The organism is Serratia sp. CY32780 (genome assembly GCF_052169135.1).
GTDB classification, from domain to species: domain Bacteria; phylum Pseudomonadota; class Gammaproteobacteria; order Enterobacterales; family Enterobacteriaceae; genus Serratia; species Serratia sarumanii.
In genome coordinates, this window is the sequence record NZ_JBJNLI010000001.1 from 1,120,884 (window position 1) to 1,231,362 (window position 110,479).

Sequence of the window (110,479 nt, forward strand, 5' to 3'; positions counted from 1 at the left end):
CGCCGACCACGGCGCAGGTAACAAGCAACGCTTTGATTTTTCTATTTTTCATTATTTTCCCCAGCGGTTTTTTGAAACAAATAGAAAACATTTACGCAAACTTGTATACAACATGGCAGCTTTATTCACCTAAAGCGCCGTGCTTGATTTGTGATCTGAGTGGGCGAAAATTGAACGGTGCGGCGGAGGGCGGAAATGAAAAACCCGTGGCGGGCGCCACGGGCATGCGGGGGAGGGTTACCAGCCTTTGACGGCGTCGCCCTTGTAGATATCGGCGGCGCTGGCTGCCACTTCATCGGTCTGATAGGCCTTGACCAGATCCTTCACTTTCTCGCTGTCTTTGTTGTCGATGCGGCTGGCGAAGATGTTGACGTACGGCGAGTTTTTGTCTTCGACAAACAGCCCGTCCTTGGCCGGCGACAGGCCGATCTGGCTGGAATAGTTGGTGTTGATGATCGCCAGCGTCACTTTCTGATCGTCCAGCGCGCGCGGCAGCTGCGGCGCTTCAATCTCGACGATCTTCAGCTTTTTCGGGTTGCCGACGATGTCCAGCGCGGTCGGCAGCAGACCGACGCCGTCTTTCAGAGTGATCAGCCCCTGTTTTTGCAACAGCAGCAGCGAGCGGCCCAGGTTGGTCGGATCGTTCGGCACCGCCACCTGCGCGCCGTCCGGCAGCTGGCTGAGTGCGGTTATCTTCTTCGAATAGCCGGCGATCGGGTAGACGAAGGTGTTGCCTACAGCCGCCAGCTTGTAGCCGCGTTCCTGCATCTGCTTGTCGAGATACGGCTTGTGCTGGAAGGCGTTGACGTCCAGATCGCCGTTATTCAGCGCTTCGTTTGGCAGCACGTAGTCGTTGAAGGTCACCACCTCCACGTCCAGATCGTATTTCTGCTTGGCGACCTTTTGCACCACCGCCCACAGCGACTGATCGATGCCGGCGCTGATGCCGACCTTGATGTGGTGATCGTCCTGTGCCGTCGGGCCACAGGCGGTCAGCAGCAGCGTGCCGGCGGCGGCCAGCGCCAGGGTGAGGTTTTTCAGCGTAAATGTCATTTTCCCAGGGTCCTTGTCAACATTGCCTGCTAATTTTGGTTGGCAGAATAGTGGCAGTGACTGTAGGTGAGCGTCGGGATAAAACAAAATACTGATTCACTATGACTCATAGCGATTAGCTATGAGCGGCCGCCGCCTGGCGCGGTGCGGATTGTTTTGACGGCGAATCGGCGGGCTTATTATGATAGCCGTTGGCCCGCGAGGGCAGACTGGGTACTGAAACGAAGGAAAAAACAATGCGATTGAACACTTGGAGCAAGGCGCTGCTGCCGCTGGTGGTGTTGGCCTGCGTCTCGGCGACTCAGGTTCGGGCGGCGGAGAGCGATACCGGGCCGATCCCCAAACAGCTGCTGGGCAACTGGCGCGTCAGTAAAATTGTGCCGACTCAGACCACCGGCTGCTGGGATCAACAGCAGGCGCAGAGCCTGATCGGCGGTAAAATCAGCTATAAGGCGGATGCATTCAGCTGGAACGGCACGGCGCTGAAAAGCGAAGGCGCCACCGTCAGCACCGTAGAAGCGCAGGAGTTCGTCGAGGACAATTCCGGCAGCAGTTCCTACATCGATTTCCCGATGCTGGGCATCAGCACGCCGTCGGTCGAGCGCGTGGCCATTCAGCACGCGGATACCGTCATCAAAGGCATTACCGATCAGGGCACCGATGGGGTGCCCGGCGATAACGTGCTGGTGAAAGACGCCAACACGCTGATCCTGTCGCTGTGCAACGTCTGGTTTGAGGCGCAGCGCGAAAAGTAATCTCTCCCTTCCGCCCCGGAAACGGGGCTTTCCCGCCGTTATCTCTCCCGCCGCGCGCGCCGTTTCTGAACTAAAATTAACCATAACGATATGACTCTGACGTGATATCGGAGCCTCGGCTCTACCGAGTCCATGACAGGAGGCGCTATGTGTTACCACCATATTGTCATCGCCACCGATCTGAGCGATGACGGCAAACGATTGGTCGAAAAGGGGGCGCTGTTAGCGGAGGCGCTGAAGGCCAAACTCTCGCTGATCTATGTGGACGTCCACTACGACACTTACCATGCGGCAATCGGCTTTTCGGAGCACAGCTATGAGGGCGCGTCGTTCGAAGAGAAGATCCGCAAAGAGCTGGAACCCACCACGCAAAACGTCAATTATCCGATCACGGAAGTGATTATCGGGCGCGGCGGCTTTGTTGACGAACTGCGCACGGCAGTGGTGGACAAGAATATCGATCTGCTGGTGTTCGGCCACCACCACGATTTGTGGAGCAACCTGTTTTCTTCCACCCGCAACGCCATCAACCAGCTGAATATCGACGTGCTGGTGATCCCGATCCGCTCATAAACGCGGGCCACCGCCGGGCAACGATGGCGGTGGCCGCTGCGGCTTATTGCGTGAAGAAGTCGTTATACAGCATGTACAGGTGCGCCGCGCTCCAGGAGAAGTTCGGCGCGCCCTGTTGCTTGCCGGTGAGCGGGTTGTAGTTCTCGCGGATCGGCCCGTCGGCGACCAGGCCGTCGGCGTGGCGGAAGAAAGCCTGCGCCATCGCCACCGCATCGTCGCGATAGCCGTAGCGTTCCATGCCCTTGAGGCCGAAATACAACTGATCGACCCACACGCGGCCGCGCCAGTAGATGTCCGCGCCGAACGCCGGATTGGTCAGCGCCGCGGTACCGAGCGGCACGTAGGTATTGAACTCGCGCGGATCCTTCATCACCCTGACCACCGCATCGGCGTGCGGCTGGCTGGCGGCGCCGTTGAACAGCGGCGACCAGCCTTCCGGCCCTTTGCCGCGTTCGACGATCGGTTTGCCGGCGCAGCCGTTGGCCAACGGCCGCTTTTCGATGCGGATGTCATAGAAGAAACCGCTGTGCTTGTCGAACATGCAGGTGTTGATGTAGGCCGCCAGCCGGTCGGCTTTGGCGCGGAAGGCGGCGGCCTCGGCGCCGTGGCCGAGAATATCGGCCATCTCCGCCAGATAGCGGTTGTCGCTGTACATGTAGCTGGCCTGATCCACCGACTCCTGCAGCAGCGAATAGCCGAGCAACGTGCCGTCCGGCGCTCGGTTTTCGGCGAATTTCACCTGCCAGTCTTCGCGTTTGCCGCCCTGCGCCAGGTAGCGCGCCAATTGATCCGGATCGATAAAGCCGAATACCGCCGCGTCGTCGCGGCCCGACTCCCAGGAGGCGGCGGTCTGCGCCGGGATCTCGATGCTGTCGTACTGCCCCTCGCGCACGATGCGATCGTAATTGTCGAGGCCGGCCAGCGTTTGCTCGCGCTGCCCGCGTTTGACGGTGAACAACATGCGTCCGTCGGGGGTATTGTGCGCTTTGTCGCGGGTTGCGCCGTACTCCGGCACGCCGTTGCCGTTGTGGTCACGGTTGCGCAGCCACCAGTCATGGTAGGCCACCAGCTTCGGGTACATCTCCGCCAGCCAGCCCTTATCGCCGGTGACGCGATACACCTCCATCACCGCCCAGGCCGCCAGGCTCGGCTTGGTGTTGCGCTCGTTCCAGTTACCGCCGTCGCCGCCGCGCTCCGGGCTGGGGTTGTAGGCGATAAGGTCGGGCAGGAAACCGGCGTCCCACGGGCGCAGGGCATCGCCCGGCCGGATCTGGAAGGCGAACACCGCGCGGATGTTGTCCTTGGCCACGTCCGGGTTGAAGTGCGCCATGGCGTAGGCCTGTTTCCAGGTGTCCCACGGCCAGGTCTGGTTGCCGGAGAACCAGCGTCCGGTCACCGAGGGGGTGACCGAGTCGAACTTCATCGCCCCGGCGGCGCCGCGCCAGTTGCCGTTGAGCGTTTCCATCGCTTTGACCGCCACGCGGGTTTGTTCCGCCGTGGCGTGCGGGTTGCTGAGCCCTGTGGCGAGATAGCGTTCCCAACGCTGGGCCGACGCGGCCATATAGCGCTGCGGGTGAGCGAGGATGTCGGCGATGGCGCGTTGTTCGCGCCGCGCTTCTTCGGCGGTAAGCAGGTGCGAGTAGGTGGTGTACAGGGTGGTGGAGCCAGCGATGCGCGCCGTGGCGCGGAAGCGATGGCCGTCGACCGTGGTGCGCTGCGGCAGCGATTTGTGGATCTGATACTCGGACTGGCCGGAGGTCATCAGCTGCGACGGCGCGCGCACTTTGCCGAAGGTGACGCGCAGGCCGTCAGCCGTTGGCACAATGCGGCGCGTGTAGTCAGGAAATGCCTGCTCGAGGGTCGCCGGCGGCTGCGGTTTTTGCTCTTTGGCCGCGTAGCGCTCCAGCAATTCACCGTCCCACACCAGCTCCAGCGGCGTGTCGGTCAGGATTTGGGTTTCCAGCAGCGAGGTGCGCGCGGCGGCGAAGCGCAGCGTCAGGTTGACGGCCACGCCCGGCGCGCTGAGCCGCTGCACCAGGGCACCGGGCAGGCTGTAGGCCGTCATGGTGAAATGCACCGGTTTACCGTTTCGATAGACGCTGAGCCGATCGAAATTGTTGGCCATAAAGTTGATGTACTCTTCCGTCAGCAGCGCCGGGCCGGGGAAACCGCCCATGCCTTCCGGCCCGCTCGGCAACAGGTGGCCGTGCCAGGCGCCGAGATCGAAGAACGGATTGAAGCGCTGGTGATCGTCGAAATCATAATCGAGCATAAAGTGCGGCGCGCCGCGGCGGTCGATGACGTTTTTATAGCGCTCGGCCAACGGGGCGTCGGCGTCGGGCGTTTTCGGCGCGCAGCCCGTCAGCGTCAGCGCGAGGGTGAGGGCAGTGGCCAGCGGGGTCAGGGGAGTCATGTTCATCGTAGGAGCCTCAACGGTTACCAATAGAAATATTGCATCAGGAACACCGAGTTGCTGGCGCCGGTGCTGTCGTTGCGCATGAAGAATTTGCTGTCCAGCGCGGTGGCCAGCTTGCCGCCGGCGTATTCATACCAGACGCCGCACTGGGCGTATGAGGTGGCAGTATCCGCCGCATTATCAAACCGGTGGCGGGCGTAGCTGTAGGCGGTGGAGAGATACAGCCCTTTGGCAGTTTCCGTCATCGCGCTGAGCATCAGGCCCGACTCGCTGCCGGAATGGCCGCCGCTGTCGCCTTTGCCGGTGTGGTGCCAGACGCGGCCGGCCAGGTGTTGGCCGCGCAGCCCCAGCAAAAACAGCTGCCCCAGGCCGTCGGTCACTTCCAGGCCGTTCAGCAGCGTCAGATTGTCCTGCAGGTCGTACTGGGTGTAGCCGTTGATCATCGCCCGATAGGTGTACTTGTCGGAATAGCGATCGTATTTGCCGAAGTGCAGCAGCGCCTTGCTCTCGTCGATGCGGCTTTCCGGCGCCGCCGTCACGCTGTAGCGAAAGCGCCCGGTCAGGTTTTGCAGCTTGGCGGCGTAGCTGAGATCGCGGGTGTTGGGGATCACGTAGCCGTATTCCGGCGTGAAGTCGCCCCACCATTGCAGGTCGTCGAGCGACGAGTCGTTGCGCACGCTGAGCATCATCTCGGTGCCGTCGTCGGTGCGGTAACCGCCGTAAAAGCGGTTCAACCCGCCCTCGAAGCCGCCCCAACCGTGGCCCGGCGTCCAGGCGTGGCCCTGGCTGTCCGCCTGCACGGTCCAGCCTTCGCCGTAAATCAGGCCGAACCAGTGGCCCCGTTTGATCTCCAGGCCGCCTTCGATATAGGTGCCGTCGCTGTATTTATGCTGATGTTCGCCGTTCAAATAGACGCTGCCGCCGATGCCGAGCTCGCCGTAAAAACGCAGGACGGTCGCGGCGCTATCGGGTAGCGGCGGCGGTGGGAGCTGATTGCGCTCCGCCGGGGTCACCGATTCCTGCGCCGCCCAGGCGGGCGCGTTAACGAGCAGCAACAAGGGCAACAGGGCGTGATGGCTTAGTGATTTCATGGGGCATAGGCCTGGTGTTGGGTGGATCGGAACGTCAGCCGAGCGGCGGCTCACGCGAGGTCGCTCCCGGCTCCCTGGGAGAAAAAACCGCCCCGGCGGGACGGTAAACGGCAGGTATATTAGTAAAATATTTAGTAAAAAATATGCTTTAATCAGTAAATCGTTAACTTGATCACAGCGGGTGAAATGGGTATCTTTCGCTGCAGGCGCCCGGCAACGGCTGGCATGAGCGTGTTCTGGCCTGGTCTGGGAAGGAGAGGTCGCGAGTGGCGCTGTACGCCGCGGCGCTATCCGATTAAGCTACCGTTTTTCGTCTGTGCATTGGGACTCTATGGCCACACTGAAGGAAATTGCTGAAGCCGCTAATGTGTCCGTCGCCACCGTTTCGCGCGTGTTGAATGACGACCCCACCCTGAGCGTGAAGGCGCAAACCCGCCAGAAGATCCTGGAAGCGGCGGAACGCCTCGAATACAAGATCGCGCCTTCCAAACGGCAAAGCGGGCAACGCCTGCATTTCGCCGCGCTGTTCACCTATACGCAGGGCGTGGAGATCAACGATCCCTATTACCTGGCGATGCGCTACGGCATCGAGACGCAGTGCGAAAAGCTGGGCGTGGCGCTGAGCGCCGGTTACGACTGCAACGGCGACAAGGCGCTGCCGGCGGCCGACGGCCTGCTGGTGATCGGCCGGCCACAGCCCGCGCTGTATGAGCAGCTCAGGCAGCAGGAAACGCCGGTGGTGTTCATCGACGGCGTGGTGGAGGATGAGCGGTTCGACTGCGTCAATGTCGACCTGTACAAGATCAGCCGCAAGGTGATCGACTACTTCATCGGCCGCGGCTATCAGCGCATCGGCTTTATCGGCGGGCGCGACCATCCGGCCGGCATCGACCAGCGCGAGCAGGCATTCGTCGAGTATGGCCGGCAGCAAAATGTGGTGCGAGCGCAGGACATTTACCACGGCGATTTCAGCAGCCAGTCGGGCTACCAGTGCGCGAAAGCGATGTTGCAGAGCCAGAATGGCTATCCGCCGGCGCTGCTGGTGGCGACCGATTCGATCGCGATCGGCGTGCTGCGCGCGCTGCACGAACACGGCATTCAGGTGCCGAGGCAGATCGCGCTGATCAGCGTCAACGACATTCCCACCGCCCGCTTTATTTTCCCCGCCTTGTCCACGGTGCGCATCCCTTCAGAAACCATGGGCGCACAGGCCGTCAACCTGCTGGCGGAGCGCCTGCGCGATGAGCGCGCCGTCCCGCTGTCGATCTTCGTTCCCAGCTCGCTGCAGCTGCGCGACACCACCGTCGCCTGACCGGCCCCCGCCTCGGCGGGGGCGTTGGCGCTCAAAATTAACGTCATGATAAAAAAAGGCCTTTGAGATTTATTGTGATCCTGTCGTCATTTGGTAAATATCAACTGTAGTTTTTACTAAATATTTACTATCGTTTCCGCATTGCACAGGTGTCGGGAGACGTGACGTGAATAATTGGGAAAACATTGAAAAACAGTCGGAGCACCGGTTGGCGCCGCGCGCGAGCTTCTTCAGCTACGCGGACGCCGGGCAGGCGCTGAGCTTCGATCGTAACGCCAGCCGGCGTTTCCAACTGCTGAGCGGCCGCTGGCGCTTTCGCTTCTTCGAGCACCCGGCGCAGGTGCCCGCGGCATTTTACCGGGAGCCGATGAACGACTGGGGCGATATGGCGGTGCCGGGCATGTGGCAGCTGGAAGGGCACGGCCACCTGCAGTACACCGATGAGGGCTTCCCGTTCCCGATCGACGTGCCTTACGTGCCGACCAATAACCCCACCGGCGCCTATCAACGCCACTTTACGCTCGACGCCGGCTGGCAAGATCAGCAAGTGCTGATCAAATTCGACGGCGTGGAAACCTACTTCGAGGTGTACGTCAACGGCGACTATGTCGGCTTCAGCAAGGGCAGCCGGCTGTGCGCCGAGTTCGACATCAGCCCCTATGTGCGGCAGGGCGAGAATCTGCTGTCGGTGCGGGTGATGCAGTGGGCCGACTCCACCTACATCGAAGATCAGGACATGTGGTGGATGGCCGGCATTTTCCGCGACGTCTATCTGATCGGCCAGAGCGCTACCCACCTTCACGATCTGACGCTGGTCACCACCTTCGATGAGCGCTATTGCGACGCGCAGTTGGCGATCGATGCCGAGCTGCGCCATCTCGGTGTGCAGGCCGCCGAGGGCTGCCGCCTGCAGGCGCAGCTGTTCGACGGCGATCGCTGCGTGGCGGAGCAGTGGCGCGACGATCTGCGCATCGAGCGGGCGCTGAGCTGCCGTTTCGAATTGCCGGTCAGCTGCCCGCAGCAGTGGAATGCGGAAAATCCCTATCTGTATCAGCTGTTGCTCAGCCTGTATGACGGCGCCGGCAACCTGCTGGGCGTGGTGCCGCAGCGGGTGGGTTTCCGCGAGATCGCGGTGCGCGACGGGCTGATGTACGTCAACGGCCGCTACCTCAAGCTGCACGGCGTCAACCGCCACGATCACGATCACCGCAAAGGGCGCGCCGTCGATATGGCGCGGGTGGAGCTCGATATCGTGCTGATGAAGCAGCACAACATCAACTCGGTGCGCACCGCCCATTACCCCAACGATCCGCGCTTTTACGAGCTGTGCGATCTCTATGGCCTGTTCGTGATGGCGGAGACTGATTTGGAAAGCCACGGCTTTGCCAACGTCGGCGATCTGAGCCGCATTACCGACGATCCGCGCTGGGAGCAGGCCTACGTCGAACGCATCGAGCGCCACGTGGCGGCGCAGAAAAACCACCCGTCGATCATCATCTGGTCGCTGGGCAACGAGTCCGGCTACGGCTGCAACATTCGCGCCATGGCCCGGCGCTGCAAGGCGCTCGATCCGACCCGTCTGATCCACTATGAAGAAGATCGCGACGCCGAAGTGACCGACGTGATCAGCACCATGTATTCCCGCGTGGCGATGATGAACGCCTTCGGCGAATACCCGCACCCCAAACCGCGCATCCTGTGCGAATACGCCCACGCGATGGGCAACGGCCCCGGCGGGCTGTTCGAATACCAGTCGGTGTTTAACCGCCACGCCAGTTTGCAGGGGCACTACATCTGGGAGTGGTGCGATCACGGGCTGCTGAGCCACGACGAACAGGGGCGTGAGCGCTACCAGTACGGCGGCGATTACGGCGACTACCCGAACAACTACAACTTCTGCATGGACGGCCTGATCTACCCGGACCAGCGCCCCGGCCCCGGCCTGCGTGAATACCAGCAGGTGCTGTGCCCGGTGGAGGTGACGGCGGAGGAAGGCGCAGGCGACGTGCTGCGGGTGAAAAACCGCTATTGGTTCAGCTCGCTGGCGGACATCACGCTGAAGGTCAGCGTCAAGACCGACGGCCGCCAGGTGGCGAGTTACGAATTCAAGCTGCCGCACCTGCAGCCGGGCGAGAGCGAAGACATGCACCTGCCGGTGTTGGCGCTGGGGCAGGGGGAAACGCTGATCGACGTGGCGGTGCATAAGGATAGCGCCACCCGCTACAGCGAGAGCGGCCAGCGGCTGGGACATTATCAGCATCTGCGCCGGGCGGCGACGCGGCGACCGGCTCCACCACCGGCCGATGCGCCGGTGCTGCAATGCCGCGAGGAAAATCATCGGCTGATCGTCAGCGGCGGCCGGTTCCAGCTGGCGTTCTCGCTGCTGAGCGGCGAACTGCTGTCGTGGCGGGTAGACGATGAAGAAGTGGTGGGGCGCGCGCCGCGCATCACCTTCTTCAAACCGGTGATCGATAACCATAAACAGGAATATGAGGGGATTTGGCTACCGCATCACTTCCCCATCATGCAGCAGCACTTCCGCCGCCTCAATCGGCAATGGCAGGGCGAGGATCTGCTGATCGAGGTACATAGCCTGATCGCGCCGCCGGTGTTCGACTTCGGCATGCGCTGCACCTACCGCTGGCGCATCTCCCCGCAGGGCTACGTCAGCCTGGATCTGGCCGGTGAGCCTTACGGCGATTTCCGCCAGATTATCCCGAAAATCGGCCTCGATTTCGGCATCAGCCGCCGCTTCGAGCAGGTGGAATACTACGGCCGCGGGCCGGGCGAGAACTACCGTGACAGCTGCCGGGCCAACCTGATTGGCCACTACCGGCAGCGCGCCGACGCGCTGTTCGAACACTATCCGTTCCCGCAGGACAACGGCAATCGGCAGGACGTGCGCTGGCTGAGTTTGCAGGACGCGGCGGGCAAGGGGATCTTCATCCAGCCGCGGCGGCCGATCAATTTCAGCCTGTGGCCCTACAGCGCCGAGATGCTGCACCAGGCCCAGCACATCAACGAGCTGGCACCGAGCGACTGCCTGACGCTGAACCTGGACGACCAGATCCTCGGCCTCGGCTCCAACTCCTGGGGCTCCGAAGTGCTGGATACCCACCGGGTCTATCTGGCGCCGTTCAGCTACGGTTTCACGCTGGTGCCGTTCGACGGGCGGCAAACGCAGGGCGCCGCGCTCGCCGGTTATGACTTCGCGCCCGCTCACCACCACCCGCAGTCTGCGGAGGAAAACGCATGATCATTCTCGAATCCCTGGCGGAGTTCCAGCGCATCTATCACAGCGGCAAGAAGTGGCTGCGCTGCATGGAGGCGATCGCCAATGTCGATCGCATCAGCCCGAACGTGTGCCATTCGATCGGCGACTCGCTGACGTATCGGCTGAGCGTCGGCGCCGGCCGCCAGCACGGTTGGCTGGAGGGCAACCGCCGCTACTTCGATGTGCACTATTACCTTGAGGGGGAAGAGACCGTCGAGGTCGCCGACAAACGGGCGCTGACGACGGTGGCGCCCTATCAGGACGAAACCGACCGCGAGTTTTTCAGCGGCGAAGGCGAGAGACGCCGGGTCGGCAAAGGCAACGTGGCGATCTTCGAAAACCACCAGGCTCACCGCTTCACAGAAAGCGGCAAGGTAAAAAAAGTCATTTTAAAAGTGACGGTGGAAGACAGCTATTTTGTTAACAAATAGCGCGCTCGCCGATCGATAACAACAAACCGAAGTCCCCTACACCATTCGGAGAATCTCTATGGCTGCGTCGAACAGAAACACCATCGGCAAGTTTGGCCTGCTGTCGATGACGTTTGCGGCAGTGTTCAGTTTCAACAACGTGATTAACAACAATATTCAGCTCGGGGTCGCCTCGTCGCCGGTGTTCCTGGTGGCGACCATCATTTACTTCATTCCCTTTTGCCTGATCATCGCCGAGTTCGTCTCGCTCAACCGCAACTCCGAGGCCGGCGTTTATGCCTGGGTGAAAAGCGCGCTCGGCGGGCGCTGGGCGTTTATCACCGCCTACACCTATTGGTTCGTGAACCTGTTCTTCTTCACCGCGCTGCTGCCGCGCGTCATCGCCTACGCTTCTTACGCGTTCCTGGGCTATGACTACGTGTTTACCCCGCTGACCACGGCGATCATCAGCATCTTCCTGTTCGCCTTCTCGACCTACATCTCCAACAGCGGCGCAAAACTGCTGGGGCCGATGACTTCGGTGACCTCGTCGCTGATGCTGCTGCTGACGTTTTCCTACATCGTTCTGGCGGGCGCGGCGGTGCTGGGCGGCATCGAGCCGGCCGACCCGATCAACGTGCAGGCGATGACGCCGAACTTCAACTGGGCGTTCCTCGGCATTACCGCCTGGATCTTCCAGGCGGCAGGCGGGGCGGAGTCCGTGGCGGTGTACGTGAACGATGTGAAAGGCGGCAGCCGCGCCTTCGTGAAGGTGATCATCGTTTCCGGGCTGTTCATCGGCGTGCTGTATTCGGTGTCTTCGCTGCTGATCAACGTGTTCGTCCACCGCGCTGACCTGCATTTCACCGGCGGCACGGTGCAGGTGTTCGAAGGCCTGTCGGCGCACTTCGGCCTGCCGACGGTGCTGATGAACCGCTTTGTCGGCATCGTCTCCTTCACCGCCATGTTCGGCTCGCTGCTGATGTGGACGGCGGCGCCGGTGAAGATTTTCTTCACCGAGATCCCGAAGGGCATTTTCGGCGAGAAAACCATTCGTCTGAACCGGCACGGCGTGCCGACGCGCGCTGCCTGGATCCAGTTCTTCATCGTCATCCCGCTGATGCTGATCCCAACGCTGGGTTCCAGCAGCGTGCAGGATTTGATGAACACGCTGATCAACATGACCGCCGCCGCCTCGATGCTGCCGCCGCTGTTCATCATGCTGGCCTATCTGAATCTGCGCCTGAAGTACGACCGGGTGGCGCGCGATTTCAAAATGGGCTCGCGCCTGCAGGGCATCGCCATCGTCAGCGTGCTGATCGCCATCTTCACCGTCGGCTTCTTCGCCTCGACGTTCCCGACCGGCGCCAGCATCATGACCATCGTGTTCTATAACGTCGGCGGGCTGGTGGTGTTCCTCGGCTACGCCTGGTGGAAGTACAACCGCTACGCGAAAAGCCTGAGCGCCGAGGCGCGCTACCACGAAGACATGCCGTTGGCGCGCCTCGCGCTCGAAGCGCAGGAAGGGGCGCAGGCCGGGCAATCCGCGCTGACCACGCCCGTTTGCAATAAACCGCTGTAATTTCTCCCCTATCGGCTCCGTGCCCCGGCGCGGAGTCTCGCTTTGCGCAAAAATCCTGCCCTGGCGCTTGCATAATACATAAGTGAATACTAATGTATTTGTATGAACGAAAATGACATCTTCAAGGCGCTGGCCGATCCGACTCGCCGCACCATCTTCGACAAGCTCGCCGTCGGCAGCATGAACGCCAGCGCGCTGCGCGAAGGGCTGCCCATCAGCCAGTCCGCGATGTCGCAACACCTGGCGGTGCTGCGCAATGCCGGGCTGGTGCGCGAGACGAAGCAGGGGCGCTTCGTCAATTACCAGGTCGACCCGGAAGGGCTGGCGCAGATCGCCGATTGGCTGGCGAAGTACCGCGCCTGGTGGCCGGCGCGCATCGACGCGTTGCAAACCTTGCTGAAGGATATGGATCAATGAACAAACAGGCTGAGCAGCCGCCGCGCGATCGGCTGATATTGGAGTATTCGCTCGATGCACCGCCGGAAAAAGTGTGGCGAGCGCTCAGCATTCCCGAGCTGCGCGAGCAGTGGCTGCCTCCGGGGGATTTGGCGCAGGCCGAACCGCTGGCCGCCACGCCGGGCGAAGCGGTGAGCTATCGTCTGCGTGACGACCGGCCGCCGTTCCTTGAAAGCGTGGTGACGCTGCAGATAGTGCCGGACGCCGCTGGCGGCAGCCTGCTGCGGATTATCCACCAGCTCGACGCCGCCAATGACGGTTCGGTGACGATGATGCTCGCCGCCTGACGCGTTAAATTCATTTCCCTTTTGCCAACCCAGGAGTTCACCGATGCGTGAGAAGATGATGCTCGTCCCGATGGTGGTGGAACAGACCAGCCGGGGAGAACGTTCCTTTGATATTTATTCGCGCCTGCTGCGCGACCGGATCGTTTTCCTCAATGGCGAAGTCAACGACGACGTGGCCGAAATGCTGTGCGCCCAACTGCTGTTTCTGGAAGCGGAAAACCCGGAGAAACCGATCCACCTGTACATCAACTCGCCGGGCGGGGTGATCACCAGCGGGCTGGCGATTTACGACACCATGCAGTATATCCGCGCGCCGGTGCATACGCTGTGCATGGGCACCGCGCGCTCGATGGGGTCGTTCCTGCTGATGGCCGGCGAGCCGGGGCACCGCATGGCGCTGCCCAACGCCAGCCTGCACGTGCACCAGCCGCTGGGCGGCTTTCAGGGGCAGGCCTCCGACATCTTGATTCATGCCGAAGAGATGAAACGCACCAAAGACACGGTGATCCGGCTGTACGCCAAACATTGCGGCCTCAGCTACGAAGAGGTGGAACGGGTGTTGGATCGCGATCGCTTTATGACCGCCGACGAAGCGGCGGCCTGGGGGTTGATCGATCGGGTGCTGCGGGAAAGGTAAACGGCTCAGCGGGGCTCGGTGGCCTGCGGCGTGTGCCAAACTCGTTCAAGCCCGAATTCGACCATCGCGAAATAGAGGCTGAAATAGCGCTCCGCCATGATAAAGAACGAACTGTTGAGTTCGATCACCACGTTATTGGTGGTGGTCAGCAGGCCGGATTTTTCCGCCGCCTGCAGAATGCGATTCACGTGCGCGCGTGAGACGGAGCACGACTTGGCGATTTTCGCCGAGGAGAGCAGCAGAAAGGGGGAGTCCTGCCGGATGCTTTCGATATGCAGCATCAGCAGCACCATGTGGCCGGCGTCCTTGCTGATAAACAGCCCGGATTGCGGCACCAGATCGATCAGGTAAATCTCCTTGAGCATCAGCTGCCCGTAGGCGGCGAAAAAGGTGGGCAGAAAGTCGGGCGCCGCCAGCAGCGCCGCGATAGGCATCTGTGGCGCCAGCGCCTGGTAGGGCCGCGCCATCGAGGCGATCAGCGCCTGGGTTTCCGCCAGCGCGTGCGGCGTAGGCTTATAGCGCAGCTGGCGCTTGTCATGTTCACAGGGTTTGACCTCCAGCCGGCGGCCGACCCGCAAAAAGAACAGAAAGGAGTCCAGGGAGTTCTCGCTGATGATGTTCTTCCCTTTAAAAAAGGCTTTGATGTCTTTCAGCCCGGCGGCGGGCTGGTGGTAGTAAATGGACAGGATGGTGGAACAAATGATGAACCGGCTGTTCCTGAAGATGATTTTGTAAAACAGCGGATGCTTCTTGTAGGTCTCCTTCAATAATTCCCCGTGTTTGACGATGGCGGTATGAAATGCCGGTGACTGCCTGATGTTGTTGGCCTGTTTCTCCAGGTGAAACTGTAGCTGGAATCTGCTTAGACTCATTTTTCCCTATTTCCTGTACTTAAAAAAATGTACTGCTTTTTATCGTTATGGGGTTGCTGTGTATGACTTGACGATCTGCTGGCCCTGGTCGTTGATGAAGGTGGCCTGAACGGTGATCTGAGAAGGGAGCGCCGGCGCCGCAACGCCGTCGAGGTGATAATCCCGCATGCTGAACGGCGCGGTCATCATGTCGCTTTCTTGCCGCACCGGGTAATCGCGCCTGCCGGTTTGCACGGCGATGCGGGCGAAGGAGAGATAAAACGCCGACCGGTTGTGACAGCGCAGCAGATAGCCGCCCGGCGATTTTTGCAGCGAGAACGAGACGGCCTCGGCCGCGTTTTCGGCGTTTCCCTTTAGCACTTTGGGGCGGTAGAAGATTTTCATCTGCGTGTTCATCGCCAGCGTCACGTGCGACGTCAGCGGCGGCCTGGTCGGCTGGCTGGGCGGGATCTCATACAGATTAAGCCAGAACACCGACTCCCGGTCGGTGGGCAGGTTCGCGCCGGCAAACAGGATCCGCAGCCCTTTCAGCGCCGAAGGCGGCAGGGCGAATACGCTGGGCAGGGTGACAAACGGCGCGCGCGACAGTTCGGGGGCGGCGTTGACGTCGCCGTTATCGACCCAGGTTTGCGCCACGATCGGATAGCCGTTGGTGTTGAGCAACATCAGGGTTTTTTCCGTGTCGCCCTCGCGGAAAATCACCCGGGTGGCGGAGGCGATGATGCCCGCCTGCGCGCCCATGGCCGCCAGCGCCAGCAGCAGGGCGCATCCCATCGTCAGATATTTCTTTCTCATCATTGCACCTTAACCCAGACGTAGGCCCTGGCGTCCACTTTGCCGGCGGTGACGGTTTGCCCGGGCAGCCGGGCGAGCGTGGCGGTGAGCTGGGTGGTGTAGTGGGTAAACCCTGCCGCGGTGCTGCCGCCGCCGCTGGCGCCGTTGAGCACCGGGTACCAGCCGGCGTCGTTGCCCTGCGGGCATTGCCCGGCGCTGCAGCGCGCCCAGCCGACGAAGTTCATCGGCGCGGCGTTGCCGGCGTTGGCGAGCGCGATGCCCACGCCGGTGGCGACGCTGCTGTCGGTGCCGTAGCCGCTGGAGAGCAGGTAGCTCACGCCGCCGTTGGCGCTGACCAGCCCGAGCTGCTGCGCCGCGACATAGCTTTCATACGGCACCTGCAGGCCGAGGGCGGTATTGTTGCTGCTGACGCCGGACACGGCGGCATTGTCACATTCGATATTGATGGTGAACTGCGCCTGTGAGGTTTGCCCGGCGGTCAACTGGCTGACGGATATGGTCGGCAGGATTACCAGCGGCGTAACGTTGCGCGCCACGCAGGTGGCGGTATAGGTCAATGAGGAGAGCGGTGCGGTGCCCATGCCCATCGCGTTCCAGCGCCCGGTGCCCCAGGTGGCGTAGTTGGTGGCGGAGTCGCTGCCGATAGGATCCGAGGCGATGCCGGGCCCCTGAAAGGTGACATACCCGTTCGGCTGCGTGCAGGTATAGTTCGAATTGCCGGTGGTCGAGGCCATGCCCACCAGCGGGTTGCCGGCGCTGTAGCCGCAGTAGTTGCTGGCGCCCGCGCCCGGCAGCGAGCTGATGCGGATCAAATCGGCACGGATGGCGCTGAAGTCTTTCACCCGGATCTGAATTTTGCTGCCGACGGTGGCGTAGCGGGTAATCGGCGCCGACTGCCAGTAGCGGGTAAAAACCTTGCCGGAATCCAGATGGGTCAGGCGGATGCCGACGTAGGGGAAGTAGGTGGCGTAGTAGTTGGGGTTACCGTCCTGAGCGCCCAGATCGTAATAGCCGCCGACGCGATCGTCGCCGTTGGTGGCGAAGACTTCATAGATCTGCCCCGCGTCGCCGGCGTCGCATTCATACAACACCTTGTTGGGATCGGGATAGCGCGTGCCGGAGGTGAGATCGAACACGCTGGTGCCCAGCGGCGTGCCGACGGGCTGCAGGTAAGTGCTGGTCAGGTTAACCCGCCCCAGCGCCGTGCCCACCCCGCAGGGATCGCAACCGGAATCGATCCAGGGGGCGACCCGGGTGCATTGCGCCAGCGCGGCGGGCGCGCCGAACAGCGACAGGGCGAGCAGCGCCAGGGCGGCGAGCGGGTAAGAAATGCGTTTCATCGTCTCTCCTGAAAATAAGTTTAACGGGCTAGCGGCACGGGGCGCTGAGCCGTTGAATCGGGCCGTCTTCCCCGGCGGGCAGGCGGTAATGCAGCGTGCACTGTTGGCCGGGCGCGTCGCCCCAGTTCAGCGTCAGCGCACCGGCATTCCGGTCGCTGCGCAGATACACCTGATTGGCCTGGCCGACCATGCCCACGCTGTTGCCCGCGGCGTCGAGGACGTTGGCGCCCATCGGGATCGGTGCGTTATCGGGCCGCTGCGCGGTGATCAATAGCGCCTGGCCGCGCACGGTGTTGAAGCGCAGGCGCACCGTGGCGCCGGCGTACGGGGCGACGCGCCGCTGGCCGTCTTCCAGCTCCGCTTTGTCGTTCATGCCCTCGGGGTTCAGCGCGACGGTGTTGTAGTGATAGGGCACCAGCGACGGCGCCAGCGCGTAGCCAAAGCGATCGACGCGCGCCCCCTGGCCGTCCATCACCCGTGCGCCGCTGGCGCCGGGCGCCTCGATCAGGGCGAAGGTATCGCCGACATACGGCCCTAATGTCACGCCGCCGCGGTGCGCCACCACCGCCCCCTGCAACGACAGGGAGCCTTGTCGGTACTGGCGCGCGGTGGAGAACGAGCCGGTGACGTTGGCGTAAGGCAGGCGGGTTTGCAGGTTGCCGCCCCAGATGCTTTGTTGGCGATCGTCATCGGTGGTGAAGTTCAGGCCGTAGCTGACCGGCTGTTCGTCGCCGACGCTGCCCGACAGCGCGGCCTGATAGTTGCCGCCCTGGCCCTGGCTGTGGTTGGCCAACAGCGAGACGCTGGGGGCGGATGATGAACGCCCGAGCGGGAAGCTCAACGACAGGGCGGTGACGGTCTGCGCGTTTTGCGCCAGCGGCGCGCTGTAGACGTTATCCAGCGGCCCGTAGCCGCGGTAGTCGCCGTTGCTGTAGCCCAGGCTGTGGGTACGGGTGACGGAGAGGTTAAGCGCCACGCCGTTGCCGAAGGTTTTTCCCCAGCCCAACTGGAGCTGATTGTCGCGGCCGCGCTGATCGCGGTAGTCCTGAGTCGAGCCGGACATTGTCAGACTGCCGAACGCCCCCATCCCCTGATTGACGGCGACCTCGAAACGCGACCGCTGGCGGTAAGAGTCGGACTGCCAGCGTTGGCCGGTGGCGGTGGCGCGCCGCACGCCGAGCACGTCGCTGAGATCGCGAAAGCCTTCGGTGGAGTAGCGGTAGCCGGCGATGGATAGCGTGGTATCCGTCGGGCTGAAGGTTCGGCTGTAAGAGAGGTGCAGCATCCAGCCGGCGGCGCCGCCATCCGGCAGGCTGGCGTGGGAATAGGTGGTATCCATGCCGAAGGCGCCCAGCCAGCTGCTGTACACGCCGCCCAGCATCATCGCCTGGTAGCCGTCCGCCAGTTGGTTGCCGAGGTTGAAGGTCAGGGCGTTGGTCAGGCCGTGCTGCCAGGTCACTTCGCTGAACAAATCGTTGTCGCCGACGTAGCGGGAACGGCCGACGATCGCCGAGTAGCGCGACTGGCCGGGGCGGATGGATTCCGGCACCGCGGCGAATGGCACGGTGAAGGTGCTGACGCTGCCGTCGGCTTCCGTCACCACCACGGTGAGATCGCCGGCGTAGTTGGTGGCGTACAGATCGTTGATGGCGAACGGCCCCGGCGCGACGGTGGTTTCATACAGCGTGCTTTTGCCTTGCAGCACCGTCACGCGCGCGTTGCTTTTCGCCACGCCGCGCACCACCGGCGCATAGCCGCGCTGCGAATCCGGCAGCATGCGGTCGTCCGAACTGAGCTGAATGCCGCGAAAGCCCAGGCCGGAGAAGAAGTGCCCGTCGGTAAAGCCTTCGCCCAACAGCATTTCGCTGCGCCAGGGCAAGATCGCGCGCTGTACGTAGCGGCGGCTGGTGTCCAGATGACCGCCGAACTCCCGATCGTAGCGGTAGCTGGACTGCTGGCGGTAGCGCCATAGCCCGAGGTTGAAGCCGCCGTTCAGGTTGGCGTAGGTCGAGTCGAGATCGCGGGTTTGCCCCTGTCGGTAACTGACGTGGTACTGGTTGAGGTTGTAATTGACGAAGGCCATCGATTCGCCGCTGTCCAGGCTGGCGGGATTGACGCTGCCGCGCGGCCGGCCGTTCAACAGCGCCTGCGGAATGCTCAGATCCAGCCGCAGCCGCGAGATATCGGCGTTCACCGTGATGTCCTTCAGATCCCGGCCGGGCAGCAGGCATTCCGCTTCGGCGGCCGCCGGCGGATTTTTCAGCCCGAAGCGCGTCAGCTGCGGCCGATCGAAACAGGGCAGCACCTGTTTGCCTGCGCGTACGAAGCGAATTTGATCGCGTTCGAGAAACTGGCCATTGAGGTACAGATCGATCTGATAGCTGCCCGGAGCGACGGCGTCCTGTTGGTTGAACTGGCTCAGGGCGCTGTTGCTCAGCACGCTGCCGCGCAGCAGCGCGGGATCGAAGGTATAGCCGTCGGCGGCGGCGCAGCCCAGCGGCAGCGCCAGCAGCGCGCAACACCAGCGTGCGGGCAGCGGCGCCGCCTTGCGAGCATCGAACATGAATACCTCCCTGTCTGGTTTCAGCGCGCGACGTTCAGGGTGCGTGAGATTTCCACCCCATAGTCATTGATGACGCGCAGTGCGACCTGCCGCACCTCCCCATTCACCGGCCAACTGGCCTGTGAAAACGGCGGGATCAGATCCGCCTGCGGGATGGCGATGCGCTTCGCGCCGCTCAGGATCGCGGCCTGGCTGATGTTGGCGTAGTAGCCGGTCGGGTTGTCGACGCGCAGCGCGTTGCCGGCCTGGCGCAGGCTGAGCCGATCGATGACGTGGTTGGCGTCGCCGGCCAGCCCGGCGGGGCGATAGAACACCTTCAGCCGATTGGTGACCACCAGCAGCAGTTTGTTCTTGTCGCTGTCCGTCTGGCGCACGGCGGGCACCTGCAGGAAGTTGAGATAGAACAGCGATTCGCGATCGCGCGGCAGCGGCTGGCCGACGAACGACAGCCGCACCATCTGCCCGCTGTGCGGATTCATGCGGAAGATCTGCGGCGAGGCGACGAAAGGTGCATCGGCGTTTTCCGGCGTGGATTTGGGGTTATTGATGTCGAGCCAGATCTGCATCAGCGCCGGGGTGCCGTCGTCGTTGGTGAACTGCAGCGTTTTTTCCCGCGCCTCGGCGGGGTAGATCACGCGGTTGCCGAGCAGCGTCACGCTGGCCGAGGCGTGGGTAGCGGCAAAACTCATCAGGCAAAGCGACAGGGCGGCCCATCGGCGGGCGGAGCGGGTTATCTGCGGCATAAACGTGAACCGATAAAGGGAGCGAGTCATTCAGCGCCGCCCGGCGAAGGGCGGCGCTGGCATCAACAGGTATGGCGCCTGACGCCGGCTTATTTGTAGCTAATGGCGAACTGTGCGGTGGCGATCACCGAACCGGCCGCCACGCCGGTGTCTTCCGCGTAGTAGCGAGCCACCAGGTTCTGTGAGGTGGAGGTGGCGTCTTTCGCCAGCGTCATCGCCGACGTGGTGACGGTCGAACCGCTGGCGAACGACAGCGGCGTAGTGGCGTCGCTGTCCAGCAGTTGAATGGACACCTTGGCCGCATCGCCCGCGTTGCCCAGGTTGCCGTTGGTGGTCGGGTTGTTGCCCGCCAGCACGGTTTTGATCGCCGTATCGCTGGTTGCCGCCGCACAGCCGGTCACGTTGACGGTGAAGGTGGTGTCGCCGGCGGTGGCGCCTTTGGTGGCGAGTTTGCTGGCGGCGACGGTCGGCAGCAGAACGACCGGATTGGATTGGTTACCGTTAATATTCACCGAGCAGGTTTGCGTGCTGACTTCGCCTTTAAATTGCACCGTATTGGACGAAGCGGCCGCACAGGCGCCGGAGAGAGCCAGCATGGATAATGCGACTAATTTAACATTCATGTGAAATGCCCTTTAATTTACTTTAGATAAAAGCTTTCCTGACAGTAATAAATTACTGACGTGCGGTTGTTGATTAATCATGTTGCGCAATTGTTTTTTAAACGCGTCGGCAAACATGGATTTTCATCCTAACAAACTAAGAATTTTCCCTATAGATGTTTTGAATAAGGCAATAAGGTTATGGTGCCCGTTGTTACATTTTTTTTCATTTTCGCTTATATCATACAAAATAGAAAATAGATCTATATCATTGCGTTGCGTTTTTATTGGATCGCCAGTTTTTTCTGTTGAAATAATTTGAAACATTCATGCCTTTTTTGCGTATTAATCAACATGCTGACGGTTGCGTGATTATTTGAGAAACATGTTATCAAGATGTTTTATATCGGTGTGCTTTGCAGGCGAATTACCCCAAAAAAGAGCAGCGACAAGCCGCCTGAGGTGTGGAAGCATGCTTTCATGCTGATAAGGAGAATTAAAGTGAGAGTGATTTATATCGACGGTTCACCGCTGTGCCGGCTGGGTATGAAAACATTACTGGGCGGCGGCGTGATAACCTTATCCTCACCCAATATGAATATTATTAAAAATATAATTCCGGCGCCTGATTTAATTATTACGGAGTTTCCTCAGGAGATTTACCGGTTCGAGGCGTATTTAAATTTCATTAAATATTCACGTGGTGAATATAAAGATGTCCGGTTACTGTTCTTTATCGATAAGACTTCGCCGCTGATCCTGGCGTTTATCGCCGCGTCGCAGCCGGATGCGATTTTGCACAAACGGGAAACGCTGCAGGTGGTGCGAGAGACCTGCGCGGCGCTGGTCTGCCGTGAGGAGGAAGGTGAGCGGCGCATGATGAACCGGCATCGGGCGGCGGCAATCACGCCTGGCGAGGCGGCGGTGCTGTGTGAAACCGCGCGCACGGAAGATATTCGCCTGACCGCGCGGCGGTTGAACCTGCACCCGAAAACCGTTTATTCGCACCTCAATAACGCCGGCAAAAAGTTCGGCATCCGCAATCGGGTGGAACTGCTGAAGATGATTGCGCTGCTGTAGCGCGCCGTTAGCGGGTTTTGCAGCGGCAGCGATTCGCCGGTCACTCGGCGGCAAACCGGCCCTCGGCGTGGAAGGGGGAAATGGGGGAGTCTGAGTCTGGGGAGATAAAAACAAAAATCCACGCCGAAGCGTGGATTTTTCCGTTTCCGGCAGCCGAGAGCAATGCTGCGGGGAAGGGCTTAGACGTTGAACAGGAAGTTCATTACGTCGCCGTCTTTGACGATGTAGTCTTTACCTTCGGAGCGCATTTTGCCGGCTTCTTTGGCGCCTTGTTCACCCTTGTAGGTGATGAAGTCATCATAAGAGATGGTTTGCGCGCGGATAAAGCCTTTCTCGAAGTCGGTGTGGATCTTGCCGGCCGCCTGCGGAGCGGTGGCGCCGACCGGGATGGTCCAGGCGCGCACTTCTTTCACGCCGGCGGTGAAGTAGGTCTGCAGGTTCAGCAGCTCGTAACCGGCGCGGATCACGCGGTTCAAGCCCGGTTCTTCCAGGCCCAGCTCGGCCATGAACTCGTCGCGCTCTTCGTCTTCCAGCTCGGCGATGTCGGATTCCACGGCGGCGCACACGGCAACCACCACGGAGCCTTCGGCGTCGGCGATTTTACGCACGGTGTCCAGGTACGGGTTGTTCTCGAAGCCGTCTTCGTTGACGTTGGCGATGTACATGGTCGGCTTCAGGGTCAGGAAGCTCAGGTATTTGATCGCCGCTTTGTCTTCGTCGCTCAGATCCAGCGCGCGCAGCATGCCGGCGTTTTCCAGGTGCGGCAGGCATTTCTCCAGCGCCGCCAGCTCGGCTTTGGCGTCTTTGTCGCCGCCTTTGGCTTTCTTCTGCACGCGGTGGATGGCGCGCTCGCAGGTGTCGAGGTCAGACAGCGCCAGCTCGGTGTTGATCACATCGATGTCTTCGGCCGGATCGACCTTGTTGTTGACGTGAATGATGTTGTCGTTCTCGAAGCAGCGCACCACGTGGCCGATGGCTTCGGTTTCGCGGATGTTGGTCAGGAACTGGTTGCCCAGGCCTTCACCCTTGGACGCGCCTTTCACCAGGCCGGCGATGTCGACGAATTCCATGGTGGTTGGCAGAATGCGCTGCGGCTTGACGATCTCGGCCAGCTTATCCAGACGCGGATCGGGCATCGGCACCACACCGGTGTTCGGTTCAATGGTGCAGAACGGGAAGTTGGCTGCTTCAATGCCCGCTTTGGTCAACGCGTTGAACAGGGTGGATTTGCCTACGTTAGGCAGGCCGACGATACCGCATTTGAATCCCATGTTGTAATCACCTTAAATATCTTAACTATCAGCCGGTTAGGTTTAATCGACTGCATAAAGGGCAAAATAATGCCGCCATTATACACGTAATGGGCGTTTATCTCGATCAGACTTGTTTGGCCGGGGCGAGCGCAGCGCCCGCGGCCGGTTTTTGATTGAGATTTGGATCACATTTACCCATACTGGCCGTTCCGATTAACCGACAGGAAACGCGCCGGATGTATTTCTTGCCTACGCCACCCTGAGCTGTGCCCGCCTGCAGTCTGCCGCCCCCTGCGGCTCTCCATACCCGCTACGCGGGGAGATGATGTCATCTGTCATAAGTGAATAATGCATGTTTAATCTGAGTAACGTCAGGATCGCGGACGTTAAAAATGAAGTCCTGGCGGGCTTTGTGGTGGCGGTTTCGATGATCCCCGAGGCGGTCGGCTTTTCGCTGGTCGCCGGTCTTTCGCCGATCGTCGGTTTGCATACCGCGTTTATTATCGGCCTGGTCACGGCGCTGTTCGGCGGCAAGCCGGGCATGGTTTCCGGCGCCGCCGGCTCCATTGTGGTGGTGCTGATGAGCCTGGCGGCGCAGTACGGCATGGGCTACGTGCTGTGGGCCACGCTGTTCGCCGGGGGCATTCAAATCCTGATCGGCGCCTTCCGGCTGGGCAAATTCATTCGTCTGGTGCCGCTGCCGGCGATCCACGGCTTCGTCAACGGTCTGGCGATCGTCATCATGCTGGCGCAGCTGAAGATGATCGCCGGGCAGGGGCCGCTGATGTACGGCCTGGTGGCGCTGGCGATTGCGGTGGTGGTGCTGTTCCCGCGCCTGACCAAGGCCATTCCGTCTTCGCTGGCGGCGCTGCTGGTGGTTTCGGCGTTGGCGATCGGCCTCAATCTGCACACGCTGCGGGTGGGCGATCTGGCGGACATTTCCGGCGCGCTGCCGCACTTCAGCCTGCCGACGGCGCCGTTCACCCTGGAAATGGTGCGGGTGGTGCTGCCCTATGCGGTGGTGATCGCCCTGGTCGGTTTGATTGAATCGCTGCTGACCATGACGGTGCTGGATGAAATGGGCGGCAAGAAGGGCAACGGCAATCGCGAAAGCATCGCGCAGGGCGCCGGTAACGCAGTGTGCGGCCTGTTCGGCTGCTTCGCCGGCTGCGCGATGATCGGCCAGTCGATCATCAACTTCACCTCGGGCGGGCGCGGGCGCCTCTCCGGCACGGTGGGCGCCATTCTGCTGATTCTGTTCGTGGTCAGCCTGTCGCGCTATATCGGCCTGCTGCCGGTAGCGGCGCTGGCCGGGGTGATGCTGGTGGTGTGTTACAACACCTTCGAGTGGAGTTCGCTGCGCCGTTTGCGCCGTATGCCGAAGGCGGACGCGCTGGTGATGCTCGCCGTCACGCTGATCACCATCTTTACCGATCTGGCGGTGGCGGTGATCAGCGGGGTGATTATCTCGGCGCTGGTGTTCGCCTGGCAGCAGGCGCGCATCCGCGTGCGCCAGCGGCAGTTAACGGGCGACGTGGCGGTGTATCAGCTCGATGGCCCGCTGTTCTTCGGCTCTGCCGCCGCTTTCGCCGAGCTGTTCGAGCCGCAAAGCGATCCGCAGAACGTGGTGCTGGATTTTGCCGGCACCCGGGTGATGGATTCCAGCGGCGTAGAGGCGATCGATAAGCTGACGGCGCGTTACCTGGCGGCGGGGAAAAGCATTCGGCTGCGCCACCTGAGCGGCGACTGCGTGCGTTTACTTAAGCGCGCCGGGCCGTTTTGCAGCCATGAGCTGGACGATCCGCAGTATTACGTGGCGGAAGAGGGCTTCACCGCCGATGACCGCCGCGTGAGCGAGGAGACCTTCAACCCGCGCGGCTAGAAGCAGGCAGCGGGCAGGGCGCCCGCTGCGGCAAGGTTCAGGCCTGCGCCTTGAAGCTGTGCAGGCGCTGAACGGTTTTTTCCAGCCCGTCCTTCATCAGCATCTCGGTGCAGCGCAGCGACTCGTCGATCGCTTCGTCGATCATCTTCTGCTCGCTGGCCGGCGGCTTGCCGAGCACGAAGCCCACCACCTTGTTCTTGTCGCCCGGATGGCCGATGCCGATGCGCAGGCGGTAGAAGTTCGGGTTGTTGCCGAACTTGTTCTGGATGTCTTTCAGGCCGTTGTGGCCGCCGTTGCCGCCGCCGAGCTTGATTTTGGCGACGCCGGGAGGCAGATCCAGCTCGTCGTGCGCCACCAGGATCTCGTTTGGTTCGATGCGGTAGAAGTTGGCCATCGCCAGCACCGCTTTGCCGCTCAGGTTCATGAAGGTGGTCGGCACCAGCAGGCGCACGTCGTTGCCCGCCAGGTTTAAACGGGCGGTGTAGCCGAAGAACTTGCTCTCTTCTTTCAACTGCTGATTGTGGCGCTGGGCCAGCAGATCGACGTACCAGGCGCCGGCGTTGTGGCGCGTTTGGGCATATTCCGCGCCCGGGTTGGCCAGGCCAACTATCAATTTAATACTGCTCACTGGGAGATTCACTATGATCAGGGTAATGGAAAGGGCCTTAGTCTACCTGCCGGGGCGGCGAATGACAAAATCCGATCCCCGCCGTCGCCTTAGGTAAGAAAGACGAATGATTCATTAGCTGAATAATTCAATTTGTCCGCTAATTTTCAGCGGCGCGTTAAGAAGTGTCAATAATTCTTTACCATTTGTGATCGCCTCCGCAATCCCCTTGCCGCAACAAGGACTATACTTAACTTATCAAAGTGGGTTAACAAGTTGCAGCGTTATCCCGGTTGGCACATGGCAATCATGGAGGTGGCATATGAAACGTAGAAGCGCGGACAGAATGGGCAACTTTTTTATGGGGCTGGGGCTGGTCGTGATGATCGGCGGCGTCGGATACTCCATTATTGCTGAAGTATCCCAGTTCAATTTACCGCAATTTTTCGCCCACGGCGCCATCATGAGTATCTTCGTCGGCGCGCTGTTGTGGCTGGTGGGCGCGCGTATCGGCGGCCGCGAGCAGGTGGCGGATCGTTACTGGTGGGTAAAACACTTTGATAAACGGTGCCGCAACGACCAACATCGTTCGTCGCATTGATTAAAAAATCAGAAGGGAAGCGAGAGCAGGGCAAGGGAAAATCTGCCGTGCATTAAGGTTTGAGGTCATGTTGGACTACGAGTAGAAAACCCGTTGTTGCTCACGCACCAACGGGTTTTTCTTTTTCTGCTGTCGGGCTCGCTATCTTTCCGGCGCGGTGGGCGCCGCACCGGAAAGACGACGCATCAATGCTCGAACATTGCAGAGATCGACTCTTCGTTGCTGATGCGGCGGATGGCTTCAGCCAGCATGCCGGACAGGGTCAGAGTGCGAACGTTTTTCAGTGCCTTGATTTCCGGCGACAGCGGAATGGTGTCGCAGACGATCACTTCATCAATCACCGAGTTCTTGATGTTGTCCACGGCGTTGCCGGAGAAGATCGGGTGCGTCGCGTAGGCGAATACGCGCTTGGCACCGCGTTCTTTCAACGCTTCAGCCGCTTTACACAAGGTACCGCCGGTGTCGATCATGTCGTCGACCAGCACGCAGTCGCGGCCTGCCACGTCACCGATGATGTGCATCACCTGAGAAACGTTCGCGCGCGGGCGGCGTTTGTCGATGATGGCCATGTCGGTGTCGTTCAGCAGTTTGGCGATGGCGCGGGCACGGACTACGCCGCCGATGTCCGGGGAAACCACGATCGGGTTTTCCAGGTTCTGCTGCAGCATGTCTTCCAGCAGGATCGGGCTGCCGAACACGTTGTCTACCGGTACGTCGAAGAAGCCTTGAATCTGCTCAGCATGCAGATCCACCGTCAGAACGCGGTCAACCCCTACGCTGGAGAGGAAATCGGCAACCACCTTGGCGGTGATTGGCACACGCGCGGAACGCACGCGGCGATCCTGGCGGGCATAGCCGAAGTAAGGGATAACGGCGGTAATACGACCTGCGGAGGCGCGACGCAGGGCGTCGACCATCACAACCAGTTCCATCAGGTTGTCGTTGGTCGGGGCACAGGTGGACTGGATGATGAAAATATCACCGCCGCGTACATTTTCGTTGATTTGCACGCTCACTTCGCCGTCGCTAAAACGACCTACAGCGGCGTCACCAAGGCTGGTGTACAAACGGTTGGCAATACGTTGTGCTAGTTCCGGGGTGGCGTTACCAGCAAAAAGCTTCATATCAGGCACGAGAAGAACCTCAGGCTTGCGTCCAGAGAAGATATTGTCATACGACATCGCCAAGGGGCAGTCGGCGACGCCGGCGCAATATACATACGGGTATGTAAAACTAAAATTGAGACCGCAGGCAGCGCAGGGATAACAGGGCCAGGTGTGCATGACCCTGCGCAGCGAAACGTTGAGCTACGACTCAAACCGCCCGGAACGAATGCGATGTAGTGGGGAGACGTTAACGCCGCGCGCTACAAAACCACACAACCACTCCGGGGCTTGATTTAACACCTGACGGGCGGCGATTTCTGTGTCGAATTCAGCAAACACACAAGCACCTGTGCCAGTCAGGCGTGACGGGGCGTATTCTAACAGCCATGAAAGAAGCTGTTCAACCTCGCGAAAACGTTTTCTTGCGATCGGTTCGCAATCATTTGCGTACGGTGCCTGCAACAGCTCACTTAAGGAGCGAATCGGGGTGTCTCTTTTCAATTCGGGGTCGCCGAAGATAACCGGCGTCGGGATGCCGACGCCGGGATGCGCCACCAGATACCACTTTTCCTGCGGCTCGGCCGGCTGCAGGCGCTCGCCGATGCCTTCGGCGAAGGCGGCGTGGCCGCGCACGAACACCGGCACGTCGGCGCCGAGGCTGAGCCCCAGCTCGGCCAATTGGTCGTCGCCAAGACCGCAGCGCCACAGTTCGTTCAGCGCCACCAGCACGGTGGCGGCGTTGGAGGAGCCGCCGCCCAAACCGCCGCCCATCGGCAGGCGCTTGTCGATGCTGATGTCGGCGCCGCGCGGTGCGGTCTGCAGGCCGCGTTCATCGCAATAGCGCTGCAGCAAGCGGGCGGCGCGCACGATCAGGTTCTGCTCGTCCGGCACGCCGTCGACCGGCGTCAGCAGATGAATGCGATCGTCCTGGCGCGGGTCAATGGTCAGGGTGTCGCCGTAGTCCAAAAACTGGAACAGCGTCTGCAGCAGGTGATAGCCGTCTTCACGACGGCCGGTGATGTACAGAAACAGGTTGAGTTTCGCGGGGGAGGGCCACTGGCGGATCATTTGAGCGTCCAGTTGTCCATTTTCAGCTTGATGCGCTGGTCGCCCTGCTGCAGCTCCAGGCGGTTAGGCAGCGTCGGCTGCACCTCGTTGCTGTAGCCCTGGTAATCCACTTTCCAGGTCTGGCCGCCTTGCTGGTAGGTCAGCTTGCTCAGGCGATATTGGTCATCCAGGGCAAAATCGCCGGCTTCGCCCGGCAGGCCGAGCATCCACTGGCGCAGGTTGTTCAGCGGGATCGCCATGCCGGTCAGCTTGCGGATCATCTCTTCCGGATTGTCGCTGACGTAGCGTTTGCCCTGGTTGTCGGTCAGCTGCACCACGTTTTTCTGCACGTTGAGATCCATTTCCGTGCTGCCGAGCGGGTTGGTCAGCAGCAGGCGGTAGCGCTCCGGCGAGAACTGCTGCCAGAAGAAGCGGGCGTAGACTTTTTTCTGATCAGACAAGTAGGCGAAGGAGCCGCGGGTCTGATAGGTGCTGAGCTGCTGCACCGCCTGCTCATGGGCGCGCCACTGCGGTGAGGTCGGGCTGGTGGCCGGGCCGGTCGGCTTGGTGGTGGTACAGGCGGCCAGCACCAGGCTGGCCAGCGGAATCAGACGGAGCAAACTAACTTTGCGTATTGGCATAACTTTCTCTTGTCCTTTTGTCCTTGCGGGCATGCGCGACGAAACCCGGATTCAGCGCTCACGCTAACGGGGCGGCGGCGGCGCGTCAATTTTTTGCTGCATCGCGTTGAATCTTGCCGCTTTTACCGGCGCAATGCCAACCCGGCACGCGCGTCGGGGTCGCCATTAAGCGTAACACAATCACCTGAAGGCGGGGGAGGTGCGCCCGATAAGCGGTGCCTTCGTTGCGCAAACGCCGCCGTTGTGTACGCCGAATAGCGTGCGCGTTATCGCAAACTGCGCTAAAATTTAAGCAATCGACCTACCTCATGACTATTTATCCTGCTGTATTTATTGCTTATTCATTAATTGATGTCATCTATGACAGCGATTGAACGGAAGATGCGGTTGTTACTTTTATTGATCCCGCGCATCAAGTAGAATGCCGTTCAACGAGAACCCGTACCAAGATAAGTATTACTCGAAGCAATGACCCTGCTGGCGTTAGGTATAAATCACAAAACCGCTCCGGTTTCTCTGCGTGAAAGGGTGACCTTCTCGCCAGAGTCCATCGATGAGGCGCTGACCAGCTTGCTCCAACAACCGTTGGTGCAGGGCGGCGTCGTGTTGTCCACCTGCAACCGCACCGAGCTGTACCTCAGCGTAGAGCAGCAGGAACACATGCACGAGCAGCTGGTCGCCTGGCTGTGCGCCTACCACAACCTGCGCCCGGAAGAGGTGAAGAAAAGCCTGTACTGGCATCAGGGCAACGACGCGGTCAGCCATCTGATGCGGGTGGCCAGCGGGTTGGACTCATTGGTACTGGGCGAACCGCAGATCCTCGGCCAGGTGAAAAAGGCCTTCGCCGAGTCGCAACGCGGCCAGTCGCTGTCCGGCGAGCTGGAGCGTCTGTTCCAGAAATCCTTCTCCGTCGCCAAGCGCGTGCGCACCGAAACCGACATCGGCGCCAGCGCGGTTTCCGTGGCGTTCGCCGCCTGTACGCTGGCGCGGCAGATCTTCGAATCGCTGGCCGATCTCAACGTATTGCTGGTGGGCGCCGGCGAAACCATCGAGCTGGTGGCGCGTCACCTGCGCGAGCATAAAGTGCGGCACATGATCATCGCCAACCGCACCCGCGAGCGCGCACAGCTGCTGGCGGACGAGGTCGGCGCCGAGGTGATCACCCTGCCTGAGATCGACGAACGCCTGGCGGACGCCGACATCATCATCAGTTCCACCGCCAGCCCGCTGCCGATCATCGGCAAGGGCATGGTGGAGCGCGCGCTGAAGGCGCGCCGCAACCAGCCGATGCTGCTGGTGGATATCGCCGTACCGCGCGACATCGAACCGGAGGTCGGCAAACTGGCCAACGCCTATCTGTACAGCGTGGACGATCTGCACGCCATCATTCAAAGCAACCTGGCGCAGCGCAAAGCGGCGGCGGTGCAGGCGGAATCGATCGTGCAGCAGGAAAGCACCAACTTCATGGCCTGGCTGCGCTCGCAGGGCGCGGTGGAAACCATCCGCGACTACCGTTCGCAGGCCGACCAAATTCGCGCAGAGATGGAAGCCAAAGCGCTGGCCGCCATCGCGCAGGGCGCCAACGTGGAGCAGGTGATACACGAGCTGGCCCATAAACTGACCAACCGTCTTATTCATGCCCCCACCAAATCCCTCCAGCAGGCCGCCGGCGACGGCGACGTGGAGCGGTTGCAGTTATTACGCGACAGCCTCGGGCTGGATCAGCATTAGTTTTCTCTATTAACAGGGTTTATTACCACGCATGAAGCCTTCTATTGTTGCCAAACTGGAAGCGTTACAAGAGCGCCATGAAGAAGTGCAGGCGCTGCTCGGCGATGCCGGTGTCATCGCCGACCAAGACCGGTTCCGCGCGCTGTCGCGAGAATACGCGCAGCTGACCGACGTCAGCCGCTGCTTCCTGGAATGGCGTCAGGTGCAGGAGGATCTGGAGACGGCGGAAATGATGCTGGACGATCCGGAGATGCGCGAAATGGCGCAGGAAGAGCTGAAACAGGCGCGGGCGGCCAGCGAAGAGCTGGAGCAGCAGCTGCAGGTCTTGCTGTTGCCGAAAGATCCGGACGATGAGCGCAGCTGCTTCCTCGAAGTGCGCGCCGGCACCGGCGGCGATGAGGCGGCGATCTTCGCCGGCGATCTGTTCCGCATGTACAGTCGTTACGCCGAAGGCCGCCGCTGGCGCGTCGAGGTGATGAGCGCCAACGAAGGCGAGCACGGCGGCTTCAAGGAAGTGATCGCCAAAGTCTCCGGCGATGGCGTGTACGGCCAGCTGAAGTTTGAATCCGGCGGCCACCGCGTGCAGCGCGTGCCGGAAACCGAATCCCAGGGGCGCATCCACACCTCCGCCTGCACTGTGGCGGTGATGCCGGAAGTGCCGGAAGCCGAGCTGCCGGACATCAACCCGGGCGATCTGAAAATCGACACTTTCCGCTCCTCCGGCGCCGGCGGCCAGCACGTTAACACCACCGACTCGGCGATCCGCATCACCCACCTGCCGACCGGCATCGTGGTGGAGTGCCAGGACGAACGTTCACAGCACAAAAACAAAGCCAAGGCGATGTCGGTGCTGGGCGCGCGCATTCGCGCCGCCGAGATGGCCAAGCGCCAGCAGGCCGAAGCGTCCACTCGCCGCAACCTGCTGGGCAGCGGCGATCGTTCCGACCGCAATCGCACCTACAACTTCCCGCAGGGGCGGGTGACCGACCACCGCATCAACCTGACGCTCTACCGTCTGGACGAGGTGATGGAAGGCAAACTGGACATGCTGATCCAGCCGATCGTGCAGGAGTATCAGGCCGACCAGCTGGCTGCGCTGTCCGCCGAGCAAGAGTGATGGACTATCAACACTGGCTGAAAGCCGCCGCCGCGCGTTTGACCCACAGCGACAGCGCCCGGCGCGACGCGGAAATCCTGTTGGGTTTCGTGACCGGCAAGGCCAGGACCTTCCTGATGGCGTTCGGTGAAACCCTGCTGACGCCGCCGCAGCAACAGCAGCTGGAGACGCTGCTGGCGCGCCGCGAGCGCGGTGAGCCGGTGGCCTATCTGGTGGGCGAGCGCGAGTTTTGGTCGCTGCCGCTGTCGGTTTCGCCCGCAACGCTGATCCCACGCCCGGATACCGAATGCCTGGTGGAATTGGCGCTGGCGCGTCTGCCGCCGCAACCCTGCCACTTCCTCGATCTCGGCACCGGCACCGGCGCCATCGCGCTGGCGCTGGCCAGCGAGCGCCCGGATTGTTCGGCAATCGGCGTCGATGTGCAGCCGGAGGCGGTCGCGCTGGCGCAGCATAATGCGCGCAAGCTGAAGATCGACAACGTCCGGTTTCTACAGGGCAGCTGGTTTGCGCCGGTGGCGGGGCAACGCTTCGCGCTGATCGCCAGCAATCCGCCCTATATCGATGCCGCCGATCCGCATTTGTCGCAGGGCGATGTGCGCTTCGAGCCCGGCAGCGCGCTGGTCGCCGCCGATCATGGGCTGGCGGATCTGGCCGCCATCGTGGGCCAGGCGCCGCACCATTTGCAGCCCCAGGGTTGGCTGCTGTTGGAACATGGCTGGCAGCAGGGCGAGAGCGTGCGCGCGCTGCTGCAGGCCGCCGGATTTTCCGCTGTCGCCACCCACCGCGATTACGGCGACAACGACCGCGTGACGCTCGGCCAATGGCCGGGATAAGCGCCACTGATAATAACGACGCCCGCGCCATTTAAGGGAGCATCATGACTGCATACACCGCGTTGAAACATTTCCATTTGCTGACGGTCGCCATCAGTATTACCTTGTTTGTGCTGCGTTTCTTTTGGCAGTGGCGCCGCTCGCCGATCATGGGCCGCCGCTGGGTCAAGGTAGCGCCGCACCTGAACGACACGCTGCTGTTCGTCAGCGGCGTCGCGCTGGTGGTGACGTTCGGGTTTTATCCGCTGCTGGGTATGGACTCATGGCTGACCGAGAAGCTGTTTGGCGTTATTATCTATATCCTGCTTGGCTACGTCGCATTGGGCAAGAAGACCAAAAGTCAGCGGCTGCGAACCGTGGCGTTCGTGCTGGCGTTGGGCTGCCTGTACCTGATAATTAAACTTGCCACGACGAAAATACCGTTTCTGATGGGATACCTATGAGTAGCATTGCTGATTTTGAATTTAACGCCTCGCCGCTGAGCGAAGGGGTGATCCTGGTGTCGCAGTCGGTGCGGCGCGATTTCCCGGCTGCCGACGTGGAGCGCAAGCTGCAACAGCTGGTGGACGAAGCGCGCGCGGCGGTGCCGGCCGATATCACTCAGGAGCAGCAACTGGATGCGCTCATCGAGCTGTTTTACAAGACCTGGGGCTTCGGTGGCGCCAGCGGCGTGTACCGCCTGTCGGACGCCATCTGGCTGGACAAGGTGCTGGAAGGGCGGCAGGGCACGCCGGTCTCGCTGGGCACCATTTTCCTGCACATCGCCAACGCGCTGGATCTGCCGCTGCTGCCGGTGATTTTCCCCACTCAGCTGATCCTGCGCGCCGACTGGCTGGACGAAGAGCTGTGGCTGATCAACCCGCTTAACGGCGAAACCCTGAGCGAACACCAGCTGGAAGTGTGGATCAAGGGCAACCTGGGGCTGGGCGCCGAGCTGGAAGACGACGACCTCGACGAGTCGGAGAACATCATGGTGGTGCGCAAGATGCTCGATACGCTGAAGGCCGCCCTGATGGAAGAAAAACAGCTGGAAATGGCGCTGCGCACCAGCGAAACGGTGCTGTGCTTCGATCCGGAAGATCCGTACGAGATCCGCGACCGCGGGCTGATATACGCCCAGCTGGAGTGCAACCATATCGCGATTTCCGATCTCAACTATTTTGTCGAGCAGTGTCCTGAAGACCCGGTCAGCGAAGTGATCAAAGTGCAGATCCATTCGATTGAGCCGAAACAGGTGACGCTGCATTAATTCAATGACTCCGCGCAGTGTGCAAGGCGACGGTTACAACCTTAACAAAGGCGAAAGCATGAAACAGAAAGTGGTTAGCATTGGCGATATCGACGTAGCAAACGATCTGCCGTTTGTGCTGTTTGGCGGTATGAACGTGCTGGAATCGCGCGATCTGGCGATGAGCATCTGCGAACACTACGTCACCGTGACGCAAAAACTGGGCATTCCTTACGTATTCAAGGCCTCTTTCGACAAGGCCAACCGCTCTTCCATCCACTCGTACCGCGGTCCGGGCCTGGAAGAAGGGATGAAGATCTTCGAAGAGCTGAAAAAAACCTTCGGCGTGAAAATCATCACCGACGTGCATGAAGCGGCGCAGGCGCAGCCGGTTTCCGAAGTGGTTGACGTGATCCAGCTGCCGGCCTTCCTGGCGCGCCAGACCGATCTGGTGGAAGCGATGGCGAAAACCGGCGCGGTGATCAACGTCAAGAAGCCGCAGTTCGTCAGCCCGGGGCAGATGGGCAATATCGTCGACAAGTTCAAAGAGGGCGGCAACGACCAGGTGATCCTGTGCGATCGCGGCAGCAACTTTGGCTATGACAACCTGGTGGTCGACATGCTGGGCATCAACGTGATGAAAAACGTGACCGGCGGCCATCCGGTGATCTTCGACGTGACCCACGCGCTGCAGACCCGCGACCCGTTCGGCGCCGCGTCCGGCGGCCGCCGCGCTCAGGTGGCCGAGCTGGCGCGCGCCGGCATGGCGGTCGGCCTGGCCGGCCTGTTCCTCGAAGCGCACCCGGATCCGAACAACGCCAAGTGCGACGGCCCGTCCGCGCTGCCGTTGGACAAGCTGGAGCCGTTCCTGGCGCAGATGAAAGCCATCGACGACCTGGTGAAGAGCTTCCCGGAGCTGGATACCAGCAACTAAGCGATTATCGCCATCAAAAAGCCCGACTCGTCGGGCTTTTTTACGTTTAGGCGTCGGTGGCCGCCAGCGCTTCCGGCAGCGTCGGGTAGAACTGCAAGCGGCCCTCGATCGGCTGCACCCGCGCGCGCGCCAGGGTTTTCAGCGGCTGGAATGGCACGTCGGTGATCACCAGCTTTTTGTCCGCCGGCAGCACCTCGATAAAGCGCCGCAGGGCGCTCAGGCCGCCGGCGTCGAGCACCGGCACCGCATCCCATTGCAGCACGATCGTGCGGTAGCCTTCGCTGCGCGCCAGCAGTTCGGTAAAGATGCGCTCGGCGGCGGCGAAGAACAGCGGGCCGTTCACCCGCAGCACCAGGCGGCCGTGGTCGGCGCTCAGCTCGCTCAGCCGCGTCATGCGGGCGATGCGGCGCATAAACAGCAGCGACGCCAGCACGATGCCCACGGTAATGGCGATCACCATGTCGAACAGCACCGTCAGCGACATGCACAGCAGCAGCACCAGAATGTCGTCCTTCGGCGCCCGGCGCAGCAGGTAAACCACCTTGTGCGCCTCGCTCATGTTCCAGGCGACCATCAGCAGCAGCGCCGCCATCGCCGCCAGCGGCAGGTAAGAGAGCCACGGCGCCAATACCAGCAGCGCCAGCAGCACCAGCAGCGCGTGGATGATGGCGGATACCGGCGAGGTGGCGCCGGCGCGCACGTTGGCCGCCGAACGGGCAATCGCGGCGGTGGCGGTAATGCCGCCGAAGAACGGCGCGATGATGTTGCCCGCGCCCTGGCCGATCAGTTCGCTGTTCGAGTTGTGCTTCTTGCCGGTCATGCCGTCGAGCACCACCGCGCACAGCAGCGATTCGATCGCGCCGAGCATCGCCATTGAAAACGCCGCCGGCAATAGGGCGGAAACGGTTTGCCAGCTCAGGGTGAACGGCTGCCCGCCGCCGCCCGACAGATCCCAGGGCAGCAGCAACTGCGGCAGGATCGGCGGGATGCCCTGCCCGCTGCTGCCGTCGGCCAGCAGGTAGCTGAAGCGCGAGCCGATGGTCGCCACCGGGTGATCAAACAGCGCCAGCAGTCCCATCAGCGCAGTGCCCGCCAGCAGCGCCGGCAGGTGGCCAGGCACCCGCAGGCCGAGCTTGGGCCAGAAGATCAGGATCAAGAGCGTCACCGCGCCGATCAGGGTATCACCGAAATCCAGCGTTGGCAGCGCCTGCAGCAGGGCGTGCAGTTTGCCGACGTAATTTTCCGGCGTGTGCGCCAGCTGCAGGCCGAAGAAGTCCTTGATCTGCATGGTGGCGATGGTGATGGCGATGCCGGAGGTAAAGCCGAGGGTCACCGGCAGCGGAATGTACTCGATCAGCCGGCCCAGGCGCGCCAGCCCCATCAGCAGCAGAAACACCCCGGAGATCAGCGTGGCGACCAGCAGGCCGGCCAGGCCGAACTGCTGCGAAACCGGATACAGGATCACCACGAAGGCGGCGGTGGGGCCGGAGACGCTGTAGCGCGAACCGCCGCTGACGGCGATGACGATGCCGGCGATGGCGGCGGTATACAGGCCGTACTGCGGCGGCACGCCGCTGGCGATCGCCAGCGCCATCGCCAGCGGGATGGCGATAATACCGACCGTCACCCCGGCGATAGCGTCTTTCAGCAACCGCGCCAGGCTATAAGGTTCCCGCCAGCAGGCGTCTATCAGCGCGCTGAAGGGGCGAATTCTGTTTATTTCATGCGTTTTCATCTACGGTGCGTACCAAATCTTCAAAAGTGAAAGGAATGGCGGGCCCGATGAGGTCCGTCTTGTCACGTGACAGATACCATACGCCTTTTGCTCAGAGGATTACCAGACCTGTGTCAATTTGGCGCAGGAAATCGGAGAGTCGCCCTTTTGTTTGGGGCTAAATGCCGATAATAGATAAGTCGGCCGCAGATTCTGCGGCTGAAAAGGAAAGGAATAATCGAGGTTTTAACGGCTAGTGGAGTTCGGGCAGGGATAAGCCGAGAAAGTGGGCTAAAGTACTCACCAGCAGCTGATGGTCTTCTTTCTGCGGCGCGCCGGAAATGCTGATGCTGCCGACGCAGCCGAGGCCGGTCAGGGTGAGCGGGAAGGCGCCGCCGTGCACCGAATAGTCGCGCACGCTCAGCCCGTAGCGTTCCTCCAGCGACGTTTGCCGCTGCTGCAGGCGCAGGCCGATGGCGTAAGAGCTTTTGTGAAAATGATTCACCAGATTACGCTTGCGCCGCACCCAGTCGGCGATGTCCGGCGTGGCGCCCGGCATGGCGTAATAAAACAGCGTTTGCCCGGCCAGTTGGATCTCGATGGCGATGCTCAGGCCGCGCCGCTCGGCGGCGGTTTTCAGCGCCGCGCCCAGTTCCCAGGCGGTGGCGGCGTCAAAATGGGTAAAGGCCAGCGTCGCTTCCTGTTCGCTGAGCGCCTGCAGTTCATCGTCGATATTCATGCGGTTCTCCCCCAATAACACAGGGCACAGAGTAGCCTGAAGCGCCTGGGGAGGGATAGAAGGCTTGGCGATAAGATAGAACCGCCCGGCCGCAGCCGGGGATGGGAGTGTGCGCCCCGGCGAGCGGGGCGCGTGGCCTCAGGCCGCCAGCGTGTGTTCGCGGAACGCGTCCAGCAGCTCTTCGGTGAACGTCAGGCGTTTTTGGCGATCGGCCAGATCGAGCGTGAACTTCAGCTTGCTCGGGCCGTCCAGGCGGTAAACCTGCGGATTGCCCTGCAACAGGCCGATCAGATAACCGGGATCGACGCGGTTGTTGTCGCCGAACTCGATAAAGCCGCCGCGCTCGTTGCTCTCGATGCGTTTGATGCCCAGCTTCTGCGCATGCAGGCGCAGCGCCGCGCACTGCAACAGGTTGCGCGCCGCGTCCGGCAACTGGCCGAAGCGGTCGATCAGCTCGACTTTCAGCTCATCCAGCTCGCCGTCGCTCTTCGCGCTGGCGATGCGCTTGTACAGCGACAGGCGGGTATTGACGTCGGGAATGAAATCTTCCGGCAGCAGCGCCGGCATGCGCAGTTCCACCTCTGTCTGGCTGCTGGTGAGATCTTCCAGTGACGGTTCGCGGCCGTTTTTCAACGCATCGACGGCGCTTTCCAGCAGCTCCATGTAGAGCGAGAAGCCGACGGTGGTCATCTGGCCGCTCTGGTCTTCGCCCAGCAGTTCGCCGGCGCCGCGGATCTCCAGATCGTGGGTCGCCAGCGCGAAACCGGCGCCGAGATCTTCCAGCGACGCGATGGCCTCGAGCCGTTTATGGGCGTCGGTGCCCATGGCTTTCGGGTTTGGCGTCAACAGATAGGCGTAAGCCTGGTGGTGCGAGCGCCCGACGCGGCCACGCAGCTGGTGCAGCTGCGCCAGGCCGAAGCGATCGGCGCGCTCGATGATGATGGTGTTGGCGCTGGGAATATCGATGCCGGTTTCGATGATGGTGGTGCACACCAGCACGTTGAAGCGCTGGTGGTGGAAATCGTTCATCACCCGTTCCAGATCGCGCTCGCGCATCTGGCCGTGGCCGATGGCGATGCGCGCTTCCGGCACCAGCTCCGCCAGGCGCTGCGCCGCTTTCTCGATGTTTTCGACGTCGTTGTAGAGGTAGTAAACCTGGCCGCCGCGCAGCACTTCGCGCAGGATCGCCTCGCGCACCACCAGGCTGTCGTATTCGCGCACGAAGGTCTTCACCGCCAAGCGGCGCGCCGGCGGGGTGGCGATGATCGACAGATCGCGCATGCCGCTCATCGCCATGTTCAGGGTACGCGGGATCGGCGTGGCGGTCAGCGTCAGGATATCGACGTCGGCGCGCATCGCCTTGATACGTTCTTTATGGCGCACGCCGAAGCGGTGTTCTTCATCGACGATCAGCAGCCCCAGGTCTTTCCAGCGCAGATCGCTCTGCAACAGCTTGTGGGTGCCGATGATGATGTCCACCTTGCCTTCTGCCGCGTCGTCCAGCACCTGCTGCTGCTCTTTGGCGCTGCGGAAGCGCGACATCATCTCGATGCGGATCGGCCAGGTGGCGAAGCGATCGCGGAAGTTGTCGAAGTGTTGCTGCGCCAGCAGGGTGGTCGGCACCAGCACCGCCACCTGTTTGCCGTTTTCCACCGCCAGGAAGGCGGCGCGCATCGCCACTTCGGTTTTGCCGAAGCCGACGTCGCCGCACACCAGGCGATCCATCGCCAGCGGCTGACACATGTCGCTCAATACGGCATTGATCGCCTGTTCCTGATCCGGCGTGGTTTCGAACGGGAAGCTCTGGCAGAACAGCTGATACTGTTCGCGGTTGTGTTTGAAGGCGAAACCGGCCTTGGCGGCGCGCTGGGCGTAGATATCCAGCAGCTCCGCCGCCACGTCGCGCACCCGCTCGGCCGCTTTCTGCCGCGCGCGCGTCCAGGCGTCGCCGCCCAGTTTGTGCAGCGGGGCGTTTTCGTCCGCGCCGCCGGCGTAGCGGCTGATCAGATGCAGCGAAGAAACCGGCACGTACAGCTTGTCCTCACCGGCGTAGGAGAGGATCAGGTACTCGGCCTTGATGCCGCCGGCCTCCAGCGTGGTCAGGCCGACGTAGCGGCCAACGCCGTGCTCCAGGTGCACCACCGGCTGGCCGGGATGCAGCTCCGCCAGGTTGCGGATCAGGGTATCGGTGTTGATGGTGCGCCGGTTGTCCTGCCGGCGGCGGCTGACGCGCTCGCCGAGCAGATCGCTTTCGCAGATCAGCGCCCGCCGGCGTAGGCCGTCGAGGAAGCCGTGTTCGGCGGCGCCGACCATCATGTAACGGCCCGCCGTTTCCGCCTGATCGAGGCGCTGAATCAGCGCCGGCGCCAGCTTGATGCGGCCGAGCAGATCCTGCAGCGTTTCACGCCGCCCCTCGCTCTCGACGGAGAAAATTACGCTGCCGTCGAAGCCTTCGATAAAGCGCCGCAGGTTATCCAGCGGGGATTTATGCTGCGCCTGCACCGCCAGATCGGGCAGGGCATGGTAGTCCAGATTGGTATTGCCGGCCTTGGCCGGCAGCTCATCGGTTTTCAGCGCGATGCGCGGCCAGGCCTTCAGCTCGCCGAACAGCGCGTCGACGCGCAGCCACAGCGTATCCGGCGCCAGCAGCGGGCGCATCGGATCGACGCGGCGGCTTTCGTAACGCTGGTTGACGTCTTGCCAGAAGCGCTCAGCGGCGCCCTCCAGATCGCCGGTATTGACGATCAGCGTGTTGGCCGGCAGGTAGCTGAACAGCGACGGCAGCGGCTGGCTGAAGAACAGCGGTTGCCAGTATTCGATGCCGGCCGGCCAGGCGCTTTTGCTGACCTGCTGATAGATGTGTTCGGCGTCGCGGCGCACCTCAAACTGCTCGCGCCACTGGCTGCGGAACAGCTCGATGGCGTTCTTGTCGGTGGGGAACTCGTGAGCCGGCAACAGATTGATGGCCTCGACTTCGCTCAGCGTGCGCTGGGTATCGACGTCGAAGATGCGCAGGCTGTCGATTTCGTCATCGAAAAAGTCGATGCGGTAAGGCTCATCGCTGCCCATCGGGTAAAGATCGAGCAGCGCGCCGCGGGTGGCGAATTCGCCGTGCTCCATCACCTGATCGACGCTGCGATAGCCGGCCTGTTCCAGCTGCGCGCGCAGCTTGTCGCGCGACAGGCGCTGGCCTTTCTTCATCACCAGCGCGTGGCCGTGCAGGAACTCGTGCGGGCAGACGCGCTGCATCAGGGTATTGACCGGCAAAATGATCACGCCGCGCGCCATGGTCGGCAGATGATACAGGCTCGACAAACGATCCGAGATGATTTCCTGATGCGGCGAGAAGCTGTCATACGGCAGGGTTTCCCAGTCGGACAGCGTGGTCACCATCTGGTCGGTGAACTGCTGGATCTCGTCGCGCAGCCGCAGGGCGTTTTGCATGTCCGGCGCGATCAGCATCACCGGGCCAGGGTGGCGTTCGACGATCTCGGCGCACTCCACGGCGCAGGCCGCGCCGGTCAGTTGCCCCAGCTGGCGCAGATCGCCTGCGCGATCGGGCAGAGAATAACGAGGGGATGAGGAACGGTTACGGCTATCGGAAGTGCTCATTCAGGTATCTTTAATCAATGTGTTAGAGGGCGTTCCGGCACGGATAACCCAGCGCCTTTATGCTGTTTATAGTAGCCCAGCGGCCGGCAAACTGACACAGCAAAAAGCGCTGCTCATCGCTTTTTTGCCGATTATTTAACCGGTTGACGCCGTCGACTTTTTGCGGCGACGGGTCAATATTGCGCTCATCTGCCGCCGCCGTTCTCCTCTGCGCCACGCAATAAAAGGCCGTCGGGTGTTCCCTAAACGAGGGAGAGCCTTTATCATCCATGATCACTTTGCTTAAGCCACGGCTATCAAACGGATTTCATGTATCAACCTGTCGCGTTATTCATTGGCCTGCGCTACATGCGCGGGCGAGCCTCAGACCGCTTCGGGCGGTTTGTTTCCTGGCTTTCCACCATCGGCATTACGCTGGGGGTGATGGCGTTGGTCACCGTGCTGTCGGTGATGAACGGATTCGAAAAGGATCTGGAGAACAACATCCTCGGCCTGATGCCGCAGGCGTTGATCACCAGCCCGCAAGGATCGGTTAATCCGCAGCAGCTGCCGGCCTCCGAGGTGCAGAAGCTGCAGGGCGTCACGCGCGTTGCGCCGCTGACCACCGGTGACGTGGTGCTGCAAAGCGCCCGCAGCGTGGCGGTCGGGGTGATGCTCGGCGTCAATCCCGACGAAGCCGATCCGCTGACCCCGTATCTGGTCAACGTCAAGCAGCAACAATTGCAGCCGGGCCAATACAACATCATTATCGGCGAACAGCTGGCGGGGCAACTCGGCGTCAAGCGCGGCGATTCGCTGCGCGTGATGGTGCCGAGCGCCAGCCAGTTCACGCCGATGGGCCGCATTCCCAGCCAGCGCCTGTTCACCCTTATCGGCACCTTCCACGCCAACAGCGAGGTGGATGGCTATCAGCTGCTGGTCAACCAACAGGACGCTTCGCGCCTGATGCGCTACCCGGCCGGCAACATCACCGGCTGGCGCCTGTTCCTGCAGCAGCCGCTGGCGGTCGATACCCTCAGCCAACAGGCGTTGCCGGCGGGCACGGTCTGGAAAGACTGGCGCGATCGCAAGGGCGAGCTGTTCCAGGCGGTGCGCATGGAGAAGAATATGATGGGGCTGCTGCTCAGCCTGATCGTGGCGGTGGCGGCGTTTAACATCATTACCTCGCTCGGCCTGCTGGTGATGGAGAAGCAGGGCGAGGTCGCCATTCTGCAGACCCAGGGGCTGACTCGCCGCCAGATCATGTCGGTGTTCATGGTGCAGGGCGCCAGCGCCGGCATCATCGGCTCGCTGCTCGGCACGCTGCTCGGCGTGCTGCTGGCCACCAACCTGAATAACCTGATGCCGATCCTCGGCGCCCTGATCGACGGCGCTTCGCTGCCGGTGGCGGTCGATCCGCTGCAGGTGACGATCATCGCCGTGGTGGCGATGGCGGTTTCCCTGTTGTCCACGCTTTATCCTTCATGGCGCGCTGCCGCCGTACAACCCGCTGAGGCTTTACGTTATGAGTAACCATCTTTTGCTGCAGTGTGACAACCTGTGCAAGACCTATCAGGAAGGCAATCTGCACACCGACGTGCTGCGCAACGTCAGCTTTGCCATGCAGCAGGGCGAGATGATGGCGATCGTCGGCAGCTCGGGTTCCGGCAAGAGCACCCTGTTGCACCTGCTGGGCGGGCTGGACTCACCGACCTCCGGCGAGGTGATCTTCAAGGGCGAATCGTTGAACGCCATGTCTTCGGCGGCCAAGGCCGAGCTGCGCAACCGCCAGCTGGGCTTCATCTATCAGTTCCACCATCTGCTGCCGGACTTCACCGCGCTGGAAAACGCCGCCATGCCGCTGCTGATCGGCGGTGCCAAACCGGCGCAGGCGCAGGAGAAGGCGCGGGAGATGCTGGCGGCGGTCGGGCTGGAAAAACGCAGCAAGCACCGCCCGTCCGAGCTCTCCGGCGGCGAGCGTCAGCGCGTGGCGATCGCGCGCGCGCTGGTCAATAATCCGGCGCTGGTGCTGGCGGACGAACCGACCGGTAACCTGGACAAACGCACCGCGGACAGCATCTTCGATCTGCTGGGCGAGCTGAACGTGCGTCAGGGCACCGCTTTTCTGGTGGTGACGCACGATCTGCAGCTGGCCAAGCGCCTGAGCCGCCAGCTGGAAATGGCCGACGGCCACCTGCAGGCGCAGCTGACCCTGATGGGGGCCGAGTAATGGCGGGAGCCTCACTGTCCTTCCTGACGGCCCTGCGTTTCAGCCGCGGTCGTAAACGCGGCGGCATGGTGTCGCTGATCTCGGTCATCTCCACCATCGGCATCGCGCTGGGGGTGGCGGTGTTGATCGTCGGCCTGAGCGCGATGAACGGCTTTGAGCGCGAGCTGAAAAACCGCATTCTGGCGGTGGTGCCGCACGGCGAACTCGAACCGGTCAATCAGCCGTTCAGCGGCTGGCCGTCGATTCTGCAGCGGGTGGAGAAGGTGCCGGGCATTGTGGCCGCCGCGCCGTACATTAACTTTACCGGCCTGATGGAGAACGGCGCGCAGCTGCGCGCGGTGGAAGTCAAAGGCGTGGATCCGCAACAGGAGAGCCGGCTGAGCGCGCTGCCGCAGTATGTGCAGGGTGATGCCTGGGCCAACTTCAAGTCCGGCGAACAGCAGGTGATCCTCGGCAAGGGCGTGGCCGACGCGCTGGGCGTCAAGCAGGGCGCCTATGTGACGGTGATGATCCCCAACAGCGACCCGGAAATGAAGCTGTTGCAGCCGAAGCGCATTCGCCTGCACGTGACCGGCATTTTGCAGCTCAGCGGCCAGCTCGATCACAGCCTGGCGCTGGTGCCGCTGGCCGACGCGCAGCAGTATCTCGACATGGGTGACAGCGTCACGGGTATCGCCCTCAAGATGAACGACGTGTTCGCCGCCAACAAACTGGTGCGCGACGCCGGCGAAGTGACCAACGCCTACATTTACATCAAGAGCTGGATCGGCAAGTACGGCTACATGTACCGCGATATCCAGATGATCCGCGCCATCATGTACCTGGCGATGGTGCTGGTGATCGGCGTGGCCTGCTTCAACATCGTTTCCACGCTGGTGATGGCGGTGAAAGACAAAAGCGCCGACATCGCGGTGCTGCGCACCCTGGGCGCCAAAGACGGCTTTATCCGCGCCATCTTCATCTGGTACGGGCTGCTGGCCGGGCTGCTGGGCAGCCTGAGCGGCGTAGTGATCGGGGTGATCGCCTCGCTGCAGCTGACCAACATTATCCGGGGCATCGAGAAACTGGTCGGCCACTCCTTCCTGTCGGGCGATATCTACTTCATCGACTTCCTGCCTTCCGAGCTGCACTGGCTGGACGTGCTGATCGTGTTGGCGACCGCTATCGTGCTGAGCCTGTTGGCCAGTTGGTATCCGGCGAGGCGCGCCAGCCGCATCGATCCGGCGCGGGTGCTCAGCGGACAATAAAACCCACGGGGGGAGGCAGCGATGCCGCCCCGTTTTTTTAGCCTGGGGATGGGTTATGTACTACGGTTTCGATATGGGCGGCACCAAGATTGAGCTGGGGGTATTCGACGACAACCTGCAGCGCATTTGGCAAAAGCGGGTGCCGACGCCGCGTGAAGACTACCGGCAGCTGCTGGCCACGCTGGGCGATCTGACCCTCGAGGCGGATGCGTTCTGTGGCCGCAGCGGCAGCGTCGGCATCGGCATTCCGGGCCTGCCCAACGACGATGACGGCACGCTGTTTACCGCCAACGTGCCGGCGGCGATGGGGCGGCCGTTGCCCCGCGATCTGGCGGCGCTGATCGGCCGCGAGGTGCGCGTCGACAACGACGCCAACTGCTTTGCGCTGTCGGAGGCCTGGGACGACGAGTTTCGCCGCTACCCGACGGTGCTGGGCATCATCCTCGGCACCGGCGTTGGCGGCGGCCTGATCGTCGATGGCAAGACGGTGCCTGGGCGCAACTATATCGCCGGCGAGTTCGGCCATTTGCGCCTGCCGGTGGACGCGCTCGAGGTGCTGGGGCGTGATGTGCCTCGCGTCGCCTGCGGGTGCGGCCACCAGGGTTGCATTGAAAATTACATATCGGGCCGCGGTTTCGAATGGATGTACGCCCATTTCTATGGCCGGCACTTGCCCGCCACCGAGATCATTGCGCATTATCAGGCGGGTGAGCCGCAGGCGGTGGCTCACGTCGACCGCTTTATGGACGTGCTGGCGATCTGCCTGGGCAACCTGCTGACGGTGCTGGATCCGCACCTGGTGGTGATCGGCGGCGGACTGTCGAACTTCGACGCCATTTACCAGGCGCTGCCGCAGCGGTTGCCGGCGCACCTGCTGCGGGTGGCCCGGCTGCCGCGCATCGAGAAGGCGCGCTATGGCGACGCCGGCGGCGTGCGCGGCGCAGCGTTCCTCAATTTGGTAAACAGGGAAAAGTAAGGAGAGAGTTAATGCACACTCGCCATCGGCTGTGTCAGTTTCGCAAGAGTAAGCATGTGCTGCATCAGCGCTTTCGTTCACGCATTTTTCACCGCGACACCATGGCGGCAGCCGAGCTGAAAAAGCCGTTTGTGGTGGTGTTGACCGGGGCCGGCATTTCGGCCGAGTCGGGCATTCGCACCTTCCGCGCCGCGGATGGGCTATGGGAAGAGCACCGGGTGGAGGACGTCGCCACGCCGGAAGGTTTTCAGCGCGATCCGGCGCTGGTGCAGGCGTTTTACAACGAACGCCGCCGCCAGCTGCAGACGGAGGAGATCGCCCCGAACGCCGCGCACCGCGCGCTGGCTGATCTGGAAGAGTGGCTGGGGGAAAACTTCCTGCTGGTCACGCAAAACATCGATAACCTGCATGAGCGCGCCGGCAGCAAGCGGGTGCTGCACATGCACGGCGAACTGCTGAAGGTGCGCTGCACCCAGTCGGGGCAGGTGTTCGAATGGCCCGGCGATCTCAGCGTTGACGACCGTTGCCATTGCTGCCAGTTCCCGGCGCCGCTGCGGCCGCACGTGGTGTGGTTCGGCGAGATGCCGCTGGGCATGGACGACATTTACCAGGCACTGAGCAAGGCCGATTTCTTCGTCGCCATCGGCACCTCCGGCCACGTCTACCCGGCGGCTGGCTTCGTGCATGAGGCGCGGCTGGGCGGCGCCTACGCCATGGAGCTGAACCTGGAGCCAAGCCAGGTGGAGAGCCAGTTCGACGAGAAGCACTACGGCCTGGCCAGCGAAGTGGTGCCGCGCTTTGTGCACAAGTTCCTGGTGGGCAAGGTGGCGCGGGCCGACAGGCCCTGAGAAAGGCATCAGGGCGCACTGCGCGCCCTGATGGGATGGCGGGGCGTATTAGCGCCCGGCTTTCAGCTTTTGGAAGTAGCTTTCATACAGCGTGCTGGCGTCGCCGACGTCGTTTTGCCACTCGCCGTGCTCAATCACCGCCTTGTCCGGGTAGAGTGACTTGTCGTTGGCGATCTCCGGCGACAGCAGTTTCTTCGCCGCCAGGTTCGGCGTCGGGTAACCGATGGTTTCCGCCACCTGCACCGCGATTTCCGGCCGCAGCAGGAAGTCTATCAGCTTCAGCGCCCCCTCGACGTTGCGCGCGTTGGCCGGAATGGCCAGGCTGTCCATCCAGAAGATCCCGCCTTCCTTCGGCCAGACGATCTCAAGCGGCGTGCCGGCCTGGCGCGCCACGAAGGCCGAACCGTTCCACACCATACCGACGTTGACTTCCCCTTCCATAAACGGGTTGCCCGGGTTGTCGGAGTTGAAGGCCAGCACGTTCGGCATCAATTTCTGCAGTTCGTGATAGGCGGCTTCGATCTCTTTCGGGTCGGTGGTGTTGCCGGAGTAGCCCAGCTTGAGCAGCGCCATCTGGAACACTTCGCGCGCGTCGTCGGTCAGCAGCAGGCGGCCCTTGTACTGCGGCTGCCACAGATCGGCCCAGGCGGTAACGGTAGAGGGATCCTGCGCGTCGCTGTTGACGCCGATGGCGGTAGCGCCCCAGATGTAAGGAATGGAATAGTCGTTGTTAGGATCGAACGGCTTGTTCAGCAGGGTAGGATCGAGATCCTTGAAGTGGCTGAGCTTGCTCTTGTCGATTTTTTGCAGCATGCCTTCCTTGCTCATCTTGGCGATGAAGTACGTGGAAGGCACCACCAGATCGTACGCGCCGTCTTTGTAGGTCTTGAGCTTGGCGTACATGCTTTCGTTGGATTCATAGGTGGAATAAATCACCTTGATGCCGGTTTCCTTGGTGAACTGCTCCAGCAGCCCCGGCGGGACGTATTCAGTCCAGTTATAGAAATACAGTGTTTTGCCGTCAGAGGCGTTTGCAGAGCAGATACTCAGCGCCATCATCCCGGCTGCGAGCAGATGTGACCACTTTTTCATGCAGCGTATCCTTCAGCAGTAGTGAGCCGAACCCGTATGAGCCGCCGTTTTCGGCCGCGCCATACCCCAGAAAGGGGCCATTATAGGGGGCGGGGCGGGGTGGGTAAAGGCGGTTATCCCGCAGGCAAATCAAGGGGTTTGGCGGCTTAAAGCGCATCACAATTTGATTGTCTCGCGCTGGACAGGCGGTGAAGCGCGTGCGAAACAATAATTTTGGCGAATAAACGAGGGCGGCGATGAATTTCAAACAGGTTTTCAGCCAGGCGGAGCTCAGCAAGACGGATCTGACGATTTTGCACTGCATTCTCGATAATCCGGACGCCTGCATCGACGACGGCATCCGCGCGGTGTCCGCACGCTGCTACAGTTCCCCCTCGACGCTGGTGCGGCTGGCCAAAAAGCTGGGCTTTCGCGGCTATCTCGAACTGGTCTATTTCATCAAATTCAACCTGACGATGGCGCCGGCCTATCAGGCGGAGCGCGCTACGCCGGCGGCACCGCCGGCGCAGTTTCTCGATCTGCTCGACAGCGGCAAGATCCTGATCCACGGCAGCGGTTTTTCGCAATTGGTGGCGCAGTATATGTACAACAAGTTTATGACGCTGGGCGTAGACAGTTACCTGTCGCTGTGGCCGGATTTCGACATTCTTGACCGTGAGACGCGCTTTCGCTTCGATATGGTGATCGTGATTTCAAAGTCGGGCAACAGCGGCTCGGCGCTGAGCTGGAGCGAGGCGGTGAAGCGTAACCGCATCCTGTTGGCGGCCTTCTGCGGCGATGGCGACAGCCCGCTGGCGCAGCAGGCCGACATGACCTTTCTGTTTGAGGACCGGCAAAAATACGATCACGATATCTACTATCCCAATCCGTTTTTCGGCCACTGTCTGTTGGGATTCGAGAATGTGATCACCGCCTGGTTTGAACGACGCGGCCGCTGACGGCCGCGCCGCGCCGTTTAGCGCCAGTGCCCGGCATACTGACGGTGAGCCTGCAGGTACTCCTCCACCAGCGTTTTCGCCAGCGAGTAGGAGTTGACCAGCGGGTGCACCATCAGCGCCTTGATGGCCAGCTGGCGGTTGCCGGTCAGGATCGCCGCCACCGCCAGCCGTTCGTACTCTTTCACCTGCGAAATCAGGTTCTTCTGGGTGTCGGGAATATCGCGCATTTTGACCGGCTGAATGCCGGCGCTGCTCAATTCGCAGCTGATTTCGATCACGTCTTCCGGGTGCAGAAAATCGAGCGTGTCGCAGTTTTGCATCGATACCACCACGCGTTTTTGCCGGCCGCTGTTGACCGCCTCCAGAATATCGATCGCCACCCCGGCATAGCCGCCGCTGTCAGGCTGTTCGATAAACTGTTGCAGCGTCAGCATCTCACGCGTTTTCACCTTGCCCTGGCTGGACTCGCGCTGCATATAGGAATTTTCGCGCTGCAGGTAATGGCTGAAGTAGACAGAGAAGGCGTGCTCCAACTGACGGGGGATGTTCAGCTCGCCCAACGCCGACAGCATTTGGCGGTTGATCGCCGCGATTTGTTCGCCGCGGGTCTCGCCGCCCTCGACGATGGCGGCGATCGCCTGCTCACGGTAGTAGTAATAGTAGAGATACTCGTTGAGCATCAGGTTGTCCGACAGCGCCACCAGCTCCGGCGAGAAGTATTTCATGCAGGTTTCGCGATACAGGCGCGGATCCGCCAGCAGCCGTTCCGTGACCGGCTCGCCGTTGACGCGCGCATTGCGGAACCAGGAAAGGTGATTGAGGCCGAAGCAGTCGACGCTCAGCTGGTCTTCGCGGCAGTCCAGCAGCTCGGCCAGTTCGCGGATGAACTCGCTGGGGGCGTCGCAGATGCCGTAGACCCGGCGCTGGAAGCCGGATTTGATGATCGCCTCGGTCACCATGCCGGAAGGATTGGTGAAGTTGAACAACACCGCGTCCGGCGAGGAAAGCTGCTCGATCAGGCGGCAATAGTCGAGGATCGCCGGAATCGAACGCATCGCCATGGCGAAGCCGCCGGCGCCGGTGGTTTCTTGCCCAAGCAACTGGTGATTGAGCGCGATGCGCTCGTCATGGATGCGGCCTTCCTCGCCGCCGATGCGCAGGGTGGTGATGATGTAGTCGGCGCCTTGCAGCGCCTGGCGCGCATCGCTGCTGAGGCTGAAAGCAATGTCGCCGCGAATGCGCTGGAATACGCCCTGCGCCAGGGCGCCGTAGATCGCCAGATGGCGCTCATCGGTATCCATAAACACCACTTCGGTAATGCCGATGCGATGGGCGTTATAGGCGATGGATTTGGCGAGGAACGGGGAACGCACGCCGCCGCCGCCGAGAACGGTTAATTTCATTCGATATCTCCCATTAATAAAGCGTTAGAGTGCCGCTAAATATTTCTCTACCTGATTTTTGACCTTGCCGACCGTGACGCCGTAAATCACCTGCACTTCACGGCGATTCTTCACCACGCCTTTGGCGCCGGTGCTTTTCAACGCGGCCTCATCCACCCGCGCCATATCCTTTAATTCCACCCGCAGCCGGGTGAAGCAGTTGTCGACGGAAATAATGTTTTCCTTGCCGCCCAGCGCGCGAATAATGATGCCGCTCAGTTCGTCCGGGTTATTTTTGCGGTTCCGGTAATCCTGTTTGGAATAGAGTTTGACGTCCTGATCATCTTCGCGGCCCGGCGTCTTCAGATTGAGCTTCAGCACCAGCGTTTTGAACACCAGGTAATACACCGCAAACTGCACCAGGCCGATGACCACATACAGCGGCCAACGGGTGAGGGAGACCGGCAGCGGCAGGTTGTAGGCCAGGAACTCGACCAGCCCGCTGGCGCCCCAGGGGCGCACCTGGAACAGGTTGCAGGCCACCTGCGACAGCGCGGTCAACACGGCGTGGATCACCCACAGCAGCGGAGAGATAAACAGGAAGGTGAACTCTATCGGCTCGGTGATGCCGACCAGGATCGAGGTGGTGATGGCCGGGATCAGAATTGCCTTGGCCAGCATTTTCTTTTCCGGTTTGGCGGTGTGATAGAAAGCCAATGCCGCGCCCGACAGGCCGAAGATGGTCACCATCCCTTGCTGCGAGAAGCGCAGCGCTTCGTTCATCAGCGGCGAGATGCTCGGGTCGCGCATATAGGCCAGGAAAATTGCCTGCGAGCCGGAGACGGTCTGGCCGTCCTGCACGATTGAACCGCCGATGCTGGTGAGCTGGAACGGCGACCAGATAAAGTGGTGCAGCCCGGTGGGGATGAGGAATTTTTCGAAGAAGCCGTAGACGAAAACCCCGAGCGAGCCGGAGCTTTTCATAAAGCCGGTCAGCGCGATCAGGCCCTGTGAGATGGCCGGCCACAGGTAGCTGAAGGCGACGGCGTACAGCATGATGATCGGCGTCATGGCGATCAGCACCAGTTTGGCGCCGCCGTAGACCGAGAACACGCCGTTGAGCTCGACGTTGCACAGGCGGTTGTGCACCCAGGCGATGGTGACACCGAGGATAAGACCGAGAAAAATGCCCATATCCACCACGGTAAAGCCCAGCAGTTCAGTCTGCCCGGTGCCGTAATATTCGCCGTTGATCTTGGCCGCGACGTGGCCGCTGAGTTGCAGATAAGACGAATTGGCGCCGAGGAACATGATAAAGCACATCACCGCAACCAGCGCCGCTTCGCTTTTTTTGTCTTTGGCCAGGCCGTAGGTAATGCCGATGCAGAAAATCAGCCCGAGATTGCCGAATAACGGCCAGAAGGTATCGCCGATCATTTTACCGATAGAGAACACGGCGGAATGTTCATTGATAAGTGTGGCATTGGTGAGAATAGAACTGAGCGCCAGAATCAGACCGATCACCGGCAGGAAAAATATCGGCCCCATCATGGCTTTGGAGAAAAGCTGCAGCTTGCTTAAGATATTATCGATAATACCTTTCATGGCAGTTCCTTTTTATATTTTAATGGATGACGACGTTGCTGAATAAACTCCCTGGAAGCGAGAAAAAAATAAGGCACCTTGCCTGGATTCAGTTATAGGGGGAAGTTTTCGCCGCTGCAATCGGCGGGGCGGAAATAGGCACCGATGGTCAGGGAGTGACAACCGGTGCCGATTGTGAAGGGGATCACAACCGGGCGCCGCAGCGCCCGGCGGGGAGGATTATTCGGCCTTGGGCGCGCGATCGCGCATCACCCACTGGCTGGCGATCACCAGCACCAGCGACAGCAGCAGCAAAATGGTGGCCAGCGCGTTGACCTCCGGCGAGACGCCGACTTTCACCATCGAATAGATCTTCAGCGGCAAGATCTCGTAGCTCGGCCCGGTAACGAAGGAGGAGACGACCACGTCGTCCATCGACAGGGTGAAGCTCAGCAGCCAGCCGGCCGCCACCGCCGGCATCGCCAGCGGCAGGATGATCTTGCGCAGAATGGTGAACTCGCTTGCGCCGAGATCGCGCGCGGCCTCCAGCATCTTCACGTCGAAGCCTTTCAGGCGCGCGTAGACGGTCACCACCACGAACGGCAGGCAGAAGGTGATGTGCGAGAACAGCAGCGACCAGAAGCCGAGCGAAATGCCCAGCAGCATGAACAGCACCAGCAGCGAGATGGCCATCACGATGTCCGGCGACATCATCACCACGAACAGCATGCCGCCGACGAACGGCTTGCCGCGGAAGCGGTAGCGGTACAGCGCCACCGCGGTCAGCGAGCCGATCAGCGTAGCGAAGGTAGCGGAGAGCACAGCCATGGTCAGCGAGTGGCCCGCGGCCTGCAGCAGGCTGTCGTTGTTGAGCAGCGTGCTGTACCACTGGGTGGTGGCTCCTTGCCAACTGATGCCGAAGCGCGAGGCGTTGAAGGAGTTGACGATCAGGATGACGATCGGGATATACAGATAAGCGTATACCAGCGCCATAAAGCCGCCGCGCAGCAGACGTCCGATCATGCCAGATCCTCCTTCTTGTTCAGCAGGCGGGCGGCCCGGTAATAGACCAGCAGCAACAGCCCCATCACCAGCGTCAGGCAGATGCTGGTGGCCGCGCCGAACGGCCAGTCGCGGATATTGAGGAACTGGCTTTTAATCACGTTGCCGATCAGCAGATTCTTGGCGCCGCCCATCAGATCGGCGACGAAGAACAGCCCCATCGCCGGCAGCACCACCAGCAGGCAGCCGGCGATAATGCCCGGCATGGTCAGCGGCACGATGATGCGGATAAAGGTCTGCAGCTTGCCGGCGCCGAGATCGCGCGCCGCCTCCAGGCAGGACTTATCGAGCTTTTCGATGCTGGAGTAGAGCGGCATCACCATAAACGGCAGCAGGATATACACCAGGCCGAGGATCACCGCTTCCGAGGTGTACATGATGCGCAGCGGCTTGTCGATGACGCCGATCCACAGCAGCGCGTCGTTGAGATAGCCGCGGGTGCTGAGAAACAGCTTCAGGCCGTAGATGCGGATCAGCGAATTGGTCCAGAAGGGCACGATCAGCAGAAACAGCAGCAGCGGCCGCACCTTCTGCGGCAACCGCGCCAGGATAAAGGCGAACGGATAGCCGATCGCCAGGCAGCACAGGGTGGCGATCAGCGCCATGTTCAGCGAGTGCAGCAGCACCTGGGCATACAACGGATCGAACAAGCGCCGATAGTTGTCCAGTGTGAACACCATCTGCACCAGGTTGGCGTCGTCGCGGGTCAGGAAGCTGGTGGCGATGATCATCAGGTTCGGCATGAACACGAACAGCAGCAGCCAGGCGACGACGCCGACGATCACCACATTCTGGAAGACTTTACGCGATTTCTTCATCGGCCAGCACCACCTCCCAGCTTTCAACCCAGGTCACCGCCATCTTCTGATTGAGCGAGTGATCGACGTCCGGATCGTCTTCGTTGAAGAACTCGCTGACCATCACCGTTTTACCGCTCTCCAGCTCGACCACCGATTCCAGCGTCATGCCTTTGTAGTTGCGCTCGCGCACGTAGCCGATCAGCCCGTCGTGCTGCGCGCTGTCGTTCACTTCTTCCACCCGCAGGTCTTCCGGGCGCAGCAGCACCTTCAGCTTTTGGCCCGGCTCCACCGGCAGATCGGCGTAGATGTCGCACTCGCGGCCTTCGACGTTGGCGCGCACCCGCTGCGGATCGAGGCGCTGCAGAACCACCGCGTCGAAGATGTTGATCTCGCCGATAAAGCTGGCGACGAACAGGTTCTTCGGCTCTTCGTAGATCTCGCGCGGCGTGCCGTCCTGCTCGATGCGGCCTTCGCGCATCACCACGATGCGATCCGACATGGTCAGCGCTTCTTCCTGATCGTGGGTGACGAACACGAAGGTGATGCCCAGCTTGCGCTGCAGCGCCTTCAGCTCGTTCTGCATTTGTTTGCGCAGCTTATAGTCCAGCGCCGACAGCGATTCGTCCAGCAGCAGCACCTTCGGTTTGTTGACCACCGCGCGGGCGATGGCCACGCGCTGCTGTTGGCCGCCGGAGAGCTGGCCCGGCCGCCGCTGGGCGAAGGCATCCAGCTGCACCATGCGCAGCGCCTCTTCGACACGCGGCGTCAGTTCCGCCGCCGGCACCTTTTGCATGCGCAGGCCGAAGGCGACGTTGTCGAACACCGACATGTGCGGAAACAGCGCATAGCTCTGAAACACGGTGTTGACGTGGCGATGTTCGGCCGGAATGGCGGTGATGTCCTGGCCGTCGAGCACGATGCGGCCCAAATCGGCGTCTTCCAGACCGGCGATCAGGCGCAGCACCGTGGTTTTGCCACAGCCGGAGGGGCCGAGAATGGTGAGGAATTCGCCGTGGTTAATCGTCAGTTCGAGATCGGCAATGATGGTTTTGCCATCGAACGCTTTGCTCAGGGCATGCAGTTCAACAAGGGGTGCTCGAGAGGATGTCTCAGTCATTTATCGTATTACTCTATCCCGTGGGCTAATGCAGATAGAACCGCAACTGGAAAAGACTGCCGGAGCTTGCGGGATGCCCGCTGATCAAATGAAGCTCAAACCAGTTGCGCCAATGGAAATTTTTCGAGCGCGCATGATAGACGCTGAATGCCGGAATTGAAAGCCGATCCGGCCCAGATGCCGCGTTTTTCATCATGATAGCGACAAATGACCCTGTGATGACAGTGTTATTTCCCTCAGAAATCATCACAAAGATTAATGATATTGGCGAATTCTGGTTAAAAATGACCTGACGCAATATTTGATCCTGATCGGTTCCGCATAATGAAACGCGATATTCTGAGGGGCCGCTACCATGGACAAATTACTTGACCGCTTTTTCAACTACGTCTCTTTCGACACCCAGTCCAAAGCGAACGTAAAGCATGTGCCGAGCACCGACGGGCAGTTGAAGCTGGCGCGCGCGTTGCAGCAGGAAATGATCGCGCTCGGCTTCGAGCGGGTGTCGCTCAGCGAACACGGCTGCGTGATGGGCACCTGGCCGGGCAACGTCGCCTGGCCGGTGCCGGCGGTCGGTTTTATCGCCCATCTGGATACCTCGCCGGATTTCAGCGGCAAACACGTCAATCCGCAGATCGTCGAGAACTATCGCGGCGGCGACATCGCGCTCGGCATCGGCGATGAAGTGCTGTCGCCGGTGATGTTCCCGATCCTGCACCAGATGCTGGGGCAGACCCTGATCACCACCGACGGCAAAACGCTGCTGGGCGCCGACGACAAGGCCGGCATCGCCGAGATCCTCACCGCCATGGTGCGCCTGCGCGCGCGCAAAATCCCGCACGGCGACATCCGCGTAGCCTTCACCCCGGACGAGGAGGTGGGCAAGGGGGCGCAGCTGTTCGACGTGGCGGCCTTCAATGCCGAATGGGCTTATACCGTGGACGGCGGCGGGGTCGGCGAGCTGGAGTGCGAGAACTTCAACGCCGCCTCGGTGACGATCAAAATCCTCGGCAACAGCGTGCACCCCGGCAGCGCCAAGGGCGTGATGGTCAACGCGCTGTCGCTGGCCACCCGCATTCATCAGGCGCTGCCGGCGGACGAAGTGCCGGAGACCACCGAAGGCTACCAGGGCTTTTATCACCTCAGCAGCATCAAGGGCAGCGTAGAGCGCGCCGAAATGCACTATATCCTGCGCGACTTCGAGCGCGAAGGGTTCGAGGCGCGCAAGCGCAAGATGGTGGACATCGCCCGCGAGGTCGGCAAAGGCCTGCCGCGCGATTGCTATATCGAAGTGAGCATCGAAGACAGCTATTACAACATGCGCGAACAGGTGGCGGAGCACCCGCACGTGATTGCGCTGGCGCAGCAGGCGATGCGCGACTGCGACATCGAACCGGTGATGAAGCCGATCCGCGGCGGCACCGACGGCGCGCAGCTGTCGTTCCGTGGCCTGCCGTGCCCGAACCTGTTCACCGGCGGCTACAACTACCACGGCAAGCACGAGTTCGTGACGCTGGAAGGCATGGAGCAAGCGGTGGCGGTGATCATGCGCATCGCGGCGCTGGCCGCCGAGCGGGCGCGGTAAACGGGACGCTTGCGATTATCATAATCGCTTGCCGTAACAAGGCGTTGCTCATAGTGTGGAAGCCTATTCCGCACGCATAAGGACCGCATGATGAGCACCGAATACCGTATCGCCAGCCCGCATTTGGCGCAGTTCGTTCAGGCGATTTGGCGCCAGGCCGGCAGCACGGCGCGCGAAGCCGAGCTGGTGGCCGATCATCTGGTGCAGGCCAATCTGGCCGGGCACGACTCGCACGGCGTCGGCATGATCCCCAGCTACATGGCGTCGTTGGCGCAGGGGCAATTGCAGCTCAATCAGCACGCCGAAGTGGTGCGCGACGCCGGCGCGGTGCTGACGCTCGACGGTGCGCGCGGTTTCGGTCAGGTGGTGGCCAGCGAAGCGATGGCGCTGGGCATCGAACGTGCCGCCAAGCTGGGGCTGGCGGCGGTGGCGCTGCACAACGCACACCATATCGGCCGCATCGGCCATTGGGCGGAGCAGTGTGCCCGCGCCGGTTTCATCTCGATTCACTTCGTCAACGTGGTGGGCGATCCGATGGTGGCGCCGTTCGGCGGCAGCGATCGCCGCTTCGGCACCAACCCGTTCTGCGCCATTTTCCCGCGGCCGGGCCGCACGCCGCTGCTGTTGGATTTTGCCACCAGCGGTATCGCCTTCGGCAAAACCCGGGTGGCCTATAACAAAGGGCTGTCGGTGGCGCCGGGCTATCTGATCGACGAACACGGGCAGCCGACTACCGAACCGAAGGTGATGCACGAAGCGCCGTTCGGTTCACTGCTGCCGTTCGGCTTGCACAAAGGCTATGCGCTGGCGGCGATGTGCGAGATCCTCGGCGGCGCGCTCTCCGGCGGCCGCACCACCCACGACGCTACGCTGAAAGCCGACAGCGACGCCATCTTCAACTGCATGACCACCCTGATCCTCGATCCTCAGGCCTTTGACGCGCCGCAAATGCAGGCCGAAGCCGAAGCATTTATCGGCTGGGTGAAAGCTTCGCCGCCGAGCGGCGAACAGCCGATCGCCGTCCCGGGAGAGTGGGAAGAGGCCAACCGCGCGGCGCGGCTGGAGCAGGGCATCCCGATCGATGCCAATACCTGGCGGCAGATTGGCGCGGCGGCGGAGCAGGCGGGCATGGCGGCGGGGGAACTGGCGGATTACCGCGCACAGGCGCGCCAGGCATAAAAAAGCCACCCGGCAGGGTGGCTTGTTCGTATGACGGCAATCAGTCGTTAAAGTACCAATACCCGCTGTTGACCAGCGCGGTCAGCAGCGCCAGGAACGACGGGTCGTCCACCGCATCGCCGAGCAGGGCGGCGTCGACGTTGAAGTGCTGGCAAAGGGCGTCTGCGGCATGCAGCTGGTCGGTGTCGATCAGCTCGCCGTTGACGAAGCAGCGATCGCCGACGCGCAGCACGCGCAACCCGCCCAGGCGCTGCAGCGCTTCACCCTGCTGCAGCAGCTCGTAGATTTCCCCGGCCTGATACGGTGGCTCCGGCGGCGCCAGATCCAGCTCGTGGCGCGACTGGGAGATAAACTCGCCGAACCAGTGCTGGAAGTGTTCCGGCTGTTGCACCAGATCCAGCATCATCTGCCGTAAGGCGTCCACTTCCTGCGGCAGGATCTCCGCCGGGTGTTCGCGCAGTTTAACGTCCGGATCGCCGTAGCGTTTGCTGCCCAGCTCGCGCGCCAGCACGTAGTCGGCGAAGCCGCTCACCAGCTCGCGGCCGTTCGGCGCGCGGAAGCCCACCGAATAGTTGAGCGCGTTTTCCAGCGCGTAGCCTTCATGCGGGAAGCCCGGCGGAATGTAGAGAATGTCGCCCGGCTCCATCTCTTCGTCGATGATGGCGTCGAACGGCTCCACCTGCAGCAGATCCGGGTGCGGGCAGTGCTGTTTCAGCGGCGTTTTTTCCCCGACGCGCCAGCGGCGGCGGCCGGTGCCCTGAATGATGAACACGTCGTACTGATCGAGATGCGGGCCGACGCCGCCGCCCGGTACCGAGAAGGAGATCATCAGGTCATCCATCCGCCAGTCCGGCAGCTGGCGGAACGGGCGCATCAGCGCCGCGGAAGGCTCATGCCAGTGGTCCACCGCCTGCACCAGCAGCGACCAGTTGTTTTCGCTCAGGTGATCGAAGCTCTCGAAGGGGCCGTGCGCGACCTGCCAACGGCCGTCCTGGTGGCTGACCAGGCGGCTGTCCACTTCGTTTTCCATCGCCAGCCCGGCCAGCTCATCCGGGGAGATCGGATCGATAAAGTTTTTGAAGCCGCGCTTCAGAATCACCGGACGCTTTTGCCAATAACGTTGCAAAAAATCGTTCCAGTCCAGGTCTAATTGATAATCCATGTTCTATTCCAGGAGAGAGGAGTGAGCCTGTGTGCGATTATAACGGAAGTTTGGCCCCGTGGATCGGGGCCGCAGCGGCATAATTTACTCGTTGTGGTGGGTGTCGTGCTGGCGGGCGAAGGTGACCTGCATGCGCGCGCCGCCGAGCGGGCTGTCGCTGATGACGATTTCGCCGTCGTACTGCTCGATGATCTCCGCCGCCACCGACAAACCCAGGCCCTGGCCGGGGCGCAGAGTATCCACCCGCTGGCCGCGCTGGAAGATCAGCTGGCGCTTGCTTTCCGGGATCCCCGGGCCGTCGTCGTCGATAACGATGGTGAGGTTTTTCTCGGAGTGCAGCGAGGTGATCTCCACGAACTCCAGGCAGTATTTGCAGGCGTTTTCCAACACGTTGCCCATCACTTCCATAAAGTCGTTTTTCTCGCCCATAAAGGTCACTTCCGGCGAGATGTCCAGCGTGATCACCACCCCTTTGCGCTGATAAACCTTATTCAGCGCCACCACCAGGCTGTCGAGCAGCGCCGGCACCGAATGGATCTCGCGCGTCAGCACCGTCTGGCCGGAGTTGATGCTGGCTCGGTGCAGGTAGTAACCGATTTGCTGCGAGATGCGCCCGATCTGATCCAGCATGATCGGCTCGGCTTCTTCGATGGTGGTCTGCTTGCCGCTGCGCAGTGAGCGCAGGGTGCTTTGCAGCACCGCCAGCGGCGTTTTCAGGCTGTGGGTCAAATCCGACAGGGTAGTGCGGTACTTGGTGTAGCGCTGGCGTTCGTTGCGCACCAGAATGTTCAGATTACGCACCAGCCCGCGCAGCTCGCTGGGCGGGTTCTCATCCAGCTGATCGCGCTCGCCGTTCTCCAGCTCGCCCACCTGATTGACCAGCGCCTTGATCGGCCGCAGGCTCCAGTAGGCCGCCAGCCACAGCAGCGGCACCACCAGCAGCAGGTTGGCCAGCAGCACGTAGCTGAACCACTCCCACACCACGTCAGATCGCTGCAGCTCCTGCGGAATGCTGTCGACCACCACGATGGTCAGCGCCGGCAGGCGAGGCGTGGCGGCATAGGTATTGACCGCCACCGAGTGGGTCAGCGCGTTCTGATCGGTATCGTCGTAATTCTTCAGCTGATCCTGCGCTTTGGGGTTGTCCCCCAGCACTTCGCTACTGACGCGGGTGTCGGTGTCGATTTCGTAAAAGCCGGACTCCTCCAGCCATTCCTTGTTGATCAGCTTCTCCAGCTCCGGCACCTTGCGCTGGCTCCACAGCAGGTTGCCTTTATCGTCGTAGATAAATACCAGCGTCGGGAAGTTGAGATCGATATCGGGGGGAATGGCGATGGTGAGCTTGTTGTCTTTCCACTGCGCCAGACTGAAAAACAGGTTGCTCTCGCCGCGCAGCAGGCGGAAGGCGGTTTTGTCGAAGCTGACGATATAGCCGACGACCGCCACCAAACCGTAAGAGAGCGACAGCGCCAGGATCACCCCGGCGGTCGCCATCAGGAAGCGGGCACGCAGCGAAAACGGTTTTTTATTCTTGTTGAACATTATGTTCACTTCGCGTCAAAACGATAGCCCTGGCCACGTACCGTGGTGATCACTTCATGCGGGTATTCCGCCTGCACCTTCTTGCGCAAGCGGCCCATCAGCACGTCGATGGTGTGGCTTTCGCGCAGCTCGGCGTCCGGGTAGAGTTGCAGCATCAACGAATCCTTGCTCACCACCTTGCCGGCGTTGCGGATCAGGGTTTCGATGATGGTGTATTCAAAGGCGGTCAGCTTGATTTGCCGATCGTTGACGCTCAGCTCGCGGCGCGACAGATCGATCTGGAACGGCGGCAGCACAATCACCTGCGAAGCCAGGCCGCTGTTGCGGCGCATCAGCGCCTGCATGCGGGCGATCACTTCTTCCAGGTGGAACGGCTTGGTGACATAGTCGTCGGCGCCGGCTTCCAGCACCGCCACTTTGTCCTGCCAGCTTTCGCGGGCGGTCAGCACCAGGATCGGCAGCTTGGCCTGGTGCGCGCGCCAGCGGCGGATCAGGCTCAGACCGTCTTCACCCGGCAGGCCGAGATCGACGATGGCGATATCCGGCGCGTGCTCCTGCAGGAAGTAATCGGCTTCCTTGGCGTCTTCGGCCGCGTCGACCTGATGGCCCATCTCGCGCATCTGAACGGAAAGGTGGTGGCGCAGCAGACCATTATCTTCAACAACCAGTACTCGCATGGCGAACTCCTGTGACTATGCGGGTGAACGTCCTGTCACCCACGCGATAAAAAGGGAACACGCTCTGCGGCGTGTCAGGGGATAACGCGGCCACCTGAACCATGTTGACAAAAAGTGCTGAGGCTATGGTAGGTATAACCCGCCCGGCTCGCAAGAGAGCCGAAGCAATGTATTAAAATAAGCGTTATCAATTTGTTCGCCGACATTATCGACAAGTTCTGATAAACGTCGGATAAACAGCGGCGGGGCGACGTTAAACGCAACTTAAACGCGCCGGGCATTGCCCGCGGAAAGAACGTGTGAGCCGGGGCGCTTGATAAGCTTTAAAGGTACTAATAAGGTATTATTGAGGCATCGGCACATTTTCTCAGGAGCGACGGATGAAGCAGTTAACCCAGGCGGAACGCATAGCGGGCGCACTTTACGGACAGATGCTGGGCGACGCGCTCGGCATGCCTTCCGAGCTGTGGCCGCGCGAGCGGGTTAAGCGCCACTTCGGCTGGATAGAGGGCTTTCTCGACGGGCCTGCGGAGAACACCGCCGCCTGTTATTTCAAGGCCGGGCAATATACCGACGATACCGCGATGGCATTGGCGTTGGCCGATGCGCTGGTGGAGGCGCAAGGCGAGGTGGTGCCGGAGCTGATCGCCCGCAACGTGATCCGTTGGGTGGACGGTTTTGACGCTTTCAACAAGAACATTCTCGGCCCCAGTTCCAAACTGGCGCTGAGCGAGCAGAAAGCGGGCACGCCGATCGCCGAGTTGGAAAACAACGGCATCACCAACGGTGCGGCGATGCGCATTTCGCCTTTGGGCTGCGTGCTGCCTTCCGCGCCGCTGGAGGACTTCTGCCGACAGGTGTGGCTGGCCTGCAGCCCGACGCACAAATCCGACATCGCCGTCGCCGGTGCGGTGGCGATCGCCTGGGCCGTGGCGCGGGCGGTGGAAGGGGCTGACTGGGCCTCCATTCGCCTGGCGTTGCCGGGGGTGGCGGAGTATGCCCAGCGCCGGCAGGAGACGACGTTCAGCCCTTCGCTGGCGGCGCGCATCGAACTGGCGTTTCAGGTGGTGGATGAAGCCACCGGCACCGAGCAGGCCTCCGAGCGGGTGTATCAGCTGATCGGCGCCGGGGTGAGCACCATCGAGTCGGTGCCCGCAGCGCTGGCGATGGTGCAACTGGCGCAAACCGACCCTACCCGGTGCGCCGTGCTGTGCGCCAACCTGGGCGGCGATACCGACACCATCGGCGCGATGGCCACCGCGATTTGCGGCGCGCTGCACGGCGCCGAGGCGATTGAGCCGGGGCTGCTGGCGGAGTTAAAACGGGTGAATCCGCTGGATATCGGGGCTTATGTTCAGGCGTTCGCGCGTTTTCGCCGCCGCCGGCAGGGCGAGTCGTAAGCCGCCGCGTGACGCAACGGGTCAGCTTTCGCTGGTAAATTCGTACATGTCGCTGCGGCAGAAGCTTTCACTGTATTCGATCGGCTTTTTTTGGTGGTCGAACAGCGTCTGGCGCACGATCAGCAGCGGCATCGGCTCCGAGAGCCGCAGCGCCTGACGGATATCGTCGTCGGCCATCGCGGCGCTGACCTGGCTGCGCAGCGATCCCATCTCCACCTTATTGCGCCGGAAGTAATCGTACAGCGAGATGCCGATCTCGTCGACGTTGGCAATCGCCGCCGCCACCACGTAGGACACCGCCACCGACATTGGCCGCCGATCGATCAGGTGAATGCGTTTGAGTTGGTAGATCGGCGTTCCGGCCGCCAGCTGGAGCTTTTCAGCCAGCTCAGCGCCGGCGGGTATCCGTTCGCGGCTGATCCACTGTGTATCCGGCCGGCGCCCCTGCTGTATTACCTCGCGCGAGAATCCTTTGACGTCCGCCAATGAATAGAACAGCTTCGGCTCGGGCCGCTGCGGTTGGATAAAGGTGCCGTAGCCGCGCGAACGGCCGATGATGCCGTCCTGCTCGAGGCAGGCCAGCGCCTTGCGCACCGTGATGCGCGAGATGCCGAGCCGTTCGGTGAACAGGCGCTCGCTGGGCAAAAAATCCCCCGCATTCAGCAACCCCTGCTCGATGGCCTGGCGCACCGAGGCGTTGAAGCGCAAATACAGCGGCATCGCGCCCGCGCTGGCCAGATCCTGCTGCAGTTTGTCCAGCAGACGCTGGTTGGTCTCCTTGCTCATAGCCGACGGAAGTCCTGTAGCCGCAATGCGATGGCTTATTTAAGGGGATTTCGCCGGGCAGCGCAACTGCCGCCGCCGCTGGGAGGAAATGAGGTAGAGTAGTGCGTCGGCCCCTGAGCCTGGAGAAACAAATACCCCATGAGTGATACCCCACGACACGCGGACGACGCGGCGATCCTGGCCGCCTTCGCGCAGCAGCGGCGGCAAGGTCTGACCCGGCGTTCGGCGCTGCATCAGGCCCTGCTACAACTAATCGCCGCCGGAGAACTGCCCTGGCGGACGCAGCTGCCGCCGAGCCGTGCGTTGGCGGCCCGGCTGACGGTGGCGCGCGACACGGTGGAACAGACCTACGCGCGGCTGGAAGCGGAGGGGTTCATCAGCCGAACGGTGGGGCGCGGCAGCTTTGTGCGTTATCGCTGCGACACGCTGCTCGGCCGTGAACTGCTGGCGACGGCGGCGGGGCAAGAGGCGCGGCTGGCGGAGCGCGAGCTGAGCGATCGCGGCCGGGCGCTGCTGGCGGTCAGCCATACGCCGCACACCAGCCGCCAGGCTTCGCTGACGCCTTCGCTGGCGGACCTGCGGGCGTTTCCCATCGAGCAATGGCTGCAGCAGGAAAAGCAGGCGCTAAGGCGGCACGGCGAGCGGCTGTTGGGGTATGCCGATCCGCAAGGGTTGCCGGAGCTGCGCGCGGAGATCGCGCGCTATCTGCAGCGGGAGCGGGGCGTGAAGGCGACGGCGGAACAGGTGATCGTGGTGACCAGCTCTCAGCAGGCGTTGGCGCTGTGTACCCAGGTGCTGTTCGATCCCGGCGATGCGGTGTTCGTCGAAGAGCCGGGTTACCAAGGGGCGAAAAAGCTGGTGCAGTCGGCGGGGCTGCAGGCGCGGCCGATCGGTATCGACGAGCAGGGGCTGGACGTCGGGCAGTTGATGCAGGCCTCGGGCGGCGGACGGGGTGTTTACATCACGCCGTCCCATCACTACCCGCTGGGGTATTCGCTGAGCCTCGAGCGGCGGCTGGCGCTGCTGCAGTGGGCGCAGCGGCAGCGGGCCTGGATCATCGAAGACGACTACGACGCCGAGTTCAACTATGACCGGCAAACCAAGGCGGCATTGCAGGGGCTGGACAGCGGCGGGCGCACGCTGTACATCGGCACCTTCAGCAAGACGCTGTTTCCGGGGCTGCGCATCGGTTTCATGATCGCGCCGCCGCAGCTGGTGCGGCCATTGGTCGCCGCCAGGCAGTTTCAGGACGGCTACACGTCGGCGCTGGCGCAGATGACGCTGTTCCACTTCCTGCACGAGGGCGGCTACGCCGAGCATCTGCGCAATATGCGCACGCTGTACAAGGCGCGGTTGAACGTGCTGTACGACGCGGTGCATCGTCACCTGGCGGCCTGGACGCGCCCGGCGCTGCCGCAGGGCGGGCTGCAGCTGGTGTGCCCGTTGGCGGATGCGGCGACGGAGCGGCGGCTGGTGGCGGCCGCCGCCGAACGGGGGATTCGACTGTACGGCCTGGCGGACTTCTACACCGGCACGCCGCAGCGCGGGGCGCTGGTGCTCGGCTTCTCGGCCTATACGCCGGATGAGATCGTGCGCTTTATCGCGACGCTGGCGCAGGTGTTCAACGCGCTGCCGGTGGCAAGCGACGGCTAAAATTGGTCTGCTCTGCGTTTCGTATTGGTCCGTATTGTACCGTCGCCGCGCGGTGTATTCTGCCGCTATCCGGTTATTTCCCCAATGGAAATAACATCTTACTCCGTGAGGCGCTATGAACCCATACAACCCTGAAGTGACTATCCGCAGAATCAATGGCGACGACAAAGCGCAATGGCTGGCGCTGTGGCAGGGATATCTCGATTTTTACCGCGCCGACGTGGCGCCGCAGGTGACCGATCGCACCTTCGAACGCCTAGGGCAGGATGAACAGGTGTACGGGCTGGTGGCGCAGGATGCCGACGGCCAACTGCTCGGGCTGATGAACCTGGTGTTCCACCCGTCCACCTGGAGCGCGGTCGGCTATTGTTATATCGAAGATCTCTATGTGTCGCCGCAGGCGCGCGGCCACAAGGTGTCGGAAAAGCTGTTCGAACAGGCGTATCGCTTGGCAGAGATGCGCGGCAGCGATCGGGTCTACTGGATGACCCAGGAGTACAACGCGCCGGCGCGTTCGCTGTACGACAAAATCGGCAGAAGAAGCTCGTTTATCGTTTATACCCGTTAACCGCAGGAGGCGTTTATGGCAATGAATCGTTATGGTCAGCCGGTTGGCGAACCGATGCCGGATTGGCAGCCAGCTCGCCGCCCCGGCGGCGCGACGCTCGGCGGGCGTTTCTGCTCGCTGGCGCCGCTCGAGCCGCAGCGGGATTACGCCGCGCTGTTCGAGGCGTTTCAGCTGGCGCCGGACGGCCGCGACTGGACCTATCTGTCCATCGAACGGCCCGATACGCCGGCGGCGATGTTGCAGCATCTGGAGACGCTGCAGGCCAACCCGGCGCTGGTTAATCTGACGGTGTTCGACGCCGCCAGCGATGCGCCGGTGGGCACGGTGGCGCTGATGCGCATCGACGAAGCCAACGGGGTGCTGGAGATCGGCCACGTCAGCTGGTCGCCGTTGATGAAACAGCGCTCCAGCGCCACCGAGGCCATCGCGCTGCTGCTGCGCTATGCCTTCGACACGCTGGGCTACCGCCGCTGCGAGTGGAAGTGCGACAGTCATAACGCGCCGTCGCGCCAGGCCGCGCTGCGCTTTGGCTTTCGCTACGAGGGCAACTTCCGCTTCGCGGTGATCGTCAAGGGGCGCAGCCGGGATACCGACTGGTTCGCCATCACCGCCGACCGCTGGCCGACGGTGCGGCAGGCGCTGGCGCGCTGGCTGAGTGCGGACAACTTCGATGCGCAGGGGCGGCAGATAGCCCGGCTGCAGGTGCTGCGCGGCGAATAGCAAAGAAAAAGGCGGCCCGCAGGCCGCCTTGTCGTTGTCAGGCTAAAGCGCTTATTTCAGCTCGTCGACCATGGTGGTGGCGCGGCCGATGTAGTTGGCCGGGGTCATCGCCTTCAGACGGGTTTTCTCTTCTTCCGGCAGCGCCAGGCCATCGATGAACGCCTGCATGCCGGCGGCATCCACGCGCTTGCCGCGGGTCAGCTCTTTCAGCTTCTCGTAAGGTTTCTCGATGCCGTAGCGGCGCATCACGGTCTGGATCGGCTCGGCCAGCACTTCCCAGTTGTGATCCAGTTCGTCCAGCAGGTGCGCCTGGTTCACTTCCAGCTTGCTGATGCCTTTCAGGGTGGCCTGATAGGCGATCAGCGCGTAGCCCAGGCCTACGCCCAGATTACGCAGCACGGTGGAGTCGGTCAGGTCGCGCTGCCAGCGGGACACCGGCAGTTTGCCCGCCAGGTGGCCCAGCACGGCGTTAGCCAGGCCCAGGTTGCCTTCGGAGTTTTCGAAGTCGATCGGGTTGACCTTGTGCGGCATGGTGGAAGAGCCGATTTCGCCGGCGATGGTCTTCTGCTTGAAGTGGTTCAGGGCGATGTAGCCCCAGATGTCGCGGTCGAAGTCGATCAGGATGGTGTTGAAACGCGCTACGCAGTCGAACAGTTCGGCGATGTAGTCATGCGGCTCGATCTGGGTGGTGTACGGGTTCCAGGTGATGCCGAGCGAGGTCACGAACGCTTCGCTGAACTGATGCCAGTCCACTTCCGGGTAAGCGACGATGTGGGCGTTGTAGTTGCCGACCGCGCCGTTGATTTTACCCATGATCTCCACGCGCTCCAGCTGGCGGTACTGGCGCTCCATGCGGTAAGCCACGTTGGCGAACTCTTTGCCGACGGTCGACGGGGTCGCCGGCTGGCCGTGGGTGCGCGACAGCAGCGGAATATCGCGGTATTCCAGCGCCAGCCCTTTCAGCGCGTCGATGATCTTGCGCCAGTAAGGCAGCACCACGTCCTGACGCGCGCTTTGCAGCATCAGCGCGTGCGACAGGTTGTTGATGTCTTCGGAGGTGCAGGCGAAGTGGATGAACTCGGACACCGCGTGCAGCGCAGGCACCGCCGCCACTTTTTCCTTCAGGAAATACTCGACCGCTTTCACGTCGTGGTTGGTGGTGCGCTCGATGGTTTTGATGCGCTGAGCGTCTTCTTCATTGAATTCCGCGACGATTTTGTCGAGGAAAGCGTTTGCGTCGGCGTCAAAAGCGGGAACTTCCTTGATTTCTGCGCAGGCCGCCAGTTTTTGCAGCCAACGTACTTCAACCTGTACGCGGAATTTCAGCAGACCGTATTCGCTGAAAATGGGGCGCAGTGCGCTGACTTTATCACCGTAGCGTCCATCAACGGGGGAAACGGCGGTCAGTGAGGATAATTCCATCGGTAGCAACTCCTGGGATCGATTAACAATGAGCAACGATATTTTGCGCCTGCTTGAACAGACGATTACGGGAAAACATTAACTGCAGGCGGCTGCCGCCGACCTGTTGCCACAGCACGGCGGCGCGAATGCCGGCCAGCAGCGTGGCGCGAACCTTGGCCTGCACCTGCGGGTTCTGCAAGATAGCCGGCGAGCCGGTCACCTGGATGCGCGGCCCGAGCGGGCTGACCACGTCGACGTAAATGCCGGCCAGCGCGCTGATGATGGTGTCCGACTCAAGATCGAAGTGCGCCAGCTGGCGTTCGAGCTGGCTGAGGCGTTCACCGAGCGTGTTCATCGCCTGTTTGTTGGCGTTGAGTTTGCGCTCCAGCACCATCAGGCTGATGGTGTAGCGGGTCAGTTCCGCGCCCGGCCCTTTGTTGTTGGCGTTAAGCACGCCCATCAGGGTTTCGAGGCCGACCATCAAATTGCGTTCTTCACCGCCGAACACCGCCAGCGTGGAGGGCGGGTTCATCTGCAGCAGGCTTTTCAGCGAGGTCTGAAAGGCTTCGCGGTTGCATTGCCCTTCATGGGCCAACTGCTGAACCAAACGCGCCGACTGGCTGATACCCGCCATGGCCAGCGTGATGTCATAATAATTCTTCGCCACGATTACTCCTGTAAACGCTGTGAACGGTACATGGCTTACTGCATAAGGTTGTGTGTATCGCAGGGGTAACGGCGGCGGCCGCGAACGGTAACGAACGGGCGTGGCTGTAACAACGATGACAACGAATGCCGCGGATCATGCCACAAAATCGAGGCTAAACCCAGCGTCTAATACGCCCGAGACGAGGCGGAGGCGCCATACGGCGCAGAACTGCGCAGACAGGCGGCGAAAATCGCCGGCGCGGCGGCGCGAACTTATTGTTGCGGCGGCAAATAAAGTGCGGCGGCTGCATCTATACTGCCAACGTGAGCCCTCAAATAAAGATCTTCATATGCACGTAAAAAACAAGCAGCCGCTGCCGGCGGTGACGTTGGCGGCCATCGGCGTGGTGTACGGCGATATCGGCACCAGCCCGCTGTACACCCTGCGCGAATGCCTGACGGCGGAGGAAGGTATCACCCTGACGCCGGCCTCGATCTACGGCTTTTTGTCGCTGATTTTCTGGCTGCTGACGCTGGTGGTGTCCATTAAATACATTTGTTTCGTGATGCGCGCCGACAACGACGGCGAGGGCGGGATCCTGACGCTGATGTCGCTGGCGATCCGCAGGCTGGATGCGCGCTGGGTGCCGGCGGCGGTGCTGATCGGGCTGGTGGGCGGCAGCTTCTTTTACGGCGACGGGGTGATCACCCCGGCCATTTCGGTGCTTTCGGCCATCGAGGGGCTGCAGATTATCGCCCCCGAACTGGACAGCTTTATCGTGCCGCTGTCGCTGCTGGTGCTGACCGCGTTGTTCGCGATACAAAAGCGCGGCACCGGCAGCGTCGGCAAACTGTTCGCCCCGGCGATGGTTATCTGGTTCCTGACGCTCGCGCTGCTGGGCATCGGCGGCATTCTGCAGCACCCTGGCGTGCTGCGGGCGCTGAACCCTTACTGGGCGGTGAATTTCTTCCTCGAATACAAGACGGTGTCGTTCTTTGCGCTGGGCATGGTGGTGCTGTCGGTCACCGGCGCCGAAGCGCTGTACGCCGATATGGGCCACTTCGGTAAAAAGCCGATCCGTCTGGCGTGGTTTACGCTGGTGGCGCCGGCGCTGGTGCTGAACTACTTCGGCCAGGGGGCGCTGCTGCTGACCAATCCGGCGGCGATCAACAACCCGTTCTTCCTGCTGGCGCCGACCTGGGCGCTGATCCCGCTGCTGGTGATCGCCACGCTGGCGACGGTGATCGCCTCGCAGGCGGTAATCTCCGGCGTGTTCTCGCTGACGCGGCAGGCGGTGCGGCTAGGCTACCTGCCGCCGATGCGCATCATCTATACCTCCGATCAGGAGTCCGGGCAGATCTACATTCCGGTGGTGAACTGGCTGCTGTTCGCAGCGGTGCTGATCGTGATTATCAGTTTCAAACACTCCAGCAACCTGGCCTCGGCTTACGGCATCGTGGTGACCGGCACCATGCTGCTGTCGTCGATTTTACTGAGCATCGTGGCGGTGAAAAACTGGGGCTGGCCGCGCGCGCTGGGCGGGCTGATGCTGCTGATCATGCTGTGCATCGACGTACCGCTGTTCGGCGCCAACCTGATCAAGCTGGCGACCGGCGGCTGGCTGCCGGTGGTGCTTGGGCTGATGATTCTGCTGATCATGCTGACCTGGAAGACCGAGCGTTCGCGTCTGATCCGCCGGCTGCGCGACAACCAGGAGGGGCTGAGCGCGCTGATCGAGTCGCTGGAGGAGGCGCCGCCGAAGCGGGTGCCGGGTACCGCGGTGTTTATGGAGCGCACGCCGCACGCGGTGCCGCTGGTGCTGTTGCATAACCTGAAGCACAACAAGGTGCTGCATGAGCGCGTGGTGCTGCTGACCATCGTCACCACCGACATGCCGTACGTGCATAACGTGCAGCGGGTGGCGATCGAACAGCTGTCGGCGAGTTTCTGGCGGGTGGTGGCGAGCTACGGTTGGCGCGAGACGCCCAACGTCACGGACATCCTTTACCGCTGCGGGCTGGAGGGGATGAGCTTCACCATGAACGAGACCTCGTTCTTTATGTCGCGCGATACGCTGGTGCTGGGCAAGCGGCCCTGGTATTTGCGCGTGCGCGGCAAGGTGTTCCAGCTGTTGCAGCGCAATGCGCTGCGCGCGCCGGATCTGTTCGAAATCCCGCCGAATCGGGTGATCGAACTGGGGGCGCAGGTGGAATTTTGATTAAAAAAAACGCTGCGATAAACGCAGCGTTTTTCTTGGACGGCAGGCGAATTACGCCAGGCGCTGTTCGATGATGCCGCCGCCGAGGCAGATTTCGCCCTGGTAGAACACCGCCGACTGGCCGGGGGTGACGGCGGAGACCGGCTCGTCGAAACGCACTTCGATGCGTTCGCTGTCGAGCGGGGTCACGGTGCAAGGGATATCCTGCTGGCGATAGCGGGTCTTCACCGTGCAGCGGAACGGGCCGCTCAGCGGCAGGCGATCCACCCAGTGCAGCTGCTGCGCGATAAGGCCGGTAGACATCAGGCGCGGGTGATCGTGCCCCTGGGCGACCACCAGCACGTTGTTGGCCACGTCTTTATCCACCACGTACCACGGATCTTCGCTGCTGTCTTTCAGGCCGCCGATGCCCAGCCCTTTGCGCTGGCCCAGGGTGTGATACATCAGGCCCTGGTGTTCGCCGACGGTCTGGCCGTCAACGCTGACGATCGGGCCCGGCTGCGCCGGCAGGTAGCGGCCGAGGAAGTCGCGGAACTTGCGCTCGCCGATAAAGCAGATGCCGGTAGAATCTTTCTTCTTGGCGGTGACCAGCTCCAGCTGCTCGGCGATGCGGCGCACCTCCGGCTTCTCCAGCTCGCCGACCGGGAACAGGCTTTGCGCCACCTGCTCGTGGCTCAGGGTGTAGAGGAAGTAGCTCTGATCCTTGTTGCCGTCGACGCCGCGCAGCAGGCGGCTCTTGCCGCCCACGTCCTGGCGGCGCACGTAGTGGCCGGTGGCGATGAAATCGGCCCCCAGATCTTCGGCGGCGAACTCTAGGAAGGCTTTGAATTTGATCTCTTTATTGCACAGGATGTCCGGGTTCGGCGTGCGGCCGGCCTTGTACTCTTCCAGGAACAGCTCAAACACGTTGTCCCAGTATTCCGCCGCAAAGTTCACCGTGTGCAGTTCGATGCCCAGCTTGTCGCAGACCGCTTGCGCGTCGGCCAGATCGGTCGCGGCGGAGCAGTACTCTTCGTCGTCGTCTTCTTCCCAGTTCTTCATGAACAGCCCAGCGACCTGATAGCCCTGTTGCTGTAACAGATAGGCGGTAACGGAAGAGTCGACGCCGCCGGACATACCGACGATTACTTTTTTCTGGCTGTTGTCTGACATGGGGATCTCACGAACTTGAACACGAACCGTGCTGATAAAAACAAGCGCAGGATTTTACCACGTTGGCCGCGCCGGCGCACTGTTCATCTTGTGCTGCCCCGCGCCCTTAAAACGGCCAGGCGAAGCTGCCGACCAGCGACAGCGGGTAGCGCTCCGGCTGCTGGTAGCTGCGAATGCTCTCCGCCACCAGCGCGGAACGCAGGTTGGGCGCCTGCAAGATCTCGTCGGCGCTCAGCCACAGGCAGCGATCGATGTCGCTGTCGTGCGGCTCGGTCGGCAGCGGCTGTTCCAGCTCGATAACGAAGCAAAAACGCAGGAACGGCGTGCGATCCGGCGCGATCCACTGGTGCAGGCGCAGGAACGCCTGCGGCGTGGCGCGGATGCCGGTCTCTTCCCACAGCTCGCGCTCGGCGGCCTGCACCAGCGTCTCGTCGGCCTCTAGGTGGCCGGCCGGCTGGTTCCACAGCGCTTTGCCGTTGATGGTCTCTTCGACAATTAAAAATTTGCCGGCGGCGTGCACCACGCAGGCCACGGTGACATGCGGTTTGAACATGCGCTCTCCTTACAGCGGTTTGTCGATGCGCCGGTAGATGTCGTCCAGCTCGGCGATGCGGGTGCGATAGCTTTGCAGCAGGCAGGCGGTATCGCCGCCGCACCGCTGGCGTTTTGTCAGCCAGTCCTGCTGGCTGTCCTGCATCGCGCCGCGCGCGCCCATGGCGAACAGGCCGCGCAGGAATTGGTACTTGGTGGCCATTTGCACGTCCAGATCGTTCAGCGTGCGGTTGGCGCAGATGGCGCGCTCATCGCGGCTTGCCGCCTTGGCGCAGTCGAAGCTGGCGGCCTGGGCGGCGAGCGGGGCCGCCAGTGCGGCGAGCAGCAGCGCTATCAGTGTGTTCCTCATGGCGTCTCCATCAGTTATCGGTCTACAGGGAATCGATGGTTTTCCATTCACCAGGTTGCAGTGAACCCAGCGAAAGATTACCCATACTGTAGCGAATCAGGCGCAGGGTAGGGAACCCGATATGCGCCGTCATGCGACGCACCTGGCGGTTTCGCCCTTCATACAGGGTGATTTTCAGCCAGCAAGTGGGGATGGATTTACGTTCGCGGATCGGCGGGTTGCGTGGCCACAGCCACTGCGGCTCGGCCACCAACTCCACCCCGGCGGGCAGCGTGGGGCCGTCTTTCAGCGTGACGCCGCTGCGCAGCGGCGCCAGATCGCTCTCCTGCGGCGCGCCCTCGACCTGCACATAATAGATTTTGCCGGTGCGCTTGCCCGGCTGGGTGAGCTGCGCCTGCAGCTGGCCGTCGTTGGTCAGCACCAGCAGCCCTTCGCTGTCGCGATCCAGACGCCCGGCGGCGTAAACGTCGGGGAAGGGGATGTACTCTTTCAGCGTGGCGCGGCCGGCTTCGTCGGTGAACTGCGGCAGCACGTCGAAGGGCTTGTTGAATAACACAATTCGGCGCGGCCCTTTCGGCGCGGCGGGTTTGGCGGCATTCGGCTTGCTGAATCGTTTAACTTTGTGATTTCTAACAGAGAATTTTTTCATAACGGTTGAGATTACGGATGATAAGCGCATTATAACCGAATCCGTTTCGGATTGGCGCGGACCGAATATTCAAGTAGTATCTACACGCATCTTACAAAGCATTAACAAAATTGCGCTTGAAGGAGAGGTTGATGGAAAGCAAAGTAGTTGTTCCGGCAGAAGGTAAAAAAATCACGGTTGACGCCCAGGGTAAACTGGTTGTTCCTCATAACCCGATCATCCCGTTCATCGAAGGCGACGGCATCGGCGTTGACGTGACTCCTGCCATGATCCACGTGGTTGATGCGGCCGTTAAAAAGGCTTACCACGGCGAACGTAAAATCTCCTGGATGGAAATCTACACCGGCGAAAAATCTACCCACGTTTACGGTAAAGACGTGTGGCTGCCGGACGAAACTCTGGACCTGATCCGCGACTACCGCGTCGCCATCAAAGGCCCCCTGACCACCCCGGTCGGCGGCGGCATCCGTTCTCTGAACGTGGCCCTGCGCCAGCAGCTGGATCTGTACGTGTGCCTGCGCCCGGTGCGTTACTACCAGGGCACCCCAAGCCCGGTGAAACAGCCTGAGCTGACCGACATGGTGATCTTCCGTGAAAACGCCGAAGACATCTACGCCGGCATCGAGTGGAAAGCCGGCTCCGCCGAAGCGGACAAAGTGATCAAATTCCTGCGCGACGAAATGGGCGTGAAGAAAATCCGCTTCCCAGAGCAGTGCGGTATCGGCGTGAAGCCATGCTCCGAAGAAGGGACCAAGCGTCTGGTGCGTGCGGCGATCGAATACGCCATCACCAACGACCGCGACTCCGTGACCCTGGTTCACAAAGGCAACATCATGAAGTTCACCGAAGGTGCCTTCAAGGATTGGGGCTATGAGCTGGCGCGCGAAGAGTTCGGCGGCGAGCTGATCGACGGCGGCCCATGGCTGAAGATCAAGAACCCGAACACCGGCAAAGAGATCGTGGTTAAAGACGTGATCGCCGACGCCTTCCTGCAGCAGATCCTGCTGCGCCCGGCGGAATACGACGTGATCGCCTGTATGAACCTGAACGGTGACTACATCTCCGACGCCCTGGCTGCCCAGGTCGGCGGCATCGGCATCGCACCGGGCGCCAACATCGGCTCCGACTGCGCGCTGTTCGAAGCGACTCACGGCACCGCGCCGAAGTACGCCGGCCAGGACAAAGTGAACCCAGGCTCCATCATCCTGTCCGCAGAGATGATGCTGCGCCACATGGGCTGGTTCGAAGCGGCTGACCTGATTGTTAAAGGTATGGAAGGCGCCATCGCCGCCAAGACCGTGACCTATGACTTCGAACGCCTGATGGAAGGCGCTAAACTGCTGAAATGCTCAGAGTTTGGCGACGCTATCGTAGAGCACATGTAAGTGTGTTTGGCGTTTGAATAAGAGCGGGAGCCTTAGGGCTCCCGTTTTTTTATTGTTCGAATGGGCATGGGATATCAAGGATTGGCCGATTCACGCACCACCAGCACCGGGCAATTGGCGTGGCGCACGACGGCGGTGGCATTGGAGCCGAGGAGGTAAGTGATCGCAGAAGGGCGGTTGGAACCCATCACAATAATCTCCGCGTTAAGCGCATCAGCGAGTTCCAGGATCTGATCTTTAGGATCGCCGACGGCCACGTGCGTGGTCACTCTATCTTCAGGCACGCTGAATTCTTTGGCCGCTTTCGCCAACCCTTCGGTCGCTACCGCAATGATTTCGTCTTTGGTTTCTATCGCCGCGGTGGCGGCAAAGCCGAAAGCGGCGTAGGTGGCGCGTGACGGGATCACCGCTAGGAAATGGACGTGGGAGTCTTCGAGCCTGGCGAGCGCGTTGACATGTGGGATGACCTGCTGCGTTAATTCCGGCTCGGTAATATCGACTGGAACCAAGATAGTTTTATACATACTCCCTCCTTATCATTATCAAATAACTCCACTTCTTGGATTATAGCTGTTCGACGCAGGGAAAGGAGAGATCCGTATGGCAAACCCGGGAACGTTGGCGCTGAAATGTCAGGTGTTCGACGTTATCGTTAAATGCAGGCAAGTACGCCGGGTTTAGAGTAGAAAGGGAGCCATTGGCTCCCTTGGTGTTAGCTGGCTGAGATTATCGGAACCTTAATGAGGGATCTCTGAAACCTCTTTGACTTCCGTCTTGTTGATTTGCTGTTTAACGCCATTGGCGTCGGTATAACCGAGCAACCCGGCAGAAGTTTCTTTCGGCTTGCCGTCACTGATGAGCGTTCGACCGTCGTGGGTATGGATGGCGTAGCTTGTGCGTGTGCAGCCTGACAGTGCGGCGATGGCAACCAGGGCGATCGCGGGAAGAACAAGCGTTTTTTTCATTTGAAGCTCCTTTTAGTTATCCAACTCACTCATGTTTGCAATCTGGTCTCGATTGATCTGTTCCGTTTTGCCCGTTTCAGCGTTTCGATAGGAGACTAACCCGGTATCTGTATCGACCTGAGGTTTGCCGTCGGTGACAATGGTCTTGCCATCCGTTGTTTTGATCGCCTGATTGGAAGCGCAGCCCGCAATGAACATCACCGTAGTTGCAGCAAGAAGCGCGGCAAAGAGTCGTTTGCTTTTCATACCTACCATCCTGGTTACTTAAACGAATTTAATATCAGGAAAATAAGTATAGGCAGATTTTCCAGATTGCCAGGGTTGAAAGTGCTTATGGTGGGATAAAAAAGTAAGAATAACTTAATTTATTGATGGGGTGATTACCCATTCGGGAGATGTCGACAGGTCAGGGGGCTCAGGCGTACGGCCCGGTGAGGGGGTTAGGGTTTCATATCATCATCTACTCACGATTTTCCGCGTGCCAGTGCGTGATGTCATTGGTGGTTTGGCGTTAATTCTGTATAAGTATTCACCGGGGATCTTTTCGAATACAACGTTGATTCGACTGATAATCATCCATAAGGACAGGGATATGAAAATAACGCATTCAGGCTATAAAACCGGCGCCGCCACATTATTGGCGGCGATGCTCGCACTGGCATTAATGGGGTGTGCCAAGAGCACTGCCCCCAGCCAATCCGTTCCGGCGAATAAAGAGGTCGATGATCTTTTTGCCAACCTTGGTAACCCAAAGACGCCTGTGCCGGGAAAAGAGAAAGAACAGTATTTTGCCCAGTTGCTGGCCGCGATTCAAAGCCATTTGAAAGATGCCGAAGCCTACTCAGGCAGAAGTTGTACATTGCGCATCAAGCTGGCGCCGGATGGTCTGCTGATCAGCGTTCGGGCTGAACAAGGGGAGCCGCAACTTTGCCAGGCCGCGATAAAGGCAATCGTCAATGCGCGTTTGCCTAAGCCGCCAACGGCCGCGGTTTACGAAGCGGTCAACAACGGCACGTTGGAGTTTCGGCCGATATGAAAGTAAAGGGCGGCAACTGCGATGCCAGATAATTAGACCAAAAGTCGCAGGCCGTACTTTCATGCGGCCTGTGAGTATTGGGTTGTGCAATATTTCGTATAGCGTTTCCTAATGTTGAATCCAGTCTTCACGGCATATGTTGCCAATACCTACCGATACATCATTGCGCTCACGCGCTCGCTTCGATCTTTAAAACCGTTGCTGCGCATCGTGACCACGTAATAGCGATAGTGATGCTTCTGCGCGTACTCGCGCACCAGATCTTCGGCGAACAGGCCGCTGAAGGTGACGGTGGTGACGAACGTCAGCCCCTTCACTTCGTAGGTGCTGATCTCTTGCGGAGTGCCGATATACGGCGGCGGGAACACGGTTTTGTGGAACTGGCAGCCCGCCAGCAGCAGGGTAAACAGCAGGGCGGCGGAGATTTGCGGGATTCTCATCGGGAAAAGCTTTCCTTCCTTGGCGTGTTTTTAGTAACTCTATAATAGGATTACAAAATTTGGCGGGGATGTAAAAATTATCCCGCTTCGGTTGCCGTTTCGTTGAAGCGGCACCGCCGTCATCCATACGAATGAGGGGTTAAATATGCTTGTGCGCCTTGCTGCTGAAACCGATGCCGCAGCCCTGATCGCCCTCGACAGCGTCGCCGAAGACGAGCCGCAGCGCACGGCGCAAATCCGCGCCTGGTGCGCGCAGGGCATTTGTTTTCTTGCCGAGGAACGGGGCATGGCGATGGGCTATGGCGTGCTGCACTATCACTTCTTCGGCTGCGGCTTTATCGAGATGTTGATGGTCGGCGAGCGCTATCGCCGCCGGGGCGTCGGGCAGGCGCTGATTGCGGCGTTGAAGTCCCATTGCCGGCAACCGAAGCTGTTCACCTCCACCAATCGCTCCAACCTGCCGATGCAGCGGCTGCTGCTGAACGCCGGGTTTGTCGCCAGCGGCCGGATTGACAATCTCGATGACGGCGATCCGGAGCAGGTCTTTTTTATCCCGGCGCGCTGATACAAAACCACTGACAAAAAAGGGGCCCATTGGGCCCCTGCGTGATTCGCTGCGGGAGGTTTACTCCACCGCGTCGGGATGATTTTTGCCTTCCTCGATAAACGCTTCGTCGATCTCTTCGATGTTCTCCTCGCTGTCGCGGCCGGACAGAATGTTCCAGCAGGCGATGAACAGCGCGGCGATCAAGGGGCCGATGACGAAGCCGTTGATGCCGTAGATCTCCATGCCGCCCAGGGTGGAAATCAGGATCAGGTAGTCCGGCATTTTGGTGTCTTTGCCCACCAGCAGCGGGCGCAGAATGTTGTCCACCAAGCCGATCACCACCACGAAGAACACTACCAGGAAAATGGCTTTCCACAGCATGCCGGTGGCGAAGAAGTAGATCACCGCCGGCACCCAGATGATGGCGGAGCCTACGGCCGGGATAATCGACAGGAACGCCATCAGCGCGCCCCACAGCAGGCTGCCGTCGATGCCGGTAAAGTAAAACGCCAGCCCGCCGAGCGCGCCTTGCACCACGGCGACCACCACCGTGCCCTTGACGGTGGCGCGGGAGACGGCGGCGAACTTCACGAACAGGTGGTGTTTTACATGCTGGGAGAGCGGCAGCGCTTCGAGCGCCAGGTTCACCAGATAGGGGCCGTCTTTCAGCAGGAAGAACAGCAGGTAGAGCATCACGCCGAAGCCGACGACGAAGTTGAAAGTGCCCTTGCCGATCAGGAAGACGCTGCCCGCCAGATATTGCCCGCCCTTGAGCGCCACCTCGGAAAGCTGCTTTTGTATCTCGGCGGCGCTGTTGAGGTTATGTTCCGCCAGGAAGCGCTGCGCCCAGCCGGGCAGGTGGCGCATAAAGTCCGCCAGCATGGCCGGCAACTGGCTGTTGTTGGTCTGCAGCTTGGTGTAGATCACGTTGAATTCCATCGCCAGCGACGAGGCGATGATCGCCAACGGCGTGAACACGATCAGGCAGATCAGCGCCACCGTCAGCAGCGACACCACGCCGTTGCGTTCGCCGACGTACTGCTTCAGTTTCTTTTTTACCGGATGGAAAATCACCGCCAGAATGACCGCCCACAACACCGAGGAGTAGTAAGGCCCCAGCACGTCGAAAAAGGCGGCGGTAACGATGAACAGGATCAGAATAAAGAATCCCTTGGAAATGCCTTTAGACATCATAGTCGTCCCTCAAAAGATGAATTTTCAGCATAGATGAACTGAATGAAAACAACACTATCATCACCTTTACTTAACCGGTAGGGGATTTTTAGTGGCGTATTCCATAGGGTTATTAAGGGCAAGGCGGGCGCCGCAGGGTGAACAGGCGGCGGCGTGAGAAAAGAAAGAGGGCTAAATAATTAACAAAATTTATCGATTGTGTTTCATTTTGTGAGCCGCACTTGCCGCCTGCGCCAGGCTTTCCTAGTGTTGATGAGGGCGGCCGTTCGCCCGATACCACGAAGGAGTATGCAAATGACTGAACACAAACGACTCGGCGTCATCGAGAAGACGCTACTGATCGCCTTTGCCGGCTTGCTGGTGTATTTCGCGGCCACCGGCGCCTTGTCATTGTCGGGTCTCGATCATCATTGGCCTTATCCTTCGCGATAGGTAGGCACCTGCACCAGGGAAAATTCAGCACCGCTTATAACAAACAAAACCACCTTTCTGCTTATCACCCCGCCTTATGCCGCCGGCTGAGAAAAGCCAGCGCCAACAGCGCCCCTGACACGGCCGCCGCCAGCACCAGCCAGGCCGGGGCCGCCCAACCGGCTGCGGCCACGATGGCGCTCAGCGCAACCGGGCCGATCACCTGGCCGAGATAGTTCCCCTGCATCACCAGCCCCAGGCTCAGCGGCAGCAGCGTCGGTTCCGGCGTCGCCGCCGGCGTGGCGGCCAGAATGGTGGCGGGCAGCATGCCGGCGATGGCGCAGAACAGGAAACACAGCGGGATCAGCAGGGCGTTGGGCGTTATCGGCAAGAAAATGCCGATGCCGAAGACGCCGATGATCAGGCTGGTGGCCGCGAGCAGGCTACCGGCGCGCAGACCGCGCGACAGCAAGAGCCCGGCGGCGAGGTTGCCGATGATGTTCGCCGCCACCGCCGCCGCGCTGATACCGCCGGCGGCCGCCAGCGACAGGCCGATGCGCTGCATCAGGAAGATCGGCAGGAAGGTCATCACCGAGAAAAATTGCAGGTTGTAGGTGGCGAACATCAGCGCCAGCAACAGCGGCCGGCGCGCACTCAGCAGGGTGGCCAGCGCTTGCCGCAGCGGCAGCGACGGGGTGTGAGCGTTGGCGGTGCGGCGGGACGTGGTCAGCGGCAGCAGCAGGGCGGCCAGCAGCGTCAGCGCCGCACCGGCCTGCCAACTCTGCTGCCAGCCGGCGAGATGGGGGCCGAAAAACAGCGAAATGGCGATGCCCGCCGGCATGAAGGTGCTCCAGATGCCGAACACCAGGCTGCGCTGCGCCGGGGCGACGATGCGGTTCAGCACCGCCGGCGAGGCGACCACCACGATCACGAAGCCGAGGCCTTCGACAAAGCGGCTGACGATCAACCCGCTGAAGTCGTGCAGCGCGGCGCCGGTAAAGCTGGCGGCGCTGATGATCAGCAGCCCGAGCGCCAGCAGCCGCCGGTCGCCCCAGCGGCGCACCAGCAGCCCGGCGGCGATGCCGCCGAACACCCCGACGAAGGGAAAGGCCGAAATAACCCAGCTCAGCGCTTCGAGCGAACGGCCGAACTCGGCCTCCAGCGCCGGTAGCGCGATGGTGGCCTTGCCCACGTGCAGCGCCGCGGCGATGCCGGCGAACAGCACGTTGATGACGGCTAGCCAGGGCGTGGCGGCGGGGAGAACGCGGTCGATGGCGTCCGGTTTAATCGCGGTCATAACACTCTCCAGTGGCGGTAACGCCATCACTATGTGCTCTTGCAACGGCTGAGGTCGTTCAAATGCTGCGCTATCACGCGGGGAAATTATTCATTTCGAGCTTTATTGCGCGCCTTCGTTGTTTGGTTCGCCAGCGTGCCGCCCGGCGTGGACGCTGATCCCCCTGCAGCGGTTTACTGTTCCGGCACGCAGCAGGCGTGTTGAATTCATTTTATAAGGAGCAGTGTATGTCAGAGATGATGAACGAAAGTGGGGCGCCGGCCATTGAATGGAGCTATGGCGGCCGGGGTGATGATATCAGCAGCAGCCTGAGCCTCGACACGGTTGAGGAGCAGCCGCTGGGTTTCTTGATGACGGTCGATCGGCCGGTGCAGATCTTTAAAGACGCGCTGTCGCCGATGATGGCCTTTGTCACGCTGCTGCGCCCGCTGTACGTCAAAACGAGCGAGGGTTTCCAGTACGTGCCGGTTTCCAACCCCTGGACCGACGTGCAGCGCCTGCCGGCCAGCGCAGGCTATCTGGGCGTACAGGTCAACGCCGGGCTGTTCTTCCACGGCGCCAAGCCGACGCACTATAAAGATCGCGACGGCCAGATGAAACCGATCGACGGCGGCACGCTTTTGCAGCATATCACCGTGCTGCATCAGGTGGCGCAGCCGCTCGGCCCGGGTGAAGGCGCCGTCTGAGCCGGCAGCGTTATCACAGGGGCCGGACGCGGCCCCTTATCGTGCCTTGAAACCGTGCGCCGGTTGGGTAAAACTGGCTGCCTATTCAAGGAGAAGAGTATGTACAGCGACAACGAGAAAAAGTTTTATATCATCCTCAACCGCAATCACGAACCGGCCACGCTGTTTAACGCTTCCTGCCATCTGACGGCGGGCATCACCGATCTGATCGAACAGCGCCAGTTTCACCACTACCCGAGCAGCCTCGACGGCGTCAGCGCCAATATGAGCCACTATCCGATAGTGATCCTGCAGGCTAAAAACAGCAGCCAGCTCAGCAACCTGATCCTCAAATGCAAGGAGGAGGGCGTACTGTCCAACTTCTTCACCACCACCATGCTGTCGCACTCCGCCGAACAGCAGATCGCCGACACCGCCAACACCCCTTACGAACAACTGGATTTCGTGGCGGTGGCGCTCTACGGCGACGCCGAACAGCTTAAGCCGCTGACCAAGAAGTTCTCCGTCTACCGCTGAAAAAGCGGAATCTCAGATGCTGGCGCCGTCGTAACTGTGGATCTGCAACGCATCCAGCGCGACGTCAGGCACGCAGCGCAGGTTGACGGCGCACATCGCGGCGCCGTCCGGCGCGGTGCCGTAGGCGAAGGGCTGAGCGCCGCAGACTCGGCAGAACTGATGGCGGATCTTGTGCTGATTGAAGGTGTAGGCGCTGAGCTGGTCCTGGCCGCTGTTGAGCGTGAAAGCGCTGATGGGGAAGAACGACAGCAGCAGCCCTTTGCGGCGGCAGATCGAACAGTTGCAGCTGAGGGCCTCGGTGGGCAGTTCGGCGTCCACGGAGAAGGTGACGGCGCCGCAGTGGCAGCTTCCCTGGAATGGCATGGCGATGGTCCTGTAGCAGGGGGCGTGTTTGCCCAGTATAGTGCAATTTATCGTCACTCGGCCGCGCAGGGCCTGGTTTCCTTAGTAAATGCGCGGTTTTCTGGTAGGTTAGAGGTTAACGTCATCAAAAGGAGATCGCGATGTTAGAACATTACTATCCGGCCAATATGGGCGCCAAACCGGTCACGGACGAACAGCATAAACGGCTGGTGGCGGTGCAGGCGGCGCTGGAACTGATCAAGGCCACGCTGTCGGATACCAACGACGGCAACGGCGTGGACTTCCAGCTGAAGGCGGCGGAGAAGCACATCGGCCCGATGGCCGACGCCATTCAGGAAGCCCTGAAGTAACGGTTCGCCGTCGCCTCAACCGCCCGCCCGGGCGGTTTTTTTTGCGCCGATTACTGCGATTTTTTTAGTAGCGCATTGCCTTTTTCCCGGCTGGTGCCGTGAGCGGCGCGATCCTACTCTAGCGATCCGAGTCCTCATCAGGATCATGCTTATGTTCCGCTTCTGCCTCTTTTCTTTCTTGTTGCCGCGGCGCCGACGCCTCACCCAGCTTGCCGGCGCCGCGCTGTTTCTCAGCGGCGTCATGCAGGCGCAGGCCACGCAGCGCATCGAATTCTCGCCGGATGCCGCCGGCGCCTACCCTGAAGGCATCGCCTGGAATGCGCGCGCCGGCGCGTTCCTGGTGTCGTCCCTGCGTGGCGGGCCGCTCGGCCTGGTCTACCCGGATGGCCGCTATCGGCGCTTTTCCACCGGCAGTGGACTTATCACCACCTCCGGCATGCTGGTGGACGCCGAGCGCAACCGGGTGCTGGTGTGCAACGAAGACGTGGGCGTATCCCTCAACTCAGCCTCCGGCACGCGCAATCGCGTGGCGCAGGTGCTGGAGTTCAATCTCGATACCGGCGCGCTGCAGCAGACGTACGATCTTTCATCGTTAAGCCGTGGGCCGACGCTGGCCAACGATCTGGCGCTCGACGCGCAGGGCAATATCTACGTGACCGACAGCTTCCAGCCGCAGATTTACAAGATTGACCGGGCAACGCGCCAGGTGTCGATTCTGGTGCGCTCGGCGCGTTTGATCCCCGCCGACGCCCCCGCCGCAGCGCAGGGCACGCAGCCTTATCTCAACGGCATCGTGTATCACCCGGATGGCTATCTGATTGCGGCGGACTACACCCGCGGGCTGCTGTGGAAGGTGACGCTGGATAACGCGCCTGCAATAAGTGAAATCAGGCTGCCGCAGCGGCTGAAAGGGCCGGACGGGCTGCGGCTCAAAAACGCCCATGAATTGGTGATCGTACAGTCTTTTCCGGGGAGAAAAGGGGGCATGTCCGGCAACGTAACGCTGCTTTCCTCGAACGACGGCTGGGCCAGCGCGCATATCACGGCGGTCGCCACGCCGCCGGAATTGGATGGGCCGACCGGCGCCGCGCTGCGCGATGGCGAAGTGTGGGTGGTCAACTCCCGTTACCCCCGTTTGTTTGCCGACGTCGCTCAGGCGGAGAGCGTCAGGACATTCAGCATCGTCAAGGTGGCGTTAGAGCGGAGGCCCGCCGATCGGCGACGGTTGCCAACCCTGCCGGAATAGGATTAAATGCCGCACTGACTGTATAAATAAACAGGTGCGCTGCGATGAGTCTGATGTTGAAGGGTGAAAAGATTGACCGTAACCGCTTTACCGGCGAGAAGATTGAAAACGGCAGCTTTATGCTGTGTGATTTTTCGGGCGCCGATCTGACCGGCACCGAGTTTATCGGCTGCCAGTTTTACGATCGTGACAGCCGACAGGGCGGCAATTTCAGCCGTGCGATACTGAAAGACGCCAGCTTCAGAAGCTGCGATTTGTCGATGGCCGACTTCCGCTACGCCAGCGCCCTGGGGCTGGAGATCCGCGAATGCCGCGCGCAGGGCGCCGATTTTCGCGGCGCCAGTTTTATGAACATGATCACCAGCCGCATCGGGTTTTGCAGCGCCTATATCACCAAAAGCAACCTGAGCTACGCCAACTTCGCCAAGGTGGTGCTGGAGAAATGCGAGCTGTGGGAAAACCGCTGGCACGGCGCACAGGTGCTCGGCGCCAGCTTCAGCGGCTCCGATCTGTCCGGCGGCGAGTTCTCCGGATTCGACTGGCGCGCCGCCGACGTCACCCAGTGCGATTTGAGCAATGCGGAACTGGGCGAATTGGATTTACGCACCACCGATCTGCAGGGCGTCAAAATGGACAGCCACCAGGCCGCGCAGCTGCTGGAGCGGCTGGGGATCGCGATCGTCGGCTGAGAGGGGTTAAGGCGATGATTGGGCAAATAAGCGATTGAAGGCTTTATCCGCGTCTACCGGAATGCGGCGTTGCATTACCGGGATAGTGAAGCGCGGATCCTGTGAGAGGTGGCGAGCTTGCTCGTTGAGCGGCACGACGGCGATGGCCAGATTGTCGTTGGCCTGCATAACGCCTTCCTGTTCGAACAAGGCGAACACCGGTGCGGTGTGCGCAGTACCCAACGAGCAAGCCGAAATCCAATAGTGCCCGTCTTGGGCAAATTTGCACTGTGCCGTTTGCAGGCTAATTGCGCTGATCTGTTTGGCGATCAAGGCATTCGCGTTTTCCACATAGCTTGGTGGTGCCGGCTGGCAGCCTGCCAAACTGAGTGTCAGCACAGCTAGCGTCAGTGTTCTTTTGCCAATCATAGCCATCCTTGAGGTCATTTCCTGCGAATATAAATAATTATCGTAGCAACGATAATGTACCAGTGTCGAGAACAGATTGATTTATTAAGTTTTTATGGCTTTTTCATGACGATTAAGCGCTTATCCCTGTTTTTATAGCAGAGAGCGCTTTCGCGTGAAGGGAAGAACATAACGCGGAAGCGGCGGCTATTTGCGCTTTCATAGTCAGCCCCGGTGCTGTGATCTTTGGCGATCAGCGCTGCGAGTCTAGCTGTTCGTTGTGTTTCACTCCGCCCGTAGCGACAGGCGTCAGCGGCCTTTTGCGATAATAAATTTATGAGCCATATGAATATAATTTAAAATATATCTTGCTTAAATAACTCAGCCGTGTGTAAATAGCGTCATCGGTTTGTAGTACAGACCTTATGAAAGCAGTTTTAGTAAAGCAGTTCTCAGTATTAGCGATATCCATCAGATACCTCTTTTTCCGCGAATTTTCTTCTCTAGTGCCCCATAAGTTTCCAATAAAAACAGACCTCTATCGCCCTATGGCGTCGCAAAAATATAAAGGAAATATCTCTATGTCTACTAAAATGACTGGTTTGGTAAAATGGTTTGATGCAGGTAAAGGCTTCGGCTTTATCACCCCGGCAGACGGCAGCAAAGACGTGTTCGTACATTTCTCTGCTATCCAGAGCAACGATTTCAAAACGCTGGACGAAGGCCAACAGGTTGAGTTCACTATCGAAAATGGCATGAAGGGCCCTTCTGCCGGCAACGTGGTCGCGTTATAATTTTCGGCCGAGGTCCGATTTCTTACGACAGCGATGAGGGTTTAAGCCGGAGCAGTTAAGAAATAACGTCCTCAGCCTGAATAAACTCCGGGTTCGCCCGGAGTCTTTACCAATACGTCATTAGCTCAGCAGGAAGAGCGGCAACGAAATTATCCGTTGGCGGACTGGGGTTCGATTCCTCGATGACGTTCCAATAATTAATTATTATTGGCAACAGAAAAACAGATTGCCGCAGAATTAATAACGCCGCGTTTCAGTCTATTTTTCTGTTGTGAAAAAGTCGCGCTTAGGCTGCGTAATGTTGGAGTGTTGGATGGACGCTTACGCCATAACATGACAGCCGGGAAAGTCACCGGCACGCGATTAATAGCCCCGGCCTTGGCCGGGGTTTTTTATGCCCGCGATCTTAACGCTGGGAGTCCAGCAGTTCGTTGTTTTTCACTACGTCCTGCGCTTTGAGGTAGCTCTCGATCAGCAGTTGATAGGCCGGGAAGATTTTGGTGTAAACCTCGGCCCACTGCTGAGCGTCGGCGCGGTTCCAGCTGCCCTGCAGCTCCGAGGCCACGCCGGCGGTGTCGATCGGCACCACGCCGGCCTGCACCACGCGCGCCAGGGTGATTTCCTGCGCCATTTTCGAGTAGGTGCCGGAGGCGTCGATCACCGCGAACACTTTATAGCCTTCGGCCACCGCGCTGATGGACGGGAAGGCCATGCAGACGCTGGTGATGGTGCCGGCGATGATCAGCGTCTTGCGGCCGGTGGCTTTGACCGCCGCCACGAAGTCCGGGTTGTCCCAGGCGTTGATTTCCCCTTTGCGGGCGACGTATTGCGCGTGCGGCGCATTCTGATGGATTTCCGGGATCAGCGGGCCGTTCGGGCCCTGCGGCACTGAAGCGGTGGTGATCACCGGCAGTTTGCTGAGGGTGGCGATGCTGGCCAGGGCGGCGGCGCGGGCGCGCAGTTCGGTCATCGGCATGTCGGCGACGGTCTGGAACAGGCCGCTCTGGTGGTCGATCAGGAGCATGACCGCGTCATTGGCATCAATAACAGGACGCTGGCCGTTGAAGTTGGCTGGAGTGCTCATGGTTTTTTCCTTCTCTTGTCGTGAGGTCAATGGGTATCTGCTTTGATTGATAAGGCTGAAACTCAGCGCTTGTCTACAGTGTAGGGAGGGGAGAAAAATCCGGTAGACCGCAAAGGCGGGATGCATCGTTCCACAGATGGAACGATTGCGAGACAGGCGAGCGAACCGGCGCTGGGCTAAACTTAAGGTGCATGAGAAACATGCGGCAAGGAGCGCCATCCTGTTTACGGAGTTGACGAGGAGGGCCGCCATCATGGCTTATCGGCATATCGTTGTCGCCACGGATCTCAGCGAAGACGCCGAGTTCCTGCTGGGCAAGGGCGCCAGGCTGGCCGCCGCGCTCAATGCCCAACTTTCCCTGATCTATATCGACATTCATCGCGCCGGTTATTACGTCGATCTGGGCGTGGGCGATTATAACTACACCGATCGCACCTTTTCAGAGCGGGTGAAGAATATGCTCAATGCGATCAAAGGGCAGTCGTCGTATCCGGTTGAAGAGGTGATCGTCAGCCGCGGCGCGTTGACGGAGGAACTGAACCGGGTGGCGAAGGAGAAAGGGTTCGATCTGGTGATCTTCGGCCACCATCACGATGTCTGGAGCCGACTGGTCTCTTCGGCGCGTCAGGCGATCAACGAGCTGAACGTCGATCTGCTGGTGATCCCCATCGAGAAAAAATAGTCGCGGCCGCCTGCGGGCGGCTGCCGTTTTTCATTCACATCGCTTATTTCTGAGCGGCCATAACCGCCTATCCGCAATAGTCCCGCTGGCTGACAATCCGCCAGGAAAATAGTGACAGGCCGGGATTTTATTCTATCCATCAATATGTTGGCCAAAATCCGATAAAGGTTAACCCAGCGCATTGAAATCACTGACATACCTCCTTTTGGTTAATAAACCGCACGTTTTGACTGGCGCTCAGGGGAGGGGCGTCTTATCCTCGGGGCAATGAGATTTGTATGACTTATATAAATACGTTCACATGGAGGAGGTCTCATGCGTTTTGACAATAAAGTCGTGGTTATCACCGGTGCGGGCAATGGCATGGGGGAAGCGGCGGCGCGGCGGTTCTCCGCCGAGGGCGCCATCGTGGTGCTGGCCGACTGGGCTAAAGAGGCGGTAGACAAGGTTGCCGCTTCGCTGCCGAAGGGCCGGGCGATGGCGGTGCATATCGACGTGTCCGATCACGTCGCGGTTGAAAAAATGATGAACGAGGTGGCGGAAAAACTGGGCCGCATCGACGTTCTGCTGAACAACGCCGGCGTACACGTGGCGGGCAGCGTGCTGGAAACCAGCGTCGATGACTGGCGGCGCATCGCCGGGGTCGATATCGACGGCGTGGTGTTCTGCTCCAAATTCGCCTTGCCGCATCTGCTGAAGACCAAGGGCTGCATCGTCAATACCGCGTCGGTGTCCGGCCTGGGCGGCGACTGGGGCGCGGCCTATTACTGCGCGGCGAAAGGCGCGGTGGTCAACCTGACGCGCGCCATGGCGCTGGATCACGGCGGTGACGGCGTGCGTATCAACTCGGTCTGCCCGAGCCTGGTGAAAACCAACATGACCAACGGTTGGCCGCAGGAAATCCGCGACAAGTTCAATGAGCGCATCGCGCTGGGGCGCGCGGCGGAGCCAGAAGAAGTGGCGGCGGTGATGGCGTTTCTGGCCAGCGACGACGCCAGCTTTATCAATGGCGCCAACATTCCGGTCGATGGCGGGGCGACCGCCTCGGACGGCCAACCGAAGATCGTCTAAGCGTTAACGCACAGGCCCGGCCAGGATGACCGGGCCTGCTGTTTTAGACGCCGATGCGGTCGCGCAGCGTGTAGTAGGCCGCGCCGATGGCGGTGAACGGGATCTGCAGATTGCGCCCGCCGAAGAACGGCAGGTGCGGCAGCTTGGCGAAGGCGTCGAAGCGTTCGGCGTCGCCGCGCATCAGCTCGGCGATCAGCTTGCCCGCCAGATGGGTGCAGGTCACGCCGTGGCCGCTGTAGCCCTGCATGTAGTAGACGTTATTCTCCAGCCGGCCGAACTGCGGCATGCGCGACAGCGTCAGCAGGAAGTTGCCGGTCCAGCGATAGTCGATACGCACCCCTTTCAGCTGCGGGAAGGTCTTCAGCAATTTTGGCCGGATCAGGTTGTCGATGTCGTCCGGATCGCGCGCGCCGTACACCACGCCGCCGCCGTACAGCAGGCGATGATCGGCGGTGATGCGGTAGTAATCCAGCAAGTAGTTACAGTCTTCCACGCAGTAGTTCTGCGGGATCAATGCCTGCGCGATCTCCGGCGCCAGCGGCTCGGTGGCCACCACCTGAGTGCCGCACGGCATGCTGCGCTTGGCCAGCCGCGGCTCCAGCTTGTCGCCCAGATAGGCGTTGCCGGCGACGATGACGAAACGCGCCTTCACCTGGCCGTTGGCGGTGCTGATCAGCGCCGGTTCGCCGTGGCGGATGTTCGTCACCGCCGATTGCTCGAAGATGCGCCCGCCCTGCAGGCGGATCGCCTCGGCCTCGCCCAGCGCCAGATTGAGCGGATGGATGTGGCCGCCGCTGTGATCGAGCAGTGCGCCGACGTAGCGATCGCTGGCAACCTCCTGGCGCACCCGGTCCGCATCGAGCAGCTCGAGCTGGGTATTGCCGTAACGTTCCCAGTTGCGTTTTTGCTCGATCAACGCATGGAACTGCTTGTTGTTCAGCGCGGCGAAGATGCCGCCGGGGCGATAGTCGCAGTCGATGGCGTAGCGGCTGATGCGGCTGCGGATGATCTCCGCGCCTTCAAACATCATGCTGCCGAGCAGGCGGGCGCTTTCCGCGCCGTAGCGCTCTTCAATCACATCGATGTCGCGGCTGTAGGAGTTGACCAACTGGCCGCCGTTGCGGCCGCTGGCGCCGAAACCGATGCGCGCCGCTTCCAGCACCACCACGTCGTAACCGGCTTCCACCAGGAACAGCGCGGAGGAGAGGCCGGTATAGCCGCCGCCGATCACGCAGACGTCGCACTCGATCGATTCGTTCAGTTGCGGATAGGGCTGATGTGCGTTGGCCGTGGCCGCATAGTAGCTTTTTACGTGTTCAGTCATGAGATAAGCCCTTATTCCAGCGAGATCCAGGTGGTTTTCAATTCGGTGAACTTGTCCAGCGCGTGCAGCGATTTGTCGCGGCCGTTGCCGCTCTGCTTGTAGCCGCCGAACGGCACGGTCATGTCGCCGTCGTTGTAGTTGTTGACGAACACCGTGCCGGCTTTCAGCTGGCGCGCCATGCGGTGCGCACGGCCCAGATCGCGGGTCCAGACCGCGGCGCCGAGGCCGTAGTCGCTGTCGTTGGCCAGCTGCAGCGCCTGTTGCTCGTCGTCGAAGGTAGTCACCGCCAGCACCGGGCCGAAGATTTCATCGCGCGCCACGCTCATGGCGTTGTTCACCTGGGTGAGGATGGTCGGCCCCAGATAACCGGCGTGGTCGCCCTGCGGATGGTCGCGCCCGTCGAGGAACAGCGCGGCGCCCTGGCTGAGCCCTTGATCGATATAGCCGGCCACTTTCTCGCAGTGGCCGCTGTCGATCAGCGTGCCCATCACCGTGTCGGGATCGAGCGGATCGCCAGGAGCGAAGGCCGCCGCGTGTTTGCGCAGCGCCTGTAGGAATTCCTGCTGAATGCTCGCCTCTACCAGCAGGCGAGTGCCGGCGATGCACACCTGCCCCTGATTATAGAAGATGCCGGCGGCAGCGCTGCGGGCGGCCTGATCCAGATCCGGGCAGTCGGCGAAGACGATATTGGCGCTCTTGCCGCCGGCCTCCAGCCAGACGCGTTTCATGTTCGATTCGCCGGCGTAGATCATCAGCTGCTTCGCCACCGGCGTGGAGCCGGTAAAGGTGAGGGCGTTGACGTCGCGGTGCAGCGCCAGCGCCTTGCCGGCGTCGTGGCCATAGCCGGGCACCACGTTCAGCACGCCGTCCGGCAACCCGGCCTGCTGCGCCAGTTTGCCGAGCAGGATGGCGCTGAGCGGCGATTTTTCGGAGGGTTTGAGCACCACGCTGTTGCCGGCGGCCAGCGCCGGGCCGAGCTTCCAGCAGGCCAGCAGCAGCGGGAAGTTCCAGGGCACGATGGCGCCGACCACGCCGATCGGCTCGCGCTCGATCAGCGCCAGCGCATCGCGGCCGGTGGGGGCGATTTCGCCGTAGACCTTATCGATCGCTTCGGCGTACCAGCGGATGCAGCGAATGGCGCCCGGCACGTCGTCGCGCAGGCTGTGGCGAATCGGTTTGCCGGTGTCCAGCGTTTCCAGCAGCGCCAGCTCTTCGTGATGCTGCTCCATCAGATCGGCGAAGCGCAGCAGCGTGGCTTTGCGCTGCGCCGGGGCGGCCTGCGCCCAGTCGCCGCGTTCAAAGACGGCGCGCGCCGCGCTGACCGCCCGATCGATGTCGGCGGCTTCGCCGCGCGCAACCTGCGCCAGCTCACGGCGCCCGGCGGGATCTTCCACGGCGAAAAATTTCCCCGCGGCGGCCGGCTGGTAGCGGCCGTCGATAAACAACCGGTGCTCAATCTTCAGGGTCTGCGCCCGTTGTTGCCAATACTGCAAATGGTGAAAGTTCATGCCTGGCTCCGTTGATCAGAATGTCGTCGGCGTATGGGCGCTGATAATCCGGCAAATGCGCGCCGACGTGTTGCTGAAACTGTGGGGGATGCCGGTATTGATGGCGTAGCTCTGCCCGGCCAGCAGGTGATAGCTCTGGCCGTTGACCTGCAGCACCACTTCGCCCTCCAGCAGCGTGCCGATCTCTTCCCCCTGATGTTTGATGCGCTCGCCGGTGGTGGTGCCCGGTTCGTAGGTCTCGATCATCATCGCCAGCGTGCGGTTCGGGTCGCCGTTGTGGATCAGCTTCATCGAAACGCCCTGGCTGCCGATTTCGATCAGATCGTCACTGCCTATCACGATCTGCGGCTCCGCCGGTTTTTCCGGCTCGGCGAAAAACGCCGACAGCGACAGACCGTATACCGTCAGCAGCTTTTGCAGCGTACTGATGGCCGGGCTGACCTTATCTTGTTCGATAGTGCTGATGGCGCTGTGGGTTAACCCAGACAGTTCGGCGACCCGGCGCTGCGACAACCCTAATTGTTGACGGATCTGCGACAGACGTTTTCCCGGTGCCAAGCTGACGTCGCTCATGGGCGTTTTTCCTTTTGATAGTTCCGACAGGCGGTGATGAAACCATCAAACAACAGGCGCGACAGGGCGTACTCGTCGCTGTTCCACTCCGGGTGCCACTGCACGCCGAGCGCGAAGGGCTGATCGCGCACGCTGATCGCCTCCACCAGCCCGTCGGCAGCGTGCGCCTCGATGCGCACGCTTGCGCCCAGGGTTTTGGCGCCCTGGCCGTGCAGCGAGTTCACCCAGAATCTGTTGCAATCCGGTATCAGTTGCGAAAGCAGCCCCCCTTCCTGAACGATGACTTCGTGGGCGGGGGCGTATTGCTGTTCCAGCGGCAGGTCGTGGTCTTCACGATGCTCCAGGAGCTCGGGCAGTTCGTACAGGCGGCGATGCAGGGTGCCTTGGGTGGCGACCACCATCTCCTGCATGCCGCGGCAAATGGCGAAAAGGGGAATGCGCCTGTCGAACGCCTGGCGGATCAGCGCCAGGCTCAACGCGTCTCGGCCAGGATCGGCGTCAGGCTCATCGCCGTTTTCACCATAAAGGTGCGGCTGCACATTACTGGGGCTGCCCGGCAGCATAATGCCGTCGAGGCGCGGCAGCAGTTCCGCCAGCATTTCCGGCTCCGCCAGCGCGTGCGGCAGGGCGATCGGCAAGCCGCCGGCGGTGATAACGGCATTCAGGTACTTTTCTTGCAAGGTCTGTGTGAGGTGCCCGTTTAACCTATACCTGCACATGACGACACCGATGACTGGTCTGTTAAATATATTGTCCATGCTATCCCCTTGGTACGTTCGAAATTATGAACGATAAGCATCTCTACCGCCGATTTCGTTCAATATTCTATAAATCTAGCAGTCGATTGGGCAATATTCAAACCAAAAGTAACACTTGCAAAACAAATTTGTTTCATCTACGTTTCATTTGTGGGCATTATATTGAACAAGACGGTCAATAAACATCGACGACAGCAAAACACAAACGGCGGGTGAACCATGCAGACCAACATCGTAGAAGTGGAAAACTTTGTTCAGCACAGTGAAGAGAGACGAAGTAGCGCGTTCCAGCGCGAAGTGAAGAAGTATCTGGAACGTTATCCGTTAACCCAACATGTCGACGTACTGTTGACCGATCTGAACGGCAGCTTCCGCGGCAAACGCATCCCGGTCGGCGGCCTGAACAAACTTGAGAAGGGCTGTTACTTCCCGGCGTCGGTATTTGCGATGGATATTCTCGGCAACGTCGTAGAAGAGGCCGGGTTGGGGCAGGAGCTGGGCGAGCCGGATCACGTGTGCGTGCCGGTGCCGGGCACGCTGACGCCGTCGGCGGCGGACCCGCAATATATCGCGCAGGTGCTGCTCACCATGCTGGATGAAGATGGCACTCCCTTTGACGTTGAACCGCGCAATGTGCTGAACCGAGTGTGGCAGCGTTTGCGTCAGCGCGGGCTTTCCCCCGTGGTAGCGGTAGAGTTGGAGTTCTATCTCATCGATCGTCAACGCGACGCGGAGGGCTATCTGCAGCCGCCGTGCGCGCCGGGCACGCAAGAGCGCAACACCCAAAGCCAGGTGTATTCCGTCGATAACCTCAACCATTTCGCCGACGTGCTGAGCGAGATCGACGAACTGGCGCGTTTGCAGGGCATTCCGGCGGACGGCGCGGTGGCGGAGGCGTCGCCGGGGCAGTTCGAGGTCAACCTGCACCATACCGACGACGTGCTGCAGGCCTGCGATCACGCGCTGGCACTGAAGCGGCTGGTGCGCATGGTGGCCGAGAACCACAATATGCAGGCGACCTTTATGGCCAAGCCGTATGAGGAACACGCCGGCAGCGGCATGCACGTGCACATCAGCATGCTGAACGCGCAGGGCAACAACGTGTTCGCCGACGACGACGGCGAAGATTCGGCGCTGCTGAAACAGGCGCTGGCGGGCATGATCGCCCTGATGCCGTCTTCGATGGCGCTGCTGGCGCCGAACGTCAACGCCTACCGCCGCTTCCAGCCCGGCATGTATGTGCCGACCCAGGCCTCCTGGGGGCATAACAACCGCACCGTGGCGCTGCGCATTCCCTGCGGCGATCGCGACAACCACCGCGTGGAGTATCGCGTGGCGGGCGCCGACGCCAACCCTTATCTGGTGATGGCGGCCATTCTGGCCGGCATCGTCTACGGGCTGGAAACCGCGCTGCCGCTGCCTGAGCCGGTGACCGGCAACGGGCTGGAGCAGGACGGGCTGCCGTTCCCGATCCGCCAGAGTGACGCGCTGTACGAGTTCGAACATCAGCCGGTGCTCAATGCATTGCTGGGCGAACGTTTCAGCCACGTCTATCTGGCCTGCAAAACCGATGAGCTGGTGCAGTTCGAGCGCCTGATCACCGAAACCGAAATTGAGTGGATGCTGAAAAACGCCTGATCCCGCTCACCCTGCGACTACCGCGCGCGTCCGGCGCATTTCATCGGCTCTCCTGTGGCCGGTGAGGCTGCGCGCTGCGGTACTGAATTTCTTCTATCACGGCGTACAGGACGCCGACGAGGAAATAACCATGACTCAGTCATTCCCATGCGCAGACGTTTGCCTGTGCCGCAGTGCCTACGGGCCGGTCGCCGGCCGCCCGACAGTGACCTCAACCCGTTTTTCCCGCCGCCTGAGCAGCAGTTTCCCCGCGGCCTCTCTGAATGACGTTGCACGGTTGACAGCAGAGGACCAAGAGGGGAAATGCCATGACGATTAAAGCCACCGACGGCGGCCCGGCGGGCAAACCGCAGCTGCGCAAATCCCTCAAGCTGTGGCAGGTGGTGATGATGGGCCTGGCCTATCTGACGCCGATGACGGTGTTCGATACCTTCGGCATCGTCTCCGGCCTTACCGACGGCCATGTGCCGACCTCCTATCTGCTGGCGCTGGCCGGCGTGCTGTTCACCGCCATCAGCTACGGCAAACTGGTGCGCCAGTTTCCTACCGCCGGCTCCGCCTACACCTATGCGCAGAAGGCGATCAACCCGCACGTCGGTTTTCTGGTGGGGTGGTCATCGCTGCTCGATTATCTGTTCCTGCCGATGATCAACACGCTGCTGGCGAAGATTTACCTGACCGCGCTGTTCCCGGAAGTGCCGCCCTGGGTGTGGGTGGTGGGCTTCGTTATCCTGATTACCGCCATCAACCTGAAAAGCGTCAATCTGGTGGCCAACTTCAATACCCTGTTCGTGCTGGCGCAGGTGGCGATCATTCTGGTGTTCATCTACCTGGTGGTGCGCGGCCTGCACAACGGCGAGGGGATGGGCACGGTGTGGAGCCTGCGGCCGTTCCTCAGTGAGAATGCGCACCTGCTGCCGATCATTACCGGCGCCACTATCCTGTGCTTCTCGTTCCTCGGCTTTGACGCGGTCACCACGCTGTGCGAAGAGACGCCCGACGCCGCCAAGGTGATCCCGCGCGCCATCTTCCTGACCGCGCTGTACGGCGGGGTGATCTTTATCAGCGTGTCGTTCTTCATCCAGCTGTTTTTCCCGACCATTCAGCGTTTCCACCAGCCCGATGCCGCGCTGCCGGAGATCGCGCTGTACGTCGGCGGCAAGCTGTTCCAGTCGATCTTCCTGTGCGTGACCTTTATCAACACGCTGGCCTCCGGCCTGGCGTCGCACGCCAGCGTGTCGCGCCTGCTGTACGTGATGGGGCGTGACAACGTGTTCCCGGAGAAATTCTTCGGCTACATCCACCCTAAATGGCGCACGCCGGCGCTCAACGTGCTGATGGTCGGGCTGGTGGCGCTGTCGGCGCTGTCGTTCGATCTGGTGACCGCCACGGCGCTGATCAACTTTGGCGCGCTGGTGGCCTTTACCTTCGTCAACCTGTCGGTGATCAGCCACTTCTTCATTCGCGAAGGGCGCAACAAAAGCTGGAAGGATCGCTTCAACTTCTTGTTCCTGCCGCTGGTGGGGGCGCTGACGGTAGGGGTGCTGTGGCTGAACCTGGAGAAGAGTTCGCTGACCATGGGGCTGATCTGGGCGACGCTGGGCTTCGGCTATTTGGCCTGGCTGACCCGGCGTTTTCGCCAGCCGCCGCCGCAGCTCGAGCGGCAGCCGCAGCAATAAATTCACAGGCGGGAATTTCCCGCCTTTCTTTTTGGCGCGTGCGGCAGTAGAGTGAAAAACCTGATAAAAAATAACCCATTGGACCCGCCTTATGCCCGCTTTACCCTCGCGTACCCGCGCCACGCTGTTCGGTTTGTTGGCTATTGTGTTATGGAGCAGCGTCGTCGGCCTTATTCGCAGCGTCAGCGAAGGGCTGGGGCCGATCGGCGGCGCGGCGATGATCTACAGCGTCAGCGCGGTGTTTCTGCTGGTGGCGCTCGGCGTGCCTAAATGGCGCAGCTTTCCGCGGCCTTATCTCATCGTCGGCAGCCTGCTGTTCGTCAGCTACGAGATCTGCCTGTCGTTGTCGCTCGGCTACGCCAATACCCGCCTGCAGGCGATAGAAGTGGGCATGATCAACTACCTGTGGCCCTGTTTCACCGTGCTGATGGCGTTGGCGCTCAACGGCCAACAGGCGAAATGGTGGCTGCTGCCGGGGCTGCTGCTGTCGTTGTTCGGCATCGGCTGGATCATGAGCGGCGAGGGCGGCTGGTCGCCGGCGCAGATGCTGGCCAACGTGCGCAGCAATCCGCTCAGCTACGGGCTGGCGTTCAGCGGCGCGGTGATCTGGGCACTGTACTGCAACCTGACCAAGAAGATCGCCCTGGGCAGCAACGGCGTGGTGCTGTTCATCGTGCTGACCGCGCTGGCGCTGTGGCTGAAGTATGCCTTCAGCGCGGAAAGCGGCATGCAGTTCAGCGCCGGCGTGACCGTGACGCTGCTGTGCGCCGGGGTGGCGATGGGGGCGGGGTATGCCGCCTGGAACGTCGGCATTCTGCACGGCAATATGACGCTGCTGGCGACCGTCTCTTATTTTACCCCGGTGCTGTCGGCGGTGTTCGCCGCGCTGGTGTTGCACACCTCGCTGACCGTCAATTTCTGGCAGGGCGTGGCGATGGTCACTCTCGGCTCGCTGATCTGTTGGCGGGCAACCCGTGGAAATTAACGGAAATTATCCGCCGTCGGCGCAATGTTGAACTAGAATTTAACTAGCCAAGTTGCCTGAAGGAACGACGACGATGAGAAGCGACATTCAATTTATTCAACAACCCGAAATCGACGTGCATCACTACGAGCGCGGCGATACCGTGCGCCTGACCACGGCGAATCTACGGCATGAATATCAGCTCGACGTTTATATTTTGCGCCGCGACGACAAGCTGATTTATGGTTCGGTCGTTGCGGCGGCGCCCAAGACCGATATCCCGGTCGCCAGCTGGGAGGTCAAAAACGGCGAAGAGGTGGCGTTCCGCCAGGAAAACATCGCCAAAGCGGTGCCGGCGGTGAACTGATTTCGCTTTGCGTATTTTTTACTGATTTTGATGAAGGCCGACGTTTATACGTCGGCTTTTTCTTTGCCGCGGCTCAATGGCGGGCAGGTGACGCCCTGATGACATTTGGCTCAAAAACTGCGCTAAAAATCGATGCGCATGACAAAAATCACAGCGAATGTGAATTTGCATGAAACATAATTTGACAAATGTGAACGCAATCGATTACCTATTCGCGAAATGCGTAACTGGATCACAGATTCTTACAGTCAGTGGTTTCTATAATGCGCGCGTCATCCGAGTTTCTGTGTGAAGACAACGCCAGGTGTCGGCAGACTCATTGTCATCTTTTCTAAACGGGCAGGAAATGGCCCTTTAAGCATGTGGTAATAAAATGAAAAAAATAGCTCTCGCAGCAGGTGTACTGCTCGCAGCGTCTTACAGTGCATCATCAATGGCTGATAGCAAAGACAGTCAATATGTCTCCGACTGGTGGCACCAGAGCGTCAACGTGGTGGGCAGCTACCACACCCGTTTCGGGCCGCAGCTGAATAACGACGTGTATCTCGAATACGAAGCCTTCGCCAAGAAAGACTGGTTCGATTTCTACGGTTACGTTGACGTGCCGAAGTTCTTCGGTGTGGGCAATACCCCGGATCGCGGCATCTGGGACAAAGGTTCCCCGCTGTTTATGGAGATTGAACCGCGCTTCTCCATCGACAAGCTGACCGGCACCGATCTGAGCTTCGGTCCGTTCAAAGAGTGGTACTTCGCCAACAACTACATCTATGATCTGGGCCACAACGCCGACGGCCGTCAGAACACCTGGTACATGGGTCTGGGCACCGATATCGACACCGGCCTGCCGATGAGCCTGTCGATGAACATCTATGCCAAATACCAGTGGGAAAACTACCAGGCCGCCAACGAGAACAGCTGGGACGGTTACCGCTTCAAGGTGAAATACTTCGTGCCGCTGACCCAGGTGTGGGGCGGCAACCTGAGCTACATCGGCTTCACCAACTTCGACTTCGGTTCCGATCTGGGCAAGGACAGCCATTGGGTTGACGGCACCGGCAAACAGGTGCGCACCAGCAACTCGATCGCCTCCAGCCATATTTTGGCGCTGAACTACGATCATTGGCACTATTCTTTCGTGGCGCGTTACTTCCATAACGGCGGCCAGTGGCAGGATGGCGCGGATATCGGCACCCCGCAGGGCCCGATCAAGTCTACCGGCTGGGGTTATTACCTCGTGGTCGGCTATAACTTCTGATTTTCCGTGTTATCAGAAACAGAAAACCCCGCTTGGCGGGGTTTTTTTTGTCATCACTGGGCTTGTTCAACCGGGAGATGCTTCACCGGCATAAACAGCCTGCCTTTGATCACGTGACATTCATTATTTATCCAACTAATGATTTGTTCACGGCTGACGCCTTCAGACTGCGCGTAACGATGAAGATCGCCGTTAAAGTGGCGAGTGATGTATTCCATGAGGGTCATTTGCACGTCTTTTGCTCCTGAACGCCCACCCGTTGCCAGCCTGGCCACCGCGGGAGGTTGAGGTTTCTCAGACAGCGAATGTAAATTATTGGCAACCAAATCTCAACATAAAGCACCAGATTGGGGCGACAGCGGCGGGAAAAAGAATCCCGCACGGAGAGGCGGGAAGTGTTCGCTATTATCATTATGGATGATAAGAATAAGATTTGAGGTGCGACGAAAAAGAGCATGCTAACTCTTTTTTGTTACCCTCCCACGCTAGCGTAAGGCTTATTTTTCTTCAAGAAAAATCTGAGGTAAGCTTCGGAATTCTCGAGGCGTGTTGCGTTGAAACAAACTATTGGCGCGACTGCCGTCAAACCGCACCGTTATCTCGGAGTTTTCCTTATACTTCGTCCGGAAAAGACCCGCTATAGTCAACAGAGTCCCCCCAAGCAGGAATACACAACATGAACAAACGTCGTACGACCCTCACGGTGTTGGCGCTGATCGCGTCGCTGGGGTTGTCATCCGCCCCGGCCCTGGCTGACAAAGGCGGCAATGGTAACGGCAACGGTAATGGCCATGGCAACAGCGGCAATCACGGTAATAGTGGTAACCATGGCAACAACGGCAACAAAGTCAATAAAGATAAAGGCGGCTATAGAAACGACGATAATCTGGTTTCCGTCAGCCTCTCGCGCGACCGCGCCCGTTCGCTGGCGCGCAACTACGGCCTGACCGGCTACAGCTCGCTGCCACCGGGCATCGCCAAGAATCTGGCGCGCGGTAAACCGCTGCCGCCGGGCATCGCCAAAAAAGTGGTGCCTTACTCGATGCTGCGCGATCTGCCGCAGTACCCGGGTTATGAGTGGCGTATCGCCGGCGACGATCTGGTGCTGGTCGCACTCAGCACCGCGATTGTGGCTTCCGTCATCAACGGCGTGTTCGACTAAGGTTTGTCGAGCGTTATCGGGCCTCGCTGCGGCGGGGCCTTTTTATTTGCCAGCGCGGGGCGGACGTGGTGAACTTTGGGCCTTACGTTTTCACTGCATCATAAGGGAGGCACCATGTTCAGGGCGTTATTGATAGCCTGCTGTTTGACCAGTTTTCCCGCGTTGGCCGACGGCGCCGCCGCCATCGGCGAACTGGTGAACCAACGGCTGTCGTTGATGAAAGACGTTGCCGGTTACAAGGCGCAGCAGCATTTGCCGATCGAAGACCTGGCGCAGGAGGCGAAGGTGTTGGCCAGCGCGCAGGCGGAGGCGGGGCGTTTGGGGTTGGAGCCCGCGTCGGTGCGGCCTTTTATCGCCGCGCAGATGAACGCCGCCAAGGCGATTCAGTACCGCTATCGCGCCGACTGGCTGGCGAGCCCGGAACCCGGCTGGCAGCCGCGGCCGTTGGCGCAGGTGCGCCCGCAGATCGCACAGTTGAGCAGCCAGATATTGCAACGGCTGGCGGAGCGGCTGCGCGCCGGCCCGCTCGGCGAGGCGGATCGGGCGGCGTTTATGGCGTCCGTGGATCAGATGAATCTCAGCGCCGCCGACAAACGGCGGCTGGCGGATGCGCTGCTGGCGGTCAGAACCGGCAGCGCAGGCTGAGCGTCAGTCGCGGCCGACGGCGCTGCGGCGGAAGGTCAGCATCCGGCTGCGGTTGGCGATGAGATCCACGTTGTAACCGCGGAAATAGAGACAAAAGCGTTTCAACCACGGTCCGTCCTGGCACTCCACCAGCATGCGGCCCTGGCCGAGCGGGCTGAGCGTTCCGGTCTGCGCCGCCGGGCCGACGCCGATATGTACCCGATCGCCACGAATTTCAAAGGCGGTGCGATAGTGCGGGTGATACCACAGTCCCTGCACATGCTTCAGGCAGTCGCCATTGGCCGAGACCGGCAGAAAACGGCGCGCCACATGCCCGACTTCGCCCTCGACCGCTTCGCCGGTCCACTTCAATTTGATTGGCATATGGGCGGACAGCGACACCGCGTAGCCGTCTTCGCCCTGATACAGCGGTTCACCGCTGCCCAAATAGGCCAGGTTGCCGTCTTTGACCTCCAGCCAGTGTGGTTCGGCCAGCGTGGCGTAGAGGCCGTCGGGGATCGCCGTGCTGCGCTGCGGCAGCGGTTCGCCGAGCAGCGCCGCCATCACCTGCAAAGCCATACCGAAACTGTCGCAGTCTTCGCGGTTGGCCACCAGCGCGACGCCGGCCTGGCGATCGGGCGCCAGCAGGAAATAGGTTTTGTAACCGGCGTGGGAGCCGCCGTGGCCGAGCAAGCGCCGGCGGCCCAGCGGGGTTTGCGCCAGCCCCAGGCCATAGGCGCTGAGCTGGCCCTGATTGAGGCGGCGCGGTGCGCCGAGTTGCGCCAGCACGCCCTGGCCCGGGCCCTCGTCGGCCAGCAGCGTTTGCAGCCAGCGGGTGAGGGCGTGGAGGCTGCCGGTCAGGCTGCCGGAGGCGGAAAGATGCAGGCCGGCGCTGGCGTGTTGCCAGCCCTGCGGCGCTCGCCAGTAACCCGGCACCAACCCTGGCACCACGTCGAACCAGCTTTCCGGCGCCCGCATCTGCACCTGCAGCGGCCGGGCGATGTGCTGTTGCACCAGTTGGTCGAAATCATACCCTTTGCTGCGCAGCGCGGCCTCCAGCAGCCGATAGCCGGTATTGCTGTAGGCGATCTCGCTGCCGGCTTCGTAGTTCAATCTTTCCAACCCCTCGACAAACTGCATCACCGGCTGCGCCTCGCTGACGGCGTGCAGCGAGATGCCGAGCAGGCCGAGCGTCTCGCGCACGTCGGGCAGGCCGCCGGTCATGTCCAGCGCCTGGCCGACGGTGACGTCCGCCAGCGCAGGCTGCAGGGCGGGCAGCAGTTCGCCCAGGCGCTGTTCGAGCCGAATGGCGCTGCCGGTGGCGTTCAGCGCCAGCGCGGCAAAGATGTGCTTGGTCACTGAGGCGTAGCGCACCACGCTGTCGGCGGTGAAGGGGGTATTCTGCGCCAGATCGGCCAGGCCGGCGCAGGCGGTGGCGCGGAGTTGTTCGGCGTCAAACAGGGTGATGGCGCCGCCGGGTTCGCCATGCCGTTGCCAGCCGGCCAGCAATTGTTCGGCAACGGCGCCGGCAGCGCGCCAGTTTAACGGTGTTACAGACATAGGGCCTCCAGAGTGATGGTTCGAAACGGGCCAGCTCGGCCACACGCCGCCCGGCGCTGACGAGGAGCGCGGGCTTTTCGGCTGATTGTGGCGCAGTGCGTTTTTCGTCGGCCGCTGTTTTGTGCGCTGTTTAGACCAGTCGGTGGGGAATCACGCGAAACTTTGATATGGCGCGCAGAACGCGGCTGACGATGCGGTTAAAGGCAGGGGGAGAGACAGGCGCCCGGCGGCGCCTGCAGAGGGGATCAGTTGAGTCTGGCGGCGCCGTCCAACAGGCCTTCAATCATCTGCTTGAGCAGGCGCTGCAGCGAGGCGGCGCGCTGCGGTTCGAACGCGTAAGGATACTGTTCGGACATGTAGTTCACCTGCGCCAGCTCAAGCTGGATCGCATGCTGTTGCTGCTGCGGCTGGCCGTAGGCGCGGGTGATGTAACCGCCCTTGAAGCGGCCGTTCAGCACGTGGGTGTATTGCTGTTGCTGCTCGCAGCAGGCGACCAGCCGATCGCTCAGCGCCTGGGCGCAGCTTTCGCCGCCGTTGGTGCCGAGATTGAGATCCGGCAGCTTGCCCTCGAACAGCCGCGGGATCACCGAGGCGATGGAGTGCGCGTCGAACAGCAGCGCATAGCCGTGCCGCGCTTTGAGGCGCGCCAGTTCGTCTTGCAGCTGCTGATGATAAGGTTGCCAAATTTGCTGCAGATAGCCGGCGCGCTCTGCGTCCGTCGGTGCTTTGCCCGGCAGGAAGCTTGGACGGCCGTCGAACAGCACGTCGGGATACAGACCGGTGGTGGCGGTGGTGTACAGCGGCTTGTCGTCCGCCGGGCGGTTCAGATCGATGACGAAGCGCGAATAGTTGCCGACCAGCACGCTGGCGCCCATCGCCCGGGCGAACTCGTACAGCTGTGGTATGTGCCAGTCGGTATCGGGCAGCGGGCGGGCGTCGTCGGTCAGCCCGGCTTCGACCGCCGGCGTCAGTTGCGTGCCGGCGTGCGGGATGCTGATCAGCAGCGGCAGGCTGCCGGTCTGGAAGCTAAAAGGATCGCGAATGGTCATTGACGTACTTCTCCTCGGAAAATCACCGTACAGGGCAGCTGACCGCCCAACCAATAAGCCAGTTCCGCCGGCCGCGACAGCGGCCAGTGAACGAAGTCCGCCACCTTGCCGGTTTCCAGCGTGCCGTGGCTGTGTTGCAGCCCCAGCGCTTTGGCGGCGTGGGTGGTGACGCCCGCCAACGCTTCTTCCGGCGTCAGGCGGAACAGCGTGCAGGCCATGTTGATCATCAGGCGCAGCGACAGCGCCGGCGAGGTGCCGGGGTTGGCGTCGCTGGCGATCGCCATCGCCACCTGGTGCTTGCGGAACAGCTCCACCGGCGGGCACTGGGTTTCGCGCAGCAGGTAATAGGCGCCGGGCAGCAGCACCGCCACGGTGCCGGCGTCGCCCATGGCGCGGGCATCTTGTTCGGTGGCGTATTCGAGATGGTCGGCGGAAAGCGCGTGATGGCGCGCCGCCAGCGTGCTGCCGCCGAGGGCGGAGAGCTGCTCGGCGTGCAGCTTGACCGGCAAACCGGCGGCTTCGGCGGCGGCGAAGACCCGCTCCACCTGCGCCGGCGAGAACGCCAGATGTTCGCAGAAGGCGTCAACCGCATCCGCCAGGCCGGCTGCCGCCGCCTGCGGGATGATGGTGTCGCAGACCAGATTGATGTAGTCGTCGGCGCGGTTGGCGTATTCCGGCGGCAGCGCATGGGCCGACAGACAGGTGGTTTTCACCTCGACCGGCAGCAACTCGCCCAACTTGCGCGCCACCCGCAGCATCTTCAGTTCGCTTTCCGGGCTGAGGCCGTAACCGGATTTGATCTCCACGCAGGTGACGCCTTCCGCCAGCAGCGGCCGCAGGCGGAACAGCGCCTGCTCCAGCAGCAGCGCTTCATCGGCCGCGCGGGTGGCTTTCACCGTGGAAATGATGCCGCCGCCCTGCGCGGCGATCTCGGCGTAGCTCACGCCGTTCAGCCGCTGTTCGAACTCGCCGCTGCGATTGCCGCCGAACACCAGGTGCGTGTGGCAGTCAACAAAACCGGGGGTGATAATGCCGCCGTCGAATTTCACCGTTTCGTCCGCGATCAGGCCGGACGGCAGCGCCGCATGTTCGCCAATCCAGACGATCTTGCCGTCGCGCACGGCGATCGCGCCGTCGGTCAGGGTGTGATACTTGCCGTCGCGCATGGTGACGATATCGGCGCCGTGCCACAGGCTGTCACAGTGAATCTCAGACGTCATTGCTTTCCTCCGCCGGAGCCGCAGCTCCCACATGGTTGTATATACAATTAAAAACAACCTAACGCATTCATCGGGATGTCACAAGAGGCGGGCGAAATTTTGTTATCAGGATGTGATCGATAGCGGAGATGCAGGCGCAGGGCGCGCCTGCCGGGGATCAGACTTCGCTGGTGAAGCGGCCGAACAGTTGATAACGGCTGCCGGGGTACAGCAGCCGGGCCGAGGTCACCACGGTTTTGCCGGACCAGGTGCGGCGATGGATCAGCAGACCGGGTTCATGGTCTTCCAGCTGCAGCAGCTCGCGCTCACGCCGGGTGGGGATCACCGCTTCGACGATGTGTTCGCCGGCGGTCAGCGGCGCGGCCTGCGTCAGGTAGGTGTAAGGCGTGACGCGGTCGAAATCCTGCTTCAGGTAATCCGGCGCCACCAGCGGGTTGACGCAGCGGTCTTCCACCTGCACCGGCACATCGTTTTCGTAATGCACGATCTGCGAATAGAACAGCCGTTGGCCGGGGTGAATGCCCAGCGCCGTCGCTTCTTCCTCGCTGGCCGCACGGGCCTTCAGCTCGAGGATCTTGCTGCTGTGACGATGGCCGCGCGCGGCGATCTCATCGGCGATGTTGTGCACTTCCAGCAGCGCGGTATGCGCTTTGGCTTCGGCGACGAAGGTGCCGACGCCCTGCATGCGAATCAAAAAACCTTCGCTGGTCAGCTCGCGCAGCGCGCGGTTGATGGTCATGCGGCTGACGCCCAGTTCCGCCACCAGTTCACTTTCGGAGGGCACGCGCTGGTGCGGTTGCCAATGCCCCGCACGGATTTGATTCACGATCGCCTGTTTGACCCGTTGGTAGATCGGGGCGGGGGCATCGCTCATTGCAGCCGCCAGTTGTAACACGGTCTGTTGTTCAGCCACGACGTTAACCTCGTCAAATAAAAAAATAATAACACCAGTTTACTGTTGATGTCGGCGTATGTATATGTATATACAACTAGTGGCCGTCGCGCCAGAAACTTGCCGGCGGCCGCCAAAAATTCCCGAAGGCGCGCCATCGCCGCGCCTCATTCGCCGTTACACCAACAGTGGAATACTGCCATGCCTGCTTATTTTGCCCCACGCGCTTTGCTCCCTGAGGGCTGGGCGCATAACGTCCGGCTGGACGTCGATGCGCAAGGTTATCTGACTCAAGTTACCGCCGACGCTGAGCCGCAAGGCTGCACCCGGCTGCACGGCGACGCGGTGCCGGGCATGCCGAACCTGCACTCCCACGCTTTCCAGCGCGCGATGGCCGGGCTGGCGGAAGTGGCGGGCAACCCGCAGGACAGCTTCTGGACCTGGCGCGATCTGATGTACCGCCTGGTGCAGCGCCTGACGCCGGAGCAGGTGGAGGTAGTCGCCCGTCAACTGTATATCGAAATGCTCAAGGGCGGATACACCCAGGTGGCCGAATTCCATTATCTGCATCACGACGCCGACGGCAAGCCTTACGCCGATCGCGGTGAGATGACCGGCCGCCTCAGCGAGGCCGCGCATCAGGCCGGCATCGGCATGACGATGCTGCCGGTGCTGTACAGCTACGCCGGTTTCGGCGCGCAGCCGGCGCAGCCGGGGCAGAAACGTTTTATCCAGGATACCGAAAGCTATCTGCACCAGCAGCAGGTGATTGCCCGCCAGTTGGCGGATCGTCCGTTGCAGAATCAGGGGCTGTGCTTCCACTCGCTGCGTGCGGTGGAGCTGGGCCAGATGCAGCAGATTTTGGCCGCGTCGGATCGCACTTTGCCGGTGCATATTCACATCGCCGAGCAGCAAAAAGAGGTGAACGACTGCCTGGCGTGGAGCGGGCAGCGCCCGGTGGCCTGGCTGTATGACCATCTGCCGGTCGATCAGCGTTGGTGCCTGGTGCATGCCACCCATCTGGATCGCGACGAGCTGGAAGCGCTGGCGCGCAGCCGCGCGGTGGCCGGCCTGTGCCTGACCACCGAAGCCAACCTCGGCGACGGCATCTTCCCCGGCGACGCTTACCTGCAGCAGCAGGGGCGCTGGGGCATCGGTTCCGACAGCCACGTTTCGCTCAACGTGGTGGAAGAGCTGCGCTGGTTCGAATACGGCCAGCGGCTGCGCGATCAGCGCCGCAACCGTCTGACGACGCCGGAACAGTCGGCGGTGGGCGATGTGCTGTACCTGCAGGCGCTGCAGGGCGGTGCGCAGGCGTGCGGCGCGCCGATCGGCCGGTTGCAGAGCGGCTATCGCGCCGACTGGCTGGTGCTGGACGGCGACGATCCGTATCTGGCGGCGGCGCCGGACGCCTCGATCCTCAACCGCTGGCTGTTCGCCGGCGGTAAAGAGCAAATTCGCGACGTGTTCGTCGGCGGCCGGCAGGTGATCGAGCAGGGGCGGCACGCGCTACAGCAGCAGAGCAGCGCCGAGTTCCTGCAGGTGCTGAAAACCTTTCAGCAGGAGGCGTAATGAGCCTGACCCGTTTTAGCTTCGCCGCGCTGCCGGTCAGCCCGTGGCGCAACGGCGGTGGGGAAACCCGTGAAATCGTCAGCTGGCCGCCGGGCGCGCAGGATTTTGACTGGCGCGCCAGCATCGCCACCATCGCACAGGACGGACCGTTTTCCGCCTTTGCAGGCATCGATCGTTCGATCACGCTGCTGGAAGGCGACGGCGTGCGGCTGTTCAGCGCCGGGCATATCGACCATCAATTGGCGCGCGTCGGGGAGCCGTTCGCGTTCTCCGGCGACGTGGCGCTGGAAGCGATGCTGCTGGGCGGCGCCAGTCAGGATTTCAACATCATGACGCGCCGCGGCCGGCAGGCGGCCGAGGTGCGGCGCAGCACGGCGCCCGTCACCCTGCCGTCCAACCGGGCGGGCGTGCTGTATGTGCTGAGTGGGGTCTGGTCGCTGCCGGGGGGCGGCGAACTGCGGGCACGCGAGGGCGTCTGGTGGGCGGCGCAGGCGGCGGGCGGTGAAGTGGCGCCGCTGACGGCCGACGGCGCTATTCTGTGGGCGAACATCACAGCCTGCTAACGCAGAGTAGAGTCCTGCGCCCGGTTATGGGATTATTCACTTTTCCCCATTAATCATAAAGAAGGGCGCATGGCTTCGCTGAAAGACGTCGCAAAACTTGCCGGAGTCTCGTTGATGACGGTGTCCCGCGCCATCAATGAACCCGGCAAGCTGCGGCCGGAAACCTACCGCCGCGTCAAACAGGCTATCGACCAGTTGGACTACGTGCCGGATCTGTCGGCGCGGCGTATTCGCGGTGACGGAAATCGCGTGCAGACGCTCGGCGTGCTGGCGCTGGACACCGCCACGACGCCGTTCTCGGTGGAAATGATCCTGTCGATTGAGAAAACCGCGCGCGAGCGAGGCTGGAACAGCTTCGTCGTCAACCTGTTTGCCGACGACAACGCCGAACAGACCGTCGATCTGCTGCTAGCGCATCGTCCGGATGGGGTGATCTTCACCACGATGGGGCTGCGCGAGGTGACATTGCCGGCCAAACTGCTGGACAAAAAGCTGGTGCTGGCCAACTGCGTCAGCCCGGCGCATTCGATCGCCAGCTACATTCCTGATGACGAGCAAGGGCAGTATGACGCCATGCGCGCGCTGATCGCCAAAGGCTATCGCGCGCCACTGTGCATTCATTTACCGGCGGATACGCTGGCGGCGGGCCTGCGCCGTCGCGGTCTGGAACGCGCCTGGCGCGAAGCGGGGCGCGATGTTGAACAACTGCGGCAGTATCATCTCGATCTGAGCGGCGGCGACCAAAGCTATCGCGACTGCGTCGCGCTGCTGGAGCGGCATTTCTCTGCAGGCAGGCGCGATTGCGATGTCGTGGTGTGCGGGAACGATCGGATAGCCTTTCTGGTGTATCAGGTATTGCTGGCGCAAGGATGGCGGATACCGCAACAGGTAGCGGTGCTGGGTTACGACAATATGGTCGGCACCGGCGAGCTGTTCCTGCCGGCATTGACGACGGTGCAACTGCCGCATTACGAGCTGGGCCGCCTTGCGGCGCTGCATGTGATTGAGCAGCGGGAGCAGCGTGAGACGGTGAAAGTGCCTTGCCCGCTGTTGGAGCGTGGTTCGCTGTAAGCGCACCGGGTGCGTCGCTGCGCGCCCGGTGCTCATTCCCATTATCCCCAGAGGCTTGCCAACTGCCATCCCGTGATGGGCTCGAACTGTGCCCGGCCGCCTTCGGCGAACAGGCTGAGGTGGCGCTCGCCCGCCGTCGGATAGATGCGGCTGGTCAGGCAGGCCTGCCCCTGATTGACGAAGATCTCCAGCGATGAGCGGTCAATGAAGATCCGTAGTGACAGGGTGTCACCTTCTGGCAGCGGCACGCTGCGGCAGGTGCACAGGGCGGGGTTGTCATGAAAACGTTCCAGCACCAGTCGGTGCGCCTGATTGTCGACGAATAGGCGCGCCGCATTCCCGATGGCCAGCCCGTAACGCTCGGCGTCGTTGTCGGCCGGTCTCAACGTCAGGGTGAGTTCCTGCACGTCGTCCGCCAGCGGCAGATGCTGATTGGTCAGCGTCTGTGCCAAAAACGTGTGCGATTCTCGGCGCAGCGCCGCCAGTTCACGCGCCGGGTTCATGCGGACGCTGCCGTCGGCGGCCAGCGTCAGCTCACGCGGCAGGGTGAGGGCGCCCGCCCAACGGTGCGCTTTGCTGGGCATCGGTGATTCCCACATATCCATCCAGGCAAACAGCAGCCGACGGCCGTCGGCGGCGGTGAAGGTCTGCGGCGCATAGAAATCGTGGCCGGCATCCAGCTCGCAGAAGGGTTGGGTCACCCTAAAGTCGCTGTCAGGCCGCCAGTGGCCGAGCAGATAGCCGCTCTGGAAGCGATTGCGGTAGCGGTAGCCCTGTGCCGCCAGCCCCTGCGGAGAGAACAACAACAGGTGTTGTTCCCCCAGCGGGAAGAAATCCGGGCATTCCCACATATATCCTTGATGCGCCGCCTGCGCGCCGGCCAGCACCCGATCGAAGCGCCAGGCGCGCAGGTCTGCAGAACGGTACAGGCGCATCTGGCCGAGACCGTTTTCTTTGGCGCCGACCACCAGCCACCATTCGCCGTTCTCGCGCCAGACTTTCGGATCGCGAAAATGCTGAATGCCGTCCGGCGCGGCCAGCACCGGCCCGTGCTTGACGAAGCGTATGCCATCTTCGCTGGTGGCCAGACATTGCACTTCCCGCACCTGGCTGTCGTCGCCGGGCTCGCCCAGCCACACGTGGCCGGTGTAAAGCAACGTCAGCACGCCGTTGTCATCCACGGCGCAACCGGAAAAACAACCGTCTTTGTCATAGGGCGCATCGGGCGCCAGGGCGATGGGCTGGTGCTGCCAGCGGATCAGATCGCGGCTGGTCGCGTGCCCCCAGTGCATGGGCCCCCAGTGTTCGCTGTAGGGGTGATGCTGGAAGAAGGCATGATAGACGCCGTCAATACAGATCAGGCCGTTGGGATCGTTGATCCAGCCGGCGGGCGGCGCGAGATGGAACTGCGGGTAGTATTCGTCTCGGCGCTCTGCGCGCAGGGCCTCGACCGCATGGTCGGCTTGAGCTAAGGCAGTGTTCATTGGATAGACTCGCTTGATTTAATGGCGGATTGAAAGGGGGTTGCGCCGGCGGAACGTTCGCCGCGCAGCAGGAAACAGGAGACAAGCGTCGTGGCGGCGACCGCGCACCCCATCAGCAGATAGGTGTCGGCAAAGCCGATGCGGTCATAACCGTAGCCCGCCAGCGGCGACAGGAAGCTGGCCATCACCTGGGTGATGAACTGAAAGCCCACCAGGTAAAGCGTTGAGGAGAGGCGACTGTCGAAGCGGCTGGCGATGTATTTAAAGATAGCGATCAGCAGGATCGGCAACTCTACGGCGTGCAGCAGTTTCATGGCGGAGATCATCAATGCGCCGCTGACCAAGCCGGAGCCGAACATGCGCAGCGCCATCACGCCACCGGCCAGCAACAACCCCTGTTTGGCGCCGATGCGGTTCACCAGCAGCGGCGCCAGGAACATGCCGCCGGCTTCGAGGAAGACCTGCAGCGAGTTGAGGAAGCCGTACATCTCGTTGCCCTGTTCGCGTGAAGCGAACTGCGAAGCGAAGTAGACCGAAAATTGCTGATCGAAAACGTTGTACACGCTGATACCGAGCACAAACACCACCAGCGCCCAGAAGCCCGGCATACGCAGCAGCGCGAGCGCATCCTGCAGCCGCAGATTTTCCGGTTTGCCGAACGCCAGGCCGGCCATGGCGTTCGGCTTCAGCTCGCGCACCTGGCTGAGCAGCAACAGGAATACCACGGCGGCGGCGGAGGCCAGCCAGAAATTGATGTTCGGATCGATATTGAAGATAAAACCGGCCAAAAAGGTGGCGCTGGCCCAGCCGAGCGATCCCCACATGCGGGCGCGGCCGAATTCGAAACCGCTGATGCGGCTGACTCGCTCGGTATAAGATTCCAGCGCGCCGATGCCGGCGAAGAAGGTGGCGCCGATAAATACCCCGCCGACCAGCGCGCCGAGCGGCAGGCTGCTGGCCAGCAGCGGGGCGTAAACGTAGATAAAGAACGGGCCGGTCAGCAGCAGCATCACGCCGAGAAACTGCAGCAGGTGCTTGTGCAGCCCAAGTTTGTCCTGAATAAACCCGTACAGCGGCTGGGCGCACAGCGCCACCAACGAGATAGCGGAGAAGATCAGGCCGGTCTCGGCGCCTTTCAGGCCGATCTTCTGATTCAGCCACAGCGAGATCAGCGAAAAGCTGGAAGACCAGGTGAAAAAAAAGAAGAACAGCAGGCCGCTGAGCAGCACGTAATATTTTTTAGTTTCGCGGTTCATGGGTAGGGCCCCGGTGAGTGAAGTTAGTTCTATTGTTAACGTTAACTCGCAAAGGGATGAAGCCAGCAGATATCACGCATGCGATGTTAATCACAAAAGTTAACGTTAACATTTGTGCCTTGTGATCGAGGTCACGGGTTGGCAAGGGGGCGATGCGCCCCCCGGAAGATTAACGTTCGTTCAGCGAGCGCAGATGGTCGTCGCGGCGCAGCGTCATCAGCGCAAACAGGCTGACCACCGAGGTGGCGACCACGTAGTAAGCGGGAATGTCGATATTACCGGTCTGTTTGATCAGGCCGGTGATAATCAGCCCGGCCGAACCGGAAAACACCGCATTGGACAGCGAGTAAGCCAGCCCCAAGCCGGTATAGCGCACCCGGGTCGGGAACATCTCAGCCAGCATCGCCGGGCCGGGGCCGGCCAGTAGGCCG

The 110,479-nt window shown here is 61.3% G+C and carries 111 protein-coding genes and 1 pseudogene (2 of these 112 only partly in view); 54 read left to right on the forward strand and 58 right to left on the reverse strand.

Annotated elements, in window-relative coordinates; genetic code table 11:
- Together ACJ8HH_RS05520 and metQ are read right to left on the reverse strand one after the other, a co-directional pair.
- Positions 1–52, reverse strand: the beginning of a protein-coding gene (locus tag ACJ8HH_RS05520) for a TAXI family TRAP transporter solute-binding subunit (protein WP_049211475.1). 983 nt of this gene lie to the left of the window's left edge; 52 of the gene's 1,035 nt are visible here — the first part of the coding sequence; it begins with the start codon at positions 50–52; the stop codon falls past the left edge of the window.
- Between the two features lie 185 nt (positions 53–237).
- Complete coding sequence (gene metQ / locus ACJ8HH_RS05525; RefSeq protein ID WP_033638132.1) at positions 238–1,053, reverse strand: methionine ABC transporter substrate-binding lipoprotein MetQ; 816 nt, start codon at positions 1,051–1,053, stop codon at positions 238–240.
- Between the two features lie 236 nt (positions 1,054–1,289).
- Between metQ and ACJ8HH_RS05530 the strand changes: the two genes are divergently transcribed.
- Together ACJ8HH_RS05530 and ACJ8HH_RS05535 are read left to right on the forward strand one after the other, a co-directional pair.
- Positions 1,290–1,808 carry a hypothetical protein gene (locus ACJ8HH_RS05530; RefSeq protein WP_033638133.1) on the forward strand — a complete coding sequence of 173 codons (519 nt, stop codon included), beginning with the start codon at positions 1,290–1,292 and terminating at the stop codon, positions 1,806–1,808.
- Between the two features lie 147 nt (positions 1,809–1,955).
- Positions 1,956–2,381 carry a universal stress protein gene (locus ACJ8HH_RS05535; protein ID WP_033646413.1) on the forward strand — a complete coding sequence of 142 codons (426 nt, stop codon included), beginning with the start codon at positions 1,956–1,958 and terminating at the stop codon, positions 2,379–2,381.
- A gap of 43 nt (positions 2,382–2,424) precedes the next feature.
- On the opposite strand, the gene ygjK is transcribed toward ACJ8HH_RS05535, so the two are convergent.
- The gene (ygjK, locus tag ACJ8HH_RS05540) at positions 2,425–4,800 is read right to left on the reverse strand and encodes an alpha-glucosidase (RefSeq protein WP_197766174.1); all 2,376 of its coding nucleotides are present in this window, start codon (positions 4,798–4,800) and stop codon (positions 2,425–2,427) included.
- Positions 4,801–4,817: 17 nt separating this feature from the next.
- On the reverse strand, positions 4,818–5,888 hold the full coding sequence (ygjJ, locus tag ACJ8HH_RS05545) for a protein YgjJ (protein WP_043147244.1): 1,071 nt from the start codon (positions 5,886–5,888) through the stop codon (positions 4,818–4,820).
- Between the two features lie 331 nt (positions 5,889–6,219).
- Here ygjJ and ebgR point away from each other — a divergent pair, with 331 nt between their 5' ends.
- The 7 genes from ebgR (at position 6,220) to ACJ8HH_RS05580 (ending at position 13,846) form a co-directional block, all read left to right on the forward strand.
- Positions 6,220–7,200, forward strand: a complete 981-nt coding sequence (gene ebgR, locus ACJ8HH_RS05550; protein ID WP_060451477.1) for a transcriptional regulator EbgR — start codon at positions 6,220–6,222, stop codon at positions 7,198–7,200.
- A 166-nt stretch (positions 7,201–7,366) separates the two neighbouring features.
- Positions 7,367–10,456: a beta-galactosidase subunit alpha gene (gene ebgA, locus ACJ8HH_RS05555; RefSeq protein ID WP_197766175.1), complete on the forward strand. Its 3,090-nt coding sequence runs from the start codon at positions 7,367–7,369 to the stop codon at positions 10,454–10,456.
- Positions 10,453–10,905, forward strand: coding sequence for a beta-galactosidase subunit beta (locus ACJ8HH_RS05560; RefSeq protein WP_033646409.1), 453 nt, complete (start codon positions 10,453–10,455; stop codon positions 10,903–10,905). Before ebgA ends, ACJ8HH_RS05560 begins: the two co-directional genes overlap by 4 nt.
- Positions 10,906–10,963: 58 nt before the next feature.
- Positions 10,964–12,466, forward strand: coding sequence for an amino acid permease (locus ACJ8HH_RS05565; protein WP_041034703.1), 1,503 nt, complete (start codon positions 10,964–10,966; stop codon positions 12,464–12,466).
- A 102-nt stretch (positions 12,467–12,568) separates the two neighbouring features.
- Positions 12,569–12,883 (forward strand): ArsR/SmtB family transcription factor, encoded by a 315-nt coding sequence (locus tag ACJ8HH_RS05570; protein ID WP_033646407.1) that lies wholly within the window; start codon positions 12,569–12,571, stop codon positions 12,881–12,883.
- Positions 12,880–13,209 (forward strand): SRPBCC family protein, encoded by a 330-nt coding sequence (locus tag ACJ8HH_RS05575; protein ID WP_033646406.1) that lies wholly within the window; start codon positions 12,880–12,882, stop codon positions 13,207–13,209. Before ACJ8HH_RS05570 ends, ACJ8HH_RS05575 begins: the two co-directional genes overlap by 4 nt.
- Before the next feature lie 43 nt (positions 13,210–13,252).
- A complete protein-coding gene (locus ACJ8HH_RS05580; protein WP_033638144.1) occupies positions 13,253–13,846 on the forward strand; it encodes an ATP-dependent Clp protease proteolytic subunit in 594 nt (197 codons plus the stop codon).
- 5 nt (positions 13,847–13,851) lie between these two features.
- Here ACJ8HH_RS05580 and ACJ8HH_RS05585 read toward each other — a convergent pair whose 3' ends face one another.
- From ACJ8HH_RS05585 to ACJ8HH_RS05610, 6 genes are read right to left on the reverse strand one after another with little or no spacing between them, the layout of a single operon-like run.
- Positions 13,852–14,718: a hypothetical protein gene (locus tag ACJ8HH_RS05585; protein ID WP_060425000.1), complete on the reverse strand. Its 867-nt coding sequence runs from the start codon at positions 14,716–14,718 to the stop codon at positions 13,852–13,854.
- Positions 14,719–14,763: 45 nt separating this feature from the next.
- Complete coding sequence (locus tag ACJ8HH_RS05590; RefSeq protein WP_060456911.1) at positions 14,764–15,513, reverse strand: fimbrial biogenesis chaperone; 750 nt, start codon at positions 15,511–15,513, stop codon at positions 14,764–14,766.
- Positions 15,513–16,853 (reverse strand): fimbrial protein, encoded by a 1,341-nt coding sequence (locus ACJ8HH_RS05595; protein WP_197766176.1) that lies wholly within the window; start codon positions 16,851–16,853, stop codon positions 15,513–15,515. The genes ACJ8HH_RS05590 and ACJ8HH_RS05595 overlap by 1 nt, the downstream gene beginning before the upstream one ends.
- A 28-nt stretch (positions 16,854–16,881) precedes the next feature.
- Positions 16,882–19,416 (reverse strand): fimbria/pilus outer membrane usher protein, encoded by a 2,535-nt coding sequence (locus tag ACJ8HH_RS05600; RefSeq protein ID WP_162091362.1) that lies wholly within the window; start codon positions 19,414–19,416, stop codon positions 16,882–16,884.
- Between the two features lie 20 nt (positions 19,417–19,436).
- Entirely contained in the window at positions 19,437–20,189 is a 753-nt protein-coding gene (locus tag ACJ8HH_RS05605) for a fimbrial biogenesis chaperone (RefSeq protein ID WP_233788960.1), read from the reverse strand.
- 59 nt (positions 20,190–20,248) lie between these two features.
- Entirely contained in the window at positions 20,249–20,782 is a 534-nt protein-coding gene (locus ACJ8HH_RS05610; protein WP_015377562.1) for a fimbrial protein, read from the reverse strand.
- Between the two features lie 375 nt (positions 20,783–21,157).
- Between ACJ8HH_RS05610 and ACJ8HH_RS05615 the strand changes: the two genes are divergently transcribed.
- Positions 21,158–21,841: a helix-turn-helix transcriptional regulator gene (locus ACJ8HH_RS05615; RefSeq protein ID WP_442520217.1), complete on the forward strand. Its 684-nt coding sequence runs from the start codon at positions 21,158–21,160 to the stop codon at positions 21,839–21,841.
- A gap of 179 nt (positions 21,842–22,020) precedes the next feature.
- Here the strand turns inward: ACJ8HH_RS05615 and ychF are convergent, their stop codons facing one another.
- Positions 22,021–23,112 (reverse strand): redox-regulated ATPase YchF, encoded by a 1,092-nt coding sequence (gene ychF, locus ACJ8HH_RS05620; protein WP_033646394.1) that lies wholly within the window; start codon positions 23,110–23,112, stop codon positions 22,021–22,023.
- 334 nt (positions 23,113–23,446) lie between these two features.
- Here ychF and ACJ8HH_RS05625 point away from each other — a divergent pair, with 334 nt between their 5' ends.
- Positions 23,447–24,976, forward strand: coding sequence for a SulP family inorganic anion transporter (locus ACJ8HH_RS05625; RefSeq protein WP_039566525.1), 1,530 nt, complete (start codon positions 23,447–23,449; stop codon positions 24,974–24,976).
- Positions 24,977–25,013: 37 nt separating this feature from the next.
- Here ACJ8HH_RS05625 and pth read toward each other — a convergent pair whose 3' ends face one another.
- Positions 25,014–25,604 (reverse strand): aminoacyl-tRNA hydrolase, encoded by a 591-nt coding sequence (gene pth, locus ACJ8HH_RS05630; protein WP_004941053.1) that lies wholly within the window; start codon positions 25,602–25,604, stop codon positions 25,014–25,016.
- A 301-nt stretch (positions 25,605–25,905) separates the two neighbouring features.
- On the opposite strand from pth, the gene ychH reads away from it, so the two are divergent.
- Positions 25,906–26,184: a stress-induced protein YchH gene (gene ychH / locus ACJ8HH_RS05635; RefSeq protein WP_025302491.1), complete on the forward strand. Its 279-nt coding sequence runs from the start codon at positions 25,906–25,908 to the stop codon at positions 26,182–26,184.
- Positions 26,185–26,369: 185 nt separating this feature from the next.
- Here ychH and prs read toward each other — a convergent pair whose 3' ends face one another.
- From prs to lolB, 3 genes are all read right to left on the reverse strand, one after another.
- Positions 26,370–27,317, reverse strand: a complete 948-nt coding sequence (gene prs, locus ACJ8HH_RS05640; RefSeq protein WP_004941061.1) for a ribose-phosphate diphosphokinase — start codon at positions 27,315–27,317, stop codon at positions 26,370–26,372.
- Between the two features lie 174 nt (positions 27,318–27,491).
- Entirely contained in the window at positions 27,492–28,358 is an 867-nt protein-coding gene (gene ispE / locus ACJ8HH_RS05645) for a 4-(cytidine 5'-diphospho)-2-C-methyl-D-erythritol kinase (protein WP_049211446.1), read from the reverse strand.
- Entirely contained in the window at positions 28,355–28,978 is a 624-nt protein-coding gene (gene lolB / locus ACJ8HH_RS05650; RefSeq protein WP_033638163.1) for a lipoprotein insertase outer membrane protein LolB, read from the reverse strand. Before lolB ends, ispE begins: the two co-directional genes overlap by 4 nt.
- 468 nt (positions 28,979–29,446) lie before the next feature.
- Between lolB and hemA the strand changes: the two genes are divergently transcribed.
- Genes hemA through kdsA form a run of 6 tightly spaced genes read left to right on the forward strand, consistent with a single transcriptional unit; the run spans position 29,447 to position 34,821 of the window.
- Positions 29,447–30,709 (forward strand): glutamyl-tRNA reductase, encoded by a 1,263-nt coding sequence (gene hemA / locus ACJ8HH_RS05655; protein WP_033638164.1) that lies wholly within the window; start codon positions 29,447–29,449, stop codon positions 30,707–30,709.
- A gap of 31 nt (positions 30,710–30,740) precedes the next feature.
- Positions 30,741–31,826 (forward strand): peptide chain release factor 1, encoded by a 1,086-nt coding sequence (prfA, locus tag ACJ8HH_RS05660; protein ID WP_033646391.1) that lies wholly within the window; start codon positions 30,741–30,743, stop codon positions 31,824–31,826.
- Complete coding sequence (gene prmC / locus ACJ8HH_RS05665; protein ID WP_033646390.1) at positions 31,826–32,659, forward strand: peptide chain release factor N(5)-glutamine methyltransferase; 834 nt, start codon at positions 31,826–31,828, stop codon at positions 32,657–32,659. The genes prfA and prmC overlap by 1 nt, the downstream gene beginning before the upstream one ends.
- A 41-nt stretch (positions 32,660–32,700) precedes the next feature.
- A complete protein-coding gene (locus tag ACJ8HH_RS05670) occupies positions 32,701–33,102 on the forward strand; it encodes a SirB2 family protein (RefSeq protein ID WP_197766239.1) in 402 nt (133 codons plus the stop codon).
- Positions 33,099–33,908, forward strand: coding sequence for an invasion regulator SirB1 (gene sirB1 / locus ACJ8HH_RS05675; RefSeq protein WP_033646388.1), 810 nt, complete (start codon positions 33,099–33,101; stop codon positions 33,906–33,908). The genes ACJ8HH_RS05670 and sirB1 overlap by 4 nt, the downstream gene beginning before the upstream one ends.
- Positions 33,909–33,966: 58 nt before the next feature.
- The gene (gene kdsA / locus ACJ8HH_RS05680) at positions 33,967–34,821 is read left to right on the forward strand and encodes a 3-deoxy-8-phosphooctulonate synthase (RefSeq protein ID WP_004941087.1); all 855 of its coding nucleotides are present in this window, start codon (positions 33,967–33,969) and stop codon (positions 34,819–34,821) included.
- A gap of 46 nt (positions 34,822–34,867) precedes the next feature.
- Here kdsA and dauA read toward each other — a convergent pair whose 3' ends face one another.
- The 4 genes from dauA to ACJ8HH_RS05700 all read right to left on the reverse strand — a co-directional run bounded on the left by dauA (position 34,868) and on the right by ACJ8HH_RS05700 (position 41,157).
- Positions 34,868–36,556 carry a C4-dicarboxylic acid transporter DauA gene (dauA, locus tag ACJ8HH_RS05685; protein WP_442520218.1) on the reverse strand — a complete coding sequence of 563 codons (1,689 nt, stop codon included), beginning with the start codon at positions 36,554–36,556 and terminating at the stop codon, positions 34,868–34,870.
- A gap of 232 nt (positions 36,557–36,788) precedes the next feature.
- Positions 36,789–37,274, reverse strand: a complete 486-nt coding sequence (locus ACJ8HH_RS05690) for a heme-degrading domain-containing protein (protein ID WP_197759965.1) — start codon at positions 37,272–37,274, stop codon at positions 36,789–36,791.
- Between the two features lie 138 nt (positions 37,275–37,412).
- A complete protein-coding gene (gene mfd, locus ACJ8HH_RS05695) occupies positions 37,413–40,886 on the reverse strand; it encodes a transcription-repair coupling factor (RefSeq protein ID WP_060456917.1) in 3,474 nt (1,157 codons plus the stop codon).
- 22 nt (positions 40,887–40,908) lie between these two features.
- On the reverse strand, positions 40,909–41,157 hold the full coding sequence (locus ACJ8HH_RS05700) for a hypothetical protein (protein WP_048321471.1): 249 nt from the start codon (positions 41,155–41,157) through the stop codon (positions 40,909–40,911).
- A gap of 38 nt (positions 41,158–41,195) precedes the next feature.
- Here ACJ8HH_RS05700 and lolC point away from each other — a divergent pair, with 38 nt between their 5' ends.
- Genes lolC through cobB form a run of 5 tightly spaced genes read left to right on the forward strand, consistent with a single transcriptional unit; the run spans position 41,196 to position 46,166 of the window.
- Positions 41,196–42,398 (forward strand): lipoprotein-releasing ABC transporter permease subunit LolC, encoded by a 1,203-nt coding sequence (gene lolC, locus ACJ8HH_RS05705; RefSeq protein WP_060452862.1) that lies wholly within the window; start codon positions 41,196–41,198, stop codon positions 42,396–42,398.
- Positions 42,391–43,095, forward strand: coding sequence for a lipoprotein-releasing ABC transporter ATP-binding protein LolD (gene lolD, locus ACJ8HH_RS05710; RefSeq protein ID WP_004941120.1), 705 nt, complete (start codon positions 42,391–42,393; stop codon positions 43,093–43,095). The genes lolC and lolD overlap by 8 nt, the downstream gene beginning before the upstream one ends.
- The gene (lolE, locus tag ACJ8HH_RS05715; protein WP_060430039.1) at positions 43,095–44,342 is read left to right on the forward strand and encodes a lipoprotein-releasing ABC transporter permease subunit LolE; all 1,248 of its coding nucleotides are present in this window, start codon (positions 43,095–43,097) and stop codon (positions 44,340–44,342) included. Before lolD ends, lolE begins: the two co-directional genes overlap by 1 nt.
- Positions 44,343–44,397: 55 nt before the next feature.
- Complete coding sequence (gene nagK, locus ACJ8HH_RS05720; RefSeq protein WP_033646381.1) at positions 44,398–45,318, forward strand: N-acetylglucosamine kinase; 921 nt, start codon at positions 44,398–44,400, stop codon at positions 45,316–45,318.
- An 11-nt stretch (positions 45,319–45,329) separates the two neighbouring features.
- A complete protein-coding gene (gene cobB / locus ACJ8HH_RS05725; RefSeq protein WP_033638183.1) occupies positions 45,330–46,166 on the forward strand; it encodes a Sir2 family NAD+-dependent deacetylase in 837 nt (278 codons plus the stop codon).
- Between the two features lie 48 nt (positions 46,167–46,214).
- Here cobB and potD read toward each other — a convergent pair whose 3' ends face one another.
- Together potD and ACJ8HH_RS05735 are read right to left on the reverse strand one after the other, a co-directional pair.
- Positions 46,215–47,258 carry a spermidine/putrescine ABC transporter substrate-binding protein PotD gene (potD, locus tag ACJ8HH_RS05730; protein WP_060437909.1) on the reverse strand — a complete coding sequence of 348 codons (1,044 nt, stop codon included), beginning with the start codon at positions 47,256–47,258 and terminating at the stop codon, positions 46,215–46,217.
- Positions 47,188–47,505 (reverse strand): hypothetical protein, encoded by a 318-nt coding sequence (locus ACJ8HH_RS05735; protein WP_152903597.1) that lies wholly within the window; start codon positions 47,503–47,505, stop codon positions 47,188–47,190. The genes potD and ACJ8HH_RS05735 overlap by 71 nt, the downstream gene beginning before the upstream one ends.
- On the opposite strand from ACJ8HH_RS05735, the gene ACJ8HH_RS05740 reads away from it, so the two are divergent.
- Positions 47,495–48,196, forward strand: coding sequence for a MurR/RpiR family transcriptional regulator (locus tag ACJ8HH_RS05740; RefSeq protein ID WP_033638186.1), 702 nt, complete (start codon positions 47,495–47,497; stop codon positions 48,194–48,196). The genes ACJ8HH_RS05735 and ACJ8HH_RS05740 overlap by 11 nt on opposite strands.
- Before the next feature lie 17 nt (positions 48,197–48,213).
- Here the strand turns inward: ACJ8HH_RS05740 and ACJ8HH_RS05745 are convergent, their stop codons facing one another.
- From ACJ8HH_RS05745 to ACJ8HH_RS05770, 6 genes are all read right to left on the reverse strand, one after another.
- Complete coding sequence (locus ACJ8HH_RS05745; RefSeq protein ID WP_197766177.1) at positions 48,214–49,599, reverse strand: family 4 glycosyl hydrolase; 1,386 nt, start codon at positions 49,597–49,599, stop codon at positions 48,214–48,216.
- Positions 49,600–49,623: 24 nt separating this feature from the next.
- Positions 49,624–51,183, reverse strand: a complete 1,560-nt coding sequence (locus ACJ8HH_RS05750) for a PTS transporter subunit EIIC (protein ID WP_033638189.1) — start codon at positions 51,181–51,183, stop codon at positions 49,624–49,626.
- 219 nt (positions 51,184–51,402) lie between these two features.
- Positions 51,403–52,185, reverse strand: coding sequence for a spermidine/putrescine ABC transporter permease PotC (potC, locus tag ACJ8HH_RS05755; protein WP_033638190.1), 783 nt, complete (start codon positions 52,183–52,185; stop codon positions 51,403–51,405).
- Positions 52,182–53,042, reverse strand: a complete 861-nt coding sequence (gene potB / locus ACJ8HH_RS05760; RefSeq protein ID WP_033646379.1) for a spermidine/putrescine ABC transporter permease PotB — start codon at positions 53,040–53,042, stop codon at positions 52,182–52,184. The genes potC and potB overlap by 4 nt, the downstream gene beginning before the upstream one ends.
- A complete protein-coding gene (gene potA, locus ACJ8HH_RS05765) occupies positions 53,026–54,141 on the reverse strand; it encodes a spermidine/putrescine ABC transporter ATP-binding protein PotA (RefSeq protein WP_033653862.1) in 1,116 nt (371 codons plus the stop codon). Before potA ends, potB begins: the two co-directional genes overlap by 17 nt.
- Before the next feature lie 25 nt (positions 54,142–54,166).
- Positions 54,167–54,439, reverse strand: coding sequence for a hypothetical protein (locus ACJ8HH_RS05770; RefSeq protein ID WP_101456414.1), 273 nt, complete (start codon positions 54,437–54,439; stop codon positions 54,167–54,169).
- Between the two features lie 57 nt (positions 54,440–54,496).
- Here ACJ8HH_RS05770 and pepT point away from each other — a divergent pair, with 57 nt between their 5' ends.
- Entirely contained in the window at positions 54,497–55,726 is a 1,230-nt protein-coding gene (pepT, locus tag ACJ8HH_RS05775) for a peptidase T (protein ID WP_060451496.1), read from the forward strand.
- A gap of 90 nt (positions 55,727–55,816) precedes the next feature.
- Positions 55,817–56,905: a malate/lactate/ureidoglycolate dehydrogenase gene (locus ACJ8HH_RS05780; RefSeq protein ID WP_060451765.1), complete on the forward strand. Its 1,089-nt coding sequence runs from the start codon at positions 55,817–55,819 to the stop codon at positions 56,903–56,905.
- Between the two features lie 40 nt (positions 56,906–56,945).
- On the opposite strand, the gene ACJ8HH_RS05785 is transcribed toward ACJ8HH_RS05780, so the two are convergent.
- The 3 genes from ACJ8HH_RS05785 to phoP form a co-directional block, all read right to left on the reverse strand.
- Complete coding sequence (locus tag ACJ8HH_RS05785) at positions 56,946–58,067, reverse strand: ribosomal protein uL16 3-hydroxylase (protein WP_060451497.1); 1,122 nt, start codon at positions 58,065–58,067, stop codon at positions 56,946–56,948.
- Positions 58,068–58,151: 84 nt separating this feature from the next.
- Positions 58,152–59,609: a two-component system sensor histidine kinase PhoQ gene (gene phoQ / locus ACJ8HH_RS05790; protein ID WP_033638202.1), complete on the reverse strand. Its 1,458-nt coding sequence runs from the start codon at positions 59,607–59,609 to the stop codon at positions 58,152–58,154.
- 5 nt (positions 59,610–59,614) lie between these two features.
- Positions 59,615–60,286: a two-component system response regulator PhoP gene (gene phoP, locus ACJ8HH_RS05795; RefSeq protein WP_033638204.1), complete on the reverse strand. Its 672-nt coding sequence runs from the start codon at positions 60,284–60,286 to the stop codon at positions 59,615–59,617.
- A gap of 380 nt (positions 60,287–60,666) precedes the next feature.
- On the opposite strand from phoP, the gene ACJ8HH_RS05800 reads away from it, so the two are divergent.
- The gene (locus ACJ8HH_RS05800; RefSeq protein ID WP_060451498.1) at positions 60,667–61,686 is read left to right on the forward strand and encodes an ADP-ribosylglycohydrolase family protein; all 1,020 of its coding nucleotides are present in this window, start codon (positions 60,667–60,669) and stop codon (positions 61,684–61,686) included.
- A 21-nt stretch (positions 61,687–61,707) separates the two neighbouring features.
- Here the strand turns inward: ACJ8HH_RS05800 and ACJ8HH_RS05805 are convergent, their stop codons facing one another.
- Positions 61,708–62,472, reverse strand: coding sequence for a GntR family transcriptional regulator (locus ACJ8HH_RS05805; protein ID WP_039566493.1), 765 nt, complete (start codon positions 62,470–62,472; stop codon positions 61,708–61,710).
- Between the two features lie 138 nt (positions 62,473–62,610).
- Between ACJ8HH_RS05805 and pdxR the strand changes: the two genes are divergently transcribed.
- From pdxR to ACJ8HH_RS05820, 3 genes are all read left to right on the forward strand, one after another.
- Positions 62,611–64,125 carry a MocR-like pyridoxine biosynthesis transcription factor PdxR gene (pdxR, locus tag ACJ8HH_RS05810; RefSeq protein ID WP_049196604.1) on the forward strand — a complete coding sequence of 505 codons (1,515 nt, stop codon included), beginning with the start codon at positions 62,611–62,613 and terminating at the stop codon, positions 64,123–64,125.
- 115 nt (positions 64,126–64,240) lie between these two features.
- Positions 64,241–64,693: a GNAT family N-acetyltransferase gene (locus ACJ8HH_RS05815; protein ID WP_043147288.1), complete on the forward strand. Its 453-nt coding sequence runs from the start codon at positions 64,241–64,243 to the stop codon at positions 64,691–64,693.
- Between the two features lie 15 nt (positions 64,694–64,708).
- Entirely contained in the window at positions 64,709–65,413 is a 705-nt protein-coding gene (locus tag ACJ8HH_RS05820; protein ID WP_033646373.1) for a GNAT family N-acetyltransferase, read from the forward strand.
- A 51-nt stretch (positions 65,414–65,464) separates the two neighbouring features.
- Here the strand turns inward: ACJ8HH_RS05820 and purB are convergent, their stop codons facing one another.
- Positions 65,465–66,835 carry an adenylosuccinate lyase gene (gene purB / locus ACJ8HH_RS05825; protein WP_033638215.1) on the reverse strand — a complete coding sequence of 457 codons (1,371 nt, stop codon included), beginning with the start codon at positions 66,833–66,835 and terminating at the stop codon, positions 65,465–65,467.
- Between the two features lie 22 nt (positions 66,836–66,857).
- Positions 66,858–67,484, reverse strand: coding sequence for a high frequency lysogenization protein HflD (gene hflD, locus ACJ8HH_RS05830; RefSeq protein ID WP_060451499.1), 627 nt, complete (start codon positions 67,482–67,484; stop codon positions 66,858–66,860).
- Between the two features lie 331 nt (positions 67,485–67,815).
- On the opposite strand from hflD, the gene kup reads away from it, so the two are divergent.
- A complete protein-coding gene (gene kup / locus ACJ8HH_RS05835) occupies positions 67,816–69,684 on the forward strand; it encodes a low affinity potassium transporter Kup (RefSeq protein WP_060451500.1) in 1,869 nt (622 codons plus the stop codon).
- Between the two features lie 51 nt (positions 69,685–69,735).
- On the opposite strand, the gene mnmA is transcribed toward kup, so the two are convergent.
- The 4 genes from mnmA to rluE form a co-directional block, all read right to left on the reverse strand.
- Complete coding sequence (gene mnmA, locus ACJ8HH_RS05840; protein WP_060387610.1) at positions 69,736–70,836, reverse strand: tRNA 2-thiouridine(34) synthase MnmA; 1,101 nt, start codon at positions 70,834–70,836, stop codon at positions 69,736–69,738.
- A gap of 106 nt (positions 70,837–70,942) precedes the next feature.
- Entirely contained in the window at positions 70,943–71,389 is a 447-nt protein-coding gene (locus ACJ8HH_RS05845) for an NUDIX hydrolase (RefSeq protein ID WP_060387611.1), read from the reverse strand.
- Positions 71,390–71,398: 9 nt separating this feature from the next.
- The gene (locus ACJ8HH_RS05850; protein WP_060387612.1) at positions 71,399–71,737 is read right to left on the reverse strand and encodes a lysozyme inhibitor LprI family protein; all 339 of its coding nucleotides are present in this window, start codon (positions 71,735–71,737) and stop codon (positions 71,399–71,401) included.
- Positions 71,738–71,759: 22 nt separating this feature from the next.
- Positions 71,760–72,386 (reverse strand): 23S rRNA pseudouridine(2457) synthase RluE, encoded by a 627-nt coding sequence (gene rluE / locus ACJ8HH_RS05855; RefSeq protein ID WP_041034765.1) that lies wholly within the window; start codon positions 72,384–72,386, stop codon positions 71,760–71,762.
- Between the two features lie 131 nt (positions 72,387–72,517).
- On the opposite strand from rluE, the gene icd reads away from it, so the two are divergent.
- On the forward strand, positions 72,518–73,771 hold the full coding sequence (gene icd, locus ACJ8HH_RS05860) for an NADP-dependent isocitrate dehydrogenase (protein WP_033638224.1): 1,254 nt from the start codon (positions 72,518–72,520) through the stop codon (positions 73,769–73,771).
- Positions 73,772–73,845: 74 nt separating this feature from the next.
- Here the strand turns inward: icd and uspF are convergent, their stop codons facing one another.
- The 3 genes from uspF to ACJ8HH_RS05875 all read right to left on the reverse strand — a co-directional run bounded on the left by uspF (position 73,846) and on the right by ACJ8HH_RS05875 (position 74,982).
- Positions 73,846–74,295, reverse strand: coding sequence for a universal stress protein UspF (gene uspF, locus ACJ8HH_RS05865; RefSeq protein WP_033646368.1), 450 nt, complete (start codon positions 74,293–74,295; stop codon positions 73,846–73,848).
- Between the two features lie 213 nt (positions 74,296–74,508).
- Positions 74,509–74,736: a YgdI/YgdR family lipoprotein gene (locus ACJ8HH_RS05870; protein WP_033638226.1), complete on the reverse strand. Its 228-nt coding sequence runs from the start codon at positions 74,734–74,736 to the stop codon at positions 74,509–74,511.
- Positions 74,737–74,748: 12 nt separating this feature from the next.
- Positions 74,749–74,982, reverse strand: coding sequence for a YgdI/YgdR family lipoprotein (locus ACJ8HH_RS05875; protein ID WP_033638227.1), 234 nt, complete (start codon positions 74,980–74,982; stop codon positions 74,749–74,751).
- A gap of 346 nt (positions 74,983–75,328) precedes the next feature.
- Here ACJ8HH_RS05875 and tolA point away from each other — a divergent pair, with 346 nt between their 5' ends.
- Positions 75,329–75,772, forward strand: a complete 444-nt coding sequence (gene tolA / locus ACJ8HH_RS05880) for a cell envelope integrity protein TolA (RefSeq protein WP_197766178.1) — start codon at positions 75,329–75,331, stop codon at positions 75,770–75,772.
- A gap of 149 nt (positions 75,773–75,921) precedes the next feature.
- Here the strand turns inward: tolA and ACJ8HH_RS05885 are convergent, their stop codons facing one another.
- Positions 75,922–76,212 (reverse strand): hypothetical protein, encoded by a 291-nt coding sequence (locus ACJ8HH_RS05885; RefSeq protein ID WP_060451502.1) that lies wholly within the window; start codon positions 76,210–76,212, stop codon positions 75,922–75,924.
- A 145-nt stretch (positions 76,213–76,357) separates the two neighbouring features.
- On the opposite strand from ACJ8HH_RS05885, the gene ACJ8HH_RS05890 reads away from it, so the two are divergent.
- Positions 76,358–76,777 (forward strand): GNAT family N-acetyltransferase, encoded by a 420-nt coding sequence (locus tag ACJ8HH_RS05890; protein WP_197766179.1) that lies wholly within the window; start codon positions 76,358–76,360, stop codon positions 76,775–76,777.
- Positions 76,778–76,837: 60 nt separating this feature from the next.
- On the opposite strand, the gene ACJ8HH_RS05895 is transcribed toward ACJ8HH_RS05890, so the two are convergent.
- The gene (locus ACJ8HH_RS05895) at positions 76,838–77,953 is read right to left on the reverse strand and encodes an AI-2E family transporter (protein ID WP_048321484.1); all 1,116 of its coding nucleotides are present in this window, start codon (positions 77,951–77,953) and stop codon (positions 76,838–76,840) included.
- A gap of 294 nt (positions 77,954–78,247) precedes the next feature.
- Here ACJ8HH_RS05895 and ACJ8HH_RS05900 point away from each other — a divergent pair, with 294 nt between their 5' ends.
- Complete coding sequence (locus ACJ8HH_RS05900) at positions 78,248–78,385, forward strand: hypothetical protein (protein WP_162837928.1); 138 nt, start codon at positions 78,248–78,250, stop codon at positions 78,383–78,385.
- A 64-nt stretch (positions 78,386–78,449) separates the two neighbouring features.
- On the opposite strand, the gene ACJ8HH_RS05905 is transcribed toward ACJ8HH_RS05900, so the two are convergent.
- A complete protein-coding gene (locus tag ACJ8HH_RS05905) occupies positions 78,450–79,661 on the reverse strand; it encodes an MFS transporter (protein WP_060428546.1) in 1,212 nt (403 codons plus the stop codon).
- A gap of 227 nt (positions 79,662–79,888) precedes the next feature.
- Between ACJ8HH_RS05905 and ACJ8HH_RS05910 the strand changes: the two genes are divergently transcribed.
- Entirely contained in the window at positions 79,889–80,347 is a 459-nt protein-coding gene (locus tag ACJ8HH_RS05910; protein WP_048321486.1) for a hypothetical protein, read from the forward strand.
- Positions 80,348–80,446: 99 nt separating this feature from the next.
- Positions 80,447–80,863 (forward strand): DUF2000 domain-containing protein, encoded by a 417-nt coding sequence (locus ACJ8HH_RS05915; RefSeq protein ID WP_049212527.1) that lies wholly within the window; start codon positions 80,447–80,449, stop codon positions 80,861–80,863.
- A 12-nt stretch (positions 80,864–80,875) separates the two neighbouring features.
- Here ACJ8HH_RS05915 and ACJ8HH_RS05920 read toward each other — a convergent pair whose 3' ends face one another.
- Positions 80,876–81,226, reverse strand: a complete 351-nt coding sequence (locus ACJ8HH_RS05920; protein ID WP_033646361.1) for a GFA family protein — start codon at positions 81,224–81,226, stop codon at positions 80,876–80,878.
- 140 nt (positions 81,227–81,366) lie between these two features.
- On the opposite strand from ACJ8HH_RS05920, the gene ACJ8HH_RS05925 reads away from it, so the two are divergent.
- The 3 genes from ACJ8HH_RS05925 to ACJ8HH_RS05935 all read left to right on the forward strand — a co-directional run bounded on the left by ACJ8HH_RS05925 (position 81,367) and on the right by ACJ8HH_RS05935 (position 83,511).
- Entirely contained in the window at positions 81,367–81,576 is a 210-nt protein-coding gene (locus ACJ8HH_RS05925; RefSeq protein WP_025160266.1) for a hypothetical protein, read from the forward strand.
- Between the two features lie 151 nt (positions 81,577–81,727).
- Positions 81,728–82,822 (forward strand): SMP-30/gluconolactonase/LRE family protein, encoded by a 1,095-nt coding sequence (locus ACJ8HH_RS05930; RefSeq protein ID WP_442520219.1) that lies wholly within the window; start codon positions 81,728–81,730, stop codon positions 82,820–82,822.
- A gap of 44 nt (positions 82,823–82,866) precedes the next feature.
- Complete coding sequence (locus ACJ8HH_RS05935) at positions 82,867–83,511, forward strand: Qnr family pentapeptide repeat protein (protein ID WP_033646359.1); 645 nt, start codon at positions 82,867–82,869, stop codon at positions 83,509–83,511.
- A gap of 6 nt (positions 83,512–83,517) precedes the next feature.
- Here ACJ8HH_RS05935 and ACJ8HH_RS05940 read toward each other — a convergent pair whose 3' ends face one another.
- On the reverse strand, positions 83,518–83,919 hold the full coding sequence (locus ACJ8HH_RS05940) for a hypothetical protein (protein ID WP_039567110.1): 402 nt from the start codon (positions 83,917–83,919) through the stop codon (positions 83,518–83,520).
- A gap of 560 nt (positions 83,920–84,479) precedes the next feature.
- On the opposite strand from ACJ8HH_RS05940, the gene cspE reads away from it, so the two are divergent.
- Positions 84,480–84,692, forward strand: a complete 213-nt coding sequence (gene cspE, locus ACJ8HH_RS05945) for a transcription antiterminator/RNA stability regulator CspE (RefSeq protein WP_033638238.1) — start codon at positions 84,480–84,482, stop codon at positions 84,690–84,692.
- A gap of 114 nt (positions 84,693–84,806) precedes the next feature.
- Positions 84,807–84,885: pseudogene (locus ACJ8HH_RS05950) on the forward strand.
- 213 nt (positions 84,886–85,098) lie between these two features.
- Here ACJ8HH_RS05950 and ACJ8HH_RS05955 read toward each other — a convergent pair.
- Positions 85,099–85,776: an isochorismatase family protein gene (locus ACJ8HH_RS05955; RefSeq protein WP_016928046.1), complete on the reverse strand. Its 678-nt coding sequence runs from the start codon at positions 85,774–85,776 to the stop codon at positions 85,099–85,101.
- A 253-nt stretch (positions 85,777–86,029) separates the two neighbouring features.
- Between ACJ8HH_RS05955 and ACJ8HH_RS05960 the strand changes: the two genes are divergently transcribed.
- Both ACJ8HH_RS05960 and ACJ8HH_RS05965 read left to right on the forward strand, forming a co-directional pair.
- Positions 86,030–86,458, forward strand: a complete 429-nt coding sequence (locus ACJ8HH_RS05960) for a universal stress protein (RefSeq protein ID WP_033638240.1) — start codon at positions 86,030–86,032, stop codon at positions 86,456–86,458.
- A gap of 315 nt (positions 86,459–86,773) precedes the next feature.
- Positions 86,774–87,529, forward strand: a complete 756-nt coding sequence (locus tag ACJ8HH_RS05965; protein ID WP_025302549.1) for an SDR family NAD(P)-dependent oxidoreductase — start codon at positions 86,774–86,776, stop codon at positions 87,527–87,529.
- Between the two features lie 43 nt (positions 87,530–87,572).
- Here the strand turns inward: ACJ8HH_RS05965 and ACJ8HH_RS05970 are convergent, their stop codons facing one another.
- Genes ACJ8HH_RS05970 through puuD form a run of 4 tightly spaced genes read right to left on the reverse strand, consistent with a single transcriptional unit; the run spans position 87,573 to position 91,692 of the window.
- Positions 87,573–88,853 carry an NAD(P)/FAD-dependent oxidoreductase gene (locus ACJ8HH_RS05970; protein WP_060428556.1) on the reverse strand — a complete coding sequence of 427 codons (1,281 nt, stop codon included), beginning with the start codon at positions 88,851–88,853 and terminating at the stop codon, positions 87,573–87,575.
- An 11-nt stretch (positions 88,854–88,864) separates the two neighbouring features.
- Positions 88,865–90,361 carry an aldehyde dehydrogenase PuuC gene (puuC, locus tag ACJ8HH_RS05975; protein WP_197766180.1) on the reverse strand — a complete coding sequence of 499 codons (1,497 nt, stop codon included), beginning with the start codon at positions 90,359–90,361 and terminating at the stop codon, positions 88,865–88,867.
- 15 nt (positions 90,362–90,376) lie between these two features.
- On the reverse strand, positions 90,377–90,934 hold the full coding sequence (puuR, locus tag ACJ8HH_RS05980) for an HTH-type transcriptional regulator PuuR (protein WP_033638246.1): 558 nt from the start codon (positions 90,932–90,934) through the stop codon (positions 90,377–90,379).
- Positions 90,931–91,692: a gamma-glutamyl-gamma-aminobutyrate hydrolase gene (puuD, locus tag ACJ8HH_RS05985; RefSeq protein WP_039566470.1), complete on the reverse strand. Its 762-nt coding sequence runs from the start codon at positions 91,690–91,692 to the stop codon at positions 90,931–90,933. The genes puuR and puuD overlap by 4 nt, the downstream gene beginning before the upstream one ends.
- A 219-nt stretch (positions 91,693–91,911) precedes the next feature.
- On the opposite strand from puuD, the gene ACJ8HH_RS05990 reads away from it, so the two are divergent.
- The 5 genes from ACJ8HH_RS05990 (at position 91,912) to ACJ8HH_RS06010 (ending at position 97,595) form a co-directional block, all read left to right on the forward strand.
- Positions 91,912–93,330, forward strand: a complete 1,419-nt coding sequence (locus ACJ8HH_RS05990; protein WP_033646355.1) for a glutamine synthetase family protein — start codon at positions 91,912–91,914, stop codon at positions 93,328–93,330.
- Between the two features lie 308 nt (positions 93,331–93,638).
- A complete protein-coding gene (locus ACJ8HH_RS05995) occupies positions 93,639–95,009 on the forward strand; it encodes an APC family permease (protein ID WP_033646354.1) in 1,371 nt (456 codons plus the stop codon).
- 91 nt (positions 95,010–95,100) lie between these two features.
- On the forward strand, positions 95,101–95,994 hold the full coding sequence (gene yddG / locus ACJ8HH_RS06000; RefSeq protein WP_197766181.1) for an aromatic amino acid DMT transporter YddG: 894 nt from the start codon (positions 95,101–95,103) through the stop codon (positions 95,992–95,994).
- 73 nt (positions 95,995–96,067) lie between these two features.
- Positions 96,068–96,340, forward strand: a complete 273-nt coding sequence (locus ACJ8HH_RS06005; RefSeq protein ID WP_004941292.1) for a hypothetical protein — start codon at positions 96,068–96,070, stop codon at positions 96,338–96,340.
- A gap of 373 nt (positions 96,341–96,713) precedes the next feature.
- Positions 96,714–97,595 carry a nucleoside-specific channel-forming protein Tsx gene (locus tag ACJ8HH_RS06010; RefSeq protein WP_004941293.1) on the forward strand — a complete coding sequence of 294 codons (882 nt, stop codon included), beginning with the start codon at positions 96,714–96,716 and terminating at the stop codon, positions 97,593–97,595.
- Between the two features lie 53 nt (positions 97,596–97,648).
- On the opposite strand, the gene ACJ8HH_RS06015 is transcribed toward ACJ8HH_RS06010, so the two are convergent.
- Positions 97,649–97,828, reverse strand: a complete 180-nt coding sequence (locus ACJ8HH_RS06015; RefSeq protein WP_025160261.1) for a hypothetical protein — start codon at positions 97,826–97,828, stop codon at positions 97,649–97,651.
- 443 nt (positions 97,829–98,271) lie between these two features.
- Here ACJ8HH_RS06015 and ACJ8HH_RS06020 point away from each other — a divergent pair, with 443 nt between their 5' ends.
- Together ACJ8HH_RS06020 and ACJ8HH_RS06025 are read left to right on the forward strand one after the other, a co-directional pair.
- Positions 98,272–98,757 carry an anti-virulence regulator CigR family protein gene (locus tag ACJ8HH_RS06020; RefSeq protein WP_197786708.1) on the forward strand — a complete coding sequence of 162 codons (486 nt, stop codon included), beginning with the start codon at positions 98,272–98,274 and terminating at the stop codon, positions 98,755–98,757.
- 114 nt (positions 98,758–98,871) lie between these two features.
- On the forward strand, positions 98,872–99,402 hold the full coding sequence (locus tag ACJ8HH_RS06025) for a chorismate mutase (protein WP_039566463.1): 531 nt from the start codon (positions 98,872–98,874) through the stop codon (positions 99,400–99,402).
- 3 nt (positions 99,403–99,405) lie between these two features.
- Here ACJ8HH_RS06025 and ACJ8HH_RS06030 read toward each other — a convergent pair whose 3' ends face one another.
- From ACJ8HH_RS06030 to hutC, 4 genes are all read right to left on the reverse strand, one after another.
- Positions 99,406–100,941 carry a serine hydrolase domain-containing protein gene (locus tag ACJ8HH_RS06030; protein ID WP_039566460.1) on the reverse strand — a complete coding sequence of 512 codons (1,536 nt, stop codon included), beginning with the start codon at positions 100,939–100,941 and terminating at the stop codon, positions 99,406–99,408.
- Positions 100,942–101,186: 245 nt separating this feature from the next.
- Positions 101,187–101,990, reverse strand: coding sequence for an N-formylglutamate deformylase (gene hutG / locus ACJ8HH_RS06035; protein ID WP_033646348.1), 804 nt, complete (start codon positions 101,988–101,990; stop codon positions 101,187–101,189).
- Complete coding sequence (gene hutI, locus ACJ8HH_RS06040; protein WP_164096228.1) at positions 101,987–103,210, reverse strand: imidazolonepropionase; 1,224 nt, start codon at positions 103,208–103,210, stop codon at positions 101,987–101,989. The genes hutG and hutI overlap by 4 nt, the downstream gene beginning before the upstream one ends.
- Positions 103,211–103,367: 157 nt before the next feature.
- Positions 103,368–104,123, reverse strand: coding sequence for a histidine utilization repressor (gene hutC, locus ACJ8HH_RS06045; RefSeq protein WP_033638258.1), 756 nt, complete (start codon positions 104,121–104,123; stop codon positions 103,368–103,370).
- A gap of 180 nt (positions 104,124–104,303) precedes the next feature.
- On the opposite strand from hutC, the gene ACJ8HH_RS06050 reads away from it, so the two are divergent.
- The 3 genes from ACJ8HH_RS06050 to ACJ8HH_RS06060 all read left to right on the forward strand — a co-directional run bounded on the left by ACJ8HH_RS06050 (position 104,304) and on the right by ACJ8HH_RS06060 (position 107,308).
- Positions 104,304–105,674 (forward strand): formimidoylglutamate deiminase, encoded by a 1,371-nt coding sequence (locus tag ACJ8HH_RS06050; RefSeq protein ID WP_089185876.1) that lies wholly within the window; start codon positions 104,304–104,306, stop codon positions 105,672–105,674.
- Complete coding sequence (locus ACJ8HH_RS06055; protein WP_197766183.1) at positions 105,674–106,237, forward strand: HutD family protein; 564 nt, start codon at positions 105,674–105,676, stop codon at positions 106,235–106,237. Before ACJ8HH_RS06050 ends, ACJ8HH_RS06055 begins: the two co-directional genes overlap by 1 nt.
- Positions 106,238–106,306: 69 nt before the next feature.
- Complete coding sequence (locus ACJ8HH_RS06060; protein WP_060387629.1) at positions 106,307–107,308, forward strand: LacI family DNA-binding transcriptional regulator; 1,002 nt, start codon at positions 106,307–106,309, stop codon at positions 107,306–107,308.
- A 41-nt stretch (positions 107,309–107,349) separates the two neighbouring features.
- Here ACJ8HH_RS06060 and ACJ8HH_RS06065 read toward each other — a convergent pair whose 3' ends face one another.
- From ACJ8HH_RS06065 to ACJ8HH_RS06075, 3 genes are all read right to left on the reverse strand, one after another.
- Complete coding sequence (locus ACJ8HH_RS06065; RefSeq protein WP_197766184.1) at positions 107,350–108,792, reverse strand: sucrose-6-phosphate hydrolase; 1,443 nt, start codon at positions 108,790–108,792, stop codon at positions 107,350–107,352.
- Positions 108,789–110,048, reverse strand: a complete 1,260-nt coding sequence (locus ACJ8HH_RS06070; protein ID WP_197766185.1) for an oligosaccharide MFS transporter — start codon at positions 110,046–110,048, stop codon at positions 108,789–108,791. The genes ACJ8HH_RS06065 and ACJ8HH_RS06070 overlap by 4 nt, the downstream gene beginning before the upstream one ends.
- Before the next feature lie 169 nt (positions 110,049–110,217).
- Positions 110,218–110,479 carry the final stretch of an MFS transporter gene (locus ACJ8HH_RS06075; protein WP_033653892.1) on the reverse strand. Its footprint extends 1,043 nt past the window's final position, so only the last 262 of its 1,305 coding nucleotides appear in the window; the start codon falls outside the window, past its right edge; it ends in the stop codon at positions 110,218–110,220.

Coding starts and splice junctions, on each gene's coding strand:
- ispE (WP_049211446.1), bottom strand. CDS start 28,358: ATGATCCGCCAGTGGCCCTCCCCCGCGAAACTCAACCTGTTTCTGTAC.
- potA (WP_033653862.1), bottom strand. CDS start 54,141: ATGACTGAGACATCCTCTCGAGCACCCCTTGTTGAACTGCATGCCCTG.
- ACJ8HH_RS05780 (WP_060451765.1), top strand. CDS start 55,817: ATGAGCACCGAATACCGTATCGCCAGCCCGCATTTGGCGCAGTTCGTT.
- mfd (WP_060456917.1), bottom strand. CDS start 40,886: ATGAGCACTTCCGATAGCCGTAACCGTTCCTCATCCCCTCGTTATTCT.
- ACJ8HH_RS05590 (WP_060456911.1), bottom strand. CDS start 15,513: ATGAGAAAGAAATATCTGACGATGGGATGCGCCCTGCTGCTGGCGCTG.
- purB (WP_033638215.1), bottom strand. CDS start 66,835: ATGGAATTATCCTCACTGACCGCCGTTTCCCCCGTTGATGGACGCTAC.
- ACJ8HH_RS05595 (WP_197766176.1), bottom strand. CDS start 16,853: ATGAAACGCATTTCTTACCCGCTCGCCGCCCTGGCGCTGCTCGCCCTG.
- ACJ8HH_RS06070 (WP_197766185.1), bottom strand. CDS start 110,048: ATGAACCGCGAAACTAAAAAATATTACGTGCTGCTCAGCGGCCTGCTG.
- ACJ8HH_RS05970 (WP_060428556.1), bottom strand. CDS start 88,853: ATGACTGAACACGTAAAAAGCTACTATGCGGCCACGGCCAACGCACAT.
- phoQ (WP_033638202.1), bottom strand. CDS start 59,609: ATGTTCAACAAGAATAAAAAACCGTTTTCGCTGCGTGCCCGCTTCCTG.
- ygjK (WP_197766174.1), bottom strand. CDS start 4,800: ATGAACATGACTCCCCTGACCCCGCTGGCCACTGCCCTCACCCTCGCG.
- lolB (WP_033638163.1), bottom strand. CDS start 28,978: ATGCCAATACGCAAAGTTAGTTTGCTCCGTCTGATTCCGCTGGCCAGC.
- dauA (WP_442520218.1), bottom strand. CDS start 36,556: ATGAAAACGCATGAAATAAACAGAATTCGCCCCTTCAGCGCGCTGATA.
- ACJ8HH_RS05530 (WP_033638133.1), top strand. CDS start 1,290: ATGCGATTGAACACTTGGAGCAAGGCGCTGCTGCCGCTGGTGGTGTTG.
- pepT (WP_060451496.1), top strand. CDS start 54,497: ATGGACAAATTACTTGACCGCTTTTTCAACTACGTCTCTTTCGACACC.
- ACJ8HH_RS05940 (WP_039567110.1), bottom strand. CDS start 83,919: ATGATTGGCAAAAGAACACTGACGCTAGCTGTGCTGACACTCAGTTTG.
- ACJ8HH_RS05965 (WP_025302549.1), top strand. CDS start 86,774: ATGCGTTTTGACAATAAAGTCGTGGTTATCACCGGTGCGGGCAATGGC.
- ACJ8HH_RS06060 (WP_060387629.1), top strand. CDS start 106,307: ATGGCTTCGCTGAAAGACGTCGCAAAACTTGCCGGAGTCTCGTTGATG.
- uspF (WP_033646368.1), bottom strand. CDS start 74,295: ATGTATAAAACTATCTTGGTTCCAGTCGATATTACCGAGCCGGAATTA.
- ACJ8HH_RS05995 (WP_033646354.1), top strand. CDS start 93,639: ATGACGATTAAAGCCACCGACGGCGGCCCGGCGGGCAAACCGCAGCTG.
- ACJ8HH_RS05930 (WP_442520219.1), top strand. CDS start 81,728: ATGTTCCGCTTCTGCCTCTTTTCTTTCTTGTTGCCGCGGCGCCGACGC.
- prmC (WP_033646390.1), top strand. CDS start 31,826: ATGGACTATCAACACTGGCTGAAAGCCGCCGCCGCGCGTTTGACCCAC.
- ACJ8HH_RS05885 (WP_060451502.1), bottom strand. CDS start 76,212: ATGAGAATCCCGCAAATCTCCGCCGCCCTGCTGTTTACCCTGCTGCTG.
- ACJ8HH_RS05610 (WP_015377562.1), bottom strand. CDS start 20,782: ATGAATGTTAAATTAGTCGCATTATCCATGCTGGCTCTCTCCGGCGCC.
- ACJ8HH_RS05935 (WP_033646359.1), top strand. CDS start 82,867: ATGAGTCTGATGTTGAAGGGTGAAAAGATTGACCGTAACCGCTTTACC.
- potD (WP_060437909.1), bottom strand. CDS start 47,258: ATGAAAAAGTGGTCACATCTGCTCGCAGCCGGGATGATGGCGCTGAGT.
- ACJ8HH_RS06050 (WP_089185876.1), top strand. CDS start 104,304: ATGCCTGCTTATTTTGCCCCACGCGCTTTGCTCCCTGAGGGCTGGGCG.
- ACJ8HH_RS05535 (WP_033646413.1), top strand. CDS start 1,956: ATGTGTTACCACCATATTGTCATCGCCACCGATCTGAGCGATGACGGC.
- ygjJ (WP_043147244.1), bottom strand. CDS start 5,888: ATGAAATCACTAAGCCATCACGCCCTGTTGCCCTTGTTGCTGCTCGTT.
- ACJ8HH_RS05955 (WP_016928046.1), bottom strand. CDS start 85,776: ATGAGCACTCCAGCCAACTTCAACGGCCAGCGTCCTGTTATTGATGCC.
- kdsA (WP_004941087.1), top strand. CDS start 33,967: ATGAAACAGAAAGTGGTTAGCATTGGCGATATCGACGTAGCAAACGAT.
- ACJ8HH_RS05585 (WP_060425000.1), bottom strand. CDS start 14,718: ATGAGTCTAAGCAGATTCCAGCTACAGTTTCACCTGGAGAAACAGGCC.
- ACJ8HH_RS06055 (WP_197766183.1), top strand. CDS start 105,674: ATGAGCCTGACCCGTTTTAGCTTCGCCGCGCTGCCGGTCAGCCCGTGG.
- sirB1 (WP_033646388.1), top strand. CDS start 33,099: ATGAGTAGCATTGCTGATTTTGAATTTAACGCCTCGCCGCTGAGCGAA.
- lolC (WP_060452862.1), top strand. CDS start 41,196: ATGTATCAACCTGTCGCGTTATTCATTGGCCTGCGCTACATGCGCGGG.
- icd (WP_033638224.1), top strand. CDS start 72,518: ATGGAAAGCAAAGTAGTTGTTCCGGCAGAAGGTAAAAAAATCACGGTT.
- hemA (WP_033638164.1), top strand. CDS start 29,447: ATGACCCTGCTGGCGTTAGGTATAAATCACAAAACCGCTCCGGTTTCT.
- ACJ8HH_RS05800 (WP_060451498.1), top strand. CDS start 60,667: ATGAAGCAGTTAACCCAGGCGGAACGCATAGCGGGCGCACTTTACGGA.
- prfA (WP_033646391.1), top strand. CDS start 30,741: ATGAAGCCTTCTATTGTTGCCAAACTGGAAGCGTTACAAGAGCGCCAT.
- ACJ8HH_RS05910 (WP_048321486.1), top strand. CDS start 79,889: ATGTCAGAGATGATGAACGAAAGTGGGGCGCCGGCCATTGAATGGAGC.
- ACJ8HH_RS05990 (WP_033646355.1), top strand. CDS start 91,912: ATGCAGACCAACATCGTAGAAGTGGAAAACTTTGTTCAGCACAGTGAA.
- ACJ8HH_RS06010 (WP_004941293.1), top strand. CDS start 96,714: ATGAAAAAAATAGCTCTCGCAGCAGGTGTACTGCTCGCAGCGTCTTAC.
- kup (WP_060451500.1), top strand. CDS start 67,816: ATGCACGTAAAAAACAAGCAGCCGCTGCCGGCGGTGACGTTGGCGGCC.
- metQ (WP_033638132.1), bottom strand. CDS start 1,053: ATGACATTTACGCTGAAAAACCTCACCCTGGCGCTGGCCGCCGCCGGC.
- ACJ8HH_RS05740 (WP_033638186.1), top strand. CDS start 47,495: ATGAATTTCAAACAGGTTTTCAGCCAGGCGGAGCTCAGCAAGACGGAT.
- ACJ8HH_RS05570 (WP_033646407.1), top strand. CDS start 12,569: ATGAACGAAAATGACATCTTCAAGGCGCTGGCCGATCCGACTCGCCGC.
- ACJ8HH_RS05625 (WP_039566525.1), top strand. CDS start 23,447: ATGTTTAATCTGAGTAACGTCAGGATCGCGGACGTTAAAAATGAAGTC.
- ACJ8HH_RS05575 (WP_033646406.1), top strand. CDS start 12,880: ATGAACAAACAGGCTGAGCAGCCGCCGCGCGATCGGCTGATATTGGAG.
- ACJ8HH_RS05875 (WP_033638227.1), bottom strand. CDS start 74,982: ATGAAAAGCAAACGACTCTTTGCCGCGCTTCTTGCTGCAACTACGGTG.
- ACJ8HH_RS06025 (WP_039566463.1), top strand. CDS start 98,872: ATGTTCAGGGCGTTATTGATAGCCTGCTGTTTGACCAGTTTTCCCGCG.
- hutI (WP_164096228.1), bottom strand. CDS start 103,210: ATGACGTCTGAGATTCACTGTGACAGCCTGTGGCACGGCGCCGATATC.
- ACJ8HH_RS05565 (WP_041034703.1), top strand. CDS start 10,964: ATGGCTGCGTCGAACAGAAACACCATCGGCAAGTTTGGCCTGCTGTCG.
- ACJ8HH_RS05615 (WP_442520217.1), top strand. CDS start 21,158: ATGTTTTATATCGGTGTGCTTTGCAGGCGAATTACCCCAAAAAAGAGC.
- ACJ8HH_RS06020 (WP_197786708.1), top strand. CDS start 98,272: ATGAACAAACGTCGTACGACCCTCACGGTGTTGGCGCTGATCGCGTCG.
- ACJ8HH_RS05560 (WP_033646409.1), top strand. CDS start 10,453: ATGATCATTCTCGAATCCCTGGCGGAGTTCCAGCGCATCTATCACAGC.
- potB (WP_033646379.1), bottom strand. CDS start 53,042: ATGAAGAAATCGCGTAAAGTCTTCCAGAATGTGGTGATCGTCGGCGTC.
- ACJ8HH_RS05580 (WP_033638144.1), top strand. CDS start 13,253: ATGCGTGAGAAGATGATGCTCGTCCCGATGGTGGTGGAACAGACCAGC.
- ACJ8HH_RS06030 (WP_039566460.1), bottom strand. CDS start 100,941: ATGTCTGTAACACCGTTAAACTGGCGCGCTGCCGGCGCCGTTGCCGAA.
- ACJ8HH_RS05820 (WP_033646373.1), top strand. CDS start 64,709: ATGGCAATGAATCGTTATGGTCAGCCGGTTGGCGAACCGATGCCGGAT.
- hutG (WP_033646348.1), bottom strand. CDS start 101,990: ATGACCATTCGCGATCCTTTTAGCTTCCAGACCGGCAGCCTGCCGCTG.
- lolE (WP_060430039.1), top strand. CDS start 43,095: ATGGCGGGAGCCTCACTGTCCTTCCTGACGGCCCTGCGTTTCAGCCGC.
- ebgR (WP_060451477.1), top strand. CDS start 6,220: ATGGCCACACTGAAGGAAATTGCTGAAGCCGCTAATGTGTCCGTCGCC.
- nagK (WP_033646381.1), top strand. CDS start 44,398: ATGTACTACGGTTTCGATATGGGCGGCACCAAGATTGAGCTGGGGGTA.
- ACJ8HH_RS05920 (WP_033646361.1), bottom strand. CDS start 81,226: ATGCCATTCCAGGGAAGCTGCCACTGCGGCGCCGTCACCTTCTCCGTG.
- yddG (WP_197766181.1), top strand. CDS start 95,101: ATGCCCGCTTTACCCTCGCGTACCCGCGCCACGCTGTTCGGTTTGTTG.
- lolD (WP_004941120.1), top strand. CDS start 42,391: ATGAGTAACCATCTTTTGCTGCAGTGTGACAACCTGTGCAAGACCTAT.
- ACJ8HH_RS05815 (WP_043147288.1), top strand. CDS start 64,241: ATGAACCCATACAACCCTGAAGTGACTATCCGCAGAATCAATGGCGAC.
- ACJ8HH_RS06065 (WP_197766184.1), bottom strand. CDS start 108,792: ATGAACACTGCCTTAGCTCAAGCCGACCATGCGGTCGAGGCCCTGCGC.
- ACJ8HH_RS05890 (WP_197766179.1), top strand. CDS start 76,358: ATGCTTGTGCGCCTTGCTGCTGAAACCGATGCCGCAGCCCTGATCGCC.
- ychF (WP_033646394.1), bottom strand. CDS start 23,112: ATGGGATTCAAATGCGGTATCGTCGGCCTGCCTAACGTAGGCAAATCC.
- ACJ8HH_RS05805 (WP_039566493.1), bottom strand. CDS start 62,472: ATGAGCAAGGAGACCAACCAGCGTCTGCTGGACAAACTGCAGCAGGAT.
- ACJ8HH_RS05845 (WP_060387611.1), bottom strand. CDS start 71,389: ATGTTCAAACCGCATGTCACCGTGGCCTGCGTGGTGCACGCCGCCGGC.
- ACJ8HH_RS05925 (WP_025160266.1), top strand. CDS start 81,367: ATGTTAGAACATTACTATCCGGCCAATATGGGCGCCAAACCGGTCACG.
- phoP (WP_033638204.1), bottom strand. CDS start 60,286: ATGCGAGTACTGGTTGTTGAAGATAATGGTCTGCTGCGCCACCACCTT.
- ACJ8HH_RS05605 (WP_233788960.1), bottom strand. CDS start 20,189: ATGACTCGCTCCCTTTATCGGTTCACGTTTATGCCGCAGATAACCCGC.
- cspE (WP_033638238.1), top strand. CDS start 84,480: ATGTCTACTAAAATGACTGGTTTGGTAAAATGGTTTGATGCAGGTAAA.
- puuD (WP_039566470.1), bottom strand. CDS start 91,692: ATGGACAATATATTTAACAGACCAGTCATCGGTGTCGTCATGTGCAGG.
- ACJ8HH_RS05785 (WP_060451497.1), bottom strand. CDS start 58,067: ATGGATTATCAATTAGACCTGGACTGGAACGATTTTTTGCAACGTTAT.
- puuC (WP_197766180.1), bottom strand. CDS start 90,361: ATGAACTTTCACCATTTGCAGTATTGGCAACAACGGGCGCAGACCCTG.
- ACJ8HH_RS06005 (WP_004941292.1), top strand. CDS start 96,068: ATGAGAAGCGACATTCAATTTATTCAACAACCCGAAATCGACGTGCAT.
- pdxR (WP_049196604.1), top strand. CDS start 62,611: ATGAGTGATACCCCACGACACGCGGACGACGCGGCGATCCTGGCCGCC.
- ACJ8HH_RS05690 (WP_197759965.1), bottom strand. CDS start 37,274: ATGAATATCGACGATGAACTGCAGGCGCTCAGCGAACAGGAAGCGACG.
- ACJ8HH_RS05700 (WP_048321471.1), bottom strand. CDS start 41,157: ATGGATGATAAAGGCTCTCCCTCGTTTAGGGAACACCCGACGGCCTTT.
- ACJ8HH_RS05745 (WP_197766177.1), bottom strand. CDS start 49,599: ATGAAATTAACCGTTCTCGGCGGCGGCGGCGTGCGTTCCCCGTTCCTC.
- ychH (WP_025302491.1), top strand. CDS start 25,906: ATGAAACGTAGAAGCGCGGACAGAATGGGCAACTTTTTTATGGGGCTG.
- tolA (WP_197766178.1), top strand. CDS start 75,329: ATGAAAATAACGCATTCAGGCTATAAAACCGGCGCCGCCACATTATTG.
- ACJ8HH_RS05915 (WP_049212527.1), top strand. CDS start 80,447: ATGTACAGCGACAACGAGAAAAAGTTTTATATCATCCTCAACCGCAAT.
- ACJ8HH_RS05850 (WP_060387612.1), bottom strand. CDS start 71,737: ATGAGGAACACACTGATAGCGCTGCTGCTCGCCGCACTGGCGGCCCCG.
- ACJ8HH_RS05750 (WP_033638189.1), bottom strand. CDS start 51,183: ATGAAAGGTATTATCGATAATATCTTAAGCAAGCTGCAGCTTTTCTCC.
- rluE (WP_041034765.1), bottom strand. CDS start 72,386: ATGAAAAAATTCTCTGTTAGAAATCACAAAGTTAAACGATTCAGCAAG.
- ACJ8HH_RS05900 (WP_162837928.1), top strand. CDS start 78,248: ATGACTGAACACAAACGACTCGGCGTCATCGAGAAGACGCTACTGATC.
- potC (WP_033638190.1), bottom strand. CDS start 52,185: ATGATCGGACGTCTGCTGCGCGGCGGCTTTATGGCGCTGGTATACGCT.
- mnmA (WP_060387610.1), bottom strand. CDS start 70,836: ATGTCAGACAACAGCCAGAAAAAAGTAATCGTCGGTATGTCCGGCGGC.
- puuR (WP_033638246.1), bottom strand. CDS start 90,934: ATGAGCGACGTCAGCTTGGCACCGGGAAAACGTCTGTCGCAGATCCGT.
- cobB (WP_033638183.1), top strand. CDS start 45,330: ATGCACACTCGCCATCGGCTGTGTCAGTTTCGCAAGAGTAAGCATGTG.
- ACJ8HH_RS05895 (WP_048321484.1), bottom strand. CDS start 77,953: ATGATGTCTAAAGGCATTTCCAAGGGATTCTTTATTCTGATCCTGTTC.
- ACJ8HH_RS05905 (WP_060428546.1), bottom strand. CDS start 79,661: ATGACCGCGATTAAACCGGACGCCATCGACCGCGTTCTCCCCGCCGCC.
- ACJ8HH_RS05870 (WP_033638226.1), bottom strand. CDS start 74,736: ATGAAAAAAACGCTTGTTCTTCCCGCGATCGCCCTGGTTGCCATCGCC.
- ACJ8HH_RS05600 (WP_162091362.1), bottom strand. CDS start 19,416: ATGTTCGATGCTCGCAAGGCGGCGCCGCTGCCCGCACGCTGGTGTTGC.
- ACJ8HH_RS05960 (WP_033638240.1), top strand. CDS start 86,030: ATGGCTTATCGGCATATCGTTGTCGCCACGGATCTCAGCGAAGACGCC.